An 88,143-nucleotide genomic window follows, 5' to 3' on the forward strand; every position below is an offset into this window, starting at 1 on the left:
AATATATCCATTAATTTCCTTTAAAGTCTATTTTAAAAGCTGTAGGGGAAGTCTGCGCTTTTTTGGCTACTTATATAATAAGTTTTCATAGTAAAGAAGAATTAATTTAATGAAAGGAGTCTTAAATGGTAAATGTCGGAATAATATCACTGGGTTGTGCAAAAAACACAGTTGATTCTGAAAAAATGCTTGGAATAATAAAAGAAAAAGGATATAACATAGTAAATAACGAAAATGATGCCGATGTATTGATTATAAACACTTGCGGATTTATTGAAAGTGCTAAACGTGAATCGATTAATTATATAATTGAAATGGGTAAGCTTAAAGAAAAAAGATTAAAATCTTTAATAGCAGCTGGTTGTTTATCTGAAAGATATAAAGAAGAACTTTTAAGCAATTTACCAGAATTAGATGCTGTCATAGGAACTGGTGATTTTCTAAAAATATCTGAAATAATTGAGAGTACTTTAAATGGCAAGCGTGTTTTAGAATATGGCCATGCTGATGAATTAGATGATGCAAACTCACCAAGAATGTTAAGTACTCCAAAACATTATGGTTATTTGAAGATTGCAGAAGGGTGTAATAATAAATGTTCTTTTTGCATAATACCAAAGCTTAGAGGTCATTATAGAAGTGTTAAAATTGAAGATTTAGTTAATGAAGCAAAAATAATGGCTAAAAATGGTGTAAGAGAATTAATTTTGATTGCAGAAGATACAACAAAATATGGCATTGATATATATAAGAAATTTATGTTACCAACTTTATTGAGAGAATTGTCTAAAATAGATGAAATTAAATGGATAAGAATTTTATATGCTTATCCAGACAGCATAACTGATGAACTAATAGAAGAAATCAGAACAAATAGTAAATTACTGAAATATATTGATATGCCATTGCAACATTCAAATAATGATGTTCTTAAACGGATGAAAAGAAATACACAAAAGGAAAAAATTGAAGAAATAATAGACAAACTTCGTACTATTTCTGGAATGGTAATAAGGACAACATTTATAGTTGGATTTCCAGGTGAGACAGATGCTGAATTCAATGATTTGAAAGACTTTATCAAAGAAAAGAAATTTAATAAATTGGGTGTATTTGCATATTCTAGAGAGGAAGATACCGAAGCATATGATATGCCAAATCAAGTTCCAGAAAAAATAAAGAAAAAACGGTACAACGAAATAATGCTTTTACAAAAAAATATATCTTTGAATAATAATAAGAGCTTAATAGGTACTGAATTAGAAATTGTTGTAGAAGGTTATAAAGACGGCTTATATTATGGTAGAAGTTATATTGACGCACCCGATATTGACGGGGTTACTTTTGTCAAGGCAGATAGAAAATTAAATATTGGCGATTTTGTAAAAGTTAAAATCTCCAAAGCGTTTGATTATGATTTAATGGGGGAGTTGTTGTGAACATAGCAAATAAAATTACTATAGCAAGACTGGTGTTGGTTCCTTTTTTTATAATTGTTATGCTATCTGGTATTAAATACGGTAACATAATATCAGCAGTTTTATTTGCAATTGCTTCCTTAACGGACAAACTAGATGGATATATAGCAAGAAAGTACAATCAAATAACTAATCTAGGTAAGTTTATGGATCCCCTTGTCGATAAAATTATGGTTTCTTCGGCTTTAATTGTTTTAATTCAGCTTGGTCGTATTCAAAGTTGGATTGTGATAATTATTTTATCAAGAGAATTTATAATAACAGGATTAAGAGCAATAGGTGCCAATAAAGGCGTAGTAATTGCAGCTAGTAACCTTGGAAAATACAAGACTACATTTCAAATAATAGCAATTATTTCTCTAATGTTAAATAATTACCCATTTGAATATATCTTTTTTCCGTTTTCTACTGTAGCAATATATCTTGCATTATTTTTGACAGTATATTCAGGCATAGATTATATCGTAAAATGTAGAAACATAATATTGGAATAAGAAGGTGTTATTGTGAAATGTGAGATAATATCTGTAGGCACAGAGCTTCTTCTTGGACAAATAGCAAATACAGATGCAAAATTTATATCTGAAAAGTTAACTTCATTGGGAATTGATGTTCACTTTCAAACCAATGTAGGAGATAATAAAAGTAGACTTTTAGAATGTCTAAAAATTGCTTCAAATCGCTCTGATATCATAATATTAACTGGTGGTTTAGGTCCAACAATGGATGATTTAACTAAAGAAACTGTGGCAGAATTTTTTGGACTTAAACTTATTGAAGACACAGATACAAAATTAAAGATTGAAGCATATTTTAAAAAATCAATGAGAAAAATGACTCAAAATAATTACAAGCAAGCTTTATTTCCAGAAGGTTCTAAAATTTTACCAAATGACAATGGTACAGCACCAGGATGTATTTTTGAAAAAAACGGTAAAAAAGTTGTGATATTGCCTGGACCTCCTTCAGAATTGATACCTATGTTTAATAATTATGTTTACCCATTCCTAAAGTCATTAAGCAACGACATAATTGTTTCTAGGGTAATAAAAATATTTGGCATAGGAGAATCACAAGTTGAGATGATGGTAAGTGATATGTTGTTATCAAAAAATCCAACTGTTGCTCCACTTATTGGAAATGGTTTTGTTACATTAAGAATAACTGCCAAGTCTGATGATGTTCAAAAGGCCAAAAAAATGATTGATAACATTGAAGCAAGTTTGAGAAAAATTTTTGGTGAATATATTTTTGGTGTAGATGATGATACTATGGAATCAATAGTTCTTAATTTGCTGAAAAACAAAGGATTTACGCTTTCTACTGCTGAATCATGTACAGGCGGATTGTTATCAGAAAAAATTACAAGCGTACCAGGTGCTTCTGAAGTCTTTAAATTTGGCGCAATAACATACAGCAACGAATCAAAAGAAAATATTTTGGGGGTTTCAAGTGAGATTATCAGGAAACATGGGGCTGTAAGTGAAGAGACAGCAAGAGAAATGGCTATGAATGTAAAAAATATTTCAAAAACAGACTACGGACTATCTATTACAGGAATAGCTGGCCCAAGTGGAGGTACGATTGAAAAACCTGTTGGATTAGTATACATTGGACTTGCATACAAAGATGAAATATACGTAAAAAAATTAATTTCAAATGGTAACAGAGATAAAGTAAGATTAAATTCTGCAATGCATGCACTTGACATGTTGAGAAGACATTTGACTGGTTTAAAAATTGACTATTAAATTTTCCTAATATATAATTGAATTATGAGGATTGCCTAAATTTGGCGGGAGGAGAAATTATGATAGAAAAACAAAAAGCCCTTGATATGGCTATAAGTCAAATCGAAAGACAATTTGGAAAAGGCTCGATAATGAGACTTGGCGATAACAGCAAACTTAATGTAGAGGTTATTTCGACTGGCTCTATTGACCTTGATATAGCTTTGGGAGTGGGAGGAGTACCAAGAGGAAGAATCATAGAAATATTTGGCCCAGAATCTTCTGGTAAAACGACTATTGCACTGCATATATTAGCTGAAGCACAGAAATTAGGAGGAACCGGTGCATTTATCGATGCTGAACATGCATTGGATCCCGCATATGCCAAAAACGTTGGTGTCAACATTGATAATTTATTGGTTTCCCAACCTGATACTGGTGAACAAGCTCTTGAGATTGTAGAGGCACTTGTGCGAAGCGGTGCTATCGATGTAATAGTAATCGATTCTGTTGCTGCTCTCGTCCCAAAAGCAGAGATAGATGGTGATATGGGAGATGCTCATGTAGGTTTACAGGCAAGACTCATGTCACAAGCTTTAAGAAAATTATCTGGCGTTATAAGTAAGACAAAATCTGTAGCTGTTTTCATAAACCAGCTTCGAGAAAAAGTTGGCGTAATGTTTGGAAATCCGGAGACAACTCCTGGCGGTAGAGCTTTAAAATTTTACTCTACGATTCGCCTTGATGTAAGAAAAGTAGATGCTATAAAGCAGGGCAATGATGTTGTAGGCAATAGAACACGGGTAAAAGTTGTAAAAAACAAAGTTGCACCTCCATTTAAGCAAGCAGAATTCGATATTATGTATGGCGAAGGCATATCTAGAGAAGGCAGCATTTTGGATTTAGCTGCAAGCATCGATATAATAGACAAAAGTGGTGCATGGTATTCTTACGGCGACATAAGGCTTGGGCAAGGCAGAGAAAACGCAAAACAGTATTTGAGAGATAATAAGCCAATTGCAGATGAAATAGAAAATAAAATTAGAGAAAATTTCAATCTTTTAGTAACAACAAAAAAGTCAGTTAGTGACAACGGAATTGAACAAGATTAGTAACCCTATATAGGGTTATTTTTCTATAAAAGGTGATAAAATGAAGATTACAAACATCGAAAAACAAAAAAACAATAGTATGCGATTTAATGTTTATATTGACAATAAATATGCATTTTCAGTTTCTTATGAAGAAAAAAAAGAATTTGATTTAAAAGAAGGAATTGACATAGATGAGGAACAATATAATTATTATGTAAACTTCTTAGTTAATAAAAGTGCATATAATGATTCACTAAAATTTCTTTCATATTCTATGAGAACCAAAAAAGAGCTTATTGATAAATTAAAATTAAAAGGTTACGATGATTCTATAATCAATAATGTTTTAGAAAAATTGATTCAGCAGCGTTACATAGATGATGAGTATTATACAGAGTTATATATAAAAGAAAAAAAGGAACGTCTATACAGCAAATATAGAATATACCATGAACTTTATAGAAAAGGAATTGATCCTTCTATAATTGCATCGAAACTTGATCAATTATATGAAGATGAAATAGATACGATTAAAAAATTGATTATCAAAAAACGTATTTCCACAAATGACAAATTGAAAATCAAAAATTATTTATTCAGAAAGGGATTCATGATCGAAGACATAAATAAAGCCCTCTTAGATGAGGAGGTTAATTAAATTGCTAAATAGGTCAAAATTAATTCCTTTAATTAACACTTTAGTTGAGAGTGAAAAAAAGGTATTTAATACGTTGATTGAGGATTTGAAAAATGCTCTTGATGAATTTAATAAAGTAAAGGGCGCAGAAGATGAATTGATTAAAAAGATAAAGTCAAGCAAAACATCTTGGCTTACTGCACTTCCTATAGAAAGCTTAAATGATATAAAGCCTGTATGCGAAATAACAAAAGACTACAGTGTTATAGCAGTAGATGGTTCTCAAATCATGCCTGATAGGCATGAAGTTCGTTTATGCTACTTGATAAACATAGGCTATGTAATATTTAATTACGGGAAAAATTCAAATGCCGAATTAAAATCAGAACCGACTTTATATTTTAATGAAGATGATCTGTATAAGGAATATGGGGGAATAAAAACATTAATTAACGCAAAAGATATAACATTTAAAAGAACAATTATGGAATACAACAAAGTTACCGAATGTATATCAAGAGTACAAGACGAAAATAAAATCGCTTTTGAAAATAAAATCGCTTTTATTGACGGAACTTTGATTGAATGGATGGTACAGGGAGATCCTAATGAGAAATTTATAATTGACAGCATACTTAGAACTTTTGATACTGCTCAAAAGTTTAACACACCTATTGTTGGGTATATTAGTTCACCTAAAAGCAATGATTTTATAAATATGCTTCGGATATCATTGTGTCCACAAGATCTTGTAAATTGCAATAATTGTCCTTATTTAAAAAATGATAAAAGTTTGCCATGCAGCATAATAAACAAAATAAATGACGCAGATTTATTCTTAAAAATACTTAAAAATGGAGAGAGGTCTCCATTATTTTTAAGTACATCACATATATTGGAAAATTATGGTGAGCATAAAATTGCATTCTTTTATCTCAATACTGGACATGAAATTGCCAGAATAGAAATTCCATATTGGGTTGCAGATGATAAAAGAAATTTAGATTTAGTACATTTTATATGCTATGATCAGTCAAAAAAAGGAAATGGATACCCTATATCGCTATCAGAAGCACATGAACAAGCCGTTGTTACAGGTGCTGATAGAGATTTGTTTTATAGTATGTTATCAAATTTATATATTAAAAATGGCATAAAAGTATCCCGTTCATATAAATCGCAGAGAAAAAGGAGTAGTATTTTATGAATCATATTGGCGAAGTAATAGAAACAAGTACGTTAAGATTTACATGTCAATCTGTAAAGTTGAATGACGGTCCTGATTTTGGAAGTTTTGTAAAGGCAATATCAAACGATATAACAATATATGGCATTGTCTACAATGTTTCCACGATGAGTGATGATCAAACAAGAAGACCAGTTGCATTTGGATTATCCGAAGAAGAGTTAAAAATGCAACAACCACAGATTTTTGAATTGATGCATACGTATTTTGATGTTCAAATAATAGGCTATAAAAAAGACAGATATATAGGATTAATCCCACCTAAGCCAGTAAAAATACACGCATTTACTTATCAATGCGATAACATTGATTTGAAGGATATAAGGGCAGATCTCAACTTCATAAAATATATATTAAACGGAAAAACAGGTGTAGAAGATGAACTTATTGCAGCTGCTATAAGGACCTTATATTATTCTACAGATCATGAAGAATCTTATTTAATAGATGTAGGCAAGGAATTAATAAGATTATTGAAAAATGATTTTGATAGATATGTAACAATAAAAAGGATGTGTAACATATGAAAGGTAAACTTTTTAGAGGTTCTATATCATCTGGTTTAGACATTAAGCTTACAGGAGACAGCATTATAGAGGATATAAAAGTTGGCAATTTCGTTGTCGTCACTGGAAAGAAAAATAAATATTTATGCATGGTAACAGATATTAAATATGAAGCTGTGAATCCTCAAATCATGATTAGTGGAACAAATTTTGATAGCGAGATTGATGAAAAAATAATAGAAGGAACAGGAGTGTACGGTGTTATTACACTATCCCCAATGATACAAGTTGATGAAAATCAAAATGCATTGACTGTTAAATCAATACCATCTTATGGTTCATATGCTTTAGATGCAGATAAAGACGATATATATGCAGTTTTTGGAGAGCCTTCTGATGAGAATTTCTACATCGGTACACCACCTGAAATGGACATTCCAATTTGCATAAATTTGAAAAAACTTGTTGAAAGGAGCACAGGTATCTTTGGGCGTGCAGGTACAGGAAAAACGTACTTAACAAGACTATTATTGTCTGGATTAGTAAAATCTAAGCTTGCTGTAAGCCTCATTTTTGATGCTCACAACGAATATGGTTATGGTGCAAAAAGTGAAAACAGCGGTTATGTAAAAGGATTAAAGCAATTATTTGGAAGCAAAGTTGCTATATTTACTTTAGATAGAGAATCTTCTTTACGAAGGCAAGTACCTATAGACGGTGTTTTAAATATAGCTTACAATCAAATAACTCCTGATGATATTTTACTTTTAAATTCTATGTTGAATTTGAATAGTACAGCAATCGAGAGTATATATCAAATAATGAAAAAAGAAGGCAATAATTGGTTGTATAACTTTTTAAACATCGATGCATCAGAAATCGATGAATATGCATTGGAAATAGGTGCTAATGGAAGTTCGCTGCAGGCTTTAAGAAGAAAATTAGAAAGATTTACAAAACTACCTTTTTTGATGAATGTGACTCCAAATGACTGTATTAAACAGATAATGGATTATTTACAGAATGGAATAAATGTCGTAATAGAATTTGGTAATGTCTCTACATTAGGCTACATGTTAGTAGCGAACATAATAACGCGTCATATACATGACATGTACGTTAAAAAATCTGAAGAAGCTATAGCAAACAACAGCAAAGGCCCCATACCTTTAGTCATTGCAGTGGAAGAAGCACATAGATTTTTAGATCCATCTATTTCTAAAGAGACTACAATGGGGGAAATAGCAAGAGAAATGAGAAAATATAATGTTACATTGTTGATCGTGGATCAGAGGACATCTCAAATTGACACAGAAGTAATGTCACAGATTGGCACAAAAATTACATGCAGGCTGGAAGATGACAATGATATAAGTTCATTTTTATCCGGTGTAAATAACGCTTCAAAATTAAGAAATGTATTGGCAAGCCTTGACCAAAAGCAACAAGCTTTAATAATAGGCCATGCTGTACCAATGCCAGTTGTTATTAAGACAAGAAATTATGATCAGGAATTTTACAAGGATGTTTCAACTTTTAATGATAGTGACTTTATAGACAAGCCTTTTTTGGAGTTAATAGAAAAAGAAAAGATCGATGAATTATTTCCAGATTAACTAGAAGAGGTGAACATTGTGATAAATATCGCTCATACCGCTGATATACATATTGGCATTGAAAATTATGGAACCATCAATAAAAAAACCGGTTTAAATACAAGATTGGAAGATTTCCTAAATGCTTTTGATAAGTTTGTCGATTATTCAATAGAAAATTGTGATATAGCTGTTATTTCGGGTGACATGTATAAATCGAGAGAGCCAAATCCTACACAGCAACGCGAATTAGCCAAAAGGATTAAACGTCTTTCACAACACATACCTGTCGTCATAAACAATGGGAATCATGATCAGCCTAATTCTGATTCAAAAGCAAGAGCCTTTGATATATATAAAATACTTGATGTGGACAATGTGTATGTAGCAAATAAACCAGACGTTTTTCTCATAAAAACCAAAAATGGTCCAATACAAGTGGCTTGTCTGCCGTATTTCCCGAAGAGTTTTTTACTTAAACTGGAAGAAAGCAAAAATTTAAGTATTGATGATATCAACAAAAAAATGGTAGAAAAGATAAATACGATTGTTGATATATTGACATCAAAACTTGATTCTTCAATACCCTCAATTTTATCCGCCCACTTATCAGTCACAGGTGCTGTAACAAGCAGTGAAAAAAGTATAATGATTGGTGACGATGTCGTCGTTCCTATAAGTGTTATTGCTAGACATCAATATAAATATGTAGCTCTTGGACATATACACAAATATCAAGTTATTTGGGATACCCCTCTTACAGTATACAGTGGAAGCATAGAAAAGATAGATTTTGGAGAAGAAAAGGATGAAAAGGGATTTTGCCATGTTATCATAGATGGTGAAAAAGTACTACATAAATTTATCAGTACAAATTCACGAGAATTCAAAACAATTAATATAGAAGTCAAAAGCAATATTTCACCTACTGAAGAAATATTAGACAAATTAAAAAGGTATGATCTTAGTAAATCTATTGTAAGATTAAATTTAAAAACTACAAAAGAGATTGATAAACATATACGATATAGAGAAATTGATAAATATTTTATTCAAAATTCATATTATTTTGTTGGAATTAAAAAGGATTTTGATATAGATAAAGGAGCCTTAAGGAATCCCGAGATTAATGAACAATTAAACCCTATAGATGCACTTTCAAAATATTTCCTATCTATTGATTTAGATGTGGATAAAAATGAGCTATTAAACAGAGCCTCCCTCTTATACAAAGAACTTATTGAAGAGGTGAATAAATAAATGGTACCGATAAAACTTACTTTAAAAAACTTTATGTCTTATTCTGAGCATGAAGTAATGGATTTTACAAGGTTTCATGTAGCGGCAATCGTAGGTAAAAACGGAAATGGCAAGTCATCACTTTGGGATGCTATAACATGGTGTATATGGGGAAGAGCAAGAGGATTAGATGGCGCGGGAAGAGGCAGCGATGACCTTATAAGAATTGGTGCTGATGAAATGGAAGTAGAATTCATATTTGAAATCAATAATACTAAATATAGAATTTTAAGAAAGAAAAAAAGGAACTCTAATTCCATTTTGGAATTTAATATTATAAACGATGATGGCACATTAAAATCATTAACTCAAGAAAAATTGGAAGACACGAAAAACAAGATTGAAAAAACAATTATGTTGGATTACGACACTTTTGTAGCATCGTCATTTATGCCACAAAATAAATACGGTTTCTTTTCAGAGGCTGATCCTACTAAAAGAAAAGAAATATTTTCAGAAGTATTAGGTTTAGATGTTTATGACAAATTACAGGAAAAGGCGAAATTAAAGCGAAATGAATATGAAAAAAAAGTTAATATAATAGACGAACAATTAAAATTGTATATGAATGAAATAAAAGATAAAAATGAATTAATCAATCAAAAGGAAGAGTTATCTAAAAAGTGCAACGAAATAAAATCTGAAATTGATAAATTAAACAATGAAATGAATATATTACAGGAAAAAAAGCGAAATATGGAGGACACTATCATAAAGTATAATGAATACATCGAGAGAATCAAAATGGATGAAAAAGTCATTTCAGAATATAAATTTATGTTGAGTGACCTTGAAAACAAAATAAATGAAATCAACAAACTTATAAAAAATGAAGATTCTATTTTTGAAGGCTATAATACTTTTAAGTCATTGCAAGATCAGTTAAAAGAGCTAGATAACAAATATATGCAATTTAATGTTCTTGAAAAAGATAAAATGAAAATAAAGAATGATATTAATTTATTGAAAAAAGAAACCGAATTAGAGCTTAAGAATTTGCAATTTAAATACAATGAAAGCTTAGAAAAGTATAAAGATATTGAAAAAAATACTAAAGAAGTAGAAACTCTGGAAAAAGAGCTAGAAAAGCTCAACAATTTACAAGATAAAATAATGAATAATGAAGATGAAATTCAAAAATGCACTCAAAAAATAGCCGAACTTAAAGCTTCATTTAAAGGCTACAATGATAGAATTAGTGAGCTTAAAGAAAATTATAATACGATATTAAAAACAGATGCTAAATGTCCTTTGTGTAATTCGCCTCTTGATCAAGAAAGGAAAAGTAGTTTGCTGGACGATTTTAAAGAAAAAATTAATGGGTACAAAAAAGAAATATCTATACTCAAAGATGAAATTTTAAAAGAACAAAACAATTTAGAAGTTTTAAGAAAAGAGCGAGAAAATTTATCGAATTTACAACACAAGCGGGAAAGATTAGTTGCTAATATAAATACACTAAAAAATAATTTATCAGATAAAGAAAATCTTTTAAACCAGCTAAATGAATTAAAAAGAAAAATAGAAGATATATCAGATTGTTTAAATAACAACAAGTATGCAGTTAAAGAAATAGAAAAGTTGTCTACAATTGAAAATAAGTTAAAAGAGTTGAATTTTTCAGTGGAATTTTATGAAGACATAAAAGTTAAATATGAAAAATATAGAGATTATGAAAAGAAATATGAAAGGTTAAATATCTCAAAACAAAATATTGTTGATTATCAAAATACATACAGCAATTATAAAAAGACAATAGACATGTACACTGAAAACCTAAAAAAAGACAAAGAAGCGTTGGAGTATTTTAAATCTCAATGTAGCGGATACGATGTATTAATAAACGATATTAAATCTTTAAAACAAAAAATAGATATTTTAAATAATGAATTTCTAAACTTGAATGCAAATTTAGCATCGATTTCTGACAGAATAAGAAGAATCGAATATTTAGAAACAAAAATTAATGACTTAAATAAAGAAAAAGATAATTATTTGACTGAAATACATTATTATGAGATATTAGAAAGGTCCTTTGGCAAGAAAGGCATACAAGCACTTATAATCGAGAATGCTCTGCCAGAATTTGAAGATACAGCAAATAATTTTCTTTCTAAACTTTCAGATGGGAAAATGTATGTAAGTTTATTAACTCAAAAAACTAATAAAAATGGTTCAGTACAGGAAACCCTTGATATAGAAATCTCCGATGAACTTGGCAAAAGAAAATACGAATTATTCAGTGGAGGTGAAGCCTTTAGGATTAATTTTGCATTGAGAATTGCACTATCAAAATTTTTATCAAAAAGAGCAGGAGTTAATTTACAAACATTAATAATAGATGAAGGTTTTGGATCACAAGATGTAATAGGGCGTCAAAATATTATTGATGTTTTAAATATGATAAAAGATGAATTTGAATTAATAATTGTTATAACGCATATAGATGAACTTAAAGATAGTTTTCCATACTCGATAGAAATAACAAAAGATGAAAATGGTTCACACATAGTATATTCTTAATCATATGGATTAGCAAGGAGACTAACTTGACATAATTTTGAAATAGGACTAAAATATAAAATGAGTATCAACAAAGGAGGTGTAGGCGTATTAACAACATTAGTCCACTAATTTTAGCAGTATTTGTATTAATCGCTATAGCAATTGGTCTTTTTATCGGATATTTCGTACGTAAATTTATAGCGGAATCCAAAATAAAAAGTGCTGAAGAATTGGCCCGTACTATTTTGGAAAATGCGAAAAAAGATGGTGAAAATAAAAAGAGAGAATTGCTGTTGGAAGCAAAAGAAGAAATTCACAAACAAAGGACAGATTTGGAAAAGGAAGTCAGAGATCGCAGAGGCGAACTTCAAAGAATGGAAAGGCGCTTAATTCAGAAAGAAGAGTCTCTCGATAGAAGAGCTGAGACATTAGAACAAAAAGATGCTTTAATTGAAAAAAAACAAAAAGAAATTAGCAATTTAGAAGAAGAAATTAAGATTATGCATCAAAAAGAAGTTGAAGAATTAGAAAGAATATCAGAATTAACTAGAGAAGAGGCCAGAAGTATTTTATTGAATGATGTAAAGAATGAAATTTCTCATGAAGCTGCGTTAATGATAAAAGAAATAGAAGCAAAAGCGAAAGAAGAAGCTGAAAATAGAGCTAGAGAAATAGTAGTTACATCTATTCAAAGATGTGCAGTTGATCATGCAGCTGAAACAACAGTTTCGGTTGTCGCTTTACCAAACGATGAAATGAAAGGAAGGATTATTGGACGAGAAGGGCGAAATATAAGAACTCTGGAAACATTAACAGGTATCGATTTGATTATTGATGATACACCTGAAGCTGTAGTCATATCTGGATTTGATCCAATAAGGCGAGAAGTTGCACGCATAGCATTGGAGAAACTGATAGAAGATGGAAGAATACACCCTGCTAGGATTGAAGAAATGGTAGAAAAAGCTAAAAAAGAAGTAGATAATGTCATTATAAAAGCTGGAGAAGAAGCAACATTTGAGGCAGGCGTCCATGGAATTCATCCTGAATTGATTAAATTACTTGGAAGATTGAAGTTTAGAACTAGTTACGGACAAAACGTATTAAAACATTCAATTGAAGTTGCACATTTAGCAGGACTTATGGCGTATGAATTAGGAGCAGACGCTAATATAGCCAAAAGAGCTGGATTGCTACACGATATAGGAAAAGCAGTTGATCATGAAATAGAGGGTCCTCATGTAATGATAGGTGCTGATCTTGCAAAAAGATACCATGAATCTAATGAAGTGATTCATGCTATTATGGCACATCATAATGACGTTGAGCCGCAAACTGTTGAAGCTGTTTTAGTTCAATCTGCAGATGCCATATCAGCAGCAAGACCTGGTGCAAGGCGTGAAACACTTGAATCGTATTTGAAACGTCTAAACAAATTAGAGGAAATCGCTAATTCATTTGATGGTGTTGAAAAGTCATTTGCGATACAAGCTGGGCGTGAAATAAGAATAATGGTAAAACCTGAAATTATCAATGATGAATCAACAATTATGTTAGCTAGAGAAATTACTAAAAAGATTGAAGAGGAATTAGAATATCCTGGACAAATTAAAGTTATTGTGGTTAGGGAAACAGTTGCAGTTGATTATGCTAAATAAATTGAAAATAAAGCGTGCATATGCACGCTTTTAGATTTATAAATCGTAATTAAAGTAATATAATAATATTATGAGAGAATGGAGGTTTCTATGAATACTCTTATTATAGGCGATATAGTCGGAAGAGTTGGAAGAAATATATTAAAAGAGAAATTAAAGGAAATAATTGAAGAGAACAAAATAAATTTGGTTATTGCCAACGCTGAAAATGCGGCAGGTGGCAATGGAATAACTAGAAAAGTAGCAGATGAGCTTTTTGAGATGGGTATATCTGCATTAACAATGGGAAATCATGTGTGGGATCAAAAAGAGATATTCAATTTTATTGATGATGAAAAGAGGATAATTAGACCTGCAAATTATCTACCCAATACGCCAGGACGAGGTTCTTCATTACTAAATATTAATAACATTAAAATAGGAATTATAAATTTACAGGGGACTGTGTTTATGCAATGTAATAAGAACCCTTTTTTATCTGCTGATGATGAAGTAAAAGCTTTGAGAGAGCATACGAATATAATACTTGTAGATTTCCATGCAGAGGCAACATCGGAAAAAATAGCCTTAGGACATTATTTAGATGGAAAAGTATCGTGTGTATATGGGACACATACACATGTTCAAACAGCTGATGAAAAAATTTTGTCTGGTGGCACAGGATTCATAACGGATGTTGGTATGACAGGACCATATGATTCAGTTCTTGGAATGGATAAAGAGAAGATAATAAAAAAATTTACATCGTCTATCCCTGTAAAATTTGATATAGCGAAAGGACCTGCACAGATAAATGGATTAGTCGTAAATATTGATGAAAATACAGGAAAGTGTATTGATATTTATAGAATAAACAAAAATTACATATAAACATCATTAAAGAAGGATTTTTAATTTTTTTGTAGAATATAGATAATGTATTCGATATATTAAAAGGGGGATATACGATGGAGGTTTTAAAGGTCTCAGCAAAGTCCAATCCAAATTCAGTAGCAGGTGCACTAGCTGGAGTACTTAGAGAACGCGGTGGAGCTGAGGTACAAGCAATAGGTGCGGGTGCATTAAATCAAGCAATAAAAGCAGTAGCAATAGCAAGGGGGTTTGTTGCACCTGGTGGTATCGATTTGATTTGTATACCAGCCTTCACAGACATTGAAATCGATGGCGAAGAACGAACTGCCATTAAATTAATTGTAGAACCAAGGTAAACAACCTGCAAAACAGGTTGTTTTTAGTTTAATAATAGGAGTGGAAATAAATGTTTGGCGATTTACATATACATACGACAAAATCTGATGGAACATGTAAACCAAAAGAAGTAGTACAAATGGCTAAAAATGCAAACTTAAGTGCAATTGCAATAACTGACCACGATACATTAGATGGGATTGATGAAGCCAAAGAAGCGTCAGAATTATATGGCATAGAAATAATACCGGGAATTGAGTTGAATTCATATGATGATAGACAAGATATACATATATTGGGCTATTTCATAGACTATAAAAACAATGATTTACTGGAAAAGCTTAAAGATATTAGGAAATCAAGAATTAACCGTGCAAAACTTATAATATCGAAGCTTAATGAAATAGGCATCAATATAACATATGATGATGTATTATCACATACGAAAGAGTCATTTTCATTTATAGGACGACCACATATAGCAAAAGCAATAGTTGAAGCAGGTTATGCTAAAAGCGTAAAGGAAGCTTTTGATAAATATATAGGAGAAGATAAACCTGCATATGTTAAAAGATACAGATTACATCCTTTTGACTCAATCAAAATGATAATAAATGCCGGCGGTATTCCAGTTTTAGCTCATCCCGGACTTTTAATTGACAAAGAAATTATAAAACATCTAATTACAAATGGTTTAAAGGGAATAGAAGTGTATCATTCTAAACATAGTAGAGCTGATACAGAATTCTTCAAGAACTTCGCGTTAGAAAATAACTTATTAATAACGGGTGGTTCTGATTTTCATGGAGTAGATGTGGATGGAGAATATTTACTTGGAACTGTAAAACTAGATTATAAGTATATAGAAAAACTTAAAGAATGTAATTTGGTGTAGAAATAAAATCAAAAATAAGATAAAATAATAAATATATTGTTGGAGGTGGAGTCATGAAATTATCAGAGAAAGCACGTAGTATTAGCCCTTCTTTAACGCTCGATATAACTGCTAAAGCAAATAAAATGAGAACACTTGGCATAGACGTCATCGGCTTTGGGGCTGGAGAACCGGATTTTGATACGCCTGATTACATAAAAAAGGCTGCTATTGAAGCAATTGAAAAAGGTTATACAAAGTATACGCCTACTTCAGGAATTATTGAATTAAAAGAAGCTATTGTAAGTAAATTAAAAAACGATAATAACTTATCATATGAAACATCGGAAATAGTAGTTTCAAATGGTGCAAAACAATCAATATACAATACTTTATGTGCTATTTTAAATCCAGGAGATGAGGTTTTAATCCCATCACCATATTGGCTTAGTTATCCGGAAATGGTTAAACTAGCTAATGGTGTTCCAATCTTTGTTGAGACTGACGAACGCAATAATTTTAAAGTTACCGTAGAACAACTAGAAAAAGCAATTTCTGATAAAACAAAAGCAATTATAATAAATAGCCCCAATAATCCTACAGGAGCAGTTTACAATGAAACAGAATTAAAAAATATTGCTGATTTGGCTGTAAAGCATAATATTTTTATAATTTCCGATGAAATATATGAGAAATTAATTTACGATGGTAAACATATAAGCATAGCATCATTTAATGATGAAATAAAAAATTTGACTGTAGTAATAAATGGCATGTCAAAAGCTTATTCCATGACAGGCTGGAGAATAGGATATTCAGCATCAAACAAGGAAATAGCAAATCTTATTAATAATATTCAAAGTCATACAACATCGAATCCAAACACGATAGCACAATATGCTAGCGTTAGAGCATTAAGTACAGGAAACGACATTATTGAAAATATGGTTAATGAATTTAAACAAAGACGCGATTACATTGTAGAAAGAATAAATAAGATAGACGGATTAACTTGCCTTAAACCTCAAGGAGCATTTTACGTGATAGTAAATATAAGTAAATATATTGGAATGAATATATCTGGAAAGAAAATAAATGGCTCTATTGATTTTGCAAATTTTGTTTTAGAAAAAGCTAAAGTTGCTGTAATCCCCTGTCTTCCATTTGGAAATGATAATTACATAAGATTGTCATATGCTACTTCAATTCAGAATATTGAAGAAGGCCTTAATAGAATTGAAAATCTTTTGAAAAATATTTAGAAAGTGGAGGTAACTATGTCAAATATCTACGAAAATCCATTAATCACACGATACGCAAGTAAAGAAATGGCTCAAATTTTTTCCGATGATGAAAAATTCAAAACATGGAGAAAATTATGGATCGCATTAGCAAAAAGCGAAAAAGAGTTAGGACTAAATATTACTGATGAACAAATTGAAGAAATGGAAATGCATGTAGAAGATATAAATTATGAGGATGCAAAAAGGTTTGAAAAGGAACTTAGGCACGATGTTATGGCACATATAAGAGCATTTGGCCTTCAGTGTCCTAAAGCAAAACCAATTATACACTTAGGAGCAACATCAGCATTTGTCGATGATAATACAGATATAATACTTATGTACAGAGGACTTCAATTGATTAAAAAGAAATTGCTTAAGCTGATTGAAGTGCTTTCCTATTTTGCTATAAAATACAAAGATGTACCTACTTTGGGTTTCACTCATTTTCAGCCGGCACAATTAACTACCGTCGGGAAAAGGGCAACCCTTTGGATACAAGATCTCATTTTTGATTATGAAGACTTAGAGTACAGGCTTAAAAATATAAAACTTAGAGGTGTCAAAGGCACAACAGGCACACAAGCAAGCTTTATGGAACTTTTTAATGGTGATGAAGAAAAAGTAAAAAGACTAGATAGACTTGTGGCAGAAAAAATGGGCTTTAGCAACGTTTTTGATGTAACAGGTCAGACGTATACAAGAAAGTACGATTTTATGCTTCTTTCTGTATTAAGCGAAATAGCTCAAAGTGCCCATAAATTTAGCAATGATATGAGATTATTACAACATTTAAAAGAAATTGAAGAACCTTTTGAAGAAAAACAAGTAGGTTCATCTGCGATGGCATATAAGCGTAATCCTATGAGATGTGAAAGAATGGCATCACTGTGCAGATACGTTATTACAACCTTATTAAATTCATCTATAACATCATCTTCACAGTGGTTCGAAAGAACTCTAGATGATTCAGCTAATAGAAGAATTGTAATTCCAGAAATGTTTCTTACAACGGATGCAATATTAAATCTATACTTAAACGTAGCGTCTGGACTTAAAGTAAATATGAAAATAATAAATAAGCATGTAATGAATGAGTTACCGTTTATGGCTACTGAAGCTATACTAATGGAATGTGTGTTAAAAGGCGGTGATAGGCAAGAATTACATGAAGTAATACGTACAAATTCAATTAAAGCTCAAGAGGTAATAAAAGAAGGTGGAGAAAATCTTCTTTTAACTTATTTAAAAGAAGATAAACGGATAAATTTATCTGATGATGAAATTGATAATATTTTAGATCCTAAAAAATTTACTGGCAGAGCTGAAAATCAAACGATAGAATATATAGAAAATGTTGTAAAGCCGTTATTGAATGCAAATAACATTGAAGATGTAAAAGCTGATATAGAAGTGTAAATATAATTATGCTATAATTTACGTGATAGGAGGCGTAAATGAAGATGAATATAATACGTATAAACGAAATGAAAGATTTTGTGGGGGAAGAAGTAACAATAAAAGGCTGGTTGTACAACAAAAGATCCAGTGGAAAAATAAAATTTCTAATAATTAGAGATGGTTCTGGATTTGTCCAAGGTGTAGTAGTAAAAAATGAAGTAGCAGAAGATATTTTTGATCTGTGTGACAAATTAACGCAAGAATCTTCCATAGCAGTTACAGGTGTAGTTAGAAAAGATGATAGATCACCATACGGATATGAGCTTACAATTTCAAACATTAAATTGATTCAAATGGCTTTCAATGATTATCCAATTTCCTTAAAAGAGCATGGTGTTGATTTTTTATTGGATAATAGACATCTCTGGATAAGAACACCAAAACAGCATGCAATTTTATCTATTCGACATGAGATAATCAAAGCTATTCAAGAATTTTTGAATAACAATGGATTTGTAAGGGTTGATTCACCAATTATAACGCCATCTACATGCGAAGGAACATCAGACTTATTTCAAATTGATTATTTTGGTGAGAATGCATACCTTTCCCAAACTGGTCAGCTATATCAAGAAGCAGCTGCAATGGCTTTAGGAAAAGTTTATAGCTTTGGGCCGACATTTAGAGCTGAAAAATCGAAAACTAGAAGGCATTTAAATGAGTTTTGGATGGTAGAACCGGAAATGTCATTTGTAGACCATTATGAAAATATGGAAATACAAGAGAAGCTTGTAGAATATATAGTGCAATCTGTTTTGGAAAATCGGTCAAAAGAACTAAAAGAGTTAGGAAGAGATTTAAGCAAGCTAGAAAAAATTAAAACACCTTTTCCACGATTAACGTACGATGAAGCAATTGAAATGTTGAAGAAAAACGGTTATGAAATCGAGTGGGGAAATGATTTAGGTTCTCCAGATGAGACATTTTTGTCAAATCAATTTGATAAACCAGTATTTATAACCGAATATCCTTCAAAGTGCAAAGCTTTTTACATGCAGCCAAAAGAAGATAGGCCGGAAGTCGTAATGTGTGCTGATTTACTTGCACCAGAAGGATATGGAGAAATTATTGGTGGTAGTCAGCGCATACATGATTATGACTTGCTAATAAAAAGATTAAAAGAAGAAAATCTGCCGATTGAAATGTATGATTGGTATATAGATTTAAGAAAATATGGTTCAGTTCCTCATTCTGGCTTTGGCTTAGGTATTGAAAGAACTGTTGCTTGGATAACAAATACTGAACATGTAAGAGAATGCATACCATTTCCAAGGACACTGTCTAGAATTCGTCCATAATAAATAAAAAGAACATTTCACATCCCAATATCATAAAATAATATTAACATATTATCTAATATATTGGGATGTGATTGTAATGAGTATATGGCCTGTAAATTTTGATAATTATAAAATTGAAAGAAGAGCAAAATCTGAAGAAAATAAAAACATTGATAAAGATAAAAATCTTGAGATAGAGGCATTAAAAGAGTTAAACTCTTTAATTGGTTTAAATAAAGTCAAGCAAATAATAAATGAGTTATATGCATTGGAACAGGTGCAAATTAAAAGAAAAAACGCAGGTTTGGCAACCAATCCAATCGTATTACATATGGTTTTCAAGGGGAATCCTGGTACTGGAAAGACAACTGTTGCTAGAATACTTGGTAAGCTTTTAAAAGGAATTGGTGTCCTTAGCAAAGGACACGTAATAGAGGTGGAAAGGGCTGATCTTGTTGGCGAATATATAGGACATACTGCCCATAGAGTACAAGAAAATGTAAAAAAATCATTAGGTGGTATATTATTTGTGGATGAAGCCTATTCACTGGCTAGAGGTGGAGAGAAAGACTTTGGAAAAGAAGCAATTGATACATTGGTAAAAGCAATGGAAGATTATAAAGACGAATTTATTTTGATACTAGCGGGTTACAGAGATGAAATGGAATATTTTTTAAATACAAATCCAGGATTGAGATCTCGGTTTCCTATACAAATAGATTTTCCAGATTATACAATCGATGAGTTGTTGCAAATTGCTGAATTAATGGTTAAAAATAGGCAGTATATACTAACTGACAGTGCAAAAAGAAAAATCATGAAAGTTTTAATTAATGAAAATACGACAAGGGAAATCGGGAATGCCAGATTAGTTAGAAACATAATTGAAAGAGCTATAAGAAAACATGCTGTTAGAATTATGAACAAAAAAACTATAACAAAAGATGATTTAATGATAATTGATTCCATAGATATTAGAGAGGATTGAAATAATGATGTCGAGTGAGAACATACTTATAGAAAAGTTCAACATCCCAAAAGATGTTATTTTTTTGCTGAAAAAAGCTGAAGAAGATGTTAGGGAGGAGTTTAAAAAAGTAGAAAGAGTAGTAGAAAAAAACCAATATAAGATTTTATATGCTATGCAAAAGAATCATTTAAGTGATATTCATTTTAATGGAACATCTGGATATGGATATGGAGATATCGGAAGAGATACAATAGAAAAGATATATTCTGATATATTTAGCGCTGAAGACGCCTTAGTAAGGCCTCAAATTGTTTCTGGAACTCATGCAATATCATTATGCCTTTATGCTGTATTAAGACCTAACGATGAGCTTATATCGGCTTGTGGAACACCTTATGATACACTTGCAGATGTGATAGGGAAGGAAAGAAATAATAATACTGGTTCACTTATTGATTTCGGTGTAAAATATAAAGAAATTCCACTTTTAGAAGGTGGAAAAATTGATATTGATAAGCTTTTAGGTGCCATATCTGATAAAACGAAAATGGTTATGATTCAAAGGTCAAAAGGATATGATTTTAGAAATTCATTGACCATCAATGACATCAAAAATACTATAGAAAAGATTAAAAATAAAAAGAAAGATCTGATTGTATTTGTGGACAATTGTTATGGTGAATTTACCGAAGAGCTTGAACCAACCGATGTCGGAGCTGATTTAGTTGCAGGATCTCTTATAAAAAATCCTGGTGGTGGATTATCGCCTACAGGAGGATATGTAGTAGGGAAAAAGGAACTTGTCAAAAATGCTGCTTATAGATTATACGCACCCGGAATAGGGAAGAAAGTAGGTCCTTCATTAGATATAAATCGATTAATTTTGGAAGGGCTGTTTTTATCACCACTTGTCGTAGGTAATGCATTAAAAGGTGCAATAATTTTATCGAGAATTATGGAAATGCTGGGTTATGACGTTTTACCAAAATTTAATGAATCAAGAACTGATATCGTTCAAGCAGTTAGGTTTAAAACAAAAGAAGAGCTAATTACTTTTATTCAAAGCATTCAAAAGGGTTCACCTGTTGATTCTCATGTTGTACCAGAGCCATGGGACATGCCAGGCTACAATGATCAAGTTATTATGGCTGCAGGTGGTTTTATACAAGGAGCCTCTATAGAATTAAGTGCTGATGCACCTATCAGAAAGCCGTATACAGCTTATATACAAGGTGGATTGTCATATTATCAAGTAAAACTTAGCCTTATGATCGCTATAAAAAATATGATTGAAAAAGGATTTATTAAGATATAATTAAGAAAACTCAAATGAAAAATACATTCATTTGAGTTTTCTTATAACGCCTACAACTTTTCCTAAAACCACAACATTGTCTACTATAATTGGATCCATTGAAGGATTTTCTGGCTGCAGACGAATATGATCGCTTTCTTTAAAAAACCTCTTTACAGTTGCTTCATCTTCAATTAAAGCTACTATTATATCACCGTTATCTGCATACGATTGTTTTCTTACAATTATATAATCTCCATCAAGGATACCAGCGTTTATCATACTATCACCGCGAACTTTTAATATAAAGCTTTCTCCTTCATAACCAACAACGAGATCTCGTGGAATGGAATAATATTCATCTGCTAGTATTGGAGTTCCTGCAGTAACTTTGCCTATCACAGGGAGCTTTATCACATCACTTAAATCTTTTATATCTTTATTCAAAACTTCAATTGCCCTTGGTTTTGTTGGATCCCTTCTTATATAACCTTTTTTCTCAAGTCGTGATAGATGACCATGAACAGTCGATGTAGACTTTAAACCAACAGCTTTGCCAATCTCTCTGACAGATGGGGGATACCCCTTTCGATTAATTTCACTTTTGATAAATTCAATTATTTCTTGTTGCTTTAGGCTGATTTTAGATTTGTCTTTCACAATTTAACCCCTCCAAACTTACCCTTATTATATCATAATTACATCATTAAATCAAACACTAGTTCTTATTACTAGTTCTTATTATTAGAATTCAATTCCGAGAGGGGGTTTCTACTTACTGCATCTCGAAGTTGACTATCATCAACATGTGTATAGATTTGGGTTGTCGACACATTTGAATGTCCTAACAGCCTTTGTAATGTTCTAATATCAACTTTTCCATATCTATACATAAGCGTAGCTGCTGTATGTCTTAATTTATGAGTAGAATATTTTTTACCATCAAGATTGGCGTCTTTTAAATGCTTTTTTACTATATATTGTATTGTTTTTATGCTAATCCTTTGCAATCTTTTACTTAAAAATAGTGCTTTTTTATCTTTAACACCATCGTGCGGTCTCACTTTTAAGTATTCATTTATTGCTGATATACAAGCATCATTTAAATAAACTGTCCGTTGCTTGTTTCCTTTACCAATGACGGTTAATTTATCATCCTTAATATCACTTATATTTATATTAGCTAATTCTGATAGCCTAAGTCCGCAATTTAAAAATAGGGTAATGATAGCATAATCACGTTCTTTAAAAGGACCGTCTATAGAATCAAGTAATTTCATACTTTCATCTAGAGTTAAGTACACAGGTTGTCTAATTCCGAGTTTAGGTGATTCTAAATCTAAAGCAGGATTTTTAGTTATAACTTTTCTTTTTGCATAAAGATAATTATAAAAAGATCTAAGACTGGCAACTTTGCGAGCACGAGCAGGAGGAGTATTAGAGCGTTCATGCGTAACAAATGACAAATAAGCATATAAATCATTTAAGTCTATAGATTCAATAAGAGAGAGATCAACATCGCTAATGTCTATCTGATCAAAATCCGAATCAGAACTTAAATTTTTTCTAACTTTTATAAACCGAAAGAACAATACTAAATCATATTCATAGGCTTTAACTGTATTAGGTGATCTAGCTTTTATAGTAGAGAAATAATTAAGAAATTCTTCAAGAATGGGTGGCAGTTCAATATTACTATTTGTAGAAATACGCATCTGGTGAATTCACCTCCAATATAATTTCCATCCTCCAATTATACGAAATAGTTATTTCGTATAATTGGATAAAACTCTTTTGATTTGAATTAATTTGAGTGTTGTTTAATTTCATCAGTGGCAAGTTTATCACATCTATTATTATATTCATTATCAGAGTGGCCTTTAACTTTTATCCATTTAATATCATGACATGATGATAAATCCAAAAGTTTAAGCCACAAATCTTTATTTTCAACAGGTGTCTTATCAGACTTAAGCCAGCCTCTTTTTTGCCAGTTTTCAATCCATTTTTGATTAAAAGCATTTATCAAATAACTGCTATCACTATATAGATTAATTTTACACGAGCGTTTAAGTAAACTTAGCGCTTTTATTGCAGCAGTTAATTCCATTCTATTATTAGTTGTATTTTCTTCATATCCTGATATTTCTTTTTTTATGCCATTATAAATAAGCACAGCGCCCCAACCACCAGGGCCAGGATTACCGCTGCAGGCTCCATCAGTATATATGTCTATTTCCGGAATATTATCCATCTTAATTTCCCTTTACTTTTTCATAAGATGAAATTACAGCTTCAAACAAAGCACTTCTTAATCCTAGTCTTTCCAGTGTTCTCACACCTTGAATTGTAGTTCCACCAGGCGATGTTACCATATCCTTTAAATAACCTGGATGCATACCTGTCTTTAAGACCATACTGCCAGAACCTGACACAGCTTTTGATGCTAATTTATACGACACATCACGTGGTAGCCCTAGTGAGACGCCTGCATCTGCCAATGATTCAATGAACATATATACAAAAGCTGGACTACAGCTTGAAATAGCCATTGCTGCATCTATCAAATTTTCTTTTATTTCAACAACTTCACCACATGATCCAAATATTTTTTCTACTATTTCTTTATCATTTGATGATATATTTTCAGAGTAAGATATAGCTGTAACACCTTCACCAATTAAAGCTGGAGTATTTGGAATCGTACGTACTACTTTACCTTTTTTTAAAATATTTTTTACACTTTCAATAGTTATACCAGGAGCAATTATTATTATAATTTTATTTTCATCAATGTCATCTTTGATCTCTAATAAAATGTCATTATATACATTTGGCTTTATAGCTAAAATTATAACATCGCATTCTTTGGCTATTTCTTTGTTACTGTTTCCTATATTAATACCTAATTCTTCTTTTAATTTCAGAAGTTTGTCTTTGAAAATATCATACGCACATATTGAATCTAAAGATACATACTTTGAATTGATTAAACCTTTTATTAATGCTGTACCCATATTACCCGTTCCTATGAATCCAATTTTCATAAATGTACACCTCCAATATTTTAAAAAACAGTATTAGCTAACTCTAATACTGTTTTCTCGTATTTCACCACATTATTGTTGCTTTTCATCTTTTTCTGTCGTTGTAAAAATCACAGGTTTCAAAGGCGTTATCGTAGAAACAGCATGTTTATATATAAGTTGCTGCTGCTTATTGTCTGTTTCCAAAACAACGGTAAAATTGTCAAATCCTTTAACCATACCTTTTAGCTGAAAGCCATTAATCAAGTATACAGTTACAGCAATATGTTCCTTTCTTACCTGATTTAAAAATATGTCTTGTAAATTGATAGCTGCCTTTTGATTCATATAGCCATCCCCCTTCTATTGTTGTGTAATAATAATTAATATTCTACTTAAAATTTAATTTTCCTGCTAAAAAATAAATAATATTTTTTTTAAGTTGTTCAAAGTTGATATAGTCGTCGACATAAAACCAATTTATGATTTTATAACTTTTAAACCAAGTTATTTGTCTTTTTGCATACCTCCTTGTTCTTTTTTTTAAATTATTAATCGCTTCTTCAAATGTGACATTTCCATCTAAGTACTCTGCAATTTCCTTGTATCCCAAAGCCTGCATCGAAGTACCATACTTATTATACCCTATTTTTAGTAAATTTACCACTTCATTTACTAAATTATTTTTCAACATAATATCTACTCTGTCATCAATTCTTTTATATAATTTATTTCTATCTCTAAAATTTAAGCCAATCATTACTACGTCATATTCCGGATTCATTCTCTTACTGCTTAATTTCTGATAAAGCGAAATAGGTTTGCCTGTAAATTGATATACCTCTAATGCTCTTATAATTCTTCGCAGATCATTAGGGTGAAGTTTATCAAACGTTTTAGGATCTACAACTTTCAATCTATTAAATAAATAATCATTTCCAAGTACCTCAGCAATATTTTTTAAAGCAGATCTAAAATCATCATTTCCGATGTAATCAGAGAAATTCATTATATATATTAAAGAATCTATATAAAGTCCTGTTCCCCCTACAACAATAGGTAATTTTCCTCTTTTGTAAATATCATCTATTATCGGCTTTGCCATTTTTTCAAATTCTGCAACGCTAAATTTTACATTCGGTTCAACTATATCGATCATATAATGCGGTATGCCTTGCTTTTCTTCATCTGTGATTTTGGCAGTTCCAATATCCATGTACTTGTAAATCTGCATTGAATCAGCAGATATTATTTCACCATCATAAAATTTTGCAAGTTCTACAGATAATTTAGTTTTTCCTGAAGCTGTTGGTCCTACAATAATTAGCAATGGTATTGCCATTGAAACACCTCTACATAATTCTTTTAAACATCTTTTCTATTTCATATTTTTTAATTGAAATAATCACAGGTCGCCCATGCGGACATGTATACGGATTTTCTGTTATTTTCAGTTCATCAAATAAAGATTTAATTTCTTCTTTTGACAACTTATCCATAGCTTTAACTGCTTTTTTACAAGCCATCATAATAATATTTTCTTCTTTTAATTTGATATCTTTATTAAAATCTTCGTTTCGTAATTTATCAATTATATCTAAAAACAACTGTCTTGATTCTGGCTGCCCTAATATTACAGGTACTTCTCTCAATATAATTGAATTATTCCCAAAGCTTTCAAATTTATAACCTAATTTGTGCAGCAAATCCATGTTCTCATTAATAATTTCCTCATCACCAGGTTCAATATTTACCAATATTGGTATTGTAGTCTGTTTCCCCTGAACATTGTTATATTTACTCATAAATCTTTCGTATAATATCCTTTCGTGGGCAGCGTGTTGATCAATTATATATGCCATATCATCTTTTTCTACAATTATAAAAGTAGAAAATAGTACACCAATTATTTTGTAATCATCATTTTCTCCATTAGGCAAGCTATTAAAATTACTTATATATTTATCTTGAACTGTTTCATTAATTTTATCATTATCAAAATATATGTTCTGATTGCTTCCATTAAAGCTAGATATAATTTCATCTTTTAAAAAAGGAATATCACCACTGTGATTTGTGATTTCTTTTGTTGTCATTTCTAATTGATTAATTTTTGTCTGCTGATGTTTATAATTTTTGTCTTTATCACCATCCGATAAAGTAAACTTTTTTTCATGATTTATATTAGGAATAAGATTAGACTTATTCAAAGCTTCTTTAATGCTGTTGTAAATAGAATCAAATATCTCCTTTTCATCAGAAAACTTTACTTCTAATTTTGTTGGATGTACATTCACATCTATTTTTCTAGGATCAATGTTTATATATGTAATTACAACAGGATATCTATTTATAGGTATCAATGTTTTATATGCTTCTTCAATTGCAACATTATACACTTTGTTTTTTACAAATCTGCCGTTAACAAATAATATTTGCATATTGCGATTTCCCTTTGTATATGACGGTTTACATAAAAACACTTTAACATTTAAATATTCATTGGTATACTCTGATTGAACTAAAGAAGAATATAATTCATCTCCATAAAGCCTTAAAATAACATCTTCAACAGAGTTATTTCCTGATGTCTGAAGTTCAATCTTTTTATCTTTTATATACTTAAATGATATATCGGGTCTTGAAAGAGCTATTTTTGCTACCATATCAGTGATATACATTGCCTCTGTCGATGGACGCTTTAAAAATTTTCTCCTAGCAGGTGTATTATAAAATATGTCTCTTACTTCTATGCTACATCCTTTTGGACAGCCACATTTAACTTTTTTTATTATTTTTCCTCCTTCAACATTTATTAATGTTCCGTACAAGGAGTTCTCTTCTTTAGTTTTTAACAAAACTTTTGAGATAGAAGCAATACTGGCTAATGCTTCACCACGGAAACCTAGAGTTTCTATGTTAAAAAGATCATTAATAGATTTAATTTTACTTGTAGCATGACGCCCAAATGCTAAAACGGCATCAATTTCATCCATGCCACAACCGTCATCTGATACTTTGATATAAGGTATTCCACCCTCCATTATTTCGACTGTAATATTACTACTTCCTGCATCAATTGAATTTTCTATAAGTTCTTTGACAATTGATGCAGGTCTTTCTACAACTTCGCCTGCAGATATTTTATTTATCAATTCATCATCCAAGAGATTTATTTTATTCATAGTTAATCACATCCTCAATGATAAGGCTTTTTTCTTTAATCCATGCAAATAATTCAATGCCTGTATAGGGGTGATATTTTCTACATCCAAGTCAGCTATTTCACTAATTAAAGCATCTTTTTCAAAACTAAATATATCCATTTGAGTTGCAGCCGCTTCAACTGCAACTTCCCTATTGCTATTTTCAAGGCTATTTAATATTTTTTTTGCATTATCAATAACATCGTTTGGCAATCCAGCCAGTTTAGCCACTTGTATACCATAGCTTTTATCTGCCGAACCGGGTATTATTTTTCTTAAAAAAATAATCTCATCGTTCGTCTCATCAACTGATATACTATAATTTTTAATGCCATTTAGTTGGTCCTCTAATTTAGTCAATTCATGATAATGAGTAGCAAACATTGTCTTTGCCCTTATTTTATCGTGTATATATTCGAGAATAGCGCAGGCAATACTCATTCCATCATATGTACTAGTACCACGGCCAACTTCATCAAGTATAATTAAACTTTTTTGCGTCGCAGAATTTAGTATAACAGATACTTCGTTCATCTCAACCATAAAAGTGCTTTGTCCAGAAAATAGATCATCTGATGCACCTACTCGCGTAAAAATTCTATCTACTATGCCTATTTCAGCATGTGAAGCAGGAACAAAACTACCAACTTGAGCCATTAATACTATCAAAGCAACTTGACGCATATATGTTGACTTTCCTGCCATATTAGGTCCTGTTATAATCATAATAGGCTTTTTTTCATCAATTTCTATATCATTCGATATAAACGAATCATCAACTATAGTTTCTATTACAGGATGTCTACCATCTTTTATTAAGATTCTATCACCATCATTGACAATTGGCTTGACATAATTATTTAATTCAGCCACCATAGCCAACGATGTAAGTACATCTAAAACAGCTATATACTTTGAAGTCATCTGTATTCTGTTAATCTCATTTTTTATTTGTTCTCTTATGCCATTGAAGATTTCATATTCGAGTTCTACAAGCTTCGTTTCGGCGCCTAAAATTTTCTCTTCTATCTCTTTAAGTTCAGGTGTTATATATCTTTCCGCATTCGCTAATGTCTGCTTTCTTATATAATCTTGTGGAACCGACGATATATAAGATTTTGATACCTCAATATAATACCCAAATACTTTATTATACCCAACTTTTAAAGTCTTGATTCCCGTTCTTTCTTTTTCATTCAATTCAAGGTTTGTAATCCATGACTTTCCATTTGTCGCAGCTTTTCTTAATTCATCTACATTTTTATCGAATCCATCTTTTATGATGTTACCTTCTTTTACGGAAGTTGATGGATCATCTTTAATTGATTTATCTATCAAATCATATATATCTTGAAGAGTATCTAATTTTAAAAATATTTCTTTAAGATAAATTGAATTATATTTACTAATTAAATCCTTTATCTTTGGAAGCCTTTCAATAGAAACCTTTATAGACAATAAGTCTTTTGCATTAATATTTTGATAAACAAGTTTACTGGAAAGTCTTTCTAAATCATAAATTCCTTTTAAAGCATTCCTTAAATCTGACCTGCCTTTAAAATCATTAAAAAGTTCTTCAACAGAATCTAACCGCAAATTTATTTTTTCAATATCTATTAAAGGCTCTTCTATCCATCTTTTAAGAAGTCTTCCACCCATTGGCGTGACAGTTTGATCTAATACACTTAATAATGTTCCTTCTCTTGAATTATTTCTATTGGAAGATTGTACAATTTCTAAATTTTTAATTGTATTATTATCCAGCAACATGAATGAATTGTCTTCATAATAAGTTAAATTATTTAGCTGACTAAGTTGTACTTTTTGTAATTCTTTTAAATATATTAAAACTGTTGTCAATGACTTAATCGCATAATTTTTTCCTTCTAATCCTAGCTCATTAAGCGATTTATTGAATTGATTAGATATTATGCTTTCAAAATCCTGATAGCTGTTTTCATATTTATTGATATAAATTTTACTGCTGCTAATTACTTTTACAAGCTTTTTTAAGCTAAAAAATTCGTTATTTGCAATTATTTCAGAAGGGTTATATCTCATTATTTCGTCATAAATTTTCCTTATGTCATCGCATTTTATTATCTGCGTTACAAATAAATCACCAGTCATAACATCGACGAAGGACAATCCATAATTATTTTCATTTTTAAAAATTGATAAAAGATAATTATTGCTCTTTTCTTCTATAGAATTTGTATTTATAACCGTACCAGGAGTGAAAACTCTAATTACATCTCTATCAACTAATCCCTTAGCAGATGCAGGATCTTCTAGTTGTTCGCAAATTGCCACTTTATAACCTTTTTTCACGAGCTTGTCTATATAAAAATCAGCAGCATGAAATGGTACTCCTGCCATTGGTGCTCTTTCATCCTGGCCACAATCTTTACCTGTCAAGACTATTTCCAATTCCTTAGCTGCAATAATAGCATCATCAAAAAACATTTCATAGAAATCACCAATTCGGAAAAATAAAATCGAATCTTTGTATTTTTCTTTTATTTTAAAATATTGTTCCATCATAGGAGTGTATGGCATTAAAAACTACCTCCAACTACATAAAAAGATAAGCTCAAACAACATATTCATTATTTTATACAATGTCTAGAGCAATTGGCACAGGAATTAACATCACACTTAGGTAATGACCCATTTATATAATAATTCAATATACCATGTATCTCTTCTATTAATTTTTTAGAAGTCTCCTGTGCCTCTAACAATCTTTTATAGCTATCTAATTTTAAAAGTTTCTGTCTTAAATCGCTTGCTTCATTTTTATCGCCATTTTTTTTCAATTTTTTAATATCTTCAAGTAAAAATTGTGCTTCTTCATCATTTAAAAAGGCAATTTCCGCTTCACGCAAATCATTCAATATATCAGAATTTGCTAAAAGTCTGCCTAATTCTATTGCTTTCTCAATTATAGCTTCTTTATCACATTTACTCACTTATTAATTCTCCTTGCATAGTCCAAGCTTTTGTATCTATTATTTTTACATTAACAAACTTACCTATCAATTCAGGCTTGGCTTTAAAATGAACAATTTTATTTGTTCTCGTTCTTCCAGTTAATTTCTCACCATCTCTTTTGCTTGTACCTTCGACTAAAACTTCTACGATTTTCCCTTTCATTTCGTTATTTTTTTCAATGCTTATTGCATTTTGCAAATTAATTAATTCTTCTAGTCGCTTATGTTTGATGTCTTCATCGACTTGATTTGACATTTTTTCTGCAGGCGTACCTTTTCTTTTTGAATAAATAAATGTGTACGCTGAATCGTATCTTACTTCTTTTACAAGATCCAGTGTATCTTGAAAATCCTCATCTGTCTCGCCAGGAAAACCTACTATTATGTCTGTGGTTATAGCAATACCCGGTATGTTATCTCTTAACTTGTTAATGATTTCCAAATATCTTTCTCTTGTATATTTTCTATTCATTCTCTCTAGTATTTCATTGCTACCAGATTGAACTGGTAAATGCAGATGCTCACAAAGTTTGTCCAAATCCCTCATAGCAAAAATCAATTTGTCAGAAATATCTTTTGGGTGTGAAGTCATAAATCTTATTCTTTCTATGCCATCAATATCATTTATCATATATAAAAGATCAGCAAAATCTATTTTAGTAGGTAAATCATTGCCATAAGAATTTACATTTTGACCAAGCAGTGTTATTTCTTTAAATCCTTCATTAGCTAAAGATTGTATTTCATTTATAATATCATGAGGCTCTCTACTTTTTTCTCTTCCACGTACATAAGGCACTATGCAATATGTGCAAAAATTATTACACCCGTAAATAATATTTACCCATGCCTTTAAACCTTCTGCACGCCTTATGGGGATATCTTCTACAATACTTTTATTATCATCCCAAATGTCTATAATAGTAGTATCTGAATTCAATGATTCTTGTAAAAGCTCTGGAAATTTAAATAAATTATGTGTACCGAATACAATATCGATATATGGATAATCATTTTTTATAGCCTCAACAACTTCTTTTTCTTGCATCATACATCCACATATCCCTAATGTTATATTAGGCTTTCTCTGCTTTAGTTCTTTAAGCTGTGACACTCTTCCAAATATCCTTATTTCGGCATGTTCTCTGACACAACAAGTATTAAAGAGGATAACATCTGCATCCTCTAAATTATCAGTATGTGTGTACCCCATTTCAGTTAGCATACCTGCTAATTTTTCTGAATCATGAACATTCATTTGACAACCGTATGTTTCTATGTGAAACTTTGGATATCTATCTTTATTTAAAACAGCCATTTGATTTATTATCTCTTTTTGCTTTTTTATATCATCATCTGAGACTAGTATTTCTTTTCTTTCACTCATTAAATACGTACCTCCACTTAAATTAATCACAACAATATATTATATAACAATTAAAGGTTTATAAAAAATATTTTTGAGTATGAATCCATAATAATATTATACTATATTCTAAGTTTTATGTTAAATTCATAGCTATTTAGATATTTTTTTGTAAAAAAATGTCTTTAAAGGCGCAAAATTGTATTTAAACGGAAAAATAATTTGCTCTGTGCTACCAACAAAAAGAATGCCTTCATTACTGAGGCTTAAATAAAATTTTTTATATATGTCTTCTTTCGCTTTATCATTAAAATATATTAATACGTTTCTACATACAATCAAATCAGTATTTTCAGGAAATTTGTCTAGTAACAAGTTATGTTTTTTAAAAACAATATTTTTTCTCAATTCTTCAGAAATTATGTAGTTATTATCATTATAGCAAGAAAAATATTTTAAATATTCCTTAGGAATCTTTTCTATACTCTTATTACTATATATTCCTTTTTTAGCCTTTTCTAACACAGCATCATCTATATCAGTCGCAATAATATTCACTTGGTTTAGATCAATAAAATCTGAAATTATCATTGCAAGACTATAAGCTTCTTCACCTGTTGAACATGCAGCACTCCAAATTCTCATATTTTTTTTGATTATTTTGGGAAGTATTTCGTTCTTAAGTATCATCCATTGATCAAAATTCCTAAAAAATTCTGTTACATTTATCGTAATATATTTTAAAAATTCTTTATAAACTCTTATATCTTTAGTAAGTCTATCATAAAAAATATCATAACTTTGACAATTATTATTTGCTATAAATGAATCTATCCTTCTTTTCATCTGTTTTTCTTTATAAAGTGATAAATCTATACCAGTTAAATTAAATATCTTTAGTAAAAATTCGTCATAATTCAAAATAAGCACACCTCCAAGTGTTCACATCATGATAAAAAAAGTGGCTAAACTTAGCCACTTAAATGATGTAAAGGGGGTCTCAATGTATTTTGTGAGGTTCATTAATATTATTAACACATTAAATATTAAATATACATAAAAATAAATTTTATAAAATTACATATTTACAACTTTGACAGGTTGCTCGAAAACCCCTCTTTTTACCTCAGTAGCGGTCATATTCTTTGCCTTTAGCATTTTCGTTAAATAATTACATGCATTCCATGGATTTACATTATTTCCACACGTAAACACATCAACGGCTGCATATCCTAGTTCCGGCCAAGTATGAATTGTTATATGTGATTCTGAAATAACTACAACTCCACTAACGCCCTGGGGGCTGAATTTATGGAAAGCAACTTCACGAACTTCAGCACCTGCTTCAATAGCTGCTTTTACCATTATGTCTTCTATTAATTCACAATCATCAAGAACATTTTCATCGCAACCATAAATCTCTGCCAATATGTGGCGACCCAAAGCATTCATTCTATTATCTTGCCTCCTCGTATTTAAAAGTACGGATATTCAATAAGATAAATTTTATCAGATTTTTTTCTTTTGTCAAGGTATTTTACATAACACCCATAAATAATTATTTTATACTTTGAAGTATATCTTTTATAGAAACATTCAAGTCTTCTCTTTCTAATTCATAGGATTCGTTACTTCTATCGATTTCTCTTAGACTCATTCTTTTATTATTAACATCAATATTCAATATTTCAACCGAAATATTTTCCCCAATTCTATATTCTTTAATATTTTTTAATAAATCGCTTTTGTGTACAAGACCTTCTACCCCATCGCTAATATCTACAAATATGCCGAAGGTTGTTATGTTTACTATTTTGCCCAAGATGACGTCGCCAACTTTAATTTTTATACTAATAGTTGTCCAAGGATCAGGAATAAGTTTCCTCAAACTTAATGTAATTTTTTCTTTATCTATTTTTTCAACATATACATCTACTTTTTCGCCAATATTCAATATATCATTTATATTTTTGTTTCTGCTCCATGAAATTTCACTTAAAGGTATCAGTCCATCTATACCACCTATATCTATAAATGCACCAAATTTAGCTATAGATTTTACTACACCTTGAATTACTTGTCCTTCTTGTAAAGTTTTCAACAATTCCTCTTTCTCTTTTAACTTTTCCTTTTCTAATACAACTTTTTGAGATACTATCAACTTTTTATTCGGTATATAATCTATAATTTTTACTTTAACATTTTTCCCTAGATAATCGTTTAAGTCATTTACATAATGTATATCAAGCTGTGAAGCAGGTATAAATGCTTTTACACCTAAAATATCAGCTAATACTCCGCCTTTAATTACTTCTATGATTTTCCCACTTAAAATATCACCATTTTTATAAACTGTATCTAGTTTTTCTTCTGCTAATTCTGTATCTGCTTTAACCTTTGATGCTAATACATCACCGTTTTCATCTTCTCTTTTAACTATGTAAAGATCAATCTCATCTCCTACCTTAAAAAAGCTGTTAATATCTAAATTTGGATCTATTGACAATTGATCTTTAGGAACATATGCATCGGCCTTATAATTAATATCCGCTATTATCCCATCACTAAGTATTTTTATAATTTTACCTTTAACAATGTCTCCTGTATGAATTAGATTAAAAGAATATTCATCCATAAAATCATTCATTAGTATCTTCCTTTCTATTAGTTGCTATTTTATTTATCACGTCTTGTATTAAATAATCGGGCGTTGAAGCACCTGCAGTAATACCTACAATATCATTATCATTAAAAATACTTAAATCAATTTCATCAGCGTTTTCTATCTGAATAGTTCTATTACAATTCTTTTCGCATATTCTTTTTAATTTTTGAGTATTCGAACTGTTTTTTCCACCGATAACGATCATTACATTAACTTTTTTAGATATCTCTTCAGCAGATGATTGCCTTTTGTTTGTAGCATCACATATTGTATTAAATGATACCAATTTATTAACTTTAAGTTTTAATGCATTCAAACTATCTTCCCATGTTTTTTGTGTTATCGTTGTCTGTGCAACAACACAAGCCTTATCAATATACGGTAGCAATTGAACATCATTCACTGATTCTATTACATAGGCTGAATTGTCACACCATCCATTTACTCCTACTACTTCTGGATGATTTTTATCACCTATTATAACGATAGTATAACCTTTTTTATGATAACCATTTACTATTTTTTGGACTCGCTTTACAAAGGGACAAGTCATATCAACTAATTCAATTTTTTTCTCTTTTAAATCTTTATATGTTTTCTCTGGTATACCATGAGTTCTAATAATTATTCTATCATTTTCTTTTAAATTATCAATTCCATCTATTGTTTTTATTCCCTTATCTTCTAAATCCCTTACTACTTGTGGATTGTGTATAAGTTCCCCATAAGTATATGTCCGTCTATTATCATCTCGATTTATTTGATCATACGCTACTTTTACGGCTCTTTTTACACCAAAGCAAAACCCTGCATTATCTGCTATTAATATTTTCATTATATCCTCCTAGATCAATTTAGAAATTTCAATCATAATCTTCTCACCTATATTTGCCATATCTTGAGACGTCAAATGAACATTTTGATATTCATCAAAATAAATAGGCTTACCTATTTTTATCACAACTTTCGAAAACAGTTTATATGATGACTTTATTCCAATTGGCAAAACAGGTGCATTACCTTTAACTGATAACAATGATACACCTGGCTCTGCTTTTTGAAGTTTTCCTGTTTTACTCCTTGTACCCTCAGGAAAAATTCCTACAACATGTCCATTTTTCAAGTGTTTTAATGCTATTTTGATAGCAGTTAAATCTGATGTACCCCTTTTTACTGGGAATGCACCTAATCCATTGCTTAAAACAAATTTAAAAATAGGATTTTTAAAAAGCTCGGCTTTTGCCATAAAAAATATTCTTCGTGTAAAAACTGCTCCAATAATAGGTGGATCCAGAAAACTTATATGATTTGGGCAAATAATTATAGGCCCATCTTTAGGAATATTCTCATAACCTTCAACTTCTATCCTGAAAATTACATTTATAATAAAGAGAACAATGTATTTTGCGATATAATAAAACATCAGTTGTCCCCCTTTATTTACTAACAATAATATCATACATTTTACAAACAACTTCTTCTATCGTCATGTCTGATGTATTAATTACAATAGAATCATCAGATTTTTTTAATGGAGCAACATCTCTTTCCATATCAATTTTATCTCTTTTTTTAATGTCCCTTAATATATCATCATAACTAACGGAAATTTTTTTCTCTACTAATTCATTATATCTCCGCATTGCTCTTACCTCAGCACTGGCTGTTAAAAAAAATTTAAATTGTGCATCAGGCATCACAACTGTTGCTATGTCTCTTCCATCCATTATAACGCTACCATTGTTCGCCAATTGTCTCTGCAAATTTACCATTATTTCCCTTACTTCAGGTATCTTAGAAATTAATGACACTTTCTCTGAAACAATCGGGGTTCTTATTTCATTTGAAATGTCTATACCATCCAACAATACTCTATCATTTTCTAATTTAATATCAATTTTGGAAGCCAATTCTACAATTTTATCTTTATTGTTTATGTCAATATCATTAATGATAGACTTATATGTCAAAGCTCTGTACATCGCACCTGTATCTATATATGTAAAATTAAGTTTTTCAGCTAGCTTTTTAGCAACTGTACTCTTTCCCGCGCCGGCTGGACCATCAATAGCAACTTTTATATTCAATAAATCCGGCCTTAACAATTTTGCATTTTTTAAATACAAATGCTTAACCTTCTTATCATCATTACAATTAATAAATACAATAACTCGAATACATTTTTTAAGACTACCTGAAACGTCCATTTCTTGAAAGCACATCATAGGAATATCAGTAATTCCATGGTGCCTTAATGCTTCGGCTGGATATGCAGAATTAATATCTTTTGTGGCACTAAAAAATATTGATACAACATCATTAGGTTTAATTTCGTTACAGCGAAAGATCTCATCTATAAGATTAATTGTATCTTTAAAAATGTCTTCTCTTGTATTTTCAGTCGTTATTGCGCCTCTAATTGCTTTTATAAGACATCATACTCCTTTCTTTTATCTTCTTTTTATAATTATATAGTAAAAATGATGTTATAACAACATCATTTTAACCTCACACGCCCAACAACTTCGATATCCCCATTAACTTTTACTACTGCAGTTCTTTGCGGTTCTATTACATTGTCACTTGAATCAGCAACTTTAATATACATAGTTTGTTTATATTTTGTTCCATCGATTTCTATCAACTCTCCCTGTTTAATGCTAATATCCACAGATTTATTTTTAAAGCTATACTTCGGATCACCATTTATAAGCACATATGCATTCGGTGCTTTTTCCATATTAACTAGTTCTAATTTCAGTGTACCATCCTTTGATAAATACGTATTGATATTAATGCCTTCTATTTTTTCCGTTGAATTTAAAAAGACCCTGATATTATCATTTAACATAAGTACCTGCGTAATTATTACTGTTAAAAAACCAGCTATGACAAAAAAAGCTATTAAATTATCGAAGCTGATAAAATACACATGCCCTGATTTTCTTATTCTTTTCCCCATAGTAATCCTCCTTATGCATTTTTATATATTTTATGCAAAATATATAAAAAAATGCGAAAGGAGTTCTTATATTAAGAATTTATTCCAGCTAGATAACCGGTTGAAAAAGATATTTGAAGATTATATCCACCTGTTAACGCATCAACATCAATTATCTCACCAGCAAAAAATAATCCTCTAATTAAACGAGATTCCATTGTCTTAGGATTTATCTCTTTTGTACTTACTCCTCCAGAAGTAATAATAGCTTCTTTTATAGGTCTCTTCGAAATTATATGAAATGAAAGTTCTTTTATAGTATTTACCAAGGCATTTCTTTCTATCTTGGATACTTCCGAAACCTTTTTATCCGGATTAATACCGATTTCTTTAATAACATATGGAATTAAGGAACGTGGTAGCAAATCATTTAAAGAATTCTTAAATTCTTTCTTCAAATACTTTTTAAAATCTCTTTGTATTCTTTCATTAAGTTTCTCATATGTTAAAGCCGGCTTTAAATCCAATTTTATAACAACATTACTTTTATTAATATTCTTAATATAACTGCTTAATGTTAATATGACAGGTCCGGACAATCCAAAATGCGTAAAAAGCATTTCTCCAAATTCTTCTTTTACAAACTTATCATTTACATACAATTTTGCATTAATATTTTTAAGTGATAACCCCATCATTCCACTTACATCTTCTGCAGTTACAAGTGGGACTAAGGCAGGATGAGGATCTATAATTGTATGTCCTAACTTTCTTACTATATCATATCCATCTCCTGTAGATCCTGTTGATGGATATGACAATCCGCCAGTTGATAAAATTATGCTATCGCAATATTCCTTTTTCCCATTTACAACTATACCCAACACTTGCGAACCATCAGATAAAATGTCAGTAACTCTGGCATTGTAATGAATATCTATTTGATTCGACTTTATCAGTTTTAAAAACACATCTAAGACATCTTTTGACCTATCTGAAACAGGAAAAACTCTTCCTCCTCTTTCAACTTTAGTCATAAGACCATTCTTATTTAAAAATTCAATCAAATCACTATTTGAAAATCTATTCAATGCGCTATAGAGAAATTTACCATTAGTTGGAGTGTTTTCTATAAATTCTTTTATTGTTGCGGTGTTAGTTATATTGCACCTGCCTTTGCCTGTTATCAACAGCTTCTTGCCAGGTCTATCATTTTTTTCAAATATAGTTACCTTATTACCTTTAATAGAGCTCATCAATGCAGCCATCATTCCTGCCGCACCACAGCCAATAACAAATACTTTTTTCAATTATTCTCGCTCCTTAAGTGACACGTATCATTCAACAGTACAAGCACACAATTGCCATCGTCTTTTATGTCTACTATATTTAAAGCTGTATTGTCCTGCCTTATTTTAGGATAAAAACTCAAATCTAAACCCAATAATCCTAAAATAAGAGCCTTTATAGATGTGCCATGTGAAACAATTAATATATTTTTATTTTTATATTGTTCCACTATTTTATACGTCATGTTTAATATTCGCTTTTGAACAGCTTCCAGGGTTTCTGCTCCATCAATTATGGCTTTAGAAGGGTTTGTCCTCCATGTATGATATAAATCTTTATACAACTTTTCTATTTCATCAATTGTAAGGCCTTCCCATACGCCAAAAGATAATTCTCTAAATTCCTGTATTTTTATTACATCTAAGTCAAATTCTTTTGCGACTAAAGATGCTGTTTTATACGCCCTATCTAAATCACTTGAAAATATTATATCTATTTTTTCGTGTTTTAATCTCTGTGAAAGTAAATAAGCTTGTTTTACTCCTTCGTCAGTAAGATCAACATTACTAATGCCCTGAATCTTTTTTAATTTATTCCAAGACGTTTCACCATGTCTTACGATAAATAAACGTGTAGACATTTATACCCTCCTAAAAATAATTAAATGCCTCATAGGCATTTCATATAAAATGCAGATTTTAAGCATTTTTCGATAAATAAATTTCGTATTCGTTCCAGATATTTTCTAGCTTTTCAAACGTATCTGTTATTTTATCTTTTTCTCTTATACCAACAGAAACAATAAGTGCATTTATTAAGCTTAATGGAGCTACTAACGAATCAACAAAAGATGCCATATTGCTTTTTGCTAACAATATTTCGTCTGCAATTTCTGTAAGCGGAGATATGAGGCTGTCAGTTATCGCAACTATTTTAGCGTTTTGTGATTTAGCGTATTTCAACACTTCCAGTGTTCTCTTTGAATACCTAGGAAACCCAATTCCAATCACCAAATCATTAGAATCTACGCGAAGCATTTGCTCAAAAACGTCAGATATTCCTGGTTTTACTAATATCACATTTTCAAGTATCAAATTTAAATAAAACCCTAAATATTCAGCTATTGCAGTGGAACTTCTAAAACCAATAATATATATCTTTTTTGCTTTAAAAATATTATCAACAATTTCTTTGAATGAATTTTTATCTATTTCTTCCTTTGTCTCCTTGATATTTTCAATATCGGACTTTAACACATTATTTAAAATAGAAATTTCGTCAGTTTCATCTGTCATCTCAAGCCTTTGAACAGTAGTCAATTTGTTTTTTATTAATTCTTGCAAAGCGCTTTGTAACTCAGGATAACCGTCATACCCCAAAGTATTTGCAAATCTTACAACAGTAGATTCACTGATATTAATACTATTACCCAACTTTGCTGCTGTCATAAAAGCAGCTTTATCATAATGATTTATTATGTATTCTGCTATAATTTTTTGGCTTTTGCTTAATTGAGAATAGTTATTTTGTATTCTCTTTATTATATCTAAATTTTTATCCATCGTTTATGTCCTTTCTATTACTGGTTTAATCATTTTTCTATTTATATAAAATATTCTATATGCAATTAAAAATTCCTGCAATCGATGAATAAAAAATGCTAATGATATTTTTGATAAATTTCTTGCATCAAAATATTAAATTTGTATATCCCAGCTTTTTAAAGTATCAATTAGACTATACATTGTCAAATCAAACTGTATTGGAGTAATAGAAATAAAACCACTTTTCACAGCTACTATATCACTATCTTCTTCGTTAATATTTTCTAAAACTTTTCCAGCAAGCCAGTAATATTCTCTTCCATGGGGATCTATTCTTCTTGTAAAATTCTCAATATAATTTCTATATCCTAATTTTGTAATTTTGACACCACTATAATTATCACTTATATTTGGTATGTTGACATTTAATAGTGCATTTTTCGGTAATCCATTTTTAGCAACGCTTTTAATGAGTTTTTTAATAAATAATAGGGCTTTATCTGTTATATCTGAACCTGCTTCTAAAGATATTGCAATAGAAGAAAAGCCATTTATTGAACCTTCCATTGCAGCTGATACTGTTCCAGAATATAATATATCCGTACCTAAGTTAAAGCCATCATTTATACCAGAAACAATGATATCCGGCTTATCTTCCATAACAACATCTATTCCTAGTTTCACACAATCTGATGGTGTTCCATTTGCATGAAATATTTTTAAACTTTCTTCATCTTTAATTTTTTTTATTCTTAATGGCTTATGCATTGTTATAGCATGTCCTACAGCACTCCTTTCCCTATCAGGTGCAATAACAACTACATTGTAGCTTCCTTTTAAAATATCAGCTAATTTATTTATGCCTGGAGATAGAACGCCATCGTCATTTGTTAATAAAATATTCATAAATATCCTCCCAATTAATATATTCTCACAGTTCACATTGAATTGAATAATTAATTTGATTTTAATATAAAATTAATATATAAGCAAGGAGTGATATTGTGATACAAATTGACGATGCAGGAAGCGGAAGTTTAGTTGGCGGGACATGTATAGGTGTTATGAGAGTTGAAACGAACGAATACCACTATGATATAATCCCACTAGAATGTTACACAAAGGATAATTTCAGCAATAAGCTGTATATGAAAAAAGCGACTGAAATTGCAATAAAATATTTAAATATGATGAACGTAGGTAAAAAAGAAGAAATATGTGTTTGCAGAGGCTACATGTTTGACTGCTTAAGAGATTATTTAAAAACTAATGGATATAATTATAAAAGCACAAAAATATTGAATCCTCTACAAGACAAAATTGAAAAAACTTTTGAAGATTACGCTTTATCATTGGGGCTTTCTAAAAGATTTCTGAGCTATACTAAATATCCGTTTCATTTTCACAGATTATTAAAATGGGTATATGCAGATTATTATAATAGATATAAATTATGCAAAACAGGTTGGAAAAGCTTTATAAAATATGGCTCACTTGAAATTGATGAATCCTATTCAGAACTTAAAAAAAGTAAAAATCTTTACTGTCTTAAATGCGGTAATAAAATAGATATTGGACCTGTTAAGATAATTAAATTTAAAAGCAATTATTTAAATGTCATCTATCTACATGTAAATTGTTAAGATACTACGCAATTGCATAGTATCTTAACATGATTCTCATATTATATATTTTTACCAGCAATGATAAGGTATGCAAATTTGTTGGCCCGGATATATTAAGTTTGGATTTGGAATTTGTGGGTTTGCTCTAATCAAGCAGTCTAATGGAATGCCATACATATTAGCTATTGTCCACATTGTATCTCCTGGCCTTACTATATACATTTCTCTACAATGTCTTTCTGGTGGGCAAAATGCTGGTATACAAATTTGCTGACCTGGATATATTAAGTTTGGATTTGGAATTTGTGGGTTTGCTCTAATCAAGCAGTCTAATGGAATGCCATACATATTAGCTATTGTCCACATTGAATCTCCTGGCCTTACTATATACGTTGTTCTACAGTGTACATGGTGATATTGTGGATCAGACATTTTTAAAAACCCCCTTTCATTTTTCTAATACATGTTATGTTTAATTTAAAATTATGTTACATCATCCTATTTTTGAATATTGAAAATTACATAAAAAAACTATAGGCCTTTAACCTATAGCTTATAATTTTTTATATTGGATATGTTTTTTCCTCCATATTTACTAATGTTGAATCAATTTGATACTTTTTAGCTTGCCTATATTCGAAAAAATTCTTAGCGACTTGCGGAAATAGTGCATATGATAAAACATCTTCTTCCTGCTCTAAATATTCCTTTATTTCATTTCTAATTTTATCTAATTGAGGACTAAGTAAATCAGCTGGTCTTTTTGTTATAATTTCTTCATCTCCAATTATTTTCTTACGTATCTCATAGGAAATTGGCACTGGGGGTTTCCCATACAAGCCTTTAACATAATCTTTTATTTCTTTGGGTACAATTTTATATCTTTCACCTGTAACTACATTTAAAACAGCTTGTGTCCCTACCATTTGACTCATTGGTGTAACAAGTGGTGGATAACCTAAATCTTGCCTCACTTGTGGAACTTCTTTTAATACTTCATTATATTTATCAAGAGCATTTTGTTGTTTTAATTGTAAAATCAAGTTTGATAACATCCCGCCTGGGATTTGACTCTCAAGTGCAGTGGCATCAACACTCATAAGTAATGATAAGTCACTTCCATTTGTATGATGTTCTTTTACTTTCTTAAAATAGTCTGCAATTTCAGACAACACTTTTAAATTTAATCCCGTGTCATATTTTGTGTCTTTCAAAGCTGCTACAATCGCTTCTGTAGCTGGTTGAGATGTTCCCAAAGCAAGAGGAGATATTGCAGTATCAACAACGTCAACACCAGCTTCTATTGCTTTTAAATATGTCATTGACGCCAATCCTGCTGTACAATGACTATGTAATTGAATGGGTATGCGAATTGCCTTTTTAAAAGATTTAATCAAATCATATGCAACATAAGGTGACAATATTCCAGACATGTCTTTAATGCATATTGAATCTGCTCCCAAGTCTTGAAAAGATTTCGCAACTTTTAAATAATGTTCTGTATTATGAACAGGACTTATTGTATATACAATAGCTGCCTGCACATGTGCACCTGCACTTTTAGCCGCTTTAATAGGTACCTCTAGATTCCTAACATCATTTAATGCATCAAAAATTCTAATAATATCAATGCCATTTTCAACAGATTTTATTATAAACTCATTGACAATATCGTCAGGATAATGTTTATAACCTAATAAATTCTGCCCTCTTAAAAGCATTTGAAGTGGTGTCTTCTTTATTGCTTTTTTTAGTAGTCTCAATCTCTCCCAAGGATCTTCATCAAGAAATCTCATACAAGCATCAAAAGTAGCCCCACCCCATGCCTCAAGTGAAAAATATCCAACCTCATCAAGTTTTTCAGCAATAGGAAGCATTTCATCTGTAGTCATTCTAGTTGCTAGTAGAGATTGATGGGCATCCCTTAAAACTGTTTCTGTAATCTTTATCTTAAACATGAAAACTCCTCCTTTATGTTATATTATACTATCATCTAACTTAGATTTCTATAAAAAAATAAGACCAAGTATTAAAAACTGGTCTCATTTTTTATGCAGGAACTATCACATCTATATTGCCAAAAAGCTATGCCTCCTCAAAAATATCCTTTAAAAATTTAGGCAATACAAAACTAGATTTATGCAATTCTGGCGTATAGTATTTTGTCTCAATCTCAGGTATATTATTCACATCAACTGCTTCAGGATCGTATTTTTTTGATCCCATTGTAAATGTCCATAAGTGTCCTGGATACGTAGGTATAGTACAGATATATGGCTTTACTATTGGATAGATTTTTTTAAACATCTTGCTTAATTTATTTATTAAACTGCCATAAATAAATGGTGATTCTGTCTGTGCTACTATTATTCCATCATCTCTAAGACAGTCATATACAGACCTATAAAAATCTTCAGTAAACAAGCCAACTGCAGGTCCTATTGGATCTGTTGAATCTACGATTACAACATCAAATTCATTTTTATGTTCATTTACATACTTTATTCCATCGCCAATCATAACTTCAACTTTTTTATCATTTAATCCATAGCTTATTGAGGGTAAATATTTTTTCGAATTTTCTACAACCCGCTCGTCTATTTCAGCAAGAACAATTCTCTCTACTGTATTATGTTTTAAAATTTCTTTTACAGCTCCGCCATCACCTCCACCTACAATCAACACATTTTTTGGATTTTTGTGTGTAAAAAGCGGAACATGGACAATCATTTCATGATACACAAATTCATCTTTTTCAGTTGTTTGCAGTATACCATCTAATACTAAAACTCTTCCATAGAATTCAGATTCTATAACGTCTAACTTTTGATATTTAGTTTCCTCCGAATTCAATGTCTTTTTTATTTTAAGTGAATAGCCAATACAATCATTGTGATGTTCAGTAAACCATAGTTCCATTAGACATTCCTCCTAAATTATTATCTATTTAAATAATTCATCAATATCAATTGTTAATCCATTGTTAGACTTTTTAAAGCCATTTTTTATATAAAATTCATCATAGTCAGAATAATAAATATATGCCTTTTTTATTCCAAAATCATATATGTTGTTTAAAGCTACCTTCAAAAGCATAGTTCCATAGCCTTTCATTTGATAATCTGGCAATACAGCATGTCCAACTATTTTTGCAATATTATTGTTTACCTCGATACAAATGTAACCGAATGGTTTTTCCTCAACTGCCACCATACAAATACATCTATTCATATCACATGAAAATGGCATTCCAAAATACTTGGCAATTTCCTCCATAAATTTCATATCATCTGTTGATGCAAACTTTATTCTAAACATATCACATCTTTCTCTCTTTATAGGTTTTTTAAATATTGAACTTCTTCACCAGTTAAATAGCGCCACTGCCCTACTTTTAAATTCCCTAGTTCTAGATTTCCTATCTTAATCCTTTTTAATGTTATAACAGGATGACCTATCATTTCACACATTCTTCTAATCTGCCTGTTGCGTCCTTCGTGTATAACTATTTTTACAAGAGCATCATTATTTATTTTTTTTAATATTTCAATCTTAGCCTTTGCCGTTAAACGACTATCTAATACTAGTCCATTTCTAAATCTATCCAGATCTTTATCATCAGGTATGCCTCTTATTTTAGCAATATAAACTTTATCAATTTCGCGTTTAGGATGCATAAGTTTATTTGCTATATCTCCATCATTTGTTAACAAAAGTAATCCCGAAGTATTGTAATCTAAACGTCCTACTGGATATATTCTATCTTTAATTTTAATTATATCAAGAACTGATGGCCTTCCAAATTGATCTTTAACTGTTGTTATAAATCCAGTCGGTTTATTTAACATAATGTAAATATTGTGTTGAACTTTTTCAACTACTCTGCCATTATATTCAACAATGTCCTTATCTGGATCAATTTTAATGCCAAGATTTTTTATAATAATGCCATTAACTTTGATTTTTCCATCAAGAATTAATTGCTCACATTTTCTTCTCGATGCAATCCCACATTCGGCTAAATACTTTTGCAATCTTTCCATAATAATTATTACACCTTAATTATTGATATACCAACTTAACGTTTATAATATAACATTTTTTTTACTAAAATACAATATATTAAGCGAGCATAAGGCTCGCTTAGACTAATTTTTCATCATATATTCCTATTAGATTGTCTCTTTCTATTTTTTCTTTAATCGCATTTGTATCAGTTGTATATAATCCTAATGATTTCATTCGTTCAAAATATTTGCCTCCTGCAAAAGTATAGCGATTTTTTAACCCTTCTTTAGTCCCAATACATTCATTTTCATATGCGATGAGATCACCAGACACCAAATTCCTTGGCAGCTCAAGTAAAGGCATGCCAAGCGATAATCTAACGCTGTTGTGGCCAGCCAAGCAACCAGTCACCATAGCCTCAGTATGACCGGTAAACAGCCCTGATTTTTCTCCTGCGCATAGCAAATTATCTAATCCCTTAACTTTCATACTGTTATTTCTTGGAGCAATAGATAAATATCTGATAGAATTAGCCTTTCCTCCTGAATATGGATCTTCAAATCTAGCTCTTTCAAGTCCCGGTATTTTTCTCAGCTTTTCCAGAGGATAGAATGGCGTCATCAATTTAGCATGACCTGTATCTAACAATACAACATTTTCTGCATATTCAGGAAGTGCATATTGCTGACACACTTTTAATTTTAATTTGTCCATATTAACATCTTCTTCAGGAACAGGTAATACTACAACACCGTCTTTATCAAGTTTTTCTCTAATTTCATCACTTAATGAATCCTTGTTTAGCTTACAAGAACCACTAAATGCACCATATACTTCATCAGATCTCATTCCCAAAATATCATCAATACCTGCTCTATAGCTTATACTAATCCTCGGTCCAAATGATGGACATCTTAATATGCACATAGAACAGCCATTGCCATATCTTAAACAATTCCCCATAGGACCTGTCGAGCCTGTAGTTTCAATAAAAACATCTCCATATTCAACTGAATCATCAGCTAAAACTATTCCTTTGATTTTTGTATTGCTTTCCATTATTACATCTGTTGCTCTAGATATAAATTTAATATTAACTCCCTTACTTAAAAGCATATTTCTTATTGCAGGCTCTACTTTTGTAATATCATATAAGTTTGCGTGCTTATGTCCTGGAAAATCAACATTTGTATGTCTAGCACACATATCAGTTATTTCAATTAACTCATGTCCGCCAAGGTATTTTATTTCTTCCGCTGCTGTATATCTTCCGTTATTTCTCATAATTCCGCCAACAAGCCCACACCCTAAAAGCATATCGGTCTTTTCAAGCAGTACAACATCTGCTCCAGCTTTTCTTGCTGTGAGAGCTGCTGCGCATCCTGCCCAACCGCCGCCAATAACAACAACTTTAAGCATACAAAATTCTCCTTTCGATTGCCCTTTTTGCATCAAATTGTACTTTGCAAGATCTTACTTTTTGTCCATCTATTTGAACTTCGCAACTGCCACAGATTCCTTCTCCACAACATATTGTATTGTTATTTGATACTGCAAGATAAGCCTCATTGTTATATAAATCCATATAATTCAATATATTAAGATGTTGTTCATCAGAGCCTCCACTATATATCAATTTCAGATCATTGTCTGCAATAGCATTCTTCAAAATTTCCTGCCCTTCAGCACTTAAAATATCTGTTGTTATTATATTTAAATTAAGCTGATCCAGGTATTGGCTTATGAAAAATTGTCCTGTTTTACCCTTATCAATTATTACTGTGATTTTATTGTTATTTCTGTACAATTTATTAATAACAATAACACCTGGTGCCTGTGCAATTCCTCTCAATATTACTAAGCATTTTGAGTTTTTAAGGCCTTTTATATACTTATGTCCAAATAATCCATTCCAATAAGGCCCCCTAATACATACCCTTTTTTCACTTAAGTTAATTAAACTTGTTTTGGGACCATTAATTTGGATTGCTACTTTTACAAAACCATTAATTTCATCCGCATACATTATAGACATAGGAGTATCAAAAAATGATGGACTTAACTCGTTTCTTAAAAAAACATATGAGCCTGGTTCGTTCAAATCCCTAGCCATTTTGTTAGGCACAGATAATGTTAATATAAATAAATTTTCATTTATCTTTTGTTTGTCTATAATATTTGAAACAATTGTATCTCTTTTTGCTTTAGCCTTCCATTTTGCCCAAACAAATTCTTGAAATACACATACACCTTTCCAATTACAGTCACAAAATTTTTTGCCTTGTAACTGAGAACACACTATGCATTCATTTAATTCTGCCAAGTAGCAAGGGCAATAATCACTGCCAATATCAATACATTCAAGCCTTGGACTTGCCATTACACCATCTCCTAAAGAAAGATTTCACATATTTATGGTATTCTCAAATAAAAAAATGGTTACAAAAAAACTCTTAGCAAGATGCTAAGAGTTTTCAGATTAAAAGATATTTATCCAGTTTTTAATTATTGTTTTTAGATTATAGTTATAATCCCTTTTATCAATTGTTTTTCCTGCAACTATATCTATCGTACCCATTTGTTTATCATTTAATAATACTTTGGCTATTCCAACTTTTTCACCTACACCTATAGGTGCCTTCATTGATTTAGGGATACTGTATTCAACTTTTATGTTTAAAATCTCTTCTTTTGAAACGGGCAACGTAAAATCATCGTTGTACTGAAGCGATAAATATTTCCCTTTGCCATTGATAACAATTATTGTTTTTGCTACCTGATATTTCGAAATAATTTTTAATGGCTTGTACTTTTCAAAAGAATAATCTAAAATCTTTTGTGAATCTTCCCACATAGGACCGCTATTTAGAACAACAGATATAAGCCTGTGACCATCTCTAGTTGCTGAGGCAACGAGACATCTGCCGGCCTTATTAGTAAATCCTGTTTTTACACCATCCCCACCTTCATATTGCCAAAGCATTTTATTTTTATTTCTAAGATATCTGTCGTAATCTCGCCCACTCCAAGGTATCGTCTTTTCTTTGGTCGATACTATTTCTGCAAATTTACTGTAATTATTAAAAGCATACCTTGTAATCAAAGCTAAATCATAAGCAGTTGTATAATGATTGTTGATTCCAATATCAAGACCTGATGGCGTAACAAAATTCGTATTATATGCACCAATATCTCTTGCTTTTTTATTCATCATCTCCGCAAATTTTTCTACACTACCGCCAATATGTTCAGCAATAGCAGTTGCAGCATCATTTCCAGAATTAAGCATTAAACCATACAATAAATCTATAAGTGGAAGTTTTTCACCTGGAGCAAGCCAAATTGAAGACCCTCCTACACTAGCCGCTCTTTTACTGACAGTTACAATATCGTTTAAATTTCCATATTCTAATGCTATCAGTAGAGTCATAATTTTAGTAGTGCTTGCCATAGGAAGTTTTTCATTTATGTTTTTTTCGTACAAAACTCTCCCAGATTTCTGATCCATAACAATCGCAGCCTTCGCTGCAATTTGCGGAGGGTCTATACTTTCTGCTTTTACGTTTATTGGGGTCATAAGGAAAGTAAAAATTAGTAAAAATAAAAGTGTCTTTTTCATCACTGTCCTCCTTGAACGTTAATACCTCACATTATGACCCACATTTCAATTAACATTAATCTACATTATTTGTTACTGTTATCGGCGTTGATTTTTTATTCGTTTTGTTCTTATTAAAAACATTTTGTAGCTCTTCCATCAATTTAGGTGCTAAATCAATAATTCTTTCAACCATTGCATTTTGATTGACAGGTAAAAGCCTTATCTGGCCTTGTCCTACAACCATAAAAGCAACAGGTTGCAATGAAACGCCTGCACCACTACCACCACCAAATGGCATTTTTGATTCTTGATTATTCTGCTGATTTTGTTCCTTATCCTTATTTTGTGTCATTTGAAATTCTCCACCACCAGCCGCAAATCCGAAAGTCACTCTTGAAATAGGAATAATAACAGTTCCATCTGGTGCTTCAACTGCATCACCTACTATAGTGTTAACATCTATCATGTCTTTCAGACTTTCCATTGTGGTTTTCATTAACCCTTCTATTGGATGATCACTCATCCTGATCACCTCCACTTAAAATTCTTAATAAATTTTATACTATTAACTATAATATTACCATATCTAAAATCTAATATGCAATTAAAATTGCTTTCAAAAATATTTCTTCCAAAATATGGACTTATTGATATAGAAGGCTTATTTAAAAATCTAATATTGCAATAGATAGGAACAAATATGGTATAAACCATACTATTAATTATCCCATATAAAATAGACGTTAAAGCTGCATCATTAAAACCTTCTTTTATATTTAAATTAAATATTCGAATTACTATAGATTTTTTTATATTTAAACTGGTTTCATAGATAACTTTCTTATTTGAGTAAAACAGATTCGACATTCTATATATATCGTGAAAACTAAACATTTTTTTATCTTCAACTTTTTTGGGGAATTTTAAAAAAAACGCTTTGTGTATTTTATATTTTATAACTGGCTTTTTATCTTTAATTGTCAAATTAGCTGCATCAACCATCATGCTAAGTACTTTTATTCCAAATATTTTTAATAACATTTCCATCTTATCATTTTCATCAATTCTTTTATAATTAATATCGAAAAAGCCTATCCTAATAAATCGCAAGATATATATGTATATATTTAAAATAAAATTGCTGCCGTAATTGTTAAAACATATTTTAATCGTTATAGGTAAAGTATATATCACTATAATAATTAAAATTATAATTAGCAATATGTAGAAAGAAAACATCAATTCACCTTCTCTGTTTTATTGTTTTCAATAAGTAAAATAAAAATACTATATGACATCGTCTAATGGTGGTAAATCTTTTAAGGAAGGTAAATTAAAGTACTTTAAAAAATCATCTGTAGTAGAATAAAGTATAGCTCTACCAGGAGCATTTACTCTTCCGTTTTCTTTGATTAAATTAAATTCCAGAAGAGTATTAATTGCCTTCTCGCACTTTACACCTCTTATTTTCTCAATATCTATTCTTGTAATAGGTTGATTGTACGCAATTATCGATAAAACCTCTAATGCAGCTTGAGAAAGACCTTGTTTTATGTCAAGTCCTAATGCTTTTTTTATATATTCTGCATACTTTTCATTTGAGCACATAGCTAAAGAATCATCGATCATAACAACATCTATTCCTCTATTATTAGAGACATAACTGTCTTTTAATCTATAAAATGATTCCTTAACATCATCTGCAGAAACATTCAAGACATTACTCAATGTATTTATCTTTACTGGTCGTCCTGCAGCAAATAAGATTGACTCAATTATATAATCTATGTCCATTTTTTCACCTCTTTAGTTTTTTTATAATAATATCTCCAAATATTTTCTTTTGTTCTGCTACAACTTTGTTTAATTTAATAAGTTCCAAAAGTGCCATAAATGAAACTACTTTTTCCACCTTATGTCGATTAAATACGAAATCGCTAAATTTCATAATTGGTGTAACTATTAAATTTTTAAGAAATTCCTTAATTTTATCTTCGACAGTAAATTGGTCTTTTGCATATTTAATTGGAATTACATCGCTATTTGACCTTTTCAAAATCTTGATATAAGCTTTCTTTAAATCATCAGCAGAGTAATTAAGTAATAATGATTTATCAATATATTTTATTTCAGGTTCTTCTTTAAAAAACCTAAGCCCATAGACATTTGAAGTTTTTAATTTATTTGCGATAACCTTATACTTTTTATATTCAATTAACCTTTCTACAAGTATTTCTCTAGGATCTACATCATCTAACTCCAATTGCTTACCTTCAGGCTGAGCTTTTGGCAGAAGCATACTAGATTTTATCTCAAGTAATGTTGCTGCCATCAAGATAAATTCAGTAGCTATATCTAAATCCATTTCTTGCATTGCATTTAAGTATTCCATGTATTGTTCAAATACACTGGCTATAGGAATGTCCTTAATGTCTATTTCGTTCTTCTCTATTAGATGAAACAAAAGATCAAATGGACCTTCAAAAGTTTCAATTTTCACATTGTACATTATCCCACTCCAAACGGAAATAAAATTATTGTAGAAATTACCCTGTCCAAACCCACCATCACCGGTGTCATTACAATATTTATTATCCCAGTAAATAGTAGCAAAAGTAATGCAATCTGTCCATATTGTTCATACTGTGAAAAAACATATGCTTCTCTTTGTGGAAGAAGACTCCATAAAACTTTTGACCCGTCCAATGGTGGAACAGGAATTATATTAAATACTGCAAAAACCAAATTGTACTGATATAATACGTTTAAAAAAAGTCCAACTATTGGTACATTGTAAAAATAAACCATTAAAATTCGCGTTATAAATGCCAGAAAAACATTTGAGAGAGGTCCTGCCAAAGAAACATACAAAACTCCTTTTTTTCTATCTTTAAAATAATAAGGATTTATCGGTACAGGCTTTGCCCATCCAAAATATATTACAAATAACATTAGTAATCCCAAAGGATCTATGTGTGCAAGTGGATTTAATGTCAATCTGCCATTTTGCCTAGGAGTTGGGTCACCAAGTTTATCAGCTACATATCCATGACTAAACTCATGAAAACTCATAGCAATTATCAAGGCCGGTATTCTTATTAAATAACTTAATATTATATTCATATTTTTTCACCTCGCTTAACTTTTTCCACATACTGTTTTAGTCGTTCAAATTCATCTTCTTTGTTTATTATTTTCCCGCATAATTTATCATAATAAATTTTTTCTAATATTTTTTTGTATACAGGTGATGGCTCAAGTCCTAACTCTTTTATGGCATCACCATTTACTTCTAACTTTAAAGATCTAATCACTTCAAAATACCTATCAACAATTTTTTTAATATTTTCACCTTCCATAGTATATATCGCATTTATTGCCTCGATCTTTTTGTCTTTAAATAAATTGTACACTGCTATATCATCTTTTAAAGTGTATAAATTCATTTTAATCTCAATAAGATCTGATAATCCCTTAGAATATTGACGTCTAAAATTAAATTTTTCATTCAAATAATCTAAATCATCCTTTTTAACATTATAAAAAAACAAAAGAAATCTGTATAACAAGACATCCCCATATCTTGCATATGTATTCAAATTTTTAATATTAATGTCTATTCCTTTAAATATTTTTTTGTCAATTTCATAATATTTCATCAATTTCACAATGGTTTCAGGATTTTTCTCGCTTAAAATCAAATAAATCTCATTCATAATCCTATCTGCTGAAAGATTGTCAATATCACCATTAGCAATCGATTGTTTTAGCAAAAGTTCAGTATGTTCTTCTAATTTAAAATCTAATCTAACGCTGTATCTTAACGCTCTAAATATCCTTGTTGGGTCATCATTAAAACTTTTATCATGTACAACTCTAATCAATTTATTTTTAATATCATCCAGACCATTGCATAAATCAATTATCATGCCTTCTTTTATATCAAATGCCAGCATATTAATAGTAAAATCTCTTCTTTTGATATCCTCAACTATATCCGCCAATTCTACATCAGGCAAAATTCCAGAATGAGCATAATACTCCTTCCTTGCTGAAACTACATCAAATGTGTATTTGTCAGCTTGTATTTTTGCCGTTTTAAATTTCTCATGTATTTCAATTTTCCCATTTAAAATTTTGCTTAACATTAATGCATATCTTATTCCATCACCTTCAACTGTAATGTCTATATCATTGCTTTCTAAATTCAGAATCTCATCTCTAATATATCCTCCAACTATATAAGATTTGACACCCATTTTACACGATATTTTTTTAAGTATCAAAAGTATATCCTTATCTATATAAAAACCCCTCTTTCCACAATTATACTTAAATTATTATATCATATTTAGATAAAAAAATAAGCATAATCATTAGAATTATGCTAACGAATAAATTATACATGTTTAACTTATTTCTTTGTTTTTGGATTAAATATTATTGAAAATAAATAGCCAAAAAAAACTGCTGCCGAAATACCTCCAGCCGTCGCTGTCAATCCTCCTGTAAAAGCACCTATAATCCCGTCTTTTTTTACTGCTTTAATCGCACCCTGTGCTAGCGAATTTCCAAAGCCTAAAAGTGGTACAGTTGCACCTGCGCCACCGAAATCTATTAATTTTTTATATATTCCGAAACCACCTAGTATAGCACCAAGTGTTACATAAAGAACTAAAATCCTTGCAGGCGTTAACTTCGTCTTGTCTATCAGTATTTGAGCAATAACGCATATTAATCCCCCAACAACGAAAGCACGTATATAATCCATTATACCAGCCTCCTATGTGTATCTTGAAATAGTAACAGCATGTGCTATACCAGGTATTGACTCTCCTTGCTGTGTACTTGTGGGGGACAATAGCGCACCTGTTGCTATAAACAAAACTCTGTTATAAGTTCCATTTTTAATCTGACTCAACAGCCATCCATTTAAAACAACTGCCGAACATCCAGCTCCACTACCACCAGAATGCACATCCTGAGATTCATCGTATATTTCTATTCCACAGTCCTTATATTTATCTTCTATATTTAAACCTTCTTTATTGAGTAGCTCCATTAAAATGCTTTTTCCCACTCTTGCCATATCACCTGTTATTATTAAATCATAATCGTTTATAGTAAAACCAGTATCGTTAAAATGTGTTATTATGGTATCGGCTGCAGCAGGTGCCATCGCAGCGCCCATATTATTAGCATCTTTCATCCCTAAATCCACAACTTTTCCAGTAGTAACATGTGTTATATATGGACCACTGCCAGTAGAAGATAACAGTGATGAGCCTGAACCTGTCACTGTCCACTGTGCCGTAAATGGCCTTTGTACACCTTGCTCCAAAGGAAATCTATATTGCCTTTCTGCAGTAGAAAAATGACTTGATGTTGTTACAATTACATAATCTGCAAAACCTCCGTCTATTACCATAGAACCTATTGACAGTCCTTCTGCCATTGTAGAACAAGCTCCATACAAACCAAATGTTGCTACATTAAATTGCCTTGCAGCAAAACTAGAAGTGATTATTTGATTTAGCAGATCTCCTCCTATTAAATAATCTATATTGTTAATATTTAAACTTGCTTTTTTTAAAGCTAGATTAACTGAATCCTGAAACATTTTACACTCTGCTTTTTCCCAACTCTTTTCACCATAAGTATCATCGGTTAAAATCATATCAAAATAGTCTTTTAAAGGTCCTTGCCCTTCTTTAGGACCTACAATAGTACCTGAAGATATTATAGATGGCGGATTTACAAATTTGACAGTTTGCGAACCCATTTTCTTTTGCGCCATAGTTTATCACCCTTTATTTCAGAAAATAATACACAAGTCCTACAATAATTGATGTTCCAACGCCATATACAATTACTGGTCCAGCTATATTAAACATTCTAGAAGCAACGCCAAATACAAATCCCTCTCTTTTAAACTCCATCGCTGGCGCAACAATTGAATTTGCAAAGCCTGTTATAGGCACAACAGAGCCTGCGCCTGCAAAGCGCCCAATATCATCGTAAATGCCTATTCCTGTTAAAAATGAACCTAAAAAAACCATTATGATCGCAACAGGAGTACTTGCTTGTTCAAGACTCATGCCACGTGAGACAAACAAATTGAGAAAAAATTGACCAATGTCACATATTAATCCCCCTACAACAAAAGCCCATATAATATTTTTTATCAATGTTGGCTTAGGTTCATATTTTTGGGCAATATCTTTGTATTCCTGTTGTTTTTTAACATCCTTCTCCATTGCTACACCTCCATTTAGTGGGCACCTTGTATGGTTGCCCACTGTTTATCTATCCACTCTAAATGCTATTTGTATATTAGCTTTATATTCAACAATTTTGCCGTTCTTTACATTGGCAGTTTGGTTTAACACTTCTATTCCTGAAATATTGTCAACCGTCTTTGCCGCTTCTGCAACTGCATTTTGTATAGCATCATCCCAACTTTTTGTTGAATCTCCAACTACATTTAAGATTTTTACTACAGCCATTTTAATTCCTCCTTTAAATAAACTAATATTGCACTATCAGGTACTTTTTTTGTTGTATTATATTTTAAAAAGTAAAATGCAGATAGTGTTAAAAAAGCAATTGAAATTATTATTATAAACTTCTTCATTTGTAACACCTCAACACAATAATATTATGTGAAAATATATATTTTTTAATACAAAAAAGAAGTGTAACACATCTTACACTTCTTGAAGTTGTTCTTTTAATTTTTTTAATACTTTTTTTTCAATTCTTGATACTTGCACCTGCGATATTCCAAGAATCTTTGATACTTCAGTTTGTGTCATGTCTTTAAAATATCTCAAAACTATAATCTGTCTTTCTCTAGAATTTAATTTTTTAAGAACCATTCTCAGCGCAAGCTTGTCTTCAATATCATACTCATTATCTTCACTGCTTATTTTCTCTATCAAAAGCATGTTATCATCTTCGTTGTGCTGTGAATTGTCATACAGGTATTCAGCAGTTGCTGTTGATTCAAATGCCATCGCAATTTCTTCGGCTGTAACATTAAGTTTAGACGCAATTTCTTGAATAGTTGGCTCTCTATTTAATTTTTTTTCCAGTTCATCTTTTATATAATAAGCTTTATTCGACAACTCTTTCAATGACCGACTTACTTTTATAAGACCATCGTCTCGTAAAAATCTTTTAATTTCGCCTAGTATAATAGGAACAGCATATGTAGACAGTTTTACATTATAGGACTCATCAAATTTATTTATAGCTTTAACGAATCCTATACACCCAATTTGATAAAGGTCTTCTGCTTCATATCCCCTATTAGAAAACTTTTTTACAATACTCCAGATAAGACCACTATTTTCTTTTAATAACTTTTCCAACGATAATTTATCATTATTTTTAGATTTTCTTATAAGTTCATTTACATCTTCATTCCTTTCGCTATCTTTTTCTATCATAACAGCACCTCATTTATTTGTATTAATGTATTTAACCATTTTAACTCTGGTACCTTTGCCTTTTTCCGACTCCACCTCTAATTCATCCATAAATGTCTGCATAACTGTAAAACCCATTCCCGATCTATCTTCGTCAGGTTTCGTTGTATATAAAGGTTCCATGGCTTTTTCAATATCTTCTATTCCAACTCCATTGTCAATTACTTCTACTATTAATTTATTGCCTTCTATCTCCGCTCTTAAAATTATATAATCTATCTTATTTTCATATCCATGAATTATGCAATTTGTCACAGCTTCAGAAACAGCCGTTTTAATATCTGCGATTTCCTCAATTGTAGGATCCAACTGAGCAGCAAAAGCAGCGACAACTGTTCGTGCAAAAGATTCATTTTGTGACTTGCTTAAAAATTTCAATTCCATTTTATTTGAATAGCTCATTTATATCCCCCTTTGCATGCTTTCAATAGCTTCTTCAATTGATTTATAACAGTTTATAACTCTTAAAATTCCAGACAACTCTATAACTTTCAAAAGTTGTGACTTAGCTCCTACAATTGCTAATGTACCATGTTTATCTTTTGCCATCTTATACCTTCCAAGAATCATGCCTATGCCTGAGCTGTCCATGAAATTTAAATCTTTTAAATCTAGTATAATATTTTTATAGCCTTTTTGATATTCGTTATTTATAGATTCTTTAAAAATATCTGATGTATGATGATCTAACTCTCCCTTTACTTTAACTATTAATATATCATTTTTTTTCATAAATTTTATATCCATTTTTATCCCTCCATCTATATATATTCTACATAACAGCTCAATATCCTCCTTTTTTGTTATATTTTTCTATATAATATACAAAAAAACTAAAAGCGAATAAGCTTTTAGTTTTTTTCAATCCATGATCTATAAACTTTTCTCAAATTATCAAATATATTTGATTTTTTAACATTTTGATTAGAAGTCAAAGGCACAGTTTTAATCAGATTATTTCCATCGTAGATTTTAATTGTTCCGATTTTAGCACCGACTTTAATTGGAGCTTCTACGTATTTATTTATGCTAATTTCTTGTTTTATATTTTTAGCTTCACCTTTTTTCAACAAGACATATTCATCACTATTAGCAACAGCATTTATATAATCTTTTTCTCCTTTTAATACTTTTACTGTACCATAAGTTTTTCCTGCTTCAACTACTTTTTTCGTTTCAAAGTTCGCAAATCCATAGTCTAAAAGCTTTGAAGCTTCTTTGAATCTAGTATTAGAATCTGGTGCACCGAATACCACTGCTATAAATCGTGTATCTCCTCTTTTTGCTGTTGCAGATAAACAATACAAAGCTTCTGAAGTAGAACCAGTTTTTATTCCATCAGCTCCCTGATATCTCCACAATAGTTTGTTAGTATTCGCCAAACTAAATTTTCCATTTCTAACTGAATCTATTTTATCTGTCAAATATTTAAATATTCCTTTATGTTTAACAAGCTCTCTCGAAATTAATGCGATGTCATAAACAGAAGTATAATGATCCTTTTCAGGCAACCCTGAAGCGTTTTTGAAATTAGTATTTTTTGCTCCAAGCTCCTTAGCACGTTTATTCATCTCTTCTACAAACTTTTCTTCACTGCCAGAGATATATTCTGCCAGTGCTACTGAAGCATCATTAGCCGAATTCATAGCGACAGACTTTAATAAATCGTCTACTGTCATTTCTTCACCGATTTCTAAGTATATTTGTGTTCCTCCCATATCAAAAGCATGTTCGCTTGTTACAACTTTGTCAGTAGTCTTAATTTTGCCAGAATCTAATGCTTCCATTACTAAAAGCATTGTCATTACTTTAGTAACACTTGCAGGAGGTAATTCTTCATGACTATTTTTTTCATATAATACTTTTCCTGTATTTGCATCCATAAGAATGGCTGACTTAGACTTAAGATCAAAATTATCAGCATATGCAATATCTTCTGTTATTATTGTATAAATCAATGTAAATATCAAGATAAATGAAACTATCTTTTTTAACATTGTATCCCTCCTCTTAAAATTATTTTTTCTTAAGGAGGGATAATTATTCTAAAATTTTTATGCACGAGGATGTGACTTTTTGTATACTTCTTTAATCTTTGATTTAGCAATTAATGATATTAATTCATTTGAACCAGTCGATTTATATCCGAGCATTTCTTGTACACTTCTTATATCCGCCCCATTTTCCAACATATGCTTGGCAAAAGATTTTCTCAGTATACTAGGAGTTATATCAAATCCTGGATTAACTATATCTGTGTACTCTTTTATAATTTTCCAACAACCCTGGCGAGTTAGTGCCTTACCTCTCATGTTTAAGAAGAGATAATCATTATTTTTAACATTTTCTCTTACAGATATGTAATTTTGAAGTGCATCTACTGCAGAATCACCAATTGGTATAAATCTTTCTTTTGTACTTTTGCAATATATGTAACCATAATTAAGATTAACATCATCTATGCGCAGTGATATTAATTCTGATACTTTTAACCCTGTTGCATATAGGACTTCTATTATTGCTTTATCTCTTAAACCTTTTTCGCTTTTTTCGAATTCATATGACAATAATTTATCAACTTGATCAATTGACAATGTTGCAGGAACTTTTCTTTCTATTTTTGGTGCATCTAAAGTATATGCAGGTTCTTCATCAATTAACCTATTCATGAATAAATATTGATAAAATGATTTTATAGATGAAAGATGTCTTGAGATAGTAGCTTGTGATCTATTCTTATGTTTTAACAAATTCATATAATTAATAATCGTAGCCTTTTTAACTTCAAAACATCCAATATTAATTTTTTCTAAATACTCTAAGAATTGTGTGATATCTCTTTTGTATGAATCTATAGTATTATCGCTTAACTTTTTATTATTTTTAAGAAAATCAATAAAAGCTTGTACAACACTTACCATCAACATTACCCCTATTATATTTGATTATAATAAATATTCAACAAAACTTTTAATTTTCCTTCATCCTTATTGAATAATATTTTTTAATAGATATAAAATATTTGGTGTTATATAAGCTTCAAATACACCACCTACTATCATCAATGAAAAAGCAGAATATATTATGAGCGTATACGTGACAAATTGAGAGAATAAATCATTAACATTAAATCTTCGGTTTTTTAATATATACATTGAAAAATTTATACAAGTTGCTGAAATAAAAAATAATGAAATTAGAACCAAAATATTTTGTGGTAGTATGGCAATTAAAGCAAATATTATACCCTTGTATTTCAATTGATTGATTAGAAAACCAATGGAAAATCCTAATAAAAATCCTCTAATACCAACAACGAGAAATATAAAAGGAATTCCTATAATTGTAGCCCCTAACAGCCAAAGCACGAAAGTTGTTTCAAAATTATTTAATACAGATTGTTTAAATATTTCAATAGGAATTATTTTCATTTGACTAATTATCACATAAAAATTATTTATATATTTCATCATATTTTCTTTCTGTATATCGTTTAATGTATTTATTGTAAAAGAGCCAGACGCTATTCCAATCATAAAAGACATTAAAATAATTATATATAGGATAGAATTATCTTTTATATGTTTAGAAATTTTTTCTTTTAAAACTTTCAAGGCAACGTCCTCCTCCTGCCTTAAATTATATTTAAATTTATGCTTTGAAGAAGGACAATATGACTAGCTTAAATTATTTTACCATAAATGCCGCCACCACCTGCTTTTATTTTTACATTTCCATATCTTGCATCTACAATATTCTTTGCCAATTTTTCACCTATACATTCTCTTAATTGTTCGAAAGGTGCTTCATGTAAAACATATATCTCATTTCCAACTTCATACAAGAGCTTTTTCACTGTTTTAGGACCAATTCCGGGTATAAATTCCAGTGGAATCTGATAGATATATTCCGGTCTAAATGCAGGATGCAATATTTTTTGATCCTTTATTTCATATATTCGATCCAAAACACCAAATACTACATTTTCACTGTTGCAATACGCGCATTTGTGAATAGGAGGATTTGTGTTCGAAATTTTACTGCAGTCAAGGCAAAATGTCCTGTGATATTTACCTAATGCAGGATTTAAACCATAGTTTCTTATGATGCCACTTCTAGATTTAAGCGTCAATTTTACGCTTTTAAAGTCAGGACTTGGTAAGTCAAAAACATTAAATTCTCTTCCTATTTTTTGCAGAGAATGAGCATCTGAATTGCTTAAAAAAACTTTGTAGCTTAATTCACTGATCATATCAGCCAAATATGTATCAGAACTTAAACCAAGCTCGATAGCAAAGACTTCATCATAATATTTTTCAAATACACGACTTAATCTATCAGTCGTATTCCCATAATAACTTTTATACGGCGTAAATACATGAGCAGGCACGACAAATCCATCGAAATCTCTTACTATCTTTAATATTTCTATGCTATTTAGCCTGCATTTCTGTGTACTTAAGTTTATATTATTGATATACTTAGACAATATTTTAGAAAAAGCTCTCATTGATTCAATGTCTTTTAAGAAACATAATAAATGTGGTGAACCCGCCAATTCACCACCGACCTCTATCTCACTTACTAATTGTAAAACAATCTTATCTTTGTATATAAGCCCTCCGCCATCTAACTGTCTTAGTACATCATTTTTAACCAAATCCTCCAATTCATCCAAAATCTCAGGTACTGCACAATCTACGATTCCTACAATATCTATACCCTTTTCTACACATTTTTCAAATATATTTTCTACTGTTAAACTTGGCGATGCAGTTATCTTAACAGGTTTTCCGCTTTTCGTTCTTCCCAAATGAACATGTAAATCAGCATTGTAGTACAATTCAAATACCTCTTTTCATTTGATATAATACAAAAGTGCTATTAAGGTTTTAGCATCCTCTATTAAGCCATTTTTAATCATTTCTTTTATCTCGTCAACGCTATACTCATAAACATCTAAAAATTCATCAGCGTCCGTATGAGGCGTACCTTTTTCTAAATCATCTGCTAAATATAAATGCAAAACCTCAGTAGAAAAACCTGGAGATGGATAAAATGAAAAAATATGTTTCAGTTCCTTTGCTATATAACCTGTTTCTTCCATCAGTTCTCTTTTTGCACATTCATCAGGTTTTTCTCCAATATCTAATTTCCCTGCTGGTATCTCTAACAACACTTTTTCAGCAGGCTTCCTATATTGCTTCACCATTATTATTTTGCCATCTTTATTTATAGCCAATATAGAAACGCCACCTCCATGTTCCACTATCTCCCTTTTTGCAACTTTTCCATTAGGCAATACAACATCATCAATCCTTAGATTTATTATTCTACCAGAAAATATTGTATTCGAATTTTTAGTTGGTTCATTTAAATCCATTTTATACACCCTTTCTATAAAGAATATTTTTCGCTTAAATTGCATAATATGAAAACAAAGGAGATGAATTTAATGATCATATATGAAAATAAAATTTACTTCAAGGGGAAGTTCTGTGAACTTATTAAGCTGCTCAATAAACTTTCTTTAAAATACAAAACATTTAATGAATTAATTAATTCCAAGTAATTTAGAACAATAAATTGCGGCCGCACCACATGCATCAAAAAATTCTTTTTCCTCATTGATTGTTCTTCCCATTGTCGTAAATTTTAAATCTTTTACTTCCAATAAAATATCACTAGTAATTTTAGAGTCGATAAAATATTTATTAACTTTATCAAATGCGTGGTTTTCTTTTAATTGTTTTTCCAAAATCAAATGTTTCTCATTATCTAATATAGGCATAGTCAAGTTGCAAGAACTATTCAATAACTCAATTACAGTAGCGGTATGATGGCTTATACCAATATGTCTTTCTCTTTTATCATTAAAACTAATTCGTGGTATCAAAATTGGGATACCTTTTAACTTGTTTATTGCATCAATTATACTAGCTTGGTCTATTCCTGAAAAACCATATTTTGTTCCTGTTCCAACTATGCCGGGTCCCATGGCCACTATTGCCACATCACTCTTTACAATTTCTTTAGCAGATATCAATGACGAATAAATATTGACTGCCTCAAAATCACCGCCAAAGGCATGTCCCATAGTAATTGTACTGTCTATAATATTATTTTCTTTTAAATACCTAACTGTATTGCTGAAAGAAATTGGCAGGCAAGCTGAATCAGACATTATGTATGATATTTTTATTGCCGGCTTCAATTTTTTCAAAACTACGGCTGTTGGAGCCAACATGCTATGAAGCTCACCAACGATTACAGGCATGCCACCTAAGTCTTTAAAATTATTAAAGATATCATGATACGGACTATCTTGTTCTTCCACCGATAATACATTAATCTGCATGGGGGTATATCGCAATTTCATTATATGTCCAATCTTTTGAAAATCAAGATTATCATATTTTGTATTTAAAATTACAAAATCATAGCCACCTGTGCCTAAATTTAAATTTCTCGCCGTTTGATTTATATATACTACATCATCAACATTTATTTCACCAGTAATCTCATTATAATTAATTGCTTTCGTTGTAACTCCATCTACATCTACTTCTATAAAACTGATATCATCTCTTTTTGATATAATATTTTTCACAATCCCTTTATTGATAAAAATCATTTTATTAGTCACGTCCTCTGCCAATCATATCTAAAAAATTTAAAAATCTATTCCCCTCGATTATTTTTGTTAAAGAATATTTTTCAGTAACAATGTGAACTAAAATCAAGAATATCATTATAATTAATCTCACATTAAAATCAAACAATAAAATACTTGATATACCCAAAGTAAGCCCGAGAATATTAGAACCAGTATCCCCAAGCATAATCTTTCCCTTTAAATCCAGCGGCAAAAAAGCCAGCACTGAACCTAAAACTATCATCAAAAGCTGTGGGCCTCCTGAAGTCGCTATAAAAAATATTATTGAGAAAAATAAAAATGCTTTACATGCTCTTCCTGGTCTTAAATCGAGTAAATTTAAAAAATTAGTAAACAATGATATTACTATCGTATTTACCAATATATCAATTATTCTGTTGCTTAAATTTATACTTATGTATAACGATACAATCAACCCAGTTATCGCTTTTAGGCCACCGGTAGTTAATTTAAGATGAAGCAATGATTTTATGTGTCCTTTTAATCCGGTTACGCTTCGATCTCCTAATAAATCATCAATCAGTCCAACATAAGACATCAAAATTATCGAAAGCAAATAAATAGGCATTTTGCTGTCATTGAAACCAATTAATGTTAAAATCATACTGCTAATAAAAATTGTTGGTACGAATGCAATGCCGCCACAAACAGGAATTAATATTTTCTTGTAATTTGGTTTTAAGCAAACATCTTTGTCTAATATTTGAAAAATAAATTTTTGAATTATTATCATAAATAACAAAGAAATAGCCAAAAAGAATAAGGATGCCACATTATCACCTGTCCTTAAAAAAAGCCTTTATTAAAAGCACTTTTAAAATATCAATGAACTGCCTGCCCCTATGAATAAAACCTTTAATGTCTCTTAAGGTAACAGAATGAGTCATATCTACATCAACTTCTTTAATTTTATATCCCATATTTAAAATATCGATTGTCATTCCAACCTCTATTCCATAACCGCTGTAAAATCTCTTAATTTTATCAAGCACTTCTTTTTTAAATACCCTCTGACCAGAAAGCGTTGAGTCAAAATCGTAGCCTGTCAGTAATTTCACTCCATATTTTGCAAGTTTTTTGACAAAACCAAAGCCAGATTTTACCTTGACTTTTGGGAACCTCGCAACAGTCACATCTGCCTCACCATCTACGACAGGTTTAATAAGCTTTATTACCTCCCTCGATGTTAAACCTACATCTGCATCTATAAATGCAACCACATCATTTTTTACATATTTTAATCCTTCTTTTAATGCCCTTCCCTTCCCTGAATTGTTTTTAATGTTAACTAGCCTTGCTCCAGCTTTTTTTGCCTTTTCAGCAGTATCATCAGTTGAACCATCATTTACAACTATGATCTCATCAATTTCTTCTATATTTTCCATCCCTTTTATCGTATCAACAATCCTATTACTTTCATTAAAGGCAGGTATCAAAACGCTCACGCCCATCATTTCACCTCATTTGAATTTGTACTATTTTGATTCTGCTGTGCTGGTTCTATAAATGAATCTGGCATAATAGACGTATCACCTGGTTTTACTCCATAATTTCCATCCTTACCTTGCATAACCATTATTAAGGAAGTTTGTCCTATAATTGTATCTATATTGTCAACTGTTGATAAATGTTGTTTTTTATATGCGTCCACATAAGAGTACTTTACATCACTTTGCTCTACTCCAACAATTGGCACATTTAAAATTTTGGCCTGCCTTATAATTGGTATATCTACTATATTTAAGTTATTGTTTTTAAGATTGCTGCCTCCCGCTAACACTATAAAATCTGTACTTCCAGGTGTTCCAGTAAAATCAATATATCCTTTATCTTTCAGATATGTTATTAGCTCAGCATCTTGTCCCGAGATTATAACATCTGTTAATTTCTGTGACAAAGATTCTATAAGATGATTGCTGTCCACATTTCCATATTTAGACAGGTTGTTAAGCAGATCTGTTTTATCAGATTCATCTAAATCATTTAAATTATCTTTAAATATCGTAATTGAGCTAATTGTCGCACCTGCTTTCATCAATGCATTTCGCAAACCTGGATATATAAAATCATTATTAGTTTCGATTATTGCTACTTTTACGCCATTTAAACGTCCTTTGACAAGTTCCGGAAATACTATTTTATTGTACTGATTCATATAATCAAGCTGTTTATTTAAGCTCTGAACATTGTCTTTTAAATTAGAATTTTCTGTCTGAATATCCTTAAATTTTTGCTCCAACTGATTTATAATCGTATCCTGCTGTTCTGAAAAAACTTTTTGCCCATCAAGCATAAATCCTATAAATATACCAATACCTAATGCCATAAAAATTGCTGCTATCGTTAAAACGTAATATCTAATATTAACGTTCATAAATCTCCTCCTAAAATCCTATTAAAAGCCTTATTCTCAATTGCAGCAACTTTAGAAGCTGCTGCATAGGCGGCGAAAAATAAGCTATTACACTGAGGGGAACCATTGCTGCGAAAATAATGCTGAAAACATAAGATAACCTAAAATTCTCTCTATATAACTTGTTAACACCTTTTGCATCAATAAGTTTAGAACCTATTTTAAGCCTGACAAGAAATGTACTGGACATTCCCTTTCGCCCTTTTTCTAAAAAGTCAATCATACTTGAATGTGTACCAACTGCAACAATTAAATCTGCTCCTTTTTCATATGCTAAAAGCATTGCAATATCTTCACTTGTTCCTGGAGCTTTAAAAATATGTGCATCAAGACCTAAAGACTTTACTCTCTCTAATCCTGGTGATTTACCATTAGGATATGCATGAACTACAATTTCCTTCGCTTGTTTCAATGCTTTATCGCTAACACTATCCATATCGCCTACTATAATATCTGGAGTCAATCCAAATTCAAGTATTGCATCAGCACCACCATCAACACCTATTAGAATCGGTTTTACATCAGTTATATACTGTCTAATAGTATATAAATCTTCTTTATAATCCTTGCCTCTAACAACAACTAATGCCTGCCTATCTTTAAATTTTGTTTTTACATCGGGTATCTCAATATTACCTAAAATAAATGATTTTTCTTTTTTAGCATATTCAAGTGTATTTTCGATAAATTTATCTAACTCTATCTCAAGATTTTCTTTACATTCCTCCATTTTATATTTAATAACATCGTGAGTCAATAATTTACCTTTTTTTATTAATTTACCATCTTTATATATCTCATTATCAATAATTGTGATTCTGTCATTTTCTTTCAATAAATCGAATATATCTTCACCAACTTCATCAATAATTGGTATGCCAGCTTTGTCAATAATTAATGGCCCTAGATTTGGATATCTACCACTTATTGATTTATTTGCATTTATTACTGCTAAAATTTTCTTTTCAATTAGAGATTCTGCACCAATTTCATCAATATCCACATGATCTATGACAGCAATTTCACCAGGCCTTATACGCTTCGCAAGATTTTTCGTTTTTTTATCTATTTTAACTGTACCTGTAATTTGCATGGTTTGACCTCCATACATTTATTCTTTGTTTATTATAGCACAATTTTAAACAAGGTAAAACAATAAAATACGGTGAAAGTATCACCGTACTTTATTAACTCACCTTTAAACTTAATCTTAATTTATCAGCGATAAGTGCTATAAACTCAGAATTTGTTGGCTTACCTTTTTCGTCATTTATTGTATAACCAAATAAGTCATTTAAAACATCAACTTTACCCCTGCTCCACGCAACTTCAATCGCATGTCTAATTGCTCGTTCTACTCTGCTGGGAGTCGTCTCATATTTTTCTGCTATCTTAGGGTATAATAATTTTGTTACTGAGTTTAGATATTCAATATTATTAATAACCAATGTAATCGCGTCTCTTAAATATAAATAGCCTTTGATATGGGCTGGAATCCCTACATCATGTATAACCTGTGTAATCAAAGTCTCCAAATCAGCTGACCTTTTTTCTCCCATAACTGGCATAATAGCTTTTGTAACCACATCTGTTTGAAATTCCATTATTTCTATTATTCTCTTTGAAAGTAACTCCAAATCAAATGGTTTTAAAATATAATAATCTGCCCCAAGACTTATTGCCCTCTGTGTAATTTTTTCTTGTCCTACTGCTGAAAGTATTAATATTTTTGGCTTTTTAATTTTTAATTCGTTTAGTTTCTCTAATACTCCAATACCATCTAAATACGGCATTATAATATCTAAAATTAATAAATCCAATTCATTATTTTGTATTAAATTTATTGCTTGATTGCCGTCATTCGATGTACCTATTATCTCGATATTTTCTTTCGTCGATAAATAGTCCACCATGATACTAACAAATTCCTTATTATCATCACAAATCCCTAGTTTAATTTTTCTTAACAAGAAACGCCCCTCCTTATGCCTTTTTATCCTTTTTTATTTATAAAAAACAAATCTATTTTATAATATTCTACAAAAAAATTTAATTTCCTTCTTTTAACAATAAAAATATTAGGGAAATTTTTCTTCCCCTAATTATTAAATACATTTTTGTCACTTTGTAAATTTTTCATTTCATTTATCATCCATTCTGCATAGACAGCATATCCTTTCGAAGGATCATTAACAAATACATGTGTTACTGCACCAATAAGCTTCCCATTTTGTATTATTGGGCTTCCACTCATCCCCTGTACTATTCCCCCTGTCTTACTTAGCAAATTTTTATCTACAACTTTAATAATCATTCCTTTTTGATTTGGATTTTTCTGCTCAACTTTTTTTACAATTTGTATATCAAATTCTTTAACTCCTGTATTATCAATTGTTGTTAAAATTTTTGCTGGGCCCTCTTTAACTTGAGATTGAAAACCTATTGGTATCGGTTTTCCAACTATGTCATTTATATCATTATATACTTTGCCGTATATTCCATATTCAGTATTCTTTTCAATATTTCCTATATTATCAACCTCTTCTAAAAATATCCCCCTCAACTCTCCAGGACTGCTTCTTTTCCCCTTGCTTATAGATACTATTCTAGATTTCATCACTTGTCCATTATTCACAGATAATATATCTCCTGTATCAATGTCTGTAATTGCATGCCCTAAAGCTGCATAAAATCTTTTATCTGCAGAATAAAATGTTAGTGTTCCGATTCCAGCAGTGTGATCTCTCACCCACAATCCTAACTTGTATTTTTCATCTTCTTTAGCCAACACAGGGTGTATTTTAGCATATACAATATTACCTTTTCTATTTATCTTTAAAGTTACGGGCAAACCTTTTTGATTATTTATAATATTCGTGATATCATCAGCACAGCTAATCTTTATATTGTTAACCTCCAGTATAATGTCACCTATTTGTATTTTGCCCTCTCTATACGGGCTATAAATTCTGTCATCTGTGCCAATTATATCTGCGTATCCAACTACAAGTGCTCCTTTTGTATTGAGTCTAACTCCTATTGATTGCCCTCCTGGAATGACATTTATCGTTGGTATAACATCAACAGAAACATTTTTTATTGGCAAAATGCCAAATAGTTTAAGATTTATATTTACTTTTCCTCGATTTAATGTTTCCACAGAAAATGGTCTTTCCAAATTTAGGATGTTTTTATTGTCGTTATTAATAATTTTAACAATTCCTTTTTTGTCTGTATAAAAGCCGACTTTAAGAGGCAAATTAAAATTAAAATTTACCTTTTCTCCTTCAAAAATTTTAAAATAATTGGGAGTTTGGCAAATACCTTTAATTGCTGGTATATAATTAACATATATTATTAAAGCCGATAAAAAAATAAAAATTAAATATTTAAATTTATTCCATTTCAATTTAATCACTCCCTCATTTAATTTTGCTAAGTTTAAATTAACCCTTTAATATGATTTATATACTGTCAATAAAAAGCTAGATTTCTAAGTTAATTAATAACTTTTTTTCAAAAAATAAAAAAAATACGGTCTTAAACCCGTATATCTACCTTTGACTTATAGAATTTTTATATTTCTGTGCCAAATCAATTAATTCTTTTGAATGATTATAAGTAGTATCTGTCATAATTGAACCGCTTATTATTCGTGATAATTCTTTTATTTTTCCTTCGTAATTAAGCTTTTCAATTTTTATATATGTTTTATCTTTATTGACTTCTTTTGTAATTTTATAATGTGAATCAGCCATAGATGTTATTTGAGGCAAATGTGTAACGCATATAACTTGATGATTTCTTGATATTAAAGCTATTTTCTCTGCAACTGCCTGTGCCGCTTTACCACTAATTCCCGTATCAACTTCGTCAAATATCAACGTTGAAATACCATCAAAATCTGCTAAAATTGTTTTAAGAGCCAGCATTATCCTAGATAACTCACCACCAGATGCTATCTTTTCAAGTGGTTTTAATGGTTCTCCAATATTAGTTGAAATCAAAAATTCTACATCATCCATTCCATTTTCGTTTGGTACATCTTTCTTTCTGATATCAACTTTGAATATTGTATTGGGCATATTCAGCTCACTTAATACAGTACTGACTTTCTTTTCTAGAAAATCTGCCACATTTTTTCTTTTCAGATGTAATTCATCAGACAATTCCTTTATCTTAGCCATTATTTTTTCTTTTTCTTCATTTATTTTATTAATTTCTTTTTCCGCATCTAACAATTTTAACAATTCATTATTTTTTTCCTCTTTATATTTAATTATTTCTTCTATCGTTCGTCCATATTTTCTTTTAAGATTATTTAACAAATCTAATCTTTTTTCTATTTCATTCAAATTTTCTGCATTAAAGTCAATATTTTCTACATAATCTCTTATTTGTAAGGAACAATCTTCCAATGTATATAAAATACTTTCAATCATATCTTTCAATTTCTCAAGCTTTTTGTCTATTCGTGATGAAGTATCTAAATTTTTTAAAACAGTACTAAGATTATCAATGATAGAAGTATTATCTTCTATACCTTTGTAAAGTAAATTATACGACTCATTCATATAATTAAATAGTTTTTCAGAGTTTATCAATATATTGCGCTTTTCAATTAAATCATCCTCTTCTTCTGGTTTGATGTTAGCTGATTCAATTTCATTTATTTGGTATTTTAGAAGATCTATTCTTGATATTTTTTCTTTATCATCCAAATTAAATTCTTTTAATTTATTATTTAAAGAATTATATTTTTCCAGCAAATCCTTGATAATATTTTTTGTCTTAAAAAAATTTTTATCTTGAAAATTATCTAATATCGTCATATGTTTACTGTTATCAAGAAGAAACTGGTGCTCATGCTGCCCTAAAATGTCTACTAGATACGTTCCAAGTTTATTCAAAAAAGATAATGGCACAATTCTGCCATTAACTCTGCAATAATTTCTTCCATTTTCAGTTATATCTCTACTTATTATCAGAGTATCATCTTCCTCATATTCGATACCAGCTTCATCAAGAATGTTATGTATTAAGTCCCTGTGGGAATTTATTAAAAATATACCTTCCACAGTCGCCTTTTGAGTACCATTCCGTATTATGTCTTTATTTGCCCTCCCACCTAGCAAAAGCATCATTGAATCAATAACAATAGATTTACCGGCACCTGTTTCTCCGGTAAGTATGTTTAAACCATCTTCAAATTTTATCTCAGCTTCTTCAATTAGCGCTATATTTTTTATACTCAGTGCAAGGATCATCATAATCCCCCTTAAAAACTATTCATTTAATCAGCTCATTAATTCTATCAATAATTTCTTTTACGGAATCTTCCGATCTTACTAACATAAATATGGTATTGTCGCCAGCAAGTGTTCCCACGACTTCATTCCAGTTTAATGTATCCAATGCTTCCGCAGCCGCAGGTGCCGTACCGGAAAGTGTCTTAATGACTATTGTGTTTCCAGCATAATCTATGCTTATAATTCCAGACAAAAGTGCAACTAATTTGTCAGTAACTTTATTATCCGGATTTTTCATAGATGCATACTTATATTTTTTACCATCAGCGCTCAATACTTTTATAAGCCTTAATTCTTTAATATCACGGGATACTGTCGCTTGAGTTACTTTTATCCCTTCCTTTTGAAGAGCATCAGCCAGCTCTTCCTGAGTTTCAATTTCATTTTTGCTTATTATCTCAAGAATTTTTGCGTGTCTAGCTAACTTCATCATTCTAACACTCCTTGTCATGTGTTAATATTTCTCTCTGATAACTTGCTACGCAATAAATCGAAAAAATTTGTATTTTTAAGTCGTATTAAATTAGTATATTTATTACTCTTTCTTATATAAATATTATCACCACTGTCTAGTTTATAACCTTGCTGTCCATCGGTTGTTATCATTACATCTTGATTCTCTCCCACTATTACAAGCTTTATTCTATCTTTTTCTGATACAATTATTGAGCGCGAATGCAATGTATGAGGACATATTGGCGTTATGACAAACAATTCTAGGTTTGGATACACAATAGGCCCTCCTGCAGATAAAGAATACGCAGTCGAACCTGTTGGGCTGGATATAATAATTCCGTCAGCCAAATAAGTATTTACATATTGTTCATTTACAAATACTTTTAATTTTACCATCCTCGAAAAAGAACCCCTAGTTACAACAATATCATTTAAAGCAATAAAATTAACTACCTCCATATTATCTTTAACAACACTTGCTTCCAACATCATCCTTTTATCAATTGAAAATTCCCCTTTGATTATCTTTTCCACCGCTTCATATATATTTTCATTGTCAACCTCTGCTAAAAATCCCAGATGCCCTAAATTAACGCCGAGAATTGGAGTCGAAAATGATGCACATTGTCTGGCAACGTTTAAAATCGTACCATCGCCACCCAAAGCTACAATGAAATCACTGATTTCAAAAATTTCTGAAGTACTTTTGCCATATTCATCATAACCAATTTTCGATGCAATAACTTCATTTAAAACAGGATTATTACCATGTTCAATAATCCAACTGACAAGATTTTGGGTCATCCTTAAGTTTTTGTCTTTGTGTACATTAGGTATAACACAAATATTTTTCATTCCATCACCACATATTTAAAAACTTAAATTCATAATTCTACAAAACTTTTAAATATCCTTCTTTTTATAACTTTTTATTTTTATTAAGTATATCATGCGACATTTCTACTAATTTTTCAACATCAATTTCAATGAAATTAGTATCATTATTTTTTGCATAAATTAAATACTCAATATTTCCCTCTGGGCCTTTTATAGGAGAAAAAGTAATTCCATGTATACCAAATGATAGTCTTTCTAATACATCTATAACTTTTTTTATAACTTCTATATGGACGCTTTTGTCCTTAACAACACCATTTTTACCAACTTTTTCTCTCCCTGCTTCAAATTGCGGTTTAATGAGGGATATCAATTCGCCACCGTCTTTTAAAAATTTCTTAATTGATGGTATTACAATTGCAAGTGATATAAAAGACACATCTATAGTCACTATATCGACAACATCAGGTAAATCATCAAGATAACGTATATTAGTTCTTTCCATGTTTACAACACGTTTATCGTTTCTTAAGTTCCAGTCTAGCTGACCATATCCAACATCAATAGCATATACCTTTTTAGCTCCATTTTTTAATAAACAATCTGTAAACCCCCCAGTAGATGCTCCAACATCCATTGCGATTTTATCTTTTACATCAATTTTAAAATATTTTATCGCTTTCTCAAGTTTTAAGCCTCCACGACTTACAAAAGGGTTTATCTTTCCTCGTACTTCCAGTTTCGAATTAACACTAATCATATCTCCAGCCTTATCTACCCTTTTGCCATCTGCAAATATTTCTCCTGCCATAATTGAAGCTTTAGCCTTTTCGCGAGATGTAAAAAAGCCTTTATTTACTAATAATATATCTGCTCTTTCTTTTCCCTTCATGATATCACCAATTCAATAATTTTTTCTGCCAGAGAATCACTATCTAATCTATACTTTTTAAATAAGCTATCCACATCGCCATGCTCAATAAATTTATCTGGGAAACCAAATCTATAGAACTTTTTATAAATCTTGTTATCGCTTAGAAGCTCTAATATAGCACTACCTACACCGCCTACCATTACATTATCTTCAACAGTAAATATATAATCAACTTTTTTTGAAATCTCCAATATCGTCTCAACATCAAGGGGCTTTGCAAATCTTAGATTTACTAAATATGGATTTACAGAATTTTTTTGAAGTTTATCTATGGCATTTATTGCAACGTTAACCATCCTACCAAGTGCAAAAATAGCCACATTACTACCTTCCTGTATAACTTCAGCCTTGCCTAATTTAAAGCTCACTTTTCTTTTTGCATCATAATCACCTGCATTTCCTTTTGGATACCTTATTGCGCAAGGTCCCTGCATCATACTTGATAACTTAATCATTTCAACAAATTCATTGGCATCTTTAGGAGCCATAATAGTCATGTTCGGTATCATCCTTAGAAATGAAACATCAAACACACCTTGATGTGTTTCACCATCTTCTCCAACAAGACCTGCTCTATCTATCGCCAAAACTACAGGCAAATTTTGTATACATATATCATGTATTACTTGGTCAAACGCTCTTTGCAAAAACGTTGAATATACAGCAAAATATGGCTTATAGCCATTGATGGCCATACCTGCTGCGAATGTGGCTGCATGTTGCTCTGCAATTCCTACATCATAAAATCTGTTGGGGAATTTTTTAGCAAAATAGCTTAATCCCGTACCGTCAGGCATTGCAGCAGTTATCGCTACAATCTTATCATTTTTCGTAGCCAAATCTGTTAAAGTTTTACCAAATACATCAGAATATGTATCATAATTTTTCTTCTTAAACTCACCTGTAATAATATTAAATGGAGCTGCTGAATGAAATTTATCAGGATTCTCTTCAGCAAATACATAGCCTTTGCCTTTTTTTGTTATTACATGTATAAATATCGGCCCTTCCATTTTTTTCGCCCTTTTTAATACATCAATTAGAGAATCGATATCATGGCCATCAATAGGTCCTAAATATGTAAATCCCATCTCTTCAAAAAACATACCGGGAACAAACAATTGTTTTATAGAATCTTTAATCTTCTCTATAGATTTGTGAATGCTTTTACCTATCGGTGGTACCAAATTTAATATATTTTCTAAATCCCGTTTTAACTTAAAATAATTGGGATCCGTTCTCAATTTACTTAAATACAGCGAAAGACTTCCAACATTTTTTGATATTGACATTTCATTGTGATTCAATATCACAATTAGGTTAGTTTTCGACCTACCAGCATCATTTAAAGCCTCAAAAGCCATGCCACCAGTAAGTGCGCCATCTCCGATAACAGATATTACAGAATATTTTTCGTTATTTAGATCCCTTGATTTTGCTATTCCTAAAGCAGCAGATATAGATGTGCTGCTGTGACCTGTCTCAAATATATCATGTACACTTTCGTTTCTTTTTGGAAATCCTGATAATCCTCCAAATTTTCTTAACCTATCAAATAAATTACGCCTTCCAGTTAAAATCTTATGTACATAGCTTTGGTGACCAACATCCCAAATAATTTTATCTGTAGGTGAATCAAATACATAATGAAGTGCAATTGTTAACTCAACAACCCCAAGATTTGATGCAAGATGTCCACCTGTCTTTGATATTTGTTCTATTAAAAAACTACGTATCTCTTTTGATAAATCTTCTAGCTCAGCTAAACTGAATTTTTTTATGTCATTTGGTGTATTAATTCTTTCGAGCATCTCGCCCACTCACTTTCTAGTTTTATTTCTTTTAGAATTAGAAGAAAAAAAATCTATACCTGTATATTTTTCAATCCAGGCTAGAAATATACCAACAGCAAATATGATAGACTGGCTCTCATGCATACCAAAATTTTTCCCTAAAGCTTTACCACCAATTGTTACAGCAGATAATATCCCTCCAAATATAGTTGCGTATATAGTGCTCTTCGAACCAGACAAGGATAATTTTGCGATGATACTGGTTAAAGCAGCACCAGACACAATTCCGCATATATCGCCGATTATATCATTGCAAAAATTTGAGACAATATCTGCATTTCGTATTAATTTGATAGATTGTTTAGCACCAAAAACTTTATTTGACGCCATCGAATGAAAGGGCTCTTCAAATCCAGTTGCAACAGCAATACCTATAATATCAAATAAAATTCCTGTAAATACTATAACTAATAATACAAAAAAAGCAATTATTATATTGCTTTTTTTCAATAATATATCTGAAGAAAAATTCATAATAACTGCCAATACAAAGCTAAAAATAAAAGCATTTATAGTCCACTTATAATTTATATTAAGTTTTTTTGAGCGCATTAAAAAAATCCTCCCTATGTATTGAAGTGGTAGCATATTGAGTAAATTTTGTGGCTTAGGTCCAGCAGGATTTCCCATTCAGGCACCAACTGTCGCCAATTGGCGGTTTCCCTTTAAGCCTGAATCTACCTTGTCGCCAATGGTAGAACTGGATTACCACTTAGTCCACACTGTAATCCTCAATATGCCTCCTTCGAGCAGCCTAGGAGCTTTCCTCGACGGTTTGTTAATTCCTATCCTCTTTTGCAATTAAGGTTTCATCAGCAATAGCTTTAACTTACGAGCTCATTAAGTTAAAGTTCAGTCTGATAACCACCTTAATCACTCAAGGCAGGCTACACTACCCACAGCTTTATTACCGCATGGTAGGTTCACCCTACACCGTAGCATAATGCCACGTGAATAGGTCTCCACGAAAAGGGGGTCAATGCCCACATGCCATTGCAGGTTGCCCCTCTTTTCTTAACTCCCAGCACTAGCCCTCGATTGGGCATCAAAAGCCAGCACCAGGAACTTCATCGATATGCCTTTAACGGATTTTTAGGCCCGTCTTCAGAATTAACAATACCGACTAGGATACTGCACCACTTCATGTCGATATTGATTATAACATTTTTATTCAACACTATCAAATCTTCTATTGTTCAGCTTAGGCTTTTAATGGCTGGTTATGATTACTAAAAATATACTACATATGTTGATTAAATTAATGCTACATTATACTCTATCTATCTCTATCTGCCATATATTTAGTAAGGTCTTTTAAAAATTCGCCCTTCTCTCCAAAATCATCTAATATTCTAATCGCACCTTCAGTCAATTCTTTTACTAAATTCATTGAATGTTCAAGTCCAAATACACTTACAAACGTTGACTTGCCGTTTTCTAAATCACTTTTTACATTTTTCCCGAGTTTTGATTCATTGCCTAAAACATCTAAAATATCATCTTTTATCTGAAATGCCAAACCTATATATTCAGCATAATCACCTAACTTTTTAATTGTCTCATCATCAGCTCCACCCATTATTGCACCAGCAACAACAGAAGCCTTTATCAGCGCACCTGTTTTATGATCATGCATAAATTTTAATTCTTCTTCAGTTATGTCTTTGTTCTCAGACAATAAATCAACAACTTGCCCACCTATCATACCATGGCATCCTGCGGCATGTGCAATCTCCTCCGTTGCTCTTAATATATTTTGACAATTTGTTGAATCTAATGCATGATGTATTAATACCTCGAATCCATAATTTAATAAAGCATCTCCTGCAAGAATTGCAAGTGCTTCACCATAAACCTTGTGATTGGTAGGTTTTCCACGCCTTAAATCATCATTATCCATAGCTGGCAAATCATCATGTATTAATGAATATGTATGTATAAATTCTATGGCACAAGCAACCGGCAGTGCATCATCTCTATCTCCACCAACAAGTTCGCAGGATGATATACATAATACTGGTCGAAGCCTTTTTCCACCAGCAAAAACACTGTACCTCATTGCATCATACAAAATTTCTGGTCTATCATCTATATCTAATAGCTTATTTAATCCATTATTAATATATTCAATCTTTTCCATTAGAATGTCATCAAACATCTTTGTCCTCCTCTAAGTTAAAAGGTATTTCTTCATCGTTATTGATAAGCATGGTAATTTTACCTTCAATATCATTTAATACATCATTTAATTTTTGGGATAATAAAAGACCTTCTTTAAATAGCTTAAAAGATTCTTCTAATGGCAAATTCCCCTTTTCTAGCTTCTTAACTATCTCCTCCAACTTGTCCATGTTTTTCTCAAAATCCATATTATCGCTCATATATTCTCACCTCATCAACAGTACATTTAGCTTCACCATCTTCAAACAACACGTATATTTTATCATTGACAAAAAGACTTTCAACCTTTGTAATTGGCCTTACATTATCTTTGTCCATTGTCAAAGTATAACCACGCTTTAAAACATTTAAAGGACTTAAAGTATTTAATTTGTCAATCAGACTTATATATTTAAACTTTTTATTGTTTATAGTGCTGTAAATACTGTCTTCCATAATCCTATTTAAACTATTTAACCGTATCTTTAACTGCTGATTTTTTACAATTGGATTTTTACTTATAATTAGTTTTTTTAAACTATTTAGATGATGCCTTTTATCTATAATTATAGACATTGCATAGCGATATAAACTCTTTCTATAATTTTCTATTTTTTCATTGTAAAAATTAATATCAGTTACAGCTAATTCGGCTGCAGCAGATGGTGTCGGTGCTCTCAAATCAGCGACAAAATCAGCAATCGTAAAATCAGTCTCATGTCCGACAGCAGATATTATAGGTATTCTAGAATTATAAATAGCTCTTGCCACTCTTTCTTCATTAAATGGATAAAAATCTTCAAATGAACCTCCACCTCTTCCTAATATAATTAAGTCAACATCATTTCTTCTATTTACTTTCTTTATTGCTTCTTCAATCTCCAATGAAGCTGAACTGCCCTGAACCAAGATTGGAACCACCAATATATCTATAGATGGTTTCCTTCGTCTTAAAATATTTATTATGTCATGGATTGCTGCACCTGTTGGCGACGTTATTACACCAATTTTATTCGGATTTTTAGGAATTGGTTTCTTTTTATCAGAATCGAATAATCCTTCGTTTCTAAGCTTCTGTTTTAATTTTTCAAAGGATAAAAAAAGCGCGCCTGCTCCTTCAACATCAATTTTAGAAACAAGCAATTCAAAAGCGCCGCTTTTTTCATAAACAGATATTCTGCCTGTCGCAACAACAGACATGCCATTTTTTACATCGACTTTTAAATCATTGATGTATTCCTCAAACATAACGCATTTCAAAGATGAATATTCATCCACCAATGTAAAATACAGTGCTTGTCCTCTAAAATGCAAATTCGATATTTCGCCTTTTATCATTACATGTTTTAATATTATATCACTACCAACTATACTTTTTAAATAGTCATTGACTTGTTTTACTGTAAGTGTTTTTAATAGCATTTTTATATGCCTCCAACGTATTTAGTAAAACCATAGAAGTTGTAACAGGGCCAACGCCACCTGGAACAGGTGTTATGTACAAGCAGCGATTTTCTGCACTTTGAAAATCACAATCTCCATATATCTTACCGTTGCACTCATTTATTCCAGCATCGATTAAAATAGCTCCTTCTTTTATCATATCACCATTAATAAGATTTTTCTTTCCTGCTGCTAATATAAGCACATCTGCCATCTTAGTGTATCTTTCTAATTCTACAGTTTTAGAATGGCACTGAGTTACTGTCATATCAAGATCTAGCATAAGTTTAGCAACTGGTTTTCCTAGTATATTACTTCTACCTACGATAACAGCGTGTTTCCCAGTAAAGTTTACATCTAGTTGATTTAAAATTTCTAATATTGCACGTGGTGTACAAGGCAAATAAAGAGGATTGCCAGCAAATAGCCGTCCCATGTTATAAGTAGATATACAATCGACATCTTTAAGAGGATTAATAAGATCATAAGTTTTTTGTGCATTAAATGATTTTGGAAGAGGCATTTCTACAATTATTCCATGTATATTATCATCGACATTTAATTCCTCCAACTTCTTTATAAATTTCTCTTCTTCACTTTCATTAAAAAAATATGTTGAAGCATCAATACCTACACTTGCACAAGCTTTAACTTTGGCATTTGCATATATTTTAGATGCACTATCATTTCCAGCAATGAGAATTGCAAGCTTTGGCTTATAATTATTGTCTTGAATTTCTGCTTTTATATTTTCCCTTATTCTTTTTGCAATTACTTTACCATCAATTATCATAATTATCACCATCATTATTAAAATCTTTTACTAAATTTCCTAGAATCCCATTTATAAAAGACGGCGATTTCTCAGTGCTGTACTTTTTTGCTATCTCAACTGCTTCATTAATAGAAACACTATTAGGTATGTCATCACAATATAATATTTCATAGAAACTGCATCTCATTATTGCCAAATCAATTTTTGCAATTCTATTAATATCCCAATTTTTAAGATACTTCTTTATCCTATCGTCAATATTATTTACATTCTCAACTATCCCATAAAACGTTTTTTCTATATAATCTTTTTCTTCTTCAGGATCATTATTCTCAAAAAATTTATTTAAAATATCAGAAGGTTCAGACTTTGATACATCAAATTGATATAATAGCTTTACTAACCACTCTCTTGCTTGAGTTCTATTCAAATCTTTCAACTCCTCTTATTTAATTTTCCAATAAATCTAAATATAAAATCACTAAAATCATTTAAAGTTCCAGAATCAAATTTATATCCAATATAATAACCTAAAAAAATACATAAACAAATAAACAAAGTTTTTATAAAACCTAAAAAGATAATAAATAAAGATATAATTAGTCCAAGTAAAATCCCTACTATTTTTCCAAAATGTCTACGAATTAATACCAGCAATTCTTCTCTGTTCATAATTATTCTACCCTCATTTTTAAAGTTGAACTCAAATTCACTACATTTATTTTTACGCTATCGATATAAACAGCTGTCGTATTCTCTATATAGCTTTTTACATCTTTTTGAAGTTTTTCAGCAACCTCTGGTATATTAACGTCTGGTGAAACAGTTACATCAATAGAAATTGATATTTTCTCATTAACTTTTGAAACATAGATCTTTTGTGTATTTATTCCATCATGGGTTCTTGCTTTTTTCTCTACAAGATTAGCAATAGTATTAAATGAAATAGAAATATTTCCATAATTGCTAGTTAAAACAATCAAAGCTACAGAATCAGATTTCTCATTTAATTCAGAGATAATAAAAATTATGCAAGCAATTATTAAAAGTATACCCGATACACTGTAAACATAGTTTTGACCTTGTAGTTGAAATATCTTTATAAACTTATACGGATCAATCAAATTAAACCCCAAACCAATTAATAAAATGGATAGTGCCATTATGATAATTATAAATATCATTAATAACATTTTATCAACTAATTTCATTTTTGTTCCTCCATACTAAAATTAACCCTCTAGGATAAGAGGGTTTAAATACTATTTATTTTCTTTAGGGGGTTCTTTAGATTTTTGTTCTTTTTCCATGTTAACGCCTTGAACATGTATATTTACTTCAACCGCTTTAAGACCAGTCATTGTTTCTATAGCCTTTTTTACATTTTCTTGGACATTCCATGCAATTTCAGGTATTCTTACCCCATAATCAACCACAATATACAAATCAACTGCAGCTTCCTTCTCGCCAACCTGAACTTTGACACCTTTTGATAAATTTTTACGTCCAAGCATTTCAGTAATGCCATTTACAACACCACCACTCATCCCTGCAACACCTGGAACTTCTGTTGCCGCTAATCCGGCTATTACCGCAACCACATCATCAGATATTTTGATCGTACCAAATTCAAGCTCTTGACTTATATTTTCCTCCATAATAACACTTCCTTTCAATAAATATTATAACAGACAACCATTTATTTTACAAATATAACTAATTCATTCTATTCATAATTTTTATGTTATCAAGAGGAAAACCAGTTTGTTGCGAAACTACATCTTGAATTTTTGCAACTTCATCCTCAGATAATTTATCTGCTTGTACTATAACATTCGCTGTATTATTGTCTATTAATACTATAGCGTCTTGAAATCCCTTTGCTTTAATTAAATTTTCTAATATCAATTCTTTTTGATTTGTTTCAGTTAACTTGATGATCTGTTTCTGTGCTTCATCTCTAGTCTCCTGGCTAGTATTTTTATTATTTACTATTTCTTGCAATGCTTCCAAGCTACGGCTCCTATTGACATCTCTATCTTGCCTATATGATGAAAATAATCCACTTGATAATACTGTCGTAGCTTCTGACTGGTTATTTGAGGATGTGGAACTTGAAGCCTGGCTTTTATCTATTAATTGCGTATTTAAATCATTGCTTTTACTTGAAGCATTTTTATTTATTCCATTTTGATAGCTATAATTAATGACAAAAGCTATCGCTATAAGCAAGACCAAAGATGCAATTGCTATAGATTTTTTCTTTAAATACATCATAGTATAACCTCCTAAAATTTTATTTTGAAGATACTACTTTAACCTTATATGCCGGAATTCCCAATGCCGTCTCCACAGATGTCATAAGTTCATATTGAACATTGGGATCTTTCGCACCATCTGCTACAACAACAACACCTCTTATCTCTGGCATCACCTTTTTTAAAATCATCGGTTGATTTTCTCCACTTGTAGTTTGTGATGTTACAATTTTGTTATTTGTTTCGCTCTGAATGGTCGTTCTTGTTCCACCGTTGCTGTCTTTTTCATTTGTAGTAGTTTCCGACTGAACTGTATCCATAGCCGCTACTACTTCTTCGTCAGAATCTAGCGTCACTAAAACATCTACATTCCCTGCTCCATGAATTTTTGACAAAATATTCTTTAATTCTAATTCCAGTTGACTTGCATAATCATCATTTGCAACTTGTTTTACAACCATTTGTTTATCTGAATCTTTATTTGTAGGTTTGGGCTTAAAAAATATGCTGGCCCCTATTAAAATAATCAAACCAATAATGAAAATTACTGTTAAATCTTGGATAGTCTTATTATCCGCCTTCAAAATTTTTTGCTTTAGTTTATTCAAATCCACATTTATCCCCCTTTCATTTTTTATCTTTCCTCTATAGTTATATTCTTTAATGGTACATTATAGAATTTACTTATATCATTTTTAATGTCATCCAATATCTGTTCTTTTTCATCAAATTTACTTGTATCTATTATAATTTTTCCGTCATTTTTATCATTAACCATTTTGTATTTAACGTTTGAAAGTACTACATGTACATTTTTTATCACACCAAAATTTTTATCGTTTAAATCTTCATTTATTGATGATTCTACTTCCACATCAGAGGCGTCTATTACATCTAATATTTTTTCTTTTATCTGTTCATTCAATCTTTTTTTGTATTCAGCGACTATAAGCTTATTTCTCTCTACTTCAGCTTGTTTAGTCATGGAATTAATATCTATGTTGTTGTAATTATACTCCTTTTCCAATGTACTATTTATATCAACTCCATTCCTCAAAAAACCTAAAATGGGATTGATAATAGCAATCATGATTGTCAATCCTATTACAACTTTCACGTATTTTTTCATATTCGAAGATGGAATCAAAAGTTCGAATACAATAGCTAAGATTGAAATATATGCTATTTGAAGTATCCAATTTTTTACCATTTCCACATCATGCATCCCCTTTTAGCCTTTATCTCATCATTATGCTAATACTAGATGCATTTATTACAGCAGTTATCGATAAAAACATCATTACAGTTACAGATACCAATGCTGCAAATACATATGCGATAGATGTAGTAAGATCAGATATAAAATCAACTATTTTTTTGTCAGCTATTGGCTCTATTACGGCTGCAGAAAATTTATATATTAACATCACTGAAAATATCTTAATAATCGGGATAATAGCTATTAAAATTATAGAAACAAGTCCAAAAGTGCTTATCGCCCCCTTTATTAAAAGCGATGCACTCATAATAGTATCGATGCTATCTGATAATATGCTGCCAACAACAGGCAAGAATGCCCCTACTGCATACTTTGTCGTCCTCGATATTGCACCATCTGCTATAGATGATGTGATCCCTTGAATCGTTATAACACCTATAAAAATACTAAGTAAAATTGAAATAGCTGCGGTACAAATAGTTTTAAAAAAATCTGCGAGCTTATCTAAAGTAAACTTATCGGAAATACGACTTATCACTTTCACTACTGTCATAAAGAGTATTGCAGGAAGAATAAAGTCCTTGATTTCTTTAGCTGTAAATTCCACTACCATTATTAACGCAGGTTGAAAAAAAGATGCCGATGCAAAAGCTCCAACGGAAGCCAACATTGTAATCAAAATTGGCAAAATCGCCTGCATAAAATTTACCATACTATCTATTGCATCTCTTCCAATGTTTAAAACGTTTGTGAAACTTTTTATTGCTACTATAACTAAAACTGCATATACAGCTATATGTGCAATTTGACTTATGCCATCATTTCCAAAAGAATTTTCTAAATTTGTCAATACCGCGCTAATTATTGCTAACAATATAAGCTGAATAAAAATATCTAATGATGATTTAACTTCATTAAAAAGAATTTTTAATATATTGCTGATAATGTCTTTTATATTAAATGTTTCTTTTCCATTCAAAACATTTCTAATATATGTTTTAACATCTGTTATTGGAAATATATTTCCATTTTCCTCGTTTATTTCTTTGATCAATGAATCGATTTGACTAGTATCAGCATTTTGTATTTGGCTATACAAATCATCATTCGTATCAGCATATGTTTTAATTGGAAATATAATTATTATTGAAATTAACATTAAAAATAAAATTTTTCTCACGTTTTTCACCTCACGGCATTATAGAGACTATCGTATCAACAAGTGCTATTATTATAGGAAGTGATAAAAAGACAATTATTATTTTTGCTGCTAACTCTATCTTAGTTGCTATATTTTTTTCATTAGCATCATTTGAAAGCTGAACTCCAAATTCCGCAATATAGGCAATACCAATTATTTTAAAAATTGTTTTAACATATATATTGTTAATTCCGCTTTTATCAGCAATAGTATTTAAAACTGTTATTATATTGCTAATTTTAGGAATTACCATAAAAAATATAAGTATGCTGGCAATTAAACTTATTATCACTGCAAGGTCTTTGTTAGTTTCTCTCAGTATTGAGAGAATAATAATACATATAATACCAATCGCTACAATTTGAACAATTTCCATAGAAACAATTCCCTTCGTATATTTTCTCCTTTTTAATACAGTTGAAAGATACTCTTGACTGCTGTAAATAAATTGTTTATCATTGTTATCACCATCATCAATACCACTACTACACCTGCCAGTGTAACCATCATCGCTTGCTCTTCTCTTCCTGATCTAATCAATATTTGATTAAGTACAGTTACTAAAATTCCGATTGCAGCTATCTTAAAAATTACATCTATGCTCAAAATCATTACCTCCTCATAAAAATATGATAATTACTGCTATGCCTACCAATACGCCAAGATTTTTATATAGTTTTTCATTTTTTTTACTCAATTCTTCCGCATCACTAAGTTGCTTTTTAAGCAATTCAGATGTAAACTTAAAATTCTTTTCCTGATTATATATATCAGAATTTCCAAGTCCTTTTCCAAACGATTTTAATATTCTTATATCATCTTGATTTAAGTTAAGGTCTCCCACCTTATCAAGTGCAATTTCCCATGCTTCACTAGCCGTATATCCCTCGTTAGAATTTAAAATTTGAGACGCTATTAAAAAAAGCTTCCCAATACCTGATTCAGATGTTTCTGATAATTTGGCAAATGCTTCTGATAAAGTTATTTGGTTATATGTAATTTCAGTAATCAAAATGTTAAGGCTTGATAAAATAGCTCTTATTGTCCGCCTTCTCAACGTATATTTAAGCGATTTTAAATACCCTATCAAAGTTGATGAAATTAGAACCATTATCATTCCTATAATTTTTATCATAATAAACTACATTCCTTTCTATATGGTCCTTTAAAAATAGCCTTAAATTCTTTATCAAGAATGGCATCAATTGTACCGGCCCCTAATTTTCTGCTAAGAATTACGTACCTGTCAAACTCTCTGTTGTTTAGCATATCACATATGTATTTTTTTCTCATTATATCTTCTACATTGTTGCCGTGTACCGTAGTAATTATATTTACTCCTGCATTTAATGCTTCATGTATAGCTAAAATATCTTCTATTTTCCCTATCTCATCGGTTATTATAACTTTTGGAGACATAGACCTTATCATCATTAAAATCCCAATATGTTTTGGACATGAATCCAACACATCGGTACGGTATCCTACATCATTCTGTGGATTGCCTTTAAAACATGCGGCAATTTCTGATCTCTCATCAATTATTGATACATTTTCTCCATTAAAATCCGCCATCCCATTACTAATATTGCGAGCTATATCTCTAAGCAATGTTGTTTTCCCACATTGTGGAGGCGAAATTATCAACGTATTGTACACAATATTGGGATATTTTATAATATACTTCATAATTTCATCAGATGCCCCTATACATTGGCGCACTATTCTATAATTAAAGCCTGAAATATTTATAATCGTTTTTATTGATCCATTTTCAAGAACGCATTTTCCACAAATTCCAACTCTATATCCGCCCTTTAATGTTATGTATCCATTTTTAATCTCATTTTCGAAAGCATATATCGAAGATTTTGATATAAGTTGCAATGCTTTTTCACAGTCTTCATTTGTTACTATGTACGCTAATTTTGGTGAGTTAACAATCTTTCCATCAATCGATAGAAATTTTTCTTGATTATCTACATGAATCATCAATGGTTTATCTATTCTGAGCCTTATTTCCTCTAAACTTTCTTTCAAATTATCATCAAGTTTGTTGATTATATTTCTAACAGTAAATGGCAATGAATACAGTAATTCATCATAATTTTTGCTTTTGTTTATCATTACATGTCCTCCTCTCTATAAAAATTATATTTACGACTGTATATATTTATGAATAAAAAAATACTCACTAAAATAATTTAGTGAGTATTTTTTACATTGGTCTATGGTCTATTCTTTATCATCATCTTCATAAATAACTACATCTTTCACATTGATCGTTTCATTACAATGAGGACATACTATTTCTGCATCTTCATCGTCAAGAATTTCGTCTTCTACGCTCATAAGCATATGACATTTGGGACATTCAACTTCAACATAATCATATTCGTCGTCAGACTCATCATCGTAAATTTCATCTTCTACTTCTGACAAATCTTCGTCGATGGCGCCTACATAATCATCAAGTTCTGATTGTGAGGTTTCCAAGTCATTTATAGCATCCGCAAAGTCTTCCAGCGCATCGATTATGGCAATCAACACTCTGCCCTCTTTAGTCTTTTCGTCAATCTCCAAGCCATCCACGAGACCTCGTAAATACGATATGCGCTCGTATAAATACTCCATCTTACATACCTCCTCCTTTAACTATTAGAGTATTCTCGGCAACTTCTGTTGCCTGATATAACTGAATTTCAGGAGATATATTTTTAAATTTATCCCCCAAAATTTCATTCTGAAATCATTTT

98 protein-coding genes are annotated in these 88,143 nt (G+C 30.7%); 20 read left to right on the top strand and 78 right to left on the bottom strand.

Features of this window, described 5'->3' with window-relative positions; genetic code table 11:
• Positions 1 to 125 precede the first annotated feature (125 nt).
• The 19 genes from rimO to J2Z80_RS05820 all read left to right on the top strand — a co-directional run bounded on the left by rimO (position 126) and on the right by J2Z80_RS05820 (position 22,119).
• Positions 126 to 1,439, top strand: a complete 1,314-nt coding sequence (gene rimO, locus J2Z80_RS05730) for a 30S ribosomal protein S12 methylthiotransferase RimO (RefSeq protein ID WP_209453541.1) — start codon at positions 126 to 128, stop codon at positions 1,437 to 1,439.
• Positions 1,436 to 1,972 (top strand): CDP-diacylglycerol--glycerol-3-phosphate 3-phosphatidyltransferase, encoded by a 537-nt coding sequence (pgsA, locus tag J2Z80_RS05735; RefSeq protein ID WP_209453542.1) that lies wholly within the window; start codon positions 1,436 to 1,438, stop codon positions 1,970 to 1,972. The genes rimO and pgsA overlap by 4 nt, the downstream gene beginning before the upstream one ends.
• A 12-nt stretch (positions 1,973 to 1,984) precedes the next feature.
• Positions 1,985 to 3,229, top strand: a complete 1,245-nt coding sequence (locus tag J2Z80_RS05740) for a competence/damage-inducible protein A (RefSeq protein ID WP_209453543.1) — start codon at positions 1,985 to 1,987, stop codon at positions 3,227 to 3,229.
• Positions 3,230 to 3,288: 59 nt separating this feature from the next.
• Entirely contained in the window at positions 3,289 to 4,320 is a 1,032-nt protein-coding gene (gene recA / locus J2Z80_RS05745; RefSeq protein ID WP_209453544.1) for a recombinase RecA, read from the top strand.
• 40 nt (positions 4,321 to 4,360) lie between these two features.
• Entirely contained in the window at positions 4,361 to 4,960 is a 600-nt protein-coding gene (locus tag J2Z80_RS05750; RefSeq protein ID WP_209453545.1) for a RecX family transcriptional regulator, read from the top strand.
• A gap of 1 nt (position 4,961) precedes the next feature.
• Entirely contained in the window at positions 4,962 to 6,146 is a 1,185-nt protein-coding gene (locus J2Z80_RS05755) for a DNA double-strand break repair nuclease NurA (protein WP_209453546.1), read from the top strand.
• Positions 6,143 to 6,712, top strand: coding sequence for an HAS-barrel domain-containing protein (locus J2Z80_RS05760; protein ID WP_209453547.1), 570 nt, complete (start codon positions 6,143 to 6,145; stop codon positions 6,710 to 6,712). The genes J2Z80_RS05755 and J2Z80_RS05760 overlap by 4 nt, the downstream gene beginning before the upstream one ends.
• A complete protein-coding gene (locus tag J2Z80_RS05765; protein WP_209453548.1) occupies positions 6,709 to 8,307 on the top strand; it encodes an ATP-binding protein in 1,599 nt (532 codons plus the stop codon). The genes J2Z80_RS05760 and J2Z80_RS05765 overlap by 4 nt, the downstream gene beginning before the upstream one ends.
• An 18-nt stretch (positions 8,308 to 8,325) precedes the next feature.
• Positions 8,326 to 9,546, top strand: coding sequence for a metallophosphoesterase family protein (locus J2Z80_RS05770; protein WP_209453549.1), 1,221 nt, complete (start codon positions 8,326 to 8,328; stop codon positions 9,544 to 9,546).
• Positions 9,547 to 12,108 (top strand): AAA family ATPase, encoded by a 2,562-nt coding sequence (locus J2Z80_RS05775; protein WP_209453550.1) that lies wholly within the window; start codon positions 9,547 to 9,549, stop codon positions 12,106 to 12,108.
• A gap of 89 nt (positions 12,109 to 12,197) precedes the next feature.
• Positions 12,198 to 13,748, top strand: coding sequence for a ribonuclease Y (rny, locus tag J2Z80_RS05780; RefSeq protein ID WP_209453624.1), 1,551 nt, complete (start codon positions 12,198 to 12,200; stop codon positions 13,746 to 13,748).
• A 90-nt stretch (positions 13,749 to 13,838) separates the two neighbouring features.
• A complete protein-coding gene (locus tag J2Z80_RS05785; protein ID WP_209453551.1) occupies positions 13,839 to 14,618 on the top strand; it encodes a TIGR00282 family metallophosphoesterase in 780 nt (259 codons plus the stop codon).
• 77 nt (positions 14,619 to 14,695) lie between these two features.
• Positions 14,696 to 14,956, top strand: coding sequence for a stage V sporulation protein S (locus J2Z80_RS05790; protein ID WP_013297863.1), 261 nt, complete (start codon positions 14,696 to 14,698; stop codon positions 14,954 to 14,956).
• 50 nt (positions 14,957 to 15,006) lie between these two features.
• Entirely contained in the window at positions 15,007 to 15,831 is an 825-nt protein-coding gene (locus tag J2Z80_RS05795) for a PHP domain-containing protein (RefSeq protein ID WP_209453552.1), read from the top strand.
• A gap of 53 nt (positions 15,832 to 15,884) precedes the next feature.
• Positions 15,885 to 17,072, top strand: a complete 1,188-nt coding sequence (locus J2Z80_RS05800; RefSeq protein ID WP_209453553.1) for a pyridoxal phosphate-dependent aminotransferase — start codon at positions 15,885 to 15,887, stop codon at positions 17,070 to 17,072.
• 15 nt (positions 17,073 to 17,087) lie between these two features.
• Positions 17,088 to 18,512: an adenylosuccinate lyase gene (gene purB / locus J2Z80_RS05805; protein WP_209453554.1), complete on the top strand. Its 1,425-nt coding sequence runs from the start codon at positions 17,088 to 17,090 to the stop codon at positions 18,510 to 18,512.
• Positions 18,513 to 18,550: 38 nt separating this feature from the next.
• On the top strand, positions 18,551 to 19,852 hold the full coding sequence (gene asnS / locus J2Z80_RS05810) for an asparagine--tRNA ligase (protein WP_209453555.1): 1,302 nt from the start codon (positions 18,551 to 18,553) through the stop codon (positions 19,850 to 19,852).
• Between the two features lie 79 nt (positions 19,853 to 19,931).
• On the top strand, positions 19,932 to 20,822 hold the full coding sequence (spoVK, locus tag J2Z80_RS05815) for a stage V sporulation protein K (RefSeq protein WP_209453556.1): 891 nt from the start codon (positions 19,932 to 19,934) through the stop codon (positions 20,820 to 20,822).
• A gap of 7 nt (positions 20,823 to 20,829) precedes the next feature.
• Entirely contained in the window at positions 20,830 to 22,119 is a 1,290-nt protein-coding gene (locus tag J2Z80_RS05820; RefSeq protein ID WP_209453625.1) for a methionine gamma-lyase family protein, read from the top strand.
• A gap of 27 nt (positions 22,120 to 22,146) precedes the next feature.
• Here the strand turns inward: J2Z80_RS05820 and lexA are convergent, their stop codons facing one another.
• From lexA to surE, 21 genes are all read right to left on the bottom strand, one after another.
• The gene (lexA, locus tag J2Z80_RS05825; RefSeq protein ID WP_209453557.1) at positions 22,147 to 22,758 is read right to left on the bottom strand and encodes a transcriptional repressor LexA; all 612 of its coding nucleotides are present in this window, start codon (positions 22,756 to 22,758) and stop codon (positions 22,147 to 22,149) included.
• 71 nt (positions 22,759 to 22,829) lie between these two features.
• Positions 22,830 to 23,813, bottom strand: a complete 984-nt coding sequence (locus tag J2Z80_RS05830; protein WP_209453558.1) for a tyrosine recombinase XerC — start codon at positions 23,811 to 23,813, stop codon at positions 22,830 to 22,832.
• A gap of 89 nt (positions 23,814 to 23,902) precedes the next feature.
• Complete coding sequence (rnhA, locus tag J2Z80_RS05835; protein ID WP_209453559.1) at positions 23,903 to 24,352, bottom strand: ribonuclease HI; 450 nt, start codon at positions 24,350 to 24,352, stop codon at positions 23,903 to 23,905.
• Position 24,353: 1 nt separating this feature from the next.
• Positions 24,354 to 25,145, bottom strand: coding sequence for a pyrroline-5-carboxylate reductase (gene proC, locus J2Z80_RS05840; RefSeq protein ID WP_209453560.1), 792 nt, complete (start codon positions 25,143 to 25,145; stop codon positions 24,354 to 24,356).
• 72 nt (positions 25,146 to 25,217) lie between these two features.
• A complete protein-coding gene (gene hfq, locus J2Z80_RS05845) occupies positions 25,218 to 25,472 on the bottom strand; it encodes an RNA chaperone Hfq (protein WP_015311590.1) in 255 nt (84 codons plus the stop codon).
• 43 nt (positions 25,473 to 25,515) lie between these two features.
• Entirely contained in the window at positions 25,516 to 26,466 is a 951-nt protein-coding gene (gene miaA / locus J2Z80_RS05850) for a tRNA (adenosine(37)-N6)-dimethylallyltransferase MiaA (protein WP_209453561.1), read from the bottom strand.
• A 10-nt stretch (positions 26,467 to 26,476) separates the two neighbouring features.
• Positions 26,477 to 28,309, bottom strand: coding sequence for a DNA mismatch repair endonuclease MutL (gene mutL, locus J2Z80_RS05855; RefSeq protein ID WP_209453562.1), 1,833 nt, complete (start codon positions 28,307 to 28,309; stop codon positions 26,477 to 26,479).
• Between the two features lie 6 nt (positions 28,310 to 28,315).
• Positions 28,316 to 30,889 carry a DNA mismatch repair protein MutS gene (mutS, locus tag J2Z80_RS05860; protein WP_209453563.1) on the bottom strand — a complete coding sequence of 858 codons (2,574 nt, stop codon included), beginning with the start codon at positions 30,887 to 30,889 and terminating at the stop codon, positions 28,316 to 28,318.
• A gap of 50 nt (positions 30,890 to 30,939) precedes the next feature.
• On the bottom strand, positions 30,940 to 31,302 hold the full coding sequence (locus J2Z80_RS05865; protein ID WP_209453564.1) for a YlbF family regulator: 363 nt from the start codon (positions 31,300 to 31,302) through the stop codon (positions 30,940 to 30,942).
• Positions 31,295 to 32,710, bottom strand: coding sequence for a tRNA (N6-isopentenyl adenosine(37)-C2)-methylthiotransferase MiaB (gene miaB / locus J2Z80_RS05870; protein ID WP_209453565.1), 1,416 nt, complete (start codon positions 32,708 to 32,710; stop codon positions 31,295 to 31,297). Before miaB ends, J2Z80_RS05865 begins: the two co-directional genes overlap by 8 nt.
• Before the next feature lie 132 nt (positions 32,711 to 32,842).
• A complete protein-coding gene (locus J2Z80_RS05875; protein WP_245301175.1) occupies positions 32,843 to 33,610 on the bottom strand; it encodes a CheR family methyltransferase in 768 nt (255 codons plus the stop codon).
• A 156-nt stretch (positions 33,611 to 33,766) separates the two neighbouring features.
• A complete protein-coding gene (gene speD / locus J2Z80_RS05880; RefSeq protein ID WP_013297845.1) occupies positions 33,767 to 34,141 on the bottom strand; it encodes an adenosylmethionine decarboxylase in 375 nt (124 codons plus the stop codon).
• Positions 34,142 to 34,247: 106 nt separating this feature from the next.
• Positions 34,248 to 35,336, bottom strand: coding sequence for a 30S ribosomal protein S1 (locus J2Z80_RS05885; protein WP_209453566.1), 1,089 nt, complete (start codon positions 35,334 to 35,336; stop codon positions 34,248 to 34,250).
• A complete protein-coding gene (locus tag J2Z80_RS05890) occupies positions 35,329 to 36,189 on the bottom strand; it encodes a 4-hydroxy-3-methylbut-2-enyl diphosphate reductase (RefSeq protein ID WP_209453567.1) in 861 nt (286 codons plus the stop codon). Before J2Z80_RS05890 ends, J2Z80_RS05885 begins: the two co-directional genes overlap by 8 nt.
• A gap of 9 nt (positions 36,190 to 36,198) precedes the next feature.
• Positions 36,199 to 36,777 carry a lysophospholipid acyltransferase family protein gene (locus tag J2Z80_RS05895; protein WP_209453568.1) on the bottom strand — a complete coding sequence of 193 codons (579 nt, stop codon included), beginning with the start codon at positions 36,775 to 36,777 and terminating at the stop codon, positions 36,199 to 36,201.
• 13 nt (positions 36,778 to 36,790) lie between these two features.
• Complete coding sequence (cmk, locus tag J2Z80_RS05900; RefSeq protein WP_209453627.1) at positions 36,791 to 37,783, bottom strand: (d)CMP kinase; 993 nt, start codon at positions 37,781 to 37,783, stop codon at positions 36,791 to 36,793.
• Positions 37,784 to 37,851: 68 nt separating this feature from the next.
• Positions 37,852 to 38,316 (bottom strand): hypothetical protein, encoded by a 465-nt coding sequence (locus J2Z80_RS05905; RefSeq protein WP_209453569.1) that lies wholly within the window; start codon positions 38,314 to 38,316, stop codon positions 37,852 to 37,854.
• Positions 38,317 to 38,387: 71 nt separating this feature from the next.
• Positions 38,388 to 39,605: a BaiN/RdsA family NAD(P)/FAD-dependent oxidoreductase gene (locus tag J2Z80_RS05910; protein ID WP_209453570.1), complete on the bottom strand. Its 1,218-nt coding sequence runs from the start codon at positions 39,603 to 39,605 to the stop codon at positions 38,388 to 38,390.
• Positions 39,602 to 40,225 carry a histidine phosphatase family protein gene (locus tag J2Z80_RS05915; protein ID WP_209453571.1) on the bottom strand — a complete coding sequence of 208 codons (624 nt, stop codon included), beginning with the start codon at positions 40,223 to 40,225 and terminating at the stop codon, positions 39,602 to 39,604. Before J2Z80_RS05915 ends, J2Z80_RS05910 begins: the two co-directional genes overlap by 4 nt.
• Positions 40,226 to 40,283: 58 nt before the next feature.
• The gene (locus J2Z80_RS05920; protein ID WP_209453572.1) at positions 40,284 to 41,147 is read right to left on the bottom strand and encodes a MurR/RpiR family transcriptional regulator; all 864 of its coding nucleotides are present in this window, start codon (positions 41,145 to 41,147) and stop codon (positions 40,284 to 40,286) included.
• Between the two features lie 135 nt (positions 41,148 to 41,282).
• On the bottom strand, positions 41,283 to 42,035 hold the full coding sequence (gene surE, locus J2Z80_RS05925; protein WP_209453573.1) for a 5'/3'-nucleotidase SurE: 753 nt from the start codon (positions 42,033 to 42,035) through the stop codon (positions 41,283 to 41,285).
• A 98-nt stretch (positions 42,036 to 42,133) separates the two neighbouring features.
• On the opposite strand from surE, the gene J2Z80_RS05930 reads away from it, so the two are divergent.
• Positions 42,134 to 42,772, top strand: coding sequence for a hypothetical protein (locus tag J2Z80_RS05930; protein WP_209453574.1), 639 nt, complete (start codon positions 42,134 to 42,136; stop codon positions 42,770 to 42,772).
• Between the two features lie 51 nt (positions 42,773 to 42,823).
• On the opposite strand, the gene safA is transcribed toward J2Z80_RS05930, so the two are convergent.
• The 57 genes from safA to J2Z80_RS06215 form a co-directional block, all read right to left on the bottom strand.
• Entirely contained in the window at positions 42,824 to 43,186 is a 363-nt protein-coding gene (gene safA / locus J2Z80_RS05935) for a SafA/ExsA family spore coat assembly protein (RefSeq protein WP_209453575.1), read from the bottom strand.
• Between the two features lie 131 nt (positions 43,187 to 43,317).
• Positions 43,318 to 44,712, bottom strand: coding sequence for an oxaloacetate decarboxylase subunit alpha (locus tag J2Z80_RS05940; protein ID WP_209453576.1), 1,395 nt, complete (start codon positions 44,710 to 44,712; stop codon positions 43,318 to 43,320).
• A 127-nt stretch (positions 44,713 to 44,839) separates the two neighbouring features.
• On the bottom strand, positions 44,840 to 45,673 hold the full coding sequence (gene speE / locus J2Z80_RS05945) for a polyamine aminopropyltransferase (RefSeq protein ID WP_209453577.1): 834 nt from the start codon (positions 45,671 to 45,673) through the stop codon (positions 44,840 to 44,842).
• A 24-nt stretch (positions 45,674 to 45,697) separates the two neighbouring features.
• Positions 45,698 to 46,072: a GNAT family N-acetyltransferase gene (locus tag J2Z80_RS05950; protein WP_209453578.1), complete on the bottom strand. Its 375-nt coding sequence runs from the start codon at positions 46,070 to 46,072 to the stop codon at positions 45,698 to 45,700.
• 17 nt (positions 46,073 to 46,089) lie between these two features.
• The gene (locus J2Z80_RS05955) at positions 46,090 to 46,797 is read right to left on the bottom strand and encodes a pseudouridine synthase (protein WP_209453579.1); all 708 of its coding nucleotides are present in this window, start codon (positions 46,795 to 46,797) and stop codon (positions 46,090 to 46,092) included.
• A gap of 100 nt (positions 46,798 to 46,897) precedes the next feature.
• Positions 46,898 to 48,181 (bottom strand): FAD-dependent oxidoreductase, encoded by a 1,284-nt coding sequence (locus J2Z80_RS05960; protein ID WP_209453580.1) that lies wholly within the window; start codon positions 48,179 to 48,181, stop codon positions 46,898 to 46,900.
• Positions 48,174 to 49,142, bottom strand: a complete 969-nt coding sequence (locus J2Z80_RS05965; RefSeq protein WP_209453581.1) for a sulfide/dihydroorotate dehydrogenase-like FAD/NAD-binding protein — start codon at positions 49,140 to 49,142, stop codon at positions 48,174 to 48,176. The genes J2Z80_RS05960 and J2Z80_RS05965 overlap by 8 nt, the downstream gene beginning before the upstream one ends.
• Positions 49,143 to 49,241: 99 nt before the next feature.
• The gene (locus tag J2Z80_RS05970; RefSeq protein WP_209453582.1) at positions 49,242 to 50,381 is read right to left on the bottom strand and encodes a D-alanyl-D-alanine carboxypeptidase family protein; all 1,140 of its coding nucleotides are present in this window, start codon (positions 50,379 to 50,381) and stop codon (positions 49,242 to 49,244) included.
• Positions 50,382 to 50,436: 55 nt separating this feature from the next.
• Positions 50,437 to 50,886 carry a GerW family sporulation protein gene (gene ytfJ / locus J2Z80_RS05975; protein ID WP_209453583.1) on the bottom strand — a complete coding sequence of 150 codons (450 nt, stop codon included), beginning with the start codon at positions 50,884 to 50,886 and terminating at the stop codon, positions 50,437 to 50,439.
• A gap of 5 nt (positions 50,887 to 50,891) precedes the next feature.
• Positions 50,892 to 51,602: a DUF2953 domain-containing protein gene (locus J2Z80_RS05980; protein ID WP_209453584.1), complete on the bottom strand. Its 711-nt coding sequence runs from the start codon at positions 51,600 to 51,602 to the stop codon at positions 50,892 to 50,894.
• Between the two features lie 48 nt (positions 51,603 to 51,650).
• The gene (gene scpB / locus J2Z80_RS05985) at positions 51,651 to 52,157 is read right to left on the bottom strand and encodes an SMC-Scp complex subunit ScpB (RefSeq protein ID WP_209453585.1); all 507 of its coding nucleotides are present in this window, start codon (positions 52,155 to 52,157) and stop codon (positions 51,651 to 51,653) included.
• Between the two features lie 4 nt (positions 52,158 to 52,161).
• Positions 52,162 to 52,872, bottom strand: coding sequence for a segregation and condensation protein A (locus J2Z80_RS05990; RefSeq protein WP_209453586.1), 711 nt, complete (start codon positions 52,870 to 52,872; stop codon positions 52,162 to 52,164).
• Positions 52,872 to 53,486, bottom strand: coding sequence for a site-2 protease family protein (locus J2Z80_RS05995; protein ID WP_209453587.1), 615 nt, complete (start codon positions 53,484 to 53,486; stop codon positions 52,872 to 52,874). The genes J2Z80_RS05990 and J2Z80_RS05995 overlap by 1 nt, the downstream gene beginning before the upstream one ends.
• Positions 53,483 to 54,649, bottom strand: coding sequence for a CCA tRNA nucleotidyltransferase (locus J2Z80_RS06000; RefSeq protein ID WP_245301176.1), 1,167 nt, complete (start codon positions 54,647 to 54,649; stop codon positions 53,483 to 53,485). The genes J2Z80_RS05995 and J2Z80_RS06000 overlap by 4 nt, the downstream gene beginning before the upstream one ends.
• 128 nt (positions 54,650 to 54,777) lie before the next feature.
• Positions 54,778 to 55,134, bottom strand: coding sequence for a stage V sporulation protein AE (spoVAE, locus tag J2Z80_RS06005; RefSeq protein ID WP_094045116.1), 357 nt, complete (start codon positions 55,132 to 55,134; stop codon positions 54,778 to 54,780).
• Between the two features lie 12 nt (positions 55,135 to 55,146).
• Positions 55,147 to 56,160 (bottom strand): stage V sporulation protein AD, encoded by a 1,014-nt coding sequence (spoVAD, locus tag J2Z80_RS06010; RefSeq protein WP_209453588.1) that lies wholly within the window; start codon positions 56,158 to 56,160, stop codon positions 55,147 to 55,149.
• A gap of 13 nt (positions 56,161 to 56,173) precedes the next feature.
• Positions 56,174 to 56,620: a stage V sporulation protein AC gene (spoVAC, locus tag J2Z80_RS06015; protein WP_209453589.1), complete on the bottom strand. Its 447-nt coding sequence runs from the start codon at positions 56,618 to 56,620 to the stop codon at positions 56,174 to 56,176.
• A gap of 45 nt (positions 56,621 to 56,665) precedes the next feature.
• Positions 56,666 to 56,869, bottom strand: coding sequence for a dodecin family protein (locus tag J2Z80_RS06020; RefSeq protein ID WP_013297816.1), 204 nt, complete (start codon positions 56,867 to 56,869; stop codon positions 56,666 to 56,668).
• Positions 56,860 to 56,997 carry a hypothetical protein gene (locus tag J2Z80_RS06025; protein ID WP_209453590.1) on the bottom strand — a complete coding sequence of 46 codons (138 nt, stop codon included), beginning with the start codon at positions 56,995 to 56,997 and terminating at the stop codon, positions 56,860 to 56,862. The genes J2Z80_RS06020 and J2Z80_RS06025 overlap by 10 nt, the downstream gene beginning before the upstream one ends.
• A 73-nt stretch (positions 56,998 to 57,070) precedes the next feature.
• Positions 57,071 to 57,814 (bottom strand): RNA polymerase sporulation sigma factor SigF, encoded by a 744-nt coding sequence (gene sigF / locus J2Z80_RS06030; RefSeq protein WP_209453591.1) that lies wholly within the window; start codon positions 57,812 to 57,814, stop codon positions 57,071 to 57,073.
• Positions 57,815 to 57,823: 9 nt separating this feature from the next.
• Positions 57,824 to 58,255 carry an anti-sigma F factor gene (gene spoIIAB / locus J2Z80_RS06035; RefSeq protein ID WP_209453592.1) on the bottom strand — a complete coding sequence of 144 codons (432 nt, stop codon included), beginning with the start codon at positions 58,253 to 58,255 and terminating at the stop codon, positions 57,824 to 57,826.
• The gene (locus J2Z80_RS06040) at positions 58,256 to 58,600 is read right to left on the bottom strand and encodes an STAS domain-containing protein (RefSeq protein WP_209453593.1); all 345 of its coding nucleotides are present in this window, start codon (positions 58,598 to 58,600) and stop codon (positions 58,256 to 58,258) included. It lies immediately after the preceding gene.
• Between the two features lie 104 nt (positions 58,601 to 58,704).
• Positions 58,705 to 59,850, bottom strand: coding sequence for a D-alanyl-D-alanine carboxypeptidase family protein (locus tag J2Z80_RS06045; RefSeq protein WP_209453594.1), 1,146 nt, complete (start codon positions 59,848 to 59,850; stop codon positions 58,705 to 58,707).
• A 57-nt stretch (positions 59,851 to 59,907) separates the two neighbouring features.
• Complete coding sequence (locus J2Z80_RS06050; protein WP_209453629.1) at positions 59,908 to 60,777, bottom strand: site-specific tyrosine recombinase; 870 nt, start codon at positions 60,775 to 60,777, stop codon at positions 59,908 to 59,910.
• Between the two features lie 63 nt (positions 60,778 to 60,840).
• Complete coding sequence (gene spoIIM / locus J2Z80_RS06055) at positions 60,841 to 61,467, bottom strand: stage II sporulation protein M (RefSeq protein ID WP_209453595.1); 627 nt, start codon at positions 61,465 to 61,467, stop codon at positions 60,841 to 60,843.
• A gap of 68 nt (positions 61,468 to 61,535) precedes the next feature.
• Complete coding sequence (locus J2Z80_RS06060) at positions 61,536 to 62,696, bottom strand: endonuclease Q family protein (RefSeq protein WP_209453596.1); 1,161 nt, start codon at positions 62,694 to 62,696, stop codon at positions 61,536 to 61,538.
• A 15-nt stretch (positions 62,697 to 62,711) separates the two neighbouring features.
• Positions 62,712 to 63,236, bottom strand: coding sequence for an NUDIX hydrolase (locus J2Z80_RS06065; RefSeq protein ID WP_209453597.1), 525 nt, complete (start codon positions 63,234 to 63,236; stop codon positions 62,712 to 62,714).
• A 171-nt stretch (positions 63,237 to 63,407) separates the two neighbouring features.
• Entirely contained in the window at positions 63,408 to 64,487 is a 1,080-nt protein-coding gene (locus tag J2Z80_RS06070; protein ID WP_209453630.1) for a DUF3866 family protein, read from the bottom strand.
• 4 nt (positions 64,488 to 64,491) lie between these two features.
• Positions 64,492 to 65,262, bottom strand: coding sequence for an MraY family glycosyltransferase (locus J2Z80_RS06075; protein WP_245301182.1), 771 nt, complete (start codon positions 65,260 to 65,262; stop codon positions 64,492 to 64,494).
• Between the two features lie 43 nt (positions 65,263 to 65,305).
• Positions 65,306 to 65,980, bottom strand: a complete 675-nt coding sequence (locus tag J2Z80_RS06080) for a glycosyltransferase family 2 protein (protein ID WP_209453599.1) — start codon at positions 65,978 to 65,980, stop codon at positions 65,306 to 65,308.
• A complete protein-coding gene (locus J2Z80_RS06085; RefSeq protein ID WP_209453600.1) occupies positions 65,980 to 66,903 on the bottom strand; it encodes a copper transporter in 924 nt (307 codons plus the stop codon). Before J2Z80_RS06085 ends, J2Z80_RS06080 begins: the two co-directional genes overlap by 1 nt.
• A gap of 10 nt (positions 66,904 to 66,913) precedes the next feature.
• Positions 66,914 to 68,035, bottom strand: coding sequence for a putative cytokinetic ring protein SteA (gene steA / locus J2Z80_RS06090; RefSeq protein ID WP_209453601.1), 1,122 nt, complete (start codon positions 68,033 to 68,035; stop codon positions 66,914 to 66,916).
• A 94-nt stretch (positions 68,036 to 68,129) separates the two neighbouring features.
• Positions 68,130 to 68,855: a sporulation transcription factor Spo0A gene (gene spo0A, locus J2Z80_RS06095; protein WP_398506846.1), complete on the bottom strand. Its 726-nt coding sequence runs from the start codon at positions 68,853 to 68,855 to the stop codon at positions 68,130 to 68,132.
• 185 nt (positions 68,856 to 69,040) lie between these two features.
• Positions 69,041 to 70,351 carry a SpoIVB peptidase gene (spoIVB, locus tag J2Z80_RS06100; RefSeq protein ID WP_209453603.1) on the bottom strand — a complete coding sequence of 437 codons (1,311 nt, stop codon included), beginning with the start codon at positions 70,349 to 70,351 and terminating at the stop codon, positions 69,041 to 69,043.
• Positions 70,352 to 70,496: 145 nt separating this feature from the next.
• Entirely contained in the window at positions 70,497 to 72,209 is a 1,713-nt protein-coding gene (gene recN, locus J2Z80_RS06105; RefSeq protein ID WP_209453604.1) for a DNA repair protein RecN, read from the bottom strand.
• A gap of 22 nt (positions 72,210 to 72,231) precedes the next feature.
• Entirely contained in the window at positions 72,232 to 72,684 is a 453-nt protein-coding gene (locus J2Z80_RS06110) for an arginine repressor (protein WP_209453605.1), read from the bottom strand.
• A gap of 14 nt (positions 72,685 to 72,698) precedes the next feature.
• The gene (locus tag J2Z80_RS06115; RefSeq protein WP_209453606.1) at positions 72,699 to 73,562 is read right to left on the bottom strand and encodes an NAD(+)/NADH kinase; all 864 of its coding nucleotides are present in this window, start codon (positions 73,560 to 73,562) and stop codon (positions 72,699 to 72,701) included.
• Between the two features lie 64 nt (positions 73,563 to 73,626).
• Entirely contained in the window at positions 73,627 to 74,436 is an 810-nt protein-coding gene (locus J2Z80_RS06120) for a TlyA family RNA methyltransferase (protein WP_209453607.1), read from the bottom strand.
• On the bottom strand, positions 74,433 to 76,289 hold the full coding sequence (gene dxs, locus J2Z80_RS06125) for a 1-deoxy-D-xylulose-5-phosphate synthase (RefSeq protein ID WP_209453608.1): 1,857 nt from the start codon (positions 76,287 to 76,289) through the stop codon (positions 74,433 to 74,435). The genes J2Z80_RS06120 and dxs overlap by 4 nt, the downstream gene beginning before the upstream one ends.
• 9 nt (positions 76,290 to 76,298) lie before the next feature.
• Entirely contained in the window at positions 76,299 to 76,883 is a 585-nt protein-coding gene (locus tag J2Z80_RS06130) for a hypothetical protein (RefSeq protein WP_209453609.1), read from the bottom strand.
• 724 nt (positions 76,884 to 77,607) lie between these two features.
• Positions 77,608 to 78,489 (bottom strand): polyprenyl synthetase family protein, encoded by an 882-nt coding sequence (locus tag J2Z80_RS06135; RefSeq protein WP_209453610.1) that lies wholly within the window; start codon positions 78,487 to 78,489, stop codon positions 77,608 to 77,610.
• Positions 78,482 to 78,712 (bottom strand): exodeoxyribonuclease VII small subunit, encoded by a 231-nt coding sequence (gene xseB, locus J2Z80_RS06140; RefSeq protein WP_209453611.1) that lies wholly within the window; start codon positions 78,710 to 78,712, stop codon positions 78,482 to 78,484. Before xseB ends, J2Z80_RS06135 begins: the two co-directional genes overlap by 8 nt.
• Positions 78,702 to 79,913 (bottom strand): exodeoxyribonuclease VII large subunit, encoded by a 1,212-nt coding sequence (xseA, locus tag J2Z80_RS06145; protein WP_209453612.1) that lies wholly within the window; start codon positions 79,911 to 79,913, stop codon positions 78,702 to 78,704. Before xseA ends, xseB begins: the two co-directional genes overlap by 11 nt.
• Positions 79,876 to 80,727, bottom strand: coding sequence for a bifunctional 5,10-methylenetetrahydrofolate dehydrogenase/5,10-methenyltetrahydrofolate cyclohydrolase (locus tag J2Z80_RS06150; RefSeq protein ID WP_209453631.1), 852 nt, complete (start codon positions 80,725 to 80,727; stop codon positions 79,876 to 79,878). Before J2Z80_RS06150 ends, xseA begins: the two co-directional genes overlap by 38 nt.
• Complete coding sequence (gene nusB / locus J2Z80_RS06155) at positions 80,717 to 81,139, bottom strand: transcription antitermination factor NusB (protein WP_209453613.1); 423 nt, start codon at positions 81,137 to 81,139, stop codon at positions 80,717 to 80,719. The genes J2Z80_RS06150 and nusB overlap by 11 nt, the downstream gene beginning before the upstream one ends.
• Before the next feature lie 5 nt (positions 81,140 to 81,144).
• Positions 81,145 to 81,381, bottom strand: coding sequence for a DUF2273 domain-containing protein (locus J2Z80_RS06160; RefSeq protein WP_209453614.1), 237 nt, complete (start codon positions 81,379 to 81,381; stop codon positions 81,145 to 81,147).
• 2 nt (positions 81,382 to 81,383) lie between these two features.
• Positions 81,384 to 81,920 (bottom strand): alkaline shock response membrane anchor protein AmaP, encoded by a 537-nt coding sequence (amaP, locus tag J2Z80_RS06165; protein WP_209453615.1) that lies wholly within the window; start codon positions 81,918 to 81,920, stop codon positions 81,384 to 81,386.
• A 51-nt stretch (positions 81,921 to 81,971) separates the two neighbouring features.
• On the bottom strand, positions 81,972 to 82,367 hold the full coding sequence (locus J2Z80_RS06170; RefSeq protein ID WP_013297786.1) for an Asp23/Gls24 family envelope stress response protein: 396 nt from the start codon (positions 82,365 to 82,367) through the stop codon (positions 81,972 to 81,974).
• Between the two features lie 58 nt (positions 82,368 to 82,425).
• Positions 82,426 to 82,986 (bottom strand): SpoIIIAH-like family protein, encoded by a 561-nt coding sequence (locus J2Z80_RS06175; protein ID WP_209453616.1) that lies wholly within the window; start codon positions 82,984 to 82,986, stop codon positions 82,426 to 82,428.
• Positions 82,987 to 83,005: 19 nt separating this feature from the next.
• On the bottom strand, positions 83,006 to 83,581 hold the full coding sequence (gene spoIIIAG / locus J2Z80_RS06180; RefSeq protein ID WP_209453617.1) for a stage III sporulation protein AG: 576 nt from the start codon (positions 83,579 to 83,581) through the stop codon (positions 83,006 to 83,008).
• A gap of 20 nt (positions 83,582 to 83,601) precedes the next feature.
• The gene (gene spoIIIAF / locus J2Z80_RS06185; protein ID WP_245301184.1) at positions 83,602 to 84,177 is read right to left on the bottom strand and encodes a stage III sporulation protein AF; all 576 of its coding nucleotides are present in this window, start codon (positions 84,175 to 84,177) and stop codon (positions 83,602 to 83,604) included.
• A gap of 28 nt (positions 84,178 to 84,205) precedes the next feature.
• On the bottom strand, positions 84,206 to 85,366 hold the full coding sequence (gene spoIIIAE, locus J2Z80_RS06190; RefSeq protein WP_209453619.1) for a stage III sporulation protein AE: 1,161 nt from the start codon (positions 85,364 to 85,366) through the stop codon (positions 84,206 to 84,208).
• A gap of 10 nt (positions 85,367 to 85,376) precedes the next feature.
• Complete coding sequence (gene spoIIIAD, locus J2Z80_RS06195) at positions 85,377 to 85,763, bottom strand: stage III sporulation protein AD (protein WP_209453620.1); 387 nt, start codon at positions 85,761 to 85,763, stop codon at positions 85,377 to 85,379.
• Positions 85,764 to 85,795: 32 nt separating this feature from the next.
• Positions 85,796 to 85,993 carry a stage III sporulation protein AC gene (gene spoIIIAC, locus J2Z80_RS06200; protein ID WP_094398066.1) on the bottom strand — a complete coding sequence of 66 codons (198 nt, stop codon included), beginning with the start codon at positions 85,991 to 85,993 and terminating at the stop codon, positions 85,796 to 85,798.
• Between the two features lie 13 nt (positions 85,994 to 86,006).
• On the bottom strand, positions 86,007 to 86,522 hold the full coding sequence (gene spoIIIAB, locus J2Z80_RS06205; RefSeq protein ID WP_209453621.1) for a stage III sporulation protein SpoIIIAB: 516 nt from the start codon (positions 86,520 to 86,522) through the stop codon (positions 86,007 to 86,009).
• A complete protein-coding gene (gene spoIIIAA / locus J2Z80_RS06210; RefSeq protein ID WP_209453622.1) occupies positions 86,519 to 87,514 on the bottom strand; it encodes a stage III sporulation protein AA in 996 nt (331 codons plus the stop codon). The genes spoIIIAB and spoIIIAA overlap by 4 nt, the downstream gene beginning before the upstream one ends.
• Before the next feature lie 108 nt (positions 87,515 to 87,622).
• Entirely contained in the window at positions 87,623 to 88,021 is a 399-nt protein-coding gene (locus tag J2Z80_RS06215; RefSeq protein WP_209453623.1) for a CD1247 N-terminal domain-containing protein, read from the bottom strand.
• Positions 88,022 to 88,143: the final 122 nt, after the last annotated feature.

It is taken from the genome of Thermoanaerobacterium butyriciformans, assembly GCF_017874545.1.
In the GTDB taxonomy this organism is placed as follows: domain Bacteria; phylum Bacillota; class Thermoanaerobacteria; order Thermoanaerobacterales; family Thermoanaerobacteraceae; genus Thermoanaerobacterium; species Thermoanaerobacterium butyriciformans.

What these genes read in the sequence shown, in the direction of transcription:
- J2Z80_RS06115 (WP_209453606.1), bottom strand. Translation starts at nt 73,562, where the DNA reads ATGAAAAATATTTGTGTTATACCTAATGTACACAAAGACAAAAACTTA.
- J2Z80_RS06120 (WP_209453607.1), bottom strand. Translation starts at nt 74,436, where the DNA reads ATGAAGGGAAAAGAAAGAGCAGATATATTATTAGTAAATAAAGGCTTT.
- proC (WP_209453560.1), bottom strand. Translation starts at nt 25,145, where the DNA reads ATGAAAATTGGATTCATAGGAACGGGTAATATGGGTACAGCATTAATA.
- spoVAD (WP_209453588.1), bottom strand. Translation starts at nt 56,160, where the DNA reads ATGGCGCAAAAGAAAATGGGTTCGCAAACTGTCAAATTTGTAAATCCG.
- J2Z80_RS05940 (WP_209453576.1), bottom strand. Translation starts at nt 44,712, where the DNA reads ATGTTTAAGATAAAGATTACAGAAACAGTTTTAAGGGATGCCCATCAA.
- J2Z80_RS06085 (WP_209453600.1), bottom strand. Translation starts at nt 66,903, where the DNA reads ATGAACGTTAATATTAGATATTACGTTTTAACGATAGCAGCAATTTTT.
- dxs (WP_209453608.1), bottom strand. Translation starts at nt 76,289, where the DNA reads ATGCTCGAAAGAATTAATACACCAAATGACATAAAAAAATTCAGTTTA.
- spoVAE (WP_094045116.1), bottom strand. Translation starts at nt 55,134, where the DNA reads ATGGATTATATACGTGCTTTCGTTGTTGGGGGATTAATATGCGTTATT.
- spoVK (WP_209453556.1), top strand. Translation starts at nt 19,932, where the DNA reads ATGAGTATATGGCCTGTAAATTTTGATAATTATAAAATTGAAAGAAGA.
- safA (WP_209453575.1), bottom strand. Translation starts at nt 43,186, where the DNA reads ATGTCTGATCCACAATATCACCATGTACACTGTAGAACAACGTATATA.
- surE (WP_209453573.1), bottom strand. Translation starts at nt 42,035, where the DNA reads ATGAATATTTTATTAACAAATGACGATGGCGTTCTATCTCCAGGCATA.
- J2Z80_RS05800 (WP_209453553.1), top strand. Translation starts at nt 15,885, where the DNA reads ATGAAATTATCAGAGAAAGCACGTAGTATTAGCCCTTCTTTAACGCTC.
- rimO (WP_209453541.1), top strand. Translation starts at nt 126, where the DNA reads ATGGTAAATGTCGGAATAATATCACTGGGTTGTGCAAAAAACACAGTT.
- J2Z80_RS06075 (WP_245301182.1), bottom strand. Translation starts at nt 65,262, where the DNA reads ATGATAATAATTCAAAAATTTATTTTTCAAATATTAGACAAAGATGTT.
- J2Z80_RS05920 (WP_209453572.1), bottom strand. Translation starts at nt 41,147, where the DNA reads ATGGATAAAAATTTAGATATAATAAAGAGAATACAAAATAACTATTCT.
- spo0A (WP_398506846.1), bottom strand. Translation starts at nt 68,855, where the DNA reads ATGGTGGACTATTTATCGACGAAAGAAAATATCGAGATAATAGGTACA.
- J2Z80_RS05750 (WP_209453545.1), top strand. Translation starts at nt 4,361, where the DNA reads ATGAAGATTACAAACATCGAAAAACAAAAAAACAATAGTATGCGATTT.
- spoVAC (WP_209453589.1), bottom strand. Translation starts at nt 56,620, where the DNA reads ATGGAGAAGGATGTTAAAAAACAACAGGAATACAAAGATATTGCCCAA.
- asnS (WP_209453555.1), top strand. Translation starts at nt 18,551, where the DNA reads ATGAAGATGAATATAATACGTATAAACGAAATGAAAGATTTTGTGGGG.
- J2Z80_RS05775 (WP_209453550.1), top strand. Translation starts at nt 9,547, where the DNA reads ATGGTACCGATAAAACTTACTTTAAAAAACTTTATGTCTTATTCTGAG.
- J2Z80_RS06110 (WP_209453605.1), bottom strand. Translation starts at nt 72,684, where the DNA reads ATGATGAAGTTAGCTAGACACGCAAAAATTCTTGAGATAATAAGCAAA.
- J2Z80_RS05970 (WP_209453582.1), bottom strand. Translation starts at nt 50,381, where the DNA reads ATGAAAAAGACACTTTTATTTTTACTAATTTTTACTTTCCTTATGACC.
- J2Z80_RS05765 (WP_209453548.1), top strand. Translation starts at nt 6,709, where the DNA reads ATGAAAGGTAAACTTTTTAGAGGTTCTATATCATCTGGTTTAGACATT.
- mutS (WP_209453563.1), bottom strand. Translation starts at nt 30,889, where the DNA reads ATGCCATACACTCCTATGATGGAACAATATTTTAAAATAAAAGAAAAA.
- J2Z80_RS05980 (WP_209453584.1), bottom strand. Translation starts at nt 51,602, where the DNA reads ATGTTTTCTTTCTACATATTGCTAATTATAATTTTAATTATTATAGTG.
- J2Z80_RS06045 (WP_209453594.1), bottom strand. Translation starts at nt 59,850, where the DNA reads ATGTTAAAAAAGATAGTTTCATTTATCTTGATATTTACATTGATTTAT.
- J2Z80_RS06065 (WP_209453597.1), bottom strand. Translation starts at nt 63,236, where the DNA reads ATGGATTTAAATGAACCAACTAAAAATTCGAATACAATATTTTCTGGT.
- miaB (WP_209453565.1), bottom strand. Translation starts at nt 32,710, where the DNA reads ATGAGTGAAAGAAAAGAAATACTAGTCTCAGATGATGATATAAAAAAG.
- J2Z80_RS06130 (WP_209453609.1), bottom strand. Translation starts at nt 76,883, where the DNA reads ATGCGCTCAAAAAAACTTAATATAAATTATAAGTGGACTATAAATGCT.
- J2Z80_RS05790 (WP_013297863.1), top strand. Translation starts at nt 14,696, where the DNA reads ATGGAGGTTTTAAAGGTCTCAGCAAAGTCCAATCCAAATTCAGTAGCA.
- speE (WP_209453577.1), bottom strand. Translation starts at nt 45,673, where the DNA reads ATGGAACTATGGTTTACTGAACATCACAATGATTGTATTGGCTATTCA.
- J2Z80_RS05905 (WP_209453569.1), bottom strand. Translation starts at nt 38,316, where the DNA reads ATGGGGAAAAGAATAAGAAAATCAGGGCATGTGTATTTTATCAGCTTC.
- J2Z80_RS05795 (WP_209453552.1), top strand. Translation starts at nt 15,007, where the DNA reads ATGTTTGGCGATTTACATATACATACGACAAAATCTGATGGAACATGT.
- J2Z80_RS05820 (WP_209453625.1), top strand. Translation starts at nt 20,830, where the DNA reads ATGTCGAGTGAGAACATACTTATAGAAAAGTTCAACATCCCAAAAGAT.
- J2Z80_RS05955 (WP_209453579.1), bottom strand. Translation starts at nt 46,797, where the DNA reads ATGGAAAGATTGCAAAAGTATTTAGCCGAATGTGGGATTGCATCGAGA.
- J2Z80_RS05785 (WP_209453551.1), top strand. Translation starts at nt 13,839, where the DNA reads ATGAATACTCTTATTATAGGCGATATAGTCGGAAGAGTTGGAAGAAAT.
- J2Z80_RS05885 (WP_209453566.1), bottom strand. Translation starts at nt 35,336, where the DNA reads ATGAATGATTTTATGGATGAATATTCTTTTAATCTAATTCATACAGGA.
- spoIIAB (WP_209453592.1), bottom strand. Translation starts at nt 58,255, where the DNA reads ATGAGCTATTCAAATAAAATGGAATTGAAATTTTTAAGCAAGTCACAA.
- J2Z80_RS06135 (WP_209453610.1), bottom strand. Translation starts at nt 78,489, where the DNA reads ATGTTTGATGACATTCTAATGGAAAAGATTGAATATATTAATAATGGA.
- J2Z80_RS06025 (WP_209453590.1), bottom strand. Translation starts at nt 56,997, where the DNA reads ATGAAGAAGTTTATAATAATAATTTCAATTGCTTTTTTAACACTATCT.
- recN (WP_209453604.1), bottom strand. Translation starts at nt 72,209, where the DNA reads ATGATCCTTGCACTGAGTATAAAAAATATAGCGCTAATTGAAGAAGCT.
- J2Z80_RS06080 (WP_209453599.1), bottom strand. Translation starts at nt 65,980, where the DNA reads ATGGGCGTGAGCGTTTTGATACCTGCCTTTAATGAAAGTAATAGGATT.
- J2Z80_RS06150 (WP_209453631.1), bottom strand. Translation starts at nt 80,727, where the DNA reads ATGATAATTGATGGTAAAGTAATTGCAAAAAGAATAAGGGAAAATATA.
- mutL (WP_209453562.1), bottom strand. Translation starts at nt 28,309, where the DNA reads ATGAATAAAATAAATCTCTTGGATGATGAATTGATAAATAAAATATCT.
- J2Z80_RS05890 (WP_209453567.1), bottom strand. Translation starts at nt 36,189, where the DNA reads ATGAAAATATTAATAGCAGATAATGCAGGGTTTTGCTTTGGTGTAAAA.
- spoIIIAD (WP_209453620.1), bottom strand. Translation starts at nt 85,763, where the DNA reads ATGGAAATTGTTCAAATTGTAGCGATTGGTATTATATGTATTATTATT.
- J2Z80_RS06040 (WP_209453593.1), bottom strand. Translation starts at nt 58,600, where the DNA reads ATGGATATAAAATTTATGAAAAAAAATGATATATTAATAGTTAAAGTA.
- xseB (WP_209453611.1), bottom strand. Translation starts at nt 78,712, where the DNA reads ATGAGCGATAATATGGATTTTGAGAAAAACATGGACAAGTTGGAGGAG.
- spoIIIAF (WP_245301184.1), bottom strand. Translation starts at nt 84,177, where the DNA reads ATGGTAAAAAATTGGATACTTCAAATAGCATATATTTCAATCTTAGCT.
- J2Z80_RS05950 (WP_209453578.1), bottom strand. Translation starts at nt 46,072, where the DNA reads ATGTTTAGAATAAAGTTTGCATCAACAGATGATATGAAATTTATGGAG.
- J2Z80_RS06175 (WP_209453616.1), bottom strand. Translation starts at nt 82,986, where the DNA reads ATGATGTATTTAAAGAAAAAATCTATAGCAATTGCATCTTTGGTCTTG.
- rnhA (WP_209453559.1), bottom strand. Translation starts at nt 24,352, where the DNA reads ATGGATAATATTCCGGAAATAGACATATATACTGATGGAGCCTGCAGC.
- spoIIIAB (WP_209453621.1), bottom strand. Translation starts at nt 86,522, where the DNA reads ATGATAAAAATTATAGGAATGATAATGGTTCTAATTTCATCAACTTTG.
- J2Z80_RS06020 (WP_013297816.1), bottom strand. Translation starts at nt 56,869, where the DNA reads ATGGCTGTAGTAAAAATCTTAAATGTAGTTGGAGATTCAACAAAAAGT.
- J2Z80_RS05830 (WP_209453558.1), bottom strand. Translation starts at nt 23,813, where the DNA reads ATGCGTATTTCTACAAATAGTAATATTGAACTGCCACCCATTCTTGAA.
- miaA (WP_209453561.1), bottom strand. Translation starts at nt 26,466, where the DNA reads ATGGCAATACCATTGCTAATTATTGTAGGACCAACAGCTTCAGGAAAA.
- J2Z80_RS05995 (WP_209453587.1), bottom strand. Translation starts at nt 53,486, where the DNA reads ATGAATATAATATTAAGTTATTTAATAAGAATACCGGCCTTGATAATT.
- steA (WP_209453601.1), bottom strand. Translation starts at nt 68,035, where the DNA reads ATGCAAATTACAGGTACAGTTAAAATAGATAAAAAAACGAAAAATCTT.
- hfq (WP_015311590.1), bottom strand. Translation starts at nt 25,472, where the DNA reads ATGAATCAAAAGGCAGCTATCAATTTACAAGACATATTTTTAAATCAG.
- J2Z80_RS05760 (WP_209453547.1), top strand. Translation starts at nt 6,143, where the DNA reads ATGAATCATATTGGCGAAGTAATAGAAACAAGTACGTTAAGATTTACA.
- J2Z80_RS06170 (WP_013297786.1), bottom strand. Translation starts at nt 82,367, where the DNA reads ATGGAGGAAAATATAAGTCAAGAGCTTGAATTTGGTACGATCAAAATA.
- J2Z80_RS06070 (WP_209453630.1), bottom strand. Translation starts at nt 64,487, where the DNA reads ATGATTTTTATCAATAAAGGGATTGTGAAAAATATTATATCAAAAAGA.
- scpB (WP_209453585.1), bottom strand. Translation starts at nt 52,157, where the DNA reads ATGGACATAGATTATATAATTGAGTCAATCTTATTTGCTGCAGGACGA.
- amaP (WP_209453615.1), bottom strand. Translation starts at nt 81,920, where the DNA reads ATGAAATTAGTTGATAAAATGTTATTAATGATATTTATAATTATCATA.
- J2Z80_RS05960 (WP_209453580.1), bottom strand. Translation starts at nt 48,181, where the DNA reads ATGCTTAAAGTTGTTGTTATTGGCGGCGGTTGGGCAGGATGCGCAGCA.
- xseA (WP_209453612.1), bottom strand. Translation starts at nt 79,913, where the DNA reads ATGCTATTAAAAACACTTACAGTAAAACAAGTCAATGACTATTTAAAA.
- J2Z80_RS05915 (WP_209453571.1), bottom strand. Translation starts at nt 40,225, where the DNA reads ATGTCTACACGTTTATTTATCGTAAGACATGGTGAAACGTCTTGGAAT.
- J2Z80_RS05965 (WP_209453581.1), bottom strand. Translation starts at nt 49,142, where the DNA reads ATGGCAAGTCCAAGGCTTGAATGTATTGATATTGGCAGTGATTATTGC.
- J2Z80_RS05895 (WP_209453568.1), bottom strand. Translation starts at nt 36,777, where the DNA reads ATGTTTTATTATATCGCAAAATACATTGTTCTCTTTATTATAAATGTA.
- sigF (WP_209453591.1), bottom strand. Translation starts at nt 57,814, where the DNA reads ATGATAGAAAAAGATAGCGAAAGGAATGAAGATGTAAATGAACTTATA.
- speD (WP_013297845.1), bottom strand. Translation starts at nt 34,141, where the DNA reads ATGAATGCTTTGGGTCGCCACATATTGGCAGAGATTTATGGTTGCGAT.
- spoIIIAA (WP_209453622.1), bottom strand. Translation starts at nt 87,514, where the DNA reads ATGATAAACAAAAGCAAAAATTATGATGAATTACTGTATTCATTGCCA.
- recA (WP_209453544.1), top strand. Translation starts at nt 3,289, where the DNA reads ATGATAGAAAAACAAAAAGCCCTTGATATGGCTATAAGTCAAATCGAA.
- J2Z80_RS06215 (WP_209453623.1), bottom strand. Translation starts at nt 88,021, where the DNA reads ATGGAGTATTTATACGAGCGCATATCGTATTTACGAGGTCTCGTGGAT.
- J2Z80_RS06160 (WP_209453614.1), bottom strand. Translation starts at nt 81,381, where the DNA reads ATGAACAGAGAAGAATTGCTGGTATTAATTCGTAGACATTTTGGAAAA.
- J2Z80_RS05990 (WP_209453586.1), bottom strand. Translation starts at nt 52,872, where the DNA reads ATGTACAATGTGAAAATTGAAACTTTTGAAGGTCCATTTGATCTTTTG.
- purB (WP_209453554.1), top strand. Translation starts at nt 17,088, where the DNA reads ATGTCAAATATCTACGAAAATCCATTAATCACACGATACGCAAGTAAA.
- ytfJ (WP_209453583.1), bottom strand. Translation starts at nt 50,886, where the DNA reads ATGAGTGATCATCCAATAGAAGGGTTAATGAAAACCACAATGGAAAGT.